Annotated in this window: 111 protein-coding genes and 2 pseudogenes (1 of these 113 running past the window's edge); 4 read left to right on the top strand and 109 right to left on the bottom strand. The window is 44.5% G+C overall.

The features are described from left to right. Window positions 1-36: 36 nt before the first annotated feature. The 28 genes from WMO29_RS07955 to WMO29_RS07820 all read right to left on the bottom strand — a co-directional run bounded on the left by WMO29_RS07955 (window position 37) and on the right by WMO29_RS07820 (window position 32,046). Window positions 37-2,421, bottom strand: coding sequence for an ABC transporter permease (locus WMO29_RS07955; protein WP_227589430.1), 2,385 nt, complete (start codon window positions 2,419-2,421; stop codon window positions 37-39). A gap of 14 nt (window positions 2,422-2,435) precedes the next feature. Next, window positions 2,436-3,101 (bottom strand): ABC transporter ATP-binding protein, encoded by a 666-nt coding sequence (locus WMO29_RS07950; protein ID WP_003501940.1) that lies wholly within the window; start codon window positions 3,099-3,101, stop codon window positions 2,436-2,438. A gap of 112 nt (window positions 3,102-3,213) precedes the next feature. Next, a complete protein-coding gene (locus WMO29_RS07945; protein WP_118646858.1) occupies window positions 3,214-3,612 on the bottom strand; it encodes a hypothetical protein in 399 nt (132 codons plus the stop codon). An 88-nt stretch (window positions 3,613-3,700) separates the two neighbouring features. Beyond that, window positions 3,701-6,076, bottom strand: a complete 2,376-nt coding sequence (locus WMO29_RS07940) for an ABC transporter permease (protein WP_158580898.1) — start codon at window positions 6,074-6,076, stop codon at window positions 3,701-3,703. Window positions 6,077-6,177: 101 nt separating this feature from the next. Beyond that, the gene (locus WMO29_RS07935) at window positions 6,178-6,438 is read right to left on the bottom strand and encodes a hypothetical protein (RefSeq protein WP_025532026.1); all 261 of its coding nucleotides are present in this window, start codon (window positions 6,436-6,438) and stop codon (window positions 6,178-6,180) included. 128 nt (window positions 6,439-6,566) lie between these two features. Beyond that, window positions 6,567-7,598 carry a sensor histidine kinase gene (locus tag WMO29_RS07930; protein ID WP_118646862.1) on the bottom strand — a complete coding sequence of 344 codons (1,032 nt, stop codon included), beginning with the start codon at window positions 7,596-7,598 and terminating at the stop codon, window positions 6,567-6,569. Further along, window positions 7,595-8,284 (bottom strand): response regulator transcription factor, encoded by a 690-nt coding sequence (locus WMO29_RS07925; RefSeq protein WP_039959333.1) that lies wholly within the window; start codon window positions 8,282-8,284, stop codon window positions 7,595-7,597. Before WMO29_RS07925 ends, WMO29_RS07930 begins: the two co-directional genes overlap by 4 nt. Before the next feature lie 267 nt (window positions 8,285-8,551). After that, window positions 8,552-8,989, bottom strand: a complete 438-nt coding sequence (locus tag WMO29_RS07920) for a winged helix-turn-helix domain-containing protein (RefSeq protein ID WP_148336047.1) — start codon at window positions 8,987-8,989, stop codon at window positions 8,552-8,554. 71 nt (window positions 8,990-9,060) lie between these two features. Beyond that, window positions 9,061-9,834, bottom strand: coding sequence for an ABC transporter permease (locus WMO29_RS07915; RefSeq protein ID WP_308459191.1), 774 nt, complete (start codon window positions 9,832-9,834; stop codon window positions 9,061-9,063). A gap of 5 nt (window positions 9,835-9,839) precedes the next feature. Then, entirely contained in the window at window positions 9,840-10,649 is an 810-nt protein-coding gene (locus WMO29_RS07910; RefSeq protein WP_118646868.1) for an ABC transporter permease, read from the bottom strand. Beyond that, window positions 10,642-11,568 carry an ABC transporter ATP-binding protein gene (locus WMO29_RS07905; RefSeq protein ID WP_118646870.1) on the bottom strand — a complete coding sequence of 309 codons (927 nt, stop codon included), beginning with the start codon at window positions 11,566-11,568 and terminating at the stop codon, window positions 10,642-10,644. Before WMO29_RS07905 ends, WMO29_RS07910 begins: the two co-directional genes overlap by 8 nt. Window positions 11,569-11,702: 134 nt before the next feature. Then, on the bottom strand, window positions 11,703-12,620 hold the full coding sequence (locus WMO29_RS07900; RefSeq protein WP_118646872.1) for a sensor histidine kinase: 918 nt from the start codon (window positions 12,618-12,620) through the stop codon (window positions 11,703-11,705). 5 nt (window positions 12,621-12,625) lie between these two features. Continuing rightward, window positions 12,626-13,318 carry a response regulator transcription factor gene (locus tag WMO29_RS07895; protein WP_227589432.1) on the bottom strand — a complete coding sequence of 231 codons (693 nt, stop codon included), beginning with the start codon at window positions 13,316-13,318 and terminating at the stop codon, window positions 12,626-12,628. Continuing rightward, on the bottom strand, window positions 13,311-13,499 hold the full coding sequence (locus tag WMO29_RS07890; RefSeq protein WP_118560428.1) for a helix-turn-helix domain-containing protein: 189 nt from the start codon (window positions 13,497-13,499) through the stop codon (window positions 13,311-13,313). The genes WMO29_RS07895 and WMO29_RS07890 overlap by 8 nt, the downstream gene beginning before the upstream one ends. 126 nt (window positions 13,500-13,625) lie before the next feature. Further along, window positions 13,626-14,255 (bottom strand): hypothetical protein, encoded by a 630-nt coding sequence (locus WMO29_RS07885; protein ID WP_118668491.1) that lies wholly within the window; start codon window positions 14,253-14,255, stop codon window positions 13,626-13,628. After that, complete coding sequence (locus WMO29_RS07880) at window positions 14,248-16,722, bottom strand: hypothetical protein (protein WP_227589433.1); 2,475 nt, start codon at window positions 16,720-16,722, stop codon at window positions 14,248-14,250. The genes WMO29_RS07885 and WMO29_RS07880 overlap by 8 nt, the downstream gene beginning before the upstream one ends. Beyond that, window positions 16,719-18,836: a hypothetical protein gene (locus tag WMO29_RS07875; protein WP_118668489.1), complete on the bottom strand. Its 2,118-nt coding sequence runs from the start codon at window positions 18,834-18,836 to the stop codon at window positions 16,719-16,721. Before WMO29_RS07875 ends, WMO29_RS07880 begins: the two co-directional genes overlap by 4 nt. Window positions 18,837-18,946: 110 nt before the next feature. After that, window positions 18,947-20,971: an NAD-dependent DNA ligase LigA gene (gene ligA, locus WMO29_RS07870; RefSeq protein WP_003501932.1), complete on the bottom strand. Its 2,025-nt coding sequence runs from the start codon at window positions 20,969-20,971 to the stop codon at window positions 18,947-18,949. Then, a complete protein-coding gene (locus tag WMO29_RS07865) occupies window positions 20,971-21,294 on the bottom strand; it encodes a hypothetical protein (protein WP_003501931.1) in 324 nt (107 codons plus the stop codon). Before WMO29_RS07865 ends, ligA begins: the two co-directional genes overlap by 1 nt. Continuing rightward, the gene (locus WMO29_RS07860) at window positions 21,291-21,548 is read right to left on the bottom strand and encodes a hypothetical protein (protein ID WP_025529721.1); all 258 of its coding nucleotides are present in this window, start codon (window positions 21,546-21,548) and stop codon (window positions 21,291-21,293) included. Before WMO29_RS07860 ends, WMO29_RS07865 begins: the two co-directional genes overlap by 4 nt. A gap of 66 nt (window positions 21,549-21,614) precedes the next feature. Next, window positions 21,615-23,801, bottom strand: coding sequence for a PcfJ domain-containing protein (locus tag WMO29_RS07855; protein ID WP_118668488.1), 2,187 nt, complete (start codon window positions 23,799-23,801; stop codon window positions 21,615-21,617). 1 nt (window position 23,802) lies between these two features. Then, window positions 23,803-24,345, bottom strand: a complete 543-nt coding sequence (locus WMO29_RS07850; RefSeq protein WP_050624134.1) for a DUF7666 domain-containing protein — start codon at window positions 24,343-24,345, stop codon at window positions 23,803-23,805. Between the two features lie 25 nt (window positions 24,346-24,370). Further along, the gene (locus tag WMO29_RS07845; RefSeq protein WP_182439116.1) at window positions 24,371-25,291 is read right to left on the bottom strand and encodes a PcfK-like family protein; all 921 of its coding nucleotides are present in this window, start codon (window positions 25,289-25,291) and stop codon (window positions 24,371-24,373) included. A gap of 72 nt (window positions 25,292-25,363) precedes the next feature. Further along, window positions 25,364-25,612, bottom strand: coding sequence for a hypothetical protein (locus WMO29_RS07840; protein ID WP_025529719.1), 249 nt, complete (start codon window positions 25,610-25,612; stop codon window positions 25,364-25,366). A 15-nt stretch (window positions 25,613-25,627) separates the two neighbouring features. Continuing rightward, window positions 25,628-27,421: a YodL domain-containing protein gene (locus WMO29_RS07835; protein WP_118668487.1), complete on the bottom strand. Its 1,794-nt coding sequence runs from the start codon at window positions 27,419-27,421 to the stop codon at window positions 25,628-25,630. Window positions 27,422-27,463: 42 nt separating this feature from the next. Beyond that, a complete protein-coding gene (locus WMO29_RS07830; RefSeq protein ID WP_118668486.1) occupies window positions 27,464-28,621 on the bottom strand; it encodes a hypothetical protein in 1,158 nt (385 codons plus the stop codon). 69 nt (window positions 28,622-28,690) lie between these two features. Beyond that, window positions 28,691-30,964 (bottom strand): SF1B family DNA helicase RecD2, encoded by a 2,274-nt coding sequence (recD2, locus tag WMO29_RS07825; RefSeq protein WP_118668485.1) that lies wholly within the window; start codon window positions 30,962-30,964, stop codon window positions 28,691-28,693. 14 nt (window positions 30,965-30,978) lie between these two features. Next, the gene (locus WMO29_RS07820) at window positions 30,979-32,046 is read right to left on the bottom strand and encodes a YqaJ viral recombinase family nuclease (protein ID WP_118668484.1); all 1,068 of its coding nucleotides are present in this window, start codon (window positions 32,044-32,046) and stop codon (window positions 30,979-30,981) included. 915 nt (window positions 32,047-32,961) lie between these two features. Here WMO29_RS07820 and WMO29_RS07815 point away from each other — a divergent pair. Continuing rightward, entirely contained in the window at window positions 32,962-33,162 is a 201-nt protein-coding gene (locus WMO29_RS07815) for a hypothetical protein (RefSeq protein ID WP_003501914.1), read from the top strand. A 52-nt stretch (window positions 33,163-33,214) separates the two neighbouring features. Further along, complete coding sequence (locus tag WMO29_RS07810) at window positions 33,215-34,447, top strand: site-specific integrase (RefSeq protein ID WP_006874387.1); 1,233 nt, start codon at window positions 33,215-33,217, stop codon at window positions 34,445-34,447. Window positions 34,448-34,575: 128 nt separating this feature from the next. Here WMO29_RS07810 and WMO29_RS07805 read toward each other — a convergent pair. From WMO29_RS07805 to dinB, 16 genes and pseudogenes are all read right to left on the bottom strand, one after another. After that, window positions 34,576-35,058: pseudogene (locus WMO29_RS07805) on the bottom strand (lysine--tRNA ligase); the annotation flags it as partial. A 199-nt stretch (window positions 35,059-35,257) separates the two neighbouring features. Further along, window positions 35,258-36,493: a site-specific integrase gene (locus tag WMO29_RS07800; RefSeq protein WP_055272996.1), complete on the bottom strand. Its 1,236-nt coding sequence runs from the start codon at window positions 36,491-36,493 to the stop codon at window positions 35,258-35,260. A gap of 34 nt (window positions 36,494-36,527) precedes the next feature. After that, on the bottom strand, window positions 36,528-36,692 hold the full coding sequence (locus WMO29_RS07795; RefSeq protein ID WP_227081569.1) for a DUF6290 family protein: 165 nt from the start codon (window positions 36,690-36,692) through the stop codon (window positions 36,528-36,530). 96 nt (window positions 36,693-36,788) lie between these two features. Continuing rightward, entirely contained in the window at window positions 36,789-37,001 is a 213-nt protein-coding gene (locus tag WMO29_RS07790) for a DUF6462 family protein (protein ID WP_015567913.1), read from the bottom strand. After that, window positions 36,994-37,425 carry a type II toxin-antitoxin system PemK/MazF family toxin gene (locus WMO29_RS07785; RefSeq protein ID WP_055941772.1) on the bottom strand — a complete coding sequence of 144 codons (432 nt, stop codon included), beginning with the start codon at window positions 37,423-37,425 and terminating at the stop codon, window positions 36,994-36,996. Before WMO29_RS07785 ends, WMO29_RS07790 begins: the two co-directional genes overlap by 8 nt. A 3-nt stretch (window positions 37,426-37,428) precedes the next feature. Next, window positions 37,429-37,797, bottom strand: a complete 369-nt coding sequence (locus tag WMO29_RS07780; RefSeq protein WP_055941769.1) for a recombinase family protein — start codon at window positions 37,795-37,797, stop codon at window positions 37,429-37,431. Between the two features lie 11 nt (window positions 37,798-37,808). After that, window positions 37,809-38,138 carry a helix-turn-helix domain-containing protein gene (locus WMO29_RS07775; RefSeq protein ID WP_055941768.1) on the bottom strand — a complete coding sequence of 110 codons (330 nt, stop codon included), beginning with the start codon at window positions 38,136-38,138 and terminating at the stop codon, window positions 37,809-37,811. A gap of 204 nt (window positions 38,139-38,342) precedes the next feature. Continuing rightward, a complete protein-coding gene (locus tag WMO29_RS07770) occupies window positions 38,343-38,750 on the bottom strand; it encodes a recombinase family protein (protein WP_055941764.1) in 408 nt (135 codons plus the stop codon). Between the two features lie 122 nt (window positions 38,751-38,872). Next, on the bottom strand, window positions 38,873-39,226 hold the full coding sequence (locus WMO29_RS07765; RefSeq protein WP_055941761.1) for a helix-turn-helix domain-containing protein: 354 nt from the start codon (window positions 39,224-39,226) through the stop codon (window positions 38,873-38,875). A gap of 104 nt (window positions 39,227-39,330) precedes the next feature. Further along, the gene (locus WMO29_RS07760) at window positions 39,331-39,477 is read right to left on the bottom strand and encodes a hypothetical protein (RefSeq protein ID WP_156335795.1); all 147 of its coding nucleotides are present in this window, start codon (window positions 39,475-39,477) and stop codon (window positions 39,331-39,333) included. After that, window positions 39,467-40,258, bottom strand: coding sequence for a helix-turn-helix domain-containing protein (locus WMO29_RS07755; RefSeq protein WP_106492172.1), 792 nt, complete (start codon window positions 40,256-40,258; stop codon window positions 39,467-39,469). Before WMO29_RS07755 ends, WMO29_RS07760 begins: the two co-directional genes overlap by 11 nt. A 75-nt stretch (window positions 40,259-40,333) precedes the next feature. Next, window positions 40,334-40,645, bottom strand: a complete 312-nt coding sequence (locus tag WMO29_RS07750; protein ID WP_158617909.1) for a helix-turn-helix domain-containing protein — start codon at window positions 40,643-40,645, stop codon at window positions 40,334-40,336. A 280-nt stretch (window positions 40,646-40,925) separates the two neighbouring features. Next, the gene (locus WMO29_RS07745; RefSeq protein ID WP_156454675.1) at window positions 40,926-41,081 is read right to left on the bottom strand and encodes a hypothetical protein; all 156 of its coding nucleotides are present in this window, start codon (window positions 41,079-41,081) and stop codon (window positions 40,926-40,928) included. Window positions 41,082-41,311: 230 nt separating this feature from the next. Then, entirely contained in the window at window positions 41,312-41,566 is a 255-nt protein-coding gene (locus WMO29_RS07740) for a hypothetical protein (RefSeq protein ID WP_055941755.1), read from the bottom strand. Window positions 41,567-41,571: 5 nt separating this feature from the next. Then, window positions 41,572-41,814 carry a LexA family protein gene (locus WMO29_RS07735; RefSeq protein WP_004611567.1) on the bottom strand — a complete coding sequence of 81 codons (243 nt, stop codon included), beginning with the start codon at window positions 41,812-41,814 and terminating at the stop codon, window positions 41,572-41,574. A gap of 163 nt (window positions 41,815-41,977) precedes the next feature. Continuing rightward, window positions 41,978-43,228 (bottom strand): DNA polymerase IV, encoded by a 1,251-nt coding sequence (gene dinB, locus WMO29_RS07730; RefSeq protein WP_349164387.1) that lies wholly within the window; start codon window positions 43,226-43,228, stop codon window positions 41,978-41,980. A gap of 235 nt (window positions 43,229-43,463) precedes the next feature. Between dinB and WMO29_RS07725 the strand changes: the two genes are divergently transcribed. Then, entirely contained in the window at window positions 43,464-44,198 is a 735-nt protein-coding gene (locus WMO29_RS07725; protein WP_008395288.1) for a helix-turn-helix domain-containing protein, read from the top strand. Between the two features lie 92 nt (window positions 44,199-44,290). Then, window positions 44,291-44,491 carry a helix-turn-helix transcriptional regulator gene (locus WMO29_RS07720; protein WP_008395289.1) on the top strand — a complete coding sequence of 67 codons (201 nt, stop codon included), beginning with the start codon at window positions 44,291-44,293 and terminating at the stop codon, window positions 44,489-44,491. 375 nt (window positions 44,492-44,866) lie between these two features. On the opposite strand, the gene WMO29_RS07715 is transcribed toward WMO29_RS07720, so the two are convergent. From WMO29_RS07715 to pfkA, 65 genes and pseudogenes are all read right to left on the bottom strand, one after another. Continuing rightward, window positions 44,867-45,235 (bottom strand): metal-dependent transcriptional regulator, encoded by a 369-nt coding sequence (locus WMO29_RS07715; protein WP_270347125.1) that lies wholly within the window; start codon window positions 45,233-45,235, stop codon window positions 44,867-44,869. A gap of 11 nt (window positions 45,236-45,246) precedes the next feature. After that, window positions 45,247-46,995, bottom strand: coding sequence for an ABC transporter ATP-binding protein (locus WMO29_RS07710; RefSeq protein ID WP_270347124.1), 1,749 nt, complete (start codon window positions 46,993-46,995; stop codon window positions 45,247-45,249). Further along, complete coding sequence (locus WMO29_RS07705) at window positions 46,996-48,780, bottom strand: ABC transporter ATP-binding protein (protein WP_349164386.1); 1,785 nt, start codon at window positions 48,778-48,780, stop codon at window positions 46,996-46,998. Between the two features lie 126 nt (window positions 48,781-48,906). Continuing rightward, window positions 48,907-50,373: an ABC transporter ATP-binding protein gene (locus WMO29_RS07700; RefSeq protein WP_270347123.1), complete on the bottom strand. Its 1,467-nt coding sequence runs from the start codon at window positions 50,371-50,373 to the stop codon at window positions 48,907-48,909. After that, on the bottom strand, window positions 50,370-51,122 hold the full coding sequence (locus WMO29_RS07695) for an energy-coupling factor transporter transmembrane component T (RefSeq protein ID WP_008395312.1): 753 nt from the start codon (window positions 51,120-51,122) through the stop codon (window positions 50,370-50,372). The genes WMO29_RS07700 and WMO29_RS07695 overlap by 4 nt, the downstream gene beginning before the upstream one ends. Then, complete coding sequence (locus WMO29_RS07690) at window positions 51,122-51,718, bottom strand: MptD family putative ECF transporter S component (protein ID WP_015535748.1); 597 nt, start codon at window positions 51,716-51,718, stop codon at window positions 51,122-51,124. The genes WMO29_RS07695 and WMO29_RS07690 overlap by 1 nt, the downstream gene beginning before the upstream one ends. Window positions 51,719-51,859: 141 nt before the next feature. Next, on the bottom strand, window positions 51,860-52,825 hold the full coding sequence (locus tag WMO29_RS07685; protein WP_008395316.1) for a helix-turn-helix domain-containing protein: 966 nt from the start codon (window positions 52,823-52,825) through the stop codon (window positions 51,860-51,862). A gap of 179 nt (window positions 52,826-53,004) precedes the next feature. After that, window positions 53,005-53,925, bottom strand: coding sequence for a DUF6674 family protein (locus tag WMO29_RS07680; RefSeq protein WP_349164385.1), 921 nt, complete (start codon window positions 53,923-53,925; stop codon window positions 53,005-53,007). A gap of 60 nt (window positions 53,926-53,985) precedes the next feature. Next, complete coding sequence (locus WMO29_RS07675; protein ID WP_227081548.1) at window positions 53,986-54,675, bottom strand: SpoVG family protein; 690 nt, start codon at window positions 54,673-54,675, stop codon at window positions 53,986-53,988. Between the two features lie 3 nt (window positions 54,676-54,678). Continuing rightward, window positions 54,679-55,143 (bottom strand): hypothetical protein, encoded by a 465-nt coding sequence (locus WMO29_RS07670; RefSeq protein ID WP_015521653.1) that lies wholly within the window; start codon window positions 55,141-55,143, stop codon window positions 54,679-54,681. Next, the gene (locus WMO29_RS07665; protein WP_349164384.1) at window positions 55,136-55,753 is read right to left on the bottom strand and encodes a class D sortase; all 618 of its coding nucleotides are present in this window, start codon (window positions 55,751-55,753) and stop codon (window positions 55,136-55,138) included. The genes WMO29_RS07670 and WMO29_RS07665 overlap by 8 nt, the downstream gene beginning before the upstream one ends. A 13-nt stretch (window positions 55,754-55,766) precedes the next feature. Beyond that, window positions 55,767-62,282: a helicase-like domain-containing protein gene (locus tag WMO29_RS16755; RefSeq protein ID WP_435391118.1), complete on the bottom strand. Its 6,516-nt coding sequence runs from the start codon at window positions 62,280-62,282 to the stop codon at window positions 55,767-55,769. Further along, window positions 62,207-62,566, bottom strand: coding sequence for a TnpV protein (locus tag WMO29_RS07655; RefSeq protein ID WP_349164383.1), 360 nt, complete (start codon window positions 62,564-62,566; stop codon window positions 62,207-62,209). Before WMO29_RS07655 ends, WMO29_RS16755 begins: the two co-directional genes overlap by 76 nt. A 798-nt stretch (window positions 62,567-63,364) precedes the next feature. After that, a complete protein-coding gene (locus WMO29_RS07650; RefSeq protein ID WP_055062784.1) occupies window positions 63,365-63,733 on the bottom strand; it encodes a hypothetical protein in 369 nt (122 codons plus the stop codon). Beyond that, window positions 63,730-63,948: a DpnD/PcfM family protein gene (locus WMO29_RS07645; RefSeq protein WP_195379891.1), complete on the bottom strand. Its 219-nt coding sequence runs from the start codon at window positions 63,946-63,948 to the stop codon at window positions 63,730-63,732. The genes WMO29_RS07650 and WMO29_RS07645 overlap by 4 nt, the downstream gene beginning before the upstream one ends. Before the next feature lie 27 nt (window positions 63,949-63,975). Beyond that, a complete protein-coding gene (locus WMO29_RS07640) occupies window positions 63,976-64,872 on the bottom strand; it encodes a hypothetical protein (protein WP_195379890.1) in 897 nt (298 codons plus the stop codon). A gap of 50 nt (window positions 64,873-64,922) precedes the next feature. Continuing rightward, entirely contained in the window at window positions 64,923-66,800 is a 1,878-nt protein-coding gene (locus WMO29_RS07635) for a C40 family peptidase (RefSeq protein WP_349164390.1), read from the bottom strand. 446 nt (window positions 66,801-67,246) lie between these two features. Next, on the bottom strand, window positions 67,247-68,524 hold the full coding sequence (locus tag WMO29_RS07630; protein WP_173840556.1) for an IS110 family RNA-guided transposase: 1,278 nt from the start codon (window positions 68,522-68,524) through the stop codon (window positions 67,247-67,249). A gap of 233 nt (window positions 68,525-68,757) precedes the next feature. Then, window positions 68,758-69,234 carry an MGMT family protein gene (locus WMO29_RS07625; RefSeq protein ID WP_117568846.1) on the bottom strand — a complete coding sequence of 159 codons (477 nt, stop codon included), beginning with the start codon at window positions 69,232-69,234 and terminating at the stop codon, window positions 68,758-68,760. Between the two features lie 122 nt (window positions 69,235-69,356). Continuing rightward, entirely contained in the window at window positions 69,357-69,974 is a 618-nt protein-coding gene (locus WMO29_RS07620; protein WP_117568844.1) for a DNA alkylation repair protein, read from the bottom strand. An 89-nt stretch (window positions 69,975-70,063) separates the two neighbouring features. Beyond that, a complete protein-coding gene (locus WMO29_RS07615) occupies window positions 70,064-70,810 on the bottom strand; it encodes a class I SAM-dependent methyltransferase (RefSeq protein WP_117568842.1) in 747 nt (248 codons plus the stop codon). Window positions 70,811-70,820: 10 nt separating this feature from the next. After that, entirely contained in the window at window positions 70,821-71,105 is a 285-nt protein-coding gene (locus tag WMO29_RS07610; protein ID WP_117568840.1) for a hypothetical protein, read from the bottom strand. 35 nt (window positions 71,106-71,140) lie between these two features. Continuing rightward, window positions 71,141-72,031 carry a class D beta-lactamase gene (locus WMO29_RS07605; RefSeq protein ID WP_117568838.1) on the bottom strand — a complete coding sequence of 297 codons (891 nt, stop codon included), beginning with the start codon at window positions 72,029-72,031 and terminating at the stop codon, window positions 71,141-71,143. 339 nt (window positions 72,032-72,370) lie between these two features. Continuing rightward, complete coding sequence (locus tag WMO29_RS07600) at window positions 72,371-74,746, bottom strand: VirB4-like conjugal transfer ATPase, CD1110 family (protein ID WP_117568836.1); 2,376 nt, start codon at window positions 74,744-74,746, stop codon at window positions 72,371-72,373. Window positions 74,747-74,838: 92 nt separating this feature from the next. After that, window positions 74,839-75,351, bottom strand: a complete 513-nt coding sequence (locus WMO29_RS07595) for a PrgI family protein (RefSeq protein ID WP_117568834.1) — start codon at window positions 75,349-75,351, stop codon at window positions 74,839-74,841. Between the two features lie 12 nt (window positions 75,352-75,363). Beyond that, window positions 75,364-75,774, bottom strand: a complete 411-nt coding sequence (locus WMO29_RS07590; protein WP_117568832.1) for a DUF4313 domain-containing protein — start codon at window positions 75,772-75,774, stop codon at window positions 75,364-75,366. Between the two features lie 12 nt (window positions 75,775-75,786). After that, entirely contained in the window at window positions 75,787-76,629 is an 843-nt protein-coding gene (locus WMO29_RS07585; protein ID WP_004611540.1) for a VirB6/TrbL-like conjugal transfer protein, CD1112 family, read from the bottom strand. Window positions 76,630-76,682: 53 nt separating this feature from the next. Beyond that, window positions 76,683-77,060: a hypothetical protein gene (locus WMO29_RS07580; protein WP_005340540.1), complete on the bottom strand. Its 378-nt coding sequence runs from the start codon at window positions 77,058-77,060 to the stop codon at window positions 76,683-76,685. A gap of 249 nt (window positions 77,061-77,309) precedes the next feature. Beyond that, complete coding sequence (locus tag WMO29_RS07575) at window positions 77,310-77,783, bottom strand: GNAT family N-acetyltransferase (protein WP_117568830.1); 474 nt, start codon at window positions 77,781-77,783, stop codon at window positions 77,310-77,312. Window positions 77,784-77,880: 97 nt separating this feature from the next. Next, window positions 77,881-78,297 carry a YjdF family protein gene (locus WMO29_RS07570; RefSeq protein WP_055068871.1) on the bottom strand — a complete coding sequence of 139 codons (417 nt, stop codon included), beginning with the start codon at window positions 78,295-78,297 and terminating at the stop codon, window positions 77,881-77,883. A 252-nt stretch (window positions 78,298-78,549) separates the two neighbouring features. Continuing rightward, window positions 78,550-80,745, bottom strand: coding sequence for a VirD4-like conjugal transfer protein, CD1115 family (locus tag WMO29_RS07565; RefSeq protein ID WP_117568828.1), 2,196 nt, complete (start codon window positions 80,743-80,745; stop codon window positions 78,550-78,552). Window positions 80,746-80,751: 6 nt separating this feature from the next. Further along, window positions 80,752-81,870: a PcfB family protein gene (locus WMO29_RS07560; protein ID WP_004611534.1), complete on the bottom strand. Its 1,119-nt coding sequence runs from the start codon at window positions 81,868-81,870 to the stop codon at window positions 80,752-80,754. After that, entirely contained in the window at window positions 81,870-82,274 is a 405-nt protein-coding gene (locus tag WMO29_RS07555) for a hypothetical protein (protein WP_006858865.1), read from the bottom strand. Before WMO29_RS07555 ends, WMO29_RS07560 begins: the two co-directional genes overlap by 1 nt. A gap of 9 nt (window positions 82,275-82,283) precedes the next feature. Continuing rightward, complete coding sequence (locus WMO29_RS07550) at window positions 82,284-83,468, bottom strand: hypothetical protein (protein WP_006858864.1); 1,185 nt, start codon at window positions 83,466-83,468, stop codon at window positions 82,284-82,286. Between the two features lie 29 nt (window positions 83,469-83,497). Then, a complete protein-coding gene (locus WMO29_RS07545) occupies window positions 83,498-84,916 on the bottom strand; it encodes a relaxase/mobilization nuclease domain-containing protein (protein ID WP_349164389.1) in 1,419 nt (472 codons plus the stop codon). Between the two features lie 13 nt (window positions 84,917-84,929). Beyond that, window positions 84,930-85,259: a plasmid mobilization protein gene (locus WMO29_RS07540; RefSeq protein WP_117568826.1), complete on the bottom strand. Its 330-nt coding sequence runs from the start codon at window positions 85,257-85,259 to the stop codon at window positions 84,930-84,932. Between the two features lie 4 nt (window positions 85,260-85,263). Further along, window positions 85,264-85,785 (bottom strand): multidrug transporter, encoded by a 522-nt coding sequence (locus WMO29_RS07535; protein WP_117568824.1) that lies wholly within the window; start codon window positions 85,783-85,785, stop codon window positions 85,264-85,266. A gap of 393 nt (window positions 85,786-86,178) precedes the next feature. Then, on the bottom strand, window positions 86,179-87,156 hold the full coding sequence (locus WMO29_RS07530; RefSeq protein WP_349164382.1) for a DUF3991 domain-containing protein: 978 nt from the start codon (window positions 87,154-87,156) through the stop codon (window positions 86,179-86,181). A 4-nt stretch (window positions 87,157-87,160) separates the two neighbouring features. Continuing rightward, window positions 87,161-87,700 (bottom strand): JAB domain-containing protein, encoded by a 540-nt coding sequence (locus WMO29_RS07525; RefSeq protein ID WP_004611525.1) that lies wholly within the window; start codon window positions 87,698-87,700, stop codon window positions 87,161-87,163. A 109-nt stretch (window positions 87,701-87,809) separates the two neighbouring features. Further along, on the bottom strand, window positions 87,810-88,805 hold the full coding sequence (locus tag WMO29_RS07520; protein ID WP_117568820.1) for a DUF5688 family protein: 996 nt from the start codon (window positions 88,803-88,805) through the stop codon (window positions 87,810-87,812). 14 nt (window positions 88,806-88,819) lie between these two features. After that, complete coding sequence (locus WMO29_RS07515; protein ID WP_242987548.1) at window positions 88,820-89,167, bottom strand: helix-turn-helix domain-containing protein; 348 nt, start codon at window positions 89,165-89,167, stop codon at window positions 88,820-88,822. 70 nt (window positions 89,168-89,237) lie between these two features. After that, window positions 89,238-94,616, bottom strand: a complete 5,379-nt coding sequence (locus WMO29_RS07510) for a SpaA isopeptide-forming pilin-related protein (RefSeq protein ID WP_349164381.1) — start codon at window positions 94,614-94,616, stop codon at window positions 89,238-89,240. 92 nt (window positions 94,617-94,708) lie between these two features. After that, window positions 94,709-95,551, bottom strand: a complete 843-nt coding sequence (locus tag WMO29_RS07505) for an ICP22 family protein (protein WP_349164380.1) — start codon at window positions 95,549-95,551, stop codon at window positions 94,709-94,711. 183 nt (window positions 95,552-95,734) lie between these two features. Further along, entirely contained in the window at window positions 95,735-95,908 is a 174-nt protein-coding gene (locus WMO29_RS07500; protein WP_181975168.1) for a hypothetical protein, read from the bottom strand. Window positions 95,909-95,913: 5 nt separating this feature from the next. Continuing rightward, window positions 95,914-96,363, bottom strand: a complete 450-nt coding sequence (locus WMO29_RS07495; RefSeq protein WP_055196091.1) for a hypothetical protein — start codon at window positions 96,361-96,363, stop codon at window positions 95,914-95,916. Window positions 96,364-96,371: 8 nt separating this feature from the next. Then, entirely contained in the window at window positions 96,372-97,334 is a 963-nt protein-coding gene (locus WMO29_RS07490) for a ParM/StbA family protein (RefSeq protein WP_370805852.1), read from the bottom strand. Between the two features lie 9 nt (window positions 97,335-97,343). After that, on the bottom strand, window positions 97,344-97,598 hold the full coding sequence (locus tag WMO29_RS07485) for a hypothetical protein (RefSeq protein WP_055062764.1): 255 nt from the start codon (window positions 97,596-97,598) through the stop codon (window positions 97,344-97,346). After that, window positions 97,585-97,734 carry a hypothetical protein gene (locus WMO29_RS07480; RefSeq protein ID WP_015567903.1) on the bottom strand — a complete coding sequence of 50 codons (150 nt, stop codon included), beginning with the start codon at window positions 97,732-97,734 and terminating at the stop codon, window positions 97,585-97,587. The genes WMO29_RS07485 and WMO29_RS07480 overlap by 14 nt, the downstream gene beginning before the upstream one ends. A gap of 534 nt (window positions 97,735-98,268) precedes the next feature. Then, window positions 98,269-98,568: a DUF6462 family protein gene (locus WMO29_RS07475; RefSeq protein WP_022377866.1), complete on the bottom strand. Its 300-nt coding sequence runs from the start codon at window positions 98,566-98,568 to the stop codon at window positions 98,269-98,271. Further along, window positions 98,561-99,034 (bottom strand): DUF6462 family protein, encoded by a 474-nt coding sequence (locus WMO29_RS07470; protein ID WP_022377867.1) that lies wholly within the window; start codon window positions 99,032-99,034, stop codon window positions 98,561-98,563. Before WMO29_RS07470 ends, WMO29_RS07475 begins: the two co-directional genes overlap by 8 nt. Window positions 99,035-99,043: 9 nt before the next feature. Beyond that, window positions 99,044-99,271, bottom strand: a complete 228-nt coding sequence (locus WMO29_RS07465) for a DUF6462 family protein (RefSeq protein ID WP_022377868.1) — start codon at window positions 99,269-99,271, stop codon at window positions 99,044-99,046. 255 nt (window positions 99,272-99,526) lie between these two features. Continuing rightward, window positions 99,527-101,011 (bottom strand): annotated as a pseudogene (lysS, locus tag WMO29_RS07460) (lysine--tRNA ligase); the annotation flags it as partial. A gap of 24 nt (window positions 101,012-101,035) precedes the next feature. Beyond that, a complete protein-coding gene (gene greA / locus WMO29_RS07455; protein WP_158362491.1) occupies window positions 101,036-101,518 on the bottom strand; it encodes a transcription elongation factor GreA in 483 nt (160 codons plus the stop codon). 194 nt (window positions 101,519-101,712) lie between these two features. Then, window positions 101,713-102,672 (bottom strand): tRNA dihydrouridine synthase DusB, encoded by a 960-nt coding sequence (gene dusB, locus WMO29_RS07450; protein WP_178037984.1) that lies wholly within the window; start codon window positions 102,670-102,672, stop codon window positions 101,713-101,715. Window positions 102,673-102,722: 50 nt separating this feature from the next. Beyond that, the gene (locus tag WMO29_RS07445; protein ID WP_349164379.1) at window positions 102,723-102,995 is read right to left on the bottom strand and encodes a hypothetical protein; all 273 of its coding nucleotides are present in this window, start codon (window positions 102,993-102,995) and stop codon (window positions 102,723-102,725) included. After that, window positions 102,988-103,779: a prolipoprotein diacylglyceryl transferase gene (locus tag WMO29_RS07440; RefSeq protein ID WP_349164378.1), complete on the bottom strand. Its 792-nt coding sequence runs from the start codon at window positions 103,777-103,779 to the stop codon at window positions 102,988-102,990. Before WMO29_RS07440 ends, WMO29_RS07445 begins: the two co-directional genes overlap by 8 nt. Beyond that, window positions 103,772-104,110, bottom strand: coding sequence for a DUF6145 family protein (locus tag WMO29_RS07435; RefSeq protein WP_349164377.1), 339 nt, complete (start codon window positions 104,108-104,110; stop codon window positions 103,772-103,774). Before WMO29_RS07435 ends, WMO29_RS07440 begins: the two co-directional genes overlap by 8 nt. A 13-nt stretch (window positions 104,111-104,123) precedes the next feature. After that, complete coding sequence (locus tag WMO29_RS07430) at window positions 104,124-105,104, bottom strand: biotin--[acetyl-CoA-carboxylase] ligase (RefSeq protein WP_178037986.1); 981 nt, start codon at window positions 105,102-105,104, stop codon at window positions 104,124-104,126. Continuing rightward, window positions 105,104-105,388 (bottom strand): DUF6637 family protein, encoded by a 285-nt coding sequence (locus WMO29_RS07425; protein ID WP_178037980.1) that lies wholly within the window; start codon window positions 105,386-105,388, stop codon window positions 105,104-105,106. Before WMO29_RS07425 ends, WMO29_RS07430 begins: the two co-directional genes overlap by 1 nt. A gap of 2 nt (window positions 105,389-105,390) precedes the next feature. Beyond that, complete coding sequence (gene argF, locus WMO29_RS07420; RefSeq protein WP_349164376.1) at window positions 105,391-106,380, bottom strand: ornithine carbamoyltransferase; 990 nt, start codon at window positions 106,378-106,380, stop codon at window positions 105,391-105,393. Window positions 106,381-106,529: 149 nt separating this feature from the next. Further along, entirely contained in the window at window positions 106,530-107,411 is an 882-nt protein-coding gene (locus tag WMO29_RS07415) for an SPFH domain-containing protein (RefSeq protein ID WP_435391121.1), read from the bottom strand. Window positions 107,412-107,467: 56 nt separating this feature from the next. Then, window positions 107,468-107,908 carry an NfeD family protein gene (locus tag WMO29_RS07410; RefSeq protein WP_178037977.1) on the bottom strand — a complete coding sequence of 147 codons (441 nt, stop codon included), beginning with the start codon at window positions 107,906-107,908 and terminating at the stop codon, window positions 107,468-107,470. Window positions 107,909-108,086: 178 nt separating this feature from the next. After that, on the bottom strand, window positions 108,087-109,106 hold the full coding sequence (locus WMO29_RS07405; protein ID WP_349164375.1) for an SH3 domain-containing protein: 1,020 nt from the start codon (window positions 109,104-109,106) through the stop codon (window positions 108,087-108,089). A 418-nt stretch (window positions 109,107-109,524) separates the two neighbouring features. Continuing rightward, window positions 109,525-110,310, bottom strand: a complete 786-nt coding sequence (locus WMO29_RS07400) for a TrmH family RNA methyltransferase (protein ID WP_349164374.1) — start codon at window positions 110,308-110,310, stop codon at window positions 109,525-109,527. 14 nt (window positions 110,311-110,324) lie between these two features. Next, window positions 110,325-111,126, bottom strand: partial view of a 6-phosphofructokinase gene (pfkA, locus tag WMO29_RS07395; RefSeq protein WP_178037974.1) — the 3' portion only. It continues 179 nt past the right edge of the window; only the last 802 of its 981 coding nucleotides appear in the window; its start codon lies off the right edge, out of view; its stop codon occupies window positions 110,325-110,327.

The raw sequence follows: 111,126 nt of genomic DNA, 5'->3' as shown, positions 1-111,126 counted from the left end.
CCCCCCCCCCCCCCCCCCCCCCCCCCCCGCCTCTGGTTAGTCCATGGTCTTGATCCGCTCTACAAGGGAAAGCCGTTTAGAGTAACGGACAGCAACCACAGAGAAGATTCCGGTCACGACCAAAAGTGCCAGAACAAAAACAACCGTTTCCATCAAAGGGAATTGATAGGACAGTTCCCCGAAAATATTAAAACTGCTGATCACATAGTCAAAGATCCAGCCCAGTATCCCGCCAATGCCAACCGACAAAAATACCGTAACCCCTGCGTACCACAGGCATTCTGCAATCAGCATACGGGAAACCTGCTTTCCGGTCATTCCCACAGACTGCAAAATCCCAAGCTCCTGCTGCCTTGCCAGCAGATTGGTCATCAGGGTGTTGACCAGATTTACCATGGAGAACACAAACAGGAACGCCAGCAGCAGATAAACACCGCGGGTCATCATCTTTAGCTGCGATTCCAGGGATGCCGCATGGTCTGCTCTGGAAAAGACCGTCAGCACCGGATTTTCCAGCAGGCTGAAAATAGATGCCCTGAGCGCATCCGAGTCCTCCGATGTATGGACATTCCAAACAGCCTCTCTGTTCTCAATGTCCGGGTAGAGCTGATCGGCCAGTTCTTCTGTAAGGGTAAACAGGCCCCATGCGCCGGTGCCTGATGTCACTGACGGTTTCGCAATCCCCATGACCGTTACTTCTATGGCCTTACCGTCCATGGATTCAAAGGTCAGTACATCCCCGACAGCAGGCGTATAGCCATAAAACATACTTAAAAGATGATCTTCCGAATCAGTCACGACCACACCGTTGTTCGCGGCAAGCTCCTCATAATCTGCGCTGCCCTGTTCCAGATTTTCCTCCGGCAGCCACTGTTCCATCTGCTCTCTGTCAAACACAGGGAACTTTAATGCAACACTTTCCTGAGGGAGTTTCACCGTTACGGATGTCACTTCATGGCTGGTGATAGATTCCACACCATCTATGGCAAGAAGCTCCTGACGAAGTTCTTCTGTCAATGGATTTTCCCGCGCGATGGCAGGCAATCCTTCCGCGCCTCCCGAATCCATCCAGCTGACCTCATAGTTACAGTGATCTCCCATGGCTTCTATCGCCATCTTTTCGGGACTGATGGAGTTGAGTACCGTAGCGGCTGTTACCAGAAACACACCCGTCAATCCCAGAGATACCAGAGTGATGACCGTCTTTTTCCTGCTCCGCCTAAAGTTCATCTGTGCCATGGAGAACGGCGTAATGCGGTGGTTTTTCTGATCTTTGCGGTCTGTTGCCGTTTCATAACCACTGGAGCGGACCGCTTCGATTGGGGATACCCTCGCCGCCATTCGGACAGGCGCATGAATGGACAGAAATACCGTCAGGGCGCAGGCTGCTGCGGTCGCAGCCAGATAGGGCAGATTGCCCATCCAGCTCCAATGTGCCGGGAAAATAGCAAACCCGATAGACCCTCCAACCAAAAGCCCCAGCGGGATACCACAAAGAGATAACAGCAATCCCTCCCGCCGCACGATCCGCCGGATCTGTTTTGGTGTTGTGCCAATCACTTTCAGGCGTCCATATTCCCGCATTTTGCCCTTTACGGAAATGAAAAAGATACTGTAAATGACCACGGCACAGGCAACCAGCAAAAGGATTGCCACGGGAATGTAATATTTCATCACGCCGGACTTAAAGCCCTGCATATCGAAATAGTTGGAACTGTAAAAAATCTGATCCTCTGAGACATCGTTGGCAGAAAGGAATGCTGCAATATCCGCCTTGAGCTGCTCCAGCTCCATACTATCAGCACCAGTATAACGAAGCCGAAATTCAAACAGCGGCTCTCCCTGCGCCATCTCCTCCACAAATGCTTCAGATACATAAAGCTGGAACATACGGGAGTCATTCTCCACATCCATGATACCGCTGACGGTATAGGTCTGCTTTCCGTTTCCAAGATTCACTTCTATGGTCTGCCCGACTTCTGCGGGGATTTCAAAATAATCAAGAAATGCCCGTTCTACCAGAATTTCATTGGCAGCCTGCGGAAGTGTCCCAGTAAAGGAAGGCTTCTTACCCAATTCCATCCAGTTGGCATCCGCATACTCCACAGTCAGAACGCTGTCACCATAGCGGGCAGAACCGTAATTCTGGGAAAGGCCCCAGCGTTCCACTTCCGGGCAGTCTTTCAGTCTTTCAATCGTATCATGGTCACAATTCACCACAACCGCCTGATACTGTCCCCGAATGTCCGCCTCCAGTTTTCTGTCACTTCCCGCTCCTGCACAAAAAATCGCTGCCATCAAAGCGGCTGCCAGAGCAATCGTTACGATCACAAACAGGTTGCGCCGCTTATCTGTCTGAATACTTCGTGACGCCAATTTTTTAATAACCGGCCCTGTATCATTTTCAAAAGGCAATGTCATGTCTGCCACCTCCTTTATCCAACGATTTTGCCATCCTCAATCCGCACGATACGGTCTGCAAGCTGGGCAATGGCATCATTATGTGTGATCATTACCAGCGTCTGGTTAAATTCACGACTCGTTCTCTGCAAAAGCCCCAGCACATCGGCGCTGGTCCTGCTGTCCAGGTTTCCGGTGGGTTCATCGGCAAGGACGATAGCGGGCTTTGACACCAGAGCGCGGGCGATAGCCACACGCTGCTGCTGGCCACCGGAGAGGTTGTTTGGCATATTCTTCAGCTTATCCTCCAGTCCCAGCATGGACACCACATCCGCCATGAATTTCTGATCCACCGTATCCCCATCCAGCTCCACCGGCAGGACGATGTTCTCATGGACATTTAGGATCGGCACCAGATTGTAGTTCTGGAAGATAAAGCCGATATTGCGGCGGCGGAAGATGGTAAGCTGCTCATCGTTCATCTTCGCCAGCTCCTTATCCCGCACCATCACGCTGCCGGAGGTGGGTGTGTCCAGACCGCCCATCATGTGAAGCAGGGTGGACTTACCGGAACCGGAAGTGCCGACCACCGCCACAAATTCGCCTTCCTCCACAGAGAAGTTCACGCCATCCAGGGCGCGGGTAATGTTCGGCTCTGTGCCGTAGTATTTTTTCAAATCCGTTGTCTGCAAAATTTTCATAACAGTTACCTGCCTTTCTTAATTTGTTGCATATAGAGTAAAGGAGAAATGTTGCAGAATTGTCCTAAACGCTATAAAAATCCATGGTGAATTGCTTCAATTTTAGGACAATTCATTTTTCAACTTCGCAAAGGGAACCCTCTGGTGTCGCTTCCCCGTCAATGAAAGTAATCTGATGAATAGCGGTAATATTCTCGTTATATTCTTGCCCCTGACTTTCCAGATAGGCTTTGATTTCTGCCGGATCTGTAATGTCGTTTGCGGTATAATCGGTAAATGTAACCTGATGAACAGCCATAATATCGGCAGTATATTCACCGCCTTGCTGCTCAATGTAACTTTGAACTTCAACGGGGTCAGTAATATCTGTAATGGTATATCCTCCGTTAACAGTGTTCTCTTTGTTTTCTTGTGCCAGTACTTCATTGTGGCTCTCTGCTACATGACAAGCTGTACATGGTATCAATAGCATCGCAGCAGCTATAAATGAAATCACCATCGTTTTTTTCATGGTCTTTGCCTCCTATTTGGGGTGAGGACATAATTGTAAATCATGAATGTCCGCGAAATGTTACAATGCTCGGACATTTCAAAAATTCTTATGACAATTCCCGTATTTGATCTACCAGAGATTGTTTTTTTATCTGCCGAATTGCGAAACACGAGAAAAGCATTTGGACAGCAAGCATCAGTATAAAATAACTGAACATTTCAACTGTCGGAAAATGATAGCTTACTTTTCCAAAAATACTCATTGCACTAAAGACGGTGCAGAGAAGATACCCGATAAGAGTTCCGCATGATATGGAAAGAAGCAACACCCCTAATGTATAGAACAGGCCCTCTATCAATAACATTTTTGAAAGCTGTTTACTGCTCAAACCAACTGCTTGCAAAACACCCAATTCTCGCTTCCGTGTCAAGATGTTTGTTATCAGTGTGTTTAGCAGATTGATAATGCCAAAAACCCCAATAAACATAATAAAAATGTAGACTGGCATACGATAGTTCAATAGTTTTTCGTTGTATGCCTCTACCCAATCATTCAAGGTACTAACATAGAGGCTGGAAGTCGGTGGAATTATCTTTTGTATTTCATCTTTTGCGGCTGCCCATTTACTGTCATCTGTATCTACAATAAATTGATAATTGAGGTTATCAATAGGAACGATCTTTGACAGCATTTCTAAAGGAATAAATAGCGTATCATATCCGCCATACGGGATATTCGCATCCACAATTCCCATTACTTTTACTTCCAATGTTTGTCCGCCAACTTCAATCAGAAGTTCGTCCCCAATCGCGGCATCCCACCCAAAAGTTTCTTTCCACTGTGGGCCATTTTCAATAATAATGCCATTATTATTAAGTAGTTCCTGCAAATCCGCTGTACCATCAATCAAATATTGTTCAAGCAATTTTTGAGAGCTTGGCGTATATGCGTCTGAAACAATCGGTTCAATATCTCCCGTTGGCATACGAACATTCAAAACGGTGCCTTGGTATTCTTTTATTTCTTCCACACCATCTATGTCCAAAATGGATTCTCTAAAATCTTCTGTAAGCAGATTCGATTTTTGGAGTTCTGAATATTGTTCGCTGTTATGTGCCTGCGGCCCGTAATCGCCTAATTCAAGGCGAATTTCTCCGTAAGGAAAACTCCTACGCGCCATCGCTAAGGGATCAATGGAATTAAAATATGCAGAGCTTGCCATCAGCAAAATTCCACATACCCCTAACGACAGGATCGTTAAAGCGGTTTTCTTTCTGTTCCTCGCAAAATTAAGGAACGCTAAATTTTTCGCGGATAGAGAACGATGTAACACTTTTGTACTGTTTGACATTACATCATTATTGCCCGCCATATAACGGACTGCTTCAATAGGCGTAACATGAGCAGCAATTTTGGCTGGCTTAATTACAGCAATCATAACGCATAGATACACAAACAGAGCTGTGACAGCGGCAATTACAAATACCATTAAAGTGTTCCAGCCTTGCGGGACAAGGACATATCCCGCTATTGCACCGGCTAATATTCCAATCGGAATAGCAATTCTGGAAAGATGAAATCCCTCTCTAAAAACGATTCTTTTCATCTGTTTTCCAGTTGCCCCTATTGTCCGCAGTTTTCCATATTCTTTTGTTTTTCTGGCTATGGACACATAGAACAGACTGTAAATAACAAGGGTACACGCCAAAGCGATAATAAGACTGATAAATGCTATTACAGTGATATATTGACTGCTTCTCTGTTCAATGAGAGAAAAATAATATGTTGAAAACTGCATTTGCTCCGGCTGTATTTCCAATTCTCTGCACAATGTTGATAATTCAGCTTGTATAGCAGCCTTAGACCAACCATCAGATTCATTCAAACGGATATAAGCGGAGTATGCCGGTTCGCTGATCTTGTTTTCAATATAGGACTGCGACACGAATACGGAATAATTTGAATTTTCGACAGGCAAAATACCACATAAGGTATAATCTTTTTCTCCATCTCCCAGATTTAACGATATAGTATCGCCTATGGATTTGGACAATCCAGCTCTATCAAGAAACGCCTTTGTGATAGCAATTTCATTTGTAGATTTGGGCAATTTTCCCTCTAAATCAGGATATTTTGCTAATTTCATTAGTATTTCATCTATTGAACGAACGGTTAATTTGTAGTCCCCATAAGATACTAAACCCAATAAATGACTTACCCCCACTTGAACCCTATCGTCATTTACTAATTTCGTAATGGTATCATTATCGACTTCATTGATAATTGCTTGATAACGCCCAGCCGCATCATTTAATGATTTTCGCTGAGAAGCAAAAAAATACAAGGTCGTTGTCATTATCAAGCAGGTAGCTAAGGCAATCGTAATGATAATGAGGATGTTTCGACTTTTATCTGCTTTTAAGTTTCGTTTTGCCAACTTCTTTACAATGATACGGGTATCATTTTCAAATGGTAACGTCATAGCCATTCACTCCTTTCGCTGTTATCCTAACCCCCAAATGTTGCAGAAATATCCCAAAGGCTCAACAGTTTTAGGGTGAATTGCTTCAATTTTAGGACAATTCATTTTCGTGTGTCTTTTTTATAAAGCCGGATAGATATAAGCAAAACCATTGCTAACTGAATTACAACAAAAAACAGCGTCAGCCAAACGCTCTCATAATAAGAAATATCTGTCCAGAAGATCACCAGATCTACCAGAGCCACCACACCAGCCGACCATCTGATTTTTCTTGGAAAGAAGTGCCGGAGCAGCAGAACAACAACGACCGGCGGGATCAGCAAGCAAGCTGCATTGATGAGTAATGTCTTTGTGATTTCCATAAGGCCACCTCCAATTTCATGATGTTGCTGTCAGCATAAATCCCAAATGTTGCAGAATTGTCCTAAAATCCATTGTCCTCTAAAAATTTTTCAAAAAAGGCAGCCTGCCAAAACAGACTGCCTCAGAATTATTTTATGGGCAGGAACACGGAAAAAGTTGATCCTTCCCCAACTTTAGACTCGACGGTAATATAGCCGCCCTGCATGGTAATGATCTCACGGGCAAGGTATAAGCCGATTCCGACCCCATCTATATCATGCACCGCTTCATCCCGATAGAAGCGTTTGAAGATCGTGCCCTGAGAATGTTCCGGGATGCCTCTGCCTGTATCCGTCACATCTATCCTCAAATACATTTCCCAATCCCGTACCCTCACCTGGATGCTGCCACCGGCAGAGGTGTACTTTACCGCATTATCCAGAATGTTAAACAATGCTTCGGAAGTCCAGCGGCTGTCATGGGATATTGTCAAATCAGATGGGCAGTCCACCGACAGGCTGATCTCTTTTTGTTCCATCGGAGCCAAAACACCATTGATGGCGCTCACCAGCGTATCCCCGATCACAGCATCTTGTTTCTCCAGCGTAATGACACCCGTTTCCAGACGGGAAGTTTTCACCATTCCCTGAATGAGAAAATCCAGTTTATCCAGCTGTGTGCCTGTGGCCTGCAAAAACTCCTTGCGCTTTTCTTCTGTCAATGGCCTTGTCAGCATCGTATCGTTGATTAGCTTCAAATTTGCGATGGGGGTTTTGGTCTGGTGGGAAATATCCGATACCAGGGATTGCAGTTCTTCCTTTTCTCCCTCTGCCATGTGTCTGGTTTTCTGCATCACATTATAGAGTCGTTCCAGACGATGGCTGATCCGAGACAGCAGTGTTTCCGCTTCATAGTCTACCTGGGGCCGGTCTGTACTGTCCATCATGTGATCCAATGTCTGGCACAAACCATCGGTGAACAGAGAAAGTTTCTTTTGAAAATAGTGCAGAAAAACCATGCCCCAAATATAAAACGCAACTGTAAAAATAATGCAGCAAATGACAACACGCACATCTTTCGTCAACAGGAAAAAAATCAACAGCAGCAATGCGGCAGTGAGCAGAGTCCCCGCCACAATTTTTCTCAAAAATGCCCTGACAGATAAATTTTGCAGCTTCATCGAGGCTCACCGCCAATCCACTGATAGCCCATTCCATAAGCTGTCTTAATATATTTCCGCTCATCTGTTTCGATTTTTTTGCGGATACGGCTGATGATCGTCGTCAGCGTATGCTCATCCACAAAGTCCCCATCAATGTCCCACAGCTTCTCTAAAATCTGCCGCTTGGTCAGAATAATCCGGGGGTTCTTTACGAACAGGAACAGGGTGCGGTATTCCTTCGGTGTAAAGTCCAGGGATTCTCCGGCAAGGGACGCACTTTGTTCGGAGAAGTCGATTTTCAAAAAGCCATCATCAAACAGATCATGCCGAGGTGTCCGCAGTTCCAGATTTGCAAAAACCGCCGCTACTTTTTTGCAAAGCACCGTCACAGAAAATGGTTTGGTCACATAATCCGCACCGCCGACTTCATATCCCTTGAGCATATCGCTCTCCTTATCATTGGCTGTGATAAAGATGATATAGGTATGCTGACCGCGATTCCGGATTTCTTCACACAGATCCAGTCCGCTGCCATCGGGCAGGTTAATGTCCAATAGTGCCACATCAAATTCATTTTCGCGCAGCTTTCTTACCGCGCTGTCAAAATTAAAAACAGAAATGACCTCATATCCATCAGAGGTCAGATTATATGCCAAGGTCCGGTTCAAAAGCTGATCGTCCTCTACAATTAGAATCTTCTTCAAGACCTTCACTTCCTTCCTTATTTTTCAGCTATACTAATAAGATAAACACCAAATGTTACAGAAATGTCCTAATCAGATATTTTTCTTTTTAATTATAGGATAGCCTACTTTTCAGCACAAGGGCAAAAATGCGAATACATACAATAGTTTCAATGTTATGTTGTACAACAAAACGCCGCCGCAAACGATACGATTGCGGCGGTGCTGACTATGTATAAAATCTTTTTGTAGTTACATGGGTATGGTGCAGTTGAATTAAAAAAACCTCTATTCTGCTATACCCTGCGGAACTTCAAATTTGTATCCGCTCCCCAGAACAGTACGAATATAACCCGCTTTCGGCATATCCGGAGTCAGTTTTCTGCGGATCTGACCAATGACGCTGGCAACAGCCGTTCCACAGTTTTCGCTATCTCCCCCCCCCCACACTTCTTCATAGATCTGCCCAGCAGAAAATACCCAGGATGGATGGTTTGCCAAGTATACCAATGTCGCAAATTCCCGATGGGTCATAGAAATCAACTCACCATTTCGATGTACCGTTCTCTCCTTCAGGCGGAGTTCCAATCCCGGAAAAACAAGAATATTACACGGATGGGATGACACAGTATGGTCAAATCCTGGCTCGGCCGCAATAATCTCCATAATTCTGCTAAGTATGTATTCTTCATGGTCTGTTACCGACAGTACAAAGATTTTTCCCATATATCCCTCCACTTTAACATATAGAACCTGCAATGACTTATTTTTTCTATTGTCTTTGTCTGAATACTATTCTACCATCCCTTTTTTCTAACTATTTTTTTCTTCTTAGCAACAGTCAATATCCTAGCGTCTTTCTTTTTATTTGCAAGAATAATTACAGAAATCAAGAATGTCAAAACCATTATGATAAAGGCAGGGAAAATGTGATAAGTATAACCATATTCCGCGCCACAAGTAGGGTCTACTAAAATCATGCTTGCTTTAATCGGATAATAATTTAACAGTGTTCCTTCAAAAGTCCCGAAATATCCATACACAAAAGCTAGCGCAACCCCACCCAAAAAATTGTTTGCCGAACAACAAAATAGCAAAATAATCGGCAAGACTGAAATATAGATTCCTATATTCGCCCCAGTAACACGAATAAACATATTGAGCAGATTGCCAAAATGCACTCCTGGAAATCCAGCAATAACATTGATTACTAATGTTAGCACGCATCCTATAAGGCTAAAGCAGATTGTCAACAACAATAGGACAAGTAGTTTTCCAGAAAGTAACTGTTTATATGGAATAGGAATTGTTGATATATTCTTCATCGTATCGTCTGTATATTCCCTTGTTATAATATAACCTGCTATCAATGCAATGATAATTGGAAAAAACAAGGTACAGTTACTAATCATAACCTGTTGCATAAAATAGTCAAACGTCCATGTCTGTCCACCGTTGGCTGTGGAATAAAACAGTGACAGTAACGGAGAAAGTGTTGCCATAATAATTCCGGCTTTTATTACGGAATATCGCTTTAATTTTAAAAATTCGGTTTTTATAATATTTCTCATATCTTTTACCTCGTCCATTTTTTGTAGAAGCGAATGATCAGCCACAAAGAAAGTATAACTGTAATTGCCATAATAAAAATTGTATGGCAAGTGGTTGGTACAATCGCATAGGCTTCCGGCAAAAGATTGTCTTTTTGCAAATGATCCATCATTAAGCCGCTTGTCCAGTTCATAACACATATAACTGGGAAAGAATTTAAGAAAGCAATTTTTGCAGCACTTATAGATGTTCCAACTGTCCCTAGTATGCCCCAGTTAAAAATAGAATAAAAAAACGCAAGCAGGATAGAAAGCAAAAAACTTTTGTTAAAACAAATAATTAAAAATACAATCGGCAAAGAAGCTGCTACGATAAGAACTCCAAAAATAAGGCTCATAAATATCTTATAAGTCATACCATAAACCATTCCTACATGAAACAGTTTACAAAACAACGCAACAGATAATGTGCTTGTCAGACAAAACGCAACGCTAAAAATAAAGAGCATAGAAATTTTTGCCATAATGAGTTGTGTATTTGTAACAGGAATTGTTCTAAGGTTTTTGGAAGTATCGCAATCTCTTTCTATAAAAAACAAAATAGCGGCAATGATACCAATTAGACATGGAAGCAAAAAAACCAATCCATATCCCAACATCATTGTATAAACATAATCAAATCGGGTTTGAAGATAATGTTCCGTTGTATCTGCACCTGTTCCCGCCTTTGCCATATATGCCAAAATCAACGGAAAAAATAACGATAATGACATCAGTGCGTATAATAATCTTTTCCGCTTTAATTTCCAAAATTCGCATTTAATCAGTTTAAGCAATTCCTTCGCCCCCTGTCACACGCTTGAAGTAATCTTCAAGACTTTCTTCACAGGTATGTGCTTCTGATACCTCCAATCCGTTTTCTACAAAAGCAGTTACAATTTTCCCCACAGGCAACTCCATATTGTGTAGACGCAGATTGTGGTCGTCTTGTATGGAAAAATGGGTTTCGTGGAAATTGCGTTCCAAAATTCTTGCCGCCTGTGCAGTATCAGAGAGCGTAAACCGGATATGCTTACTGCTTTTTTGCTCCAACTCAGCAAGGCTTTCTTCTTCCAGCAATGCACCGTGGTCGATAATTCCAATATCGTCAGCCAGCAAGGAAATTTCTGAAAGAATGTGACTGGAAATCAGAATCGTTTTTCCTCTTGCGTCGCAAAGCTCCCGAATAAAGGAGCGTACCTCTGCAATACCGATGGGATCAAGACCGTTGATCGGCTCATCCAAAATCAAAAGTTCCGGATCGTGCATAACAGCAAGGGCGATGGCAAGCCGCTGTTTCATACCAAGGGAATACTGGGAAAAGAGCTTTTTATCTTTGTAGGGCAGTCCTACCAGATCCAGAGCGTCTTTGACGGCATGATTGTTTGGTACACCCCGCAAGGTGGCAAAGATACGCAGGTTTTCTGTGCCGGTCAGATTGGGATAAAAGCCTGGGGACTCAATCAGGCTGCCGATACGGGGCAGCAATTTCTTTTCATTCCCCTGCAAAGGCTTTCCCCAGATTTTGACCTCCCCGGAAGTCGGATTTGTTAAGCCCAACAGCATCTTCATGGTAGTAGTTTTTCCGGCTCCGTTTCTCCCCAGCAGACCATAAATTCTCCCACGCTTCACATGGATATTCAAGTCAGCCACACTCTTTTGTGAGCCGTATTGCTTCGTCAGATTTTTTGTTTCAATGATGTAATTTGTATCCATATTCAAAACCTCCTGTTCTGTAAGGTATTCTATCACGCCAACCTTGCATTAACCTTGCCGCAACCTTGCATTAACCTTGCAATTTGAAATCCGGCAAAATGACAAAGGCTCCCGCCATAAAGACGGGAACCCGCTTAAATCTCCGAAGGAAAAAGCAAAGCAAATTCAGTTCCTTTTCCCGGTACACTTTCAACTGTTATGCTTCCACCCATCTTTTCTACAAGCTGATGGACAATAGAAAGACCAAGACCGCTGCCTTTTTCAGACCGACCCTTATCACACTTATAAAGCCGTTCAAATATGTGTTTCAAATCTTCTTTCTCAATCCCCACTCCATTATCCGCCAGCAGCAGCTCTATGTTGTTTTCCTTCTTCGATAGGGCAAATTTAATTTTGTCCGCATGGCTGTGAGCGATTACATTTTGAATGAGATTATTGATAATCCTCATATAGCTGTCCGTATCCAATCTTACCCGGATAGGCTGTTCGGGAATATCAATGTCATAATCGACTTGCTTATCTTCAAAAATCGGTATCCAGTCGATCAGGATATTTCTTGTCAACTCTGCGGCTTCAACGCTCTGGATTTCCAAAGCAAACTCGTCGGAATTTAACTTGAACCAGTCAAAGAGTACATCAATATATTCTTTCAAATCATGGGCTTTCCGTCGGGCGGTTTCAATATAATCATCCCGGTCTTTTCCTGTGACCAGTCCTTTGTGTGCAGCGTCAAGATACCCAATCAGAGTGGTAAGGGGCGTTCGCACATCATGGGAAAGGCTCGTCATAAGCTGGCGGTTGGTTTCCTCTGTCTGCCGTACAGTTGAAAGTCTGCTTTCATAGGACACAACGATCTCATTGATTTCATAGGCAAGAGGTGCTGTCAGTTCATTTGTTGCAGACAGAATACGCCGGTTGCCATTTCCGTTTTTCACATCAACCAGCACATCGGTCATTTCTGCGATTTGCTTTTTTACGCGCCGAACGAGAACGATGGAAGTCAGCACAGCTACAACAGCAATCACAATAGACAAGAAAACGATGATTTCCATACCAGCTACACCTCCTTATTAAAGCGGTAGCCAATCCCTTTAACCGTTTGGATATACTTTGGACTGGAAGGATTGACTTCTAATTTTTTACGAAGCCGACTGATAATCGCCATAATGTTACTGTCATCATAGAAATATTCTTCGCCCCATACTTCCTCATAAATCTGCTGTTTGGTCAAAATTTTCCCTTGATGCTTTGCACAGTACAGGAGCAGATCAAATTCCTTTGGTGGAAGTTCAAAAGTGCCGTTTTCCGTCGTAACAGAACGATTTTCAAGGTCAATCTGCAATCCATCAAAATCCAATTTTTGCATGGCTCCGGCTTGCTGATTAAAGCGGGTGTAGCGGCGAATAAGGGACGCAATACGGGCAATCAGTTCATCCATGTCAAACGGCTTTGTCAGATAATCGTCCGCTCCGGCCCGTAAGCCCCGCACTTTAGAAGCGCTGTCATTTTTGGATGTGAACATCAAAATCGGCAAGCTGTTCTCTTTGCGGATTTCTTCCAGCGTTTCAAAGCCATCTATACCGGGCATCATCACATCCAGCACCACAAGCTGGTATTCCTGCTCTTTTAATTTCTGCAAACCCTCTTTTCCGGTATTACAAAAATCGGCTTCTATATGTTCCGATTGCACACTGCGTTTAATCAAAGCACACAGTTCTCTGTCATCATCTATAATTAAAATTTTATTCATGGCTCAGCTCCTTCCCTTGTTTTGTCCGGCCATCAATCGGCTTCTCTGCAGTTTTGGGGATCAGCCAAACACCGGCCATTTTCACAGCGCCGTGGATACGCCCACCCGCACAATAATAATTTACCCTGCGAGGTGTCACGCCCCACTGTTCGGCGGCATCTTTTAGTGTCATATAGTCCATTTTGCACCTCCATAGGACATATTATAGTTCCTTATCTCGAATAATACAAGCTGACTATTGTGATTATGCTTACATAAAGAGCCGCAGATCATCTCTGACCTGCGGCTCCGTTCTCCTATTAACCTGTTAAGTATGTATCCCGTATTTCGCCGTTTGGATGTTCTCTTCGCCATGCAGGATTACCCCGCCGCAGGTCTTGGCACCCTGTACCATGTAGCCCTCAAAAAAGAAGCTGTAAGGCAGGTAATCATCCGTCAGGACGATGCGTTCGTAGTTGTACCAATTAAAATGCTGATCCAGAAACTTTCCCAGCTTGTGCCGCAAGATAGGATTCCCCACTACGGCCTTGAGATTCTTCCTGCTGTGAAACTCCAGCTTTGGCCTGTTCTGTTCCGGAATGGACAGCAGCCGCCACCGTGTTCCATCGGCGACTTCTTCCTCACCTGCCGCATATGAGCGAAACGGCTCATATGGCAGCCTGACCCGCTCGGTATAACCGGAAACGTTGTCTCTGCCAGCATCCTTCAGCCATGTGAAGGAAAGCTCCAGCACTTTGGCACCGCCTACTGCATCACACAGCCGCAGTTCTGCATAGGAATGGATATCTTTGGTGATCAAATACTTTTTCTCCTCCAACCGCTGCAATTCCTTTTTCAAAATAATAAAGCGCTGCGGTGAGCAACCTTTTCTGGAACAGGTCTTGACGGAAATGCTATCTTGATTCACATAAACTGTTGCCATTGTCCTATTATTCATAATACACCTCATTTCTGCTATTTGCCTCTGCTTGATGCATGGCAGTCTGCATGACCAGGAAGGGGTGCTCTACATACTCCTCTTTTGCTGAGGTATATGCCGCTCCACCCAAAGAGTCCAGATACTGCCATCCGTTTTTGGATTTTGAGATGTACACATAGAACGGTGCAAGCACATACTCATCCCGTTCATAGCAGCCCAGATACCGTCTTGCAAGTACTGCCACAACACCCAGCTCTGCCGCTTTCTGTGTTGTCAGGGAAACTGCCAGTTTCATTACTTCCTCTTTTTCAATATCATTGAGTCCGAAAGTATAGATACTCTCCAGGAACAGCACAGGCTTCTCACTGGTGACAGGCTTTCCGATATCCATGTTCTCCTGCGACAGATCAGCAAAAGAAAAATCGACGGCAGGCGGTTTTTGAAATGCACCTTTTGTCAAGCGGAGACAGGCACGAGCCACCACCGCTTCATCCTTTTTCACAAGGACAATCTTCTTATTAGAGTCAAAGGCAGCTAACAGGCACTCCCTCTGGCTTCCAGTACGGTAAGACAAGCAGGTACTATGAGGAAGTTCACCAAGCCGCAGAGTGTGGTAAAAATCATCCACCTCTTCTGCCCAAAATGCACCTCGCGCCAACGAAAGATTTTTCTTCCAGAGGCTCTCCTGCATCTCGCTGACAGGGTAGCGAATCTCACGCTGCAGGTCACCAGCAAAATATTTGAGTTTATAGAACTGGCCCATCAATTCAGCCTGTACGATCCGTCGCAGCGCTTCAACAGCCAGCTCCTGCCCGTCCAGTTCCCCATAGAGAGCGCATACCATAGCCGCGCCGCCCTGCAGTAAAAATTCCGTGACAGTCTCCCGGTTCTGCTCCACAAAATCGTCCGAAAATGCCAGTTTTTCTTTTAGATCCAGCCAGTCTGCATCTGTTGTCAGAATATCTTTCCGCACCTGCTTCCAATCCGTCATTTCCAAAAGAGCCTTCATATTATTGAGGGCAAATACCACATCCGACTCTGTAGTGAAATCCGGTATGAATGCCTGCAGCTGCGTATAGTGTTGTAGCAGCCCCATGGCAATCCGCCGGGTCAGCCCACAGATATGTCCAAATGAACCCCGATACCATTCGCTAAACGGCCTTTCCAACAGACATTTTCCAAGCTGCTCCAACTCTGCATCTCCTGTATATTGGCTGACCAGATCCCGTTTTATCAGCTGCCGCAGTGTCAGCAAACGCTGATCTATGGAAAGAGGTGTCAGCATAGTGTATAACCGGACATAAACCTCTTTCTGATGCCAAAGCTGATACATTTCCTCAAAGGTGTACTGCTGCCCTTCTTCCAGAAGCGTAAAAAAGCTGTCGCTGCGGTTCACAGAATCGCTGGCTTTCAAATTCTTCAGCGTCAGGGAATTGATGTTACAGTGCTCACAAAAGCCCGGCTCAAACAATAGAGAGTATCGCCCCAAGGACAGGAACACTTCACTGTTCTGATTCACCAATTCCAAAAAATGCTTTTTTCTATGCTCCACCGCATAAATGAGAATTGAAAACTGGAATTGCCGGACAGCATTAAAATCCAGATGGAGCCTGCCGGCATACAGAGCATTCAGATAACTCAGTTGGTTGCATAAAATTTCTTCCCTCTGTTCCTTGCTCAAAGGATGTGGCTGGGAGATAAACCAGTTGAGGTCATATTGTCCGGCATGGTTGTCCAGCCAGAGGTCAAAAAAAGCAGACAAATCCTCTGCGTCATATTCAAATACAGCCAACAGCCGGCGGAATTTTCCTACATCGGTCATTTTCATCCACCGGAGAGCTTTCAGGCGTTCTACTGACAGAAACAGCCGCACACCATACCGATAAAGCAAGATGCAGACTCTCTGGAGCGGACGATTCTGTTCCAACAGTTCCAGAGCTTTCCGTTCATTTTGATGCCAGAAAAACAGATACGAACCAAGAAACGGCTGCCGCATCATATCCCGCTGGTGCTCCGTCAGCATGGAAAGTCCCTTCCACTCCGCAATGGGAAAAGTCTGCAGGTTATCCAATATGACCTGCTCCTCTTCTTCATACATCACAAAGGGAAAATAGTATTTCAGGTATTCAAACCTCAGGGAAGGCAACAGTTCCAATTTCATGACTGCCAGCACCTGCTCTTGGGAATACGCTGTCAGTCTCTCTCCATACCCGTCTGCCGACTCTAAGGCTGAAGCAATTTCTTCATCGCCAATCTCCTGCCTGCACAACGTACCATAGAGCGCTGCAAAGTCCGGCACCCGAACCAGTTCTTCCTGTATCCGCTTTGTCTTTCGGATGTGCAGCCGTTCCTGTAATTGAAGTGTCTCCACCTGTCCACATGCCTGCGCTATGGCATCCTCTGAAAAGCTGCCTGTAAGCGTCGGAAGCAATCCGTCATCTTTCATTCTGGTCAATAGGGTCAGATGTTTTAATGTATTTCTCATGCTGCTTCACCTCCGATCATTGTCAGTACCATATTCAAAATCTCATGCCTTGGCCGGGGTTCAGACTCTACCAGTTCACCACACAGCTCAAAAAAGGCGTGTGCATCTTTGGCATCCATTGTCTGCACACAACCGGCGGGCCATTCCACCAACTTATCAAATGCCATATCCAGTACCTCTTTCTTCTCATCCCTGTAATAATATCCCCCTATGAATTTCACAAGAGATTCGGCGCTGCCGTTATAAAGTTGCTGCAGCTTTTCCCGTTTCTGTATGGTCCGTTTTTCCTGCTCCAGTCGTTTTTCCTGCTCCTTTCTCTCAGCTTCGGCTCTGTGCTCATCCTCCAACTCTTCCTTGGAATAGAATGTTTCCTTCAGCCGGTTGATTTCATAGCCGTTATACTCCCTGTGGAGCAAAAACTGCCGCAACACCGCTGCCAGCGCTTTTTTATCATAAAGGCGTTGGATCTCCGGTGCTTTTAAGGCACTTAAAACGAAGTCCTCATATTTTTCCGGCTCAGTCTGGAAAACTGAACGCTCCACCCAGTCATAGAGCTGTCGATGCTGCTCTGCAGATAGGAATGGACGGCTGATGTATGTTTTATATTCCCTTCTGCTGTAATACCCCTCACTCCTGACAAAGCATTCGTGAAAGTAAAACCGCTTGCCAAATATCGTTTGAAGTTGGGAAAAAGTGTACTCAGCCAGTAGCCTCTCTACAAACCGGAAACACCTCCAACTTGAAATTCTCAGGGCATACTCCCGCAGCAGTTTCAGTTGTGGCGCATCTTCACCATCTTGCCGATGCTGCTTGAAAAACTCCCATAGATTGATTTCCTTCTTTTCCACCAGAAAGGCAAATGCCCGCCTACCGTTCGTATGCCAACTTCTGAAATATTCTCCATAGTCAGCTCCGGTCAGTTCCTGATATCTGGAAAGCCACTGTTTCAAAGGGATCGTCTGCCTGGAATGCAGCATCTGCAGGGTAAACAACTCCATGTAGTTATCCCGCTCCAGTTCCTTCGCCAGATTATCGTACTGAGGATCAAACACATCAAATCGGTACGGAAAATCCTTCTGTATCGTTTGATTCATCCATAACAGTGTTTTCGGTGCTGTGGGGTTCAAACCATATTGAACCGCTTCCCAGAGTCCCTGAAATCCTTCGTACTTGACCGTAAAGCTGTTATAGAACTGAAACAGCCAGCCAAGATACTCGTAAAATTCTTCCGAAAAATCCTTTGGAGCATTCAGAAGCATCCGCCCACACGCTGTTGCGATTTTCTCGGCAGTGATACTCTTGGAACTCAACCGGTCCGGCAGCCTGTCCGCCCATACAGCGAGAGAGTTTGCCAAAATGATTTCATCGCAGCGATACCCTGCTTTAGTCAAAACCGAAAATTCGCGGCTGTCGGGCTTCATATTCATATACGGCAGTTTCATCAGCGTGCGCAGCACCAGGTCGGCTTTCCCGCGGTACCTCTTTGCCTGCTCTGCATAGAACCGGATGAACCATTCCAGCACACCAAAATCATATACCAGTGAAAGTGTCAGATTTTGTGTGAATAGATGACTGAGTTGGGTATGCATCACCTCATAGCCGCGTTCCCTATCATCAAATAACGACAGTACAAACAGGGCTTCTTCCGTTCTCGTACACTCCCTTTCTGCCAGTTTCTCCAACAGGGCATGGCGCTGTGCCGCATCTGTTTCCAGAAGATACAGAGCGCCCTGCAGGTACACATCTTCTCCGGCAGACCGCCGCAATTTCTGGAGGAATGCTCCCCGCTGATTGCCCACAAACATATTGTCAGACTGGATCGCACAGGTATTTCCCAGCGCCAGGGCCAGAGCGCGGAGAACCCGGACATCATTGCCCAGTTTTTCCTCAAACCGCTCCAACACCTCGCCAGGATAACGCAGATGATATGGTTCAAAATAGCCGGACACATCCGTTTCCACCTGCCATATCTGCATCGCCCTTGTTTGTCGGTAAGTCCTTCTCGCCGTATCGTCCTGAGAAGTCTGTACTACCAATTCGGCAAAGGCATGGTAAAGCTCCAAATCAATAGCCCTCTGATATACCCGGTAAACCGGTATCCTGTCGATATGCATTAAAATCCCTCCTACTTGAAATCTTCCATAAAAGATATGGGGAGAGAGCCGCAACATGGCTCTCTCCCCATTGATCAACTGACAGCATACCGATAGTATGCTATATTTTCTTACTCAGCGCCGGCCATGCTGAAGAACTCCGCAGGTGACAGCACCGTAACGCCCAAATCCCTGGCCTTGGATAACTTGCTGCCGGCATTTTCGCCACAGACCAGATAATCCGTCTTCTTGGACACCGAGCTGCCGGCATGGGCGCCCAGTGATTCAATCAGGTCATTGATTCCGTCCCGGGTGTAGGGTTCCACCTTGCCGGTAACTACGATAGTCTTTCCCACAAAGGGATTATCCTGCTCCCTGTCTTCGCTGTGTTCTACCACAGCAGGCTTTTGAATATTCATCATAGTCTGTAACTCCTCCCAAATACAAAAATTATCTTCTACACAGAACCAGTCGTGGATATTGTTATGCAATGTCTCCCCGAAATCCGGAAGCTGCCGGAAATCATAGCCGCCATAGACCGCATCCCGAAACTCATCCAAATCATAGTGGAACACACGACCCAATACCTTGCTGGCAGTGTTGCCGATCATAGGAATATCCATAGAAATCAGATACCGCTCAAAGGTGGTGTTTCGGCTCTGTTGGATAGCGTCCCAAAGGCGCTGCCAGGACTTTTCACCAAACCCATCCATGCGGACGATTTCAGCCCGGTAACGATCCAGACGGTAAATATCCAGATAACTATGGATAAATCCCTGACCGATGAATTTTTCCAATGCAGCCTCCGACAGCCCTTCAATGTCCATTGCCTTCTGGCTGACAAAATGGACGAACTTTTTCAGCCGACGTGTCTCGCAGTCAGGGTTATCACAGTACAGCGTCTTGATGATGCGATCCTCGCCATTTTCGCCCTTTCCACTTGATTCATGGATGCGGGTAGGCTGTCCACAGCAGGGACAAACACGGGGAATCGTATCCACCATAGAGAAGCCGCCTCTGTCCAGATTTTCTTCCACGTGGGGAATGATCATGTTTCGTTTGCTTACCAGAATCCGATTTCCAGCCATCAGTTCCAGATCCTCAATAAAGGACAGGTTGTGCAGACTGGCCCTGCTGACCTCACAGCCATCGATTTCCACCGGCGTAAACACTGCTACCGGAGCAATCTCTCCAGTTCTGCCCGGCGTCCATTCGATGTACTGCAGCAGGCTCTCATGCAGGTCATCTTCAAACTTATAGGCCAGACCGTCCTTATAGTGATGTCCGGTGCGGCCGCAGCTCTGGGCATAGGCGATGTCGTTAAACGAAACCACGATACCGTCAATGGGGATATCTTTGTCAGTGGCATATTGCCGCAGCTGATAGATACCGGCTTCCACATTTTCCAGCGTCAGTTTCTGCTTTGTGACCAGATACTTACAGGGCTGGAACCCCAACGCGCGCAGTTCCCGTAGCTTATCTGATTTCCGGGTCAGGTGCGGAAAGCCCTCCAGCACACCAAACGGCATGAAAACCAGCCGACGCTCCTGGCATATCTTGGCATCCATCAGACGGATGGAACCGGCAGCCAGATTGCGGCCGTTTTTATAGGGCTTACCGCTGCTGTCCTGTAGGCTGGTCTTCAGTTCCTCAAAATCACTGGGTCTGATAAAGCCCTCGCCCGTCACAACCAGTCTCTCTTTGTAGGTGATGTGGGAAGGGATACCGCTGATGGCTCGGGTGTTATGGGTAATGATCTCCCCTTCGTCACCATCGCCACGGGTAGCCGCCTCCAGAAGTTCTCCATTCTCATAGGTCAGCTTTACAGTCAAGCCATCCAGTTTGAGCATCAGCATCACCTGCTGCTCACCCATGAAATTCAGAAGATCCATACTGCTCTTAGTCTTATCCAAAGACAGCAGCGGGATCTCATGTCTGGTTTTCTCCAGCCTGCTCACCGCAGGATAGCCTACTGTCTGGGTTGGCGAATTTGCCATTTGGATTCCCGTTTCCTGTTCCAGCTCTTTCAACTCGTCAAAGAGTCTGTCATAGACCTCATCTGACACACTGGGAGCGTTGCGGTTATAATACTCATCCCGATAACGGTTGAGCCGGTCATTCAAGTCTCTCTGCTTTTCAAAAATATTCCGTTCCATTATGCTGCCTCCTTTTCAAGTACCCGGAAGGACATAACCAGTTCTTCTTCCGTATGCTTCTGTTCACTGTCGAAAACACTGCAAACACCGTCTGCAAACTGCCAGTGGGCGGCTCTGCCCCACCAAAGGATCGGGCCGCGGCCGCCGTTGCCTCTGTTGGCAGACGCATCTGGCTGATTCGCTACGGTACTATAAAAGCCCTGCGTGTTTACCAGCGTAATGTTCCGTATCTGCCCAATACATTCCGGCCGACAGTGATCCAATATCTCCAACTGCGTCCCTTCCCGAAGTGTCCTGCGCAGCTGATTCAGGTTTTTGATCATGCAATTTTCTCCTTTCCCCGCCCCACAGGGCAATCCTGCTGTGCGGTATGCAGCCCATTTCTGCCGGCTGCATATCTGCCAAAATTCAATTCATGGACAATACGCTGAATGGCGTCATCATCGTCCCACGCTGCGTGAAGCGTATTCCGCTCTGGCCCGGCTCCCACATGGACACATACCTTTTCACTGCCAACCTGCAGCAGCACATCCTGTCGCCTGGCGCAAACCACTGCCAGATTTCCAATTTGTTTCATGCTCTGCTCCTTCCTTCTTCATCAATGACCGGACGCCCTCAAGGACGCCCGGCCATTCTCATTTTGTCACGCTGCAGCAGCCAATGCCGGAGACTGGATGCTATCCGTGTTTTCCATCAGGTCAGCCATCAGCACATCCGCCAAAAGCCTTCCTGCCAAATGGCCGGTATGAATGATGACCCGATCCTTCTTCAACTGGATAAACTCCTTCTCACGAAGAATCCTGCTTTCCGCAGCCAGCGCCTTGTCGCTTTCTGTCAGCCTGGCAGTAATCACCCGCTGCCACTTCTGCAGAAACTCGGTCGCCTGCTCAATGTCCTTCTTCTGCCGGTCATATTCCGTCCGTTTCTGCCGCACTGTTCCATCTGGCTCCACTTCCAGCGTGTAATAGGCATGGAAAGGATCAGCCGTTTTACGCAGAAACATCACAAAGCTTTCTCGCCGCTCAATCCGGTCCCAGTAGCGGTCACTGCTGCCTGCACAGTGATGGAGCGCACGCCCCTCGGTAATAATGTCCAGAATACCGTCTGGCACCACTACCATGTAATCCGCATCGGCGTACTCATATTTCGCTTTGATTTCCTGACAGATAGCATTAACATGGGGGAATTTCTCCTCCATCTCCTCGGCCTGCAGTTCAATATCCTTCTCCTGGCATTTGAGCACCAGATCATCGTGGCGCCGCCGCAGTTTTCTGGTGCGATATACGATCTCATCATATACATCCATGTGCAATTTCTTTGCCATGGAAAGATAATCCTCCCAGGTACGCAATACCTCATGGCTGTTTCTCCGGAAGGATGGCATCTGACGCCGTACATAGTTATAGACCTGCACCATGCTCATGCGGTCAGCAATGAACTGGACATCCCTGGGGCTAATGTTCTGCTGACACATCCACAAAAGGACATTATCTGGGATTTCCCTGTCGGTGCCCTTTTCATATTGCAGCCACCGCAGCAGATCACAGCCTCCATTATGGAGCCGAAGTCGCTGAAACCTCCTGCTGTCAAGGCCCAGAGCTTTAATCAGACTCCCGGCACTATGGTTTTTGATTAGTTCACTGACTGTTCCGCAGGAACTGAAACATTCCTTGGTAAGCTTCGGCAGGTTCACCTTGCTGATCTGCTCCATTTGCGGTATCCGTTCAAGCACTGCCAGATATTTTTCCGGGTCAACACTTTTCTGCTTCCGAATCCAGTTGACCAGCCCTGTGCATCGAAGTTCCTTCTGTTCCAGAGTTGGCAGCGTTTTTCCATAGACCCGTCCATCATGTGAACCAGACCAACTATAAGAACAGGGGCTTCCGGAAATCCAGCGCATATTTCGCTGTTTATACAGACCCCAATAGTAGGTTCTTGGTTTTCTTTCCCGGTCATAAATCGTGCGCCGGATTTCCTGACAATAAAGCTTGGAGTTTGGAAGGCTTTCTTTCCCATATGTCCGGTCAGCCTGAAATTCACGAACTACAAAACCGTCTTTGCATCGCTGGATTAGGTAGGCAAAATGTTTTTCTGTCTGCATATACCCCGCTCGTCCATAGGCTTTGAATACCACCGGATGTCGGCAGCAGCTACAGCGGCCTTGTTGATTGTGATGGGGATGCACCTTGATCGGCACTTCCTTTTCGCAGTAGGTACAGTAACCTGTTTTGGCGCCGCCCTTTTTGTAGTGGTAGTAAATGTAATTTTGCCGGATGGCAACCTTATCCACCCAGCGGTTCCAGTCCTTGGGAAGCTCCGGCACCTGTTCCATATCCTTATCCCATGGATCAGTTTCCCGCCGGTGCCGCTGTTCGAGCTGTTCCTCACGCACATTCCGCTGAAACTGCCGGATTGCCTCTACCGCTTTTTTATTGATGTTCAGATATGCCTGTATAGATGTCTCATCTTCCTCGCTGACCCAGTAGGCTTTGGTATACCAGTATCGGCGCTTCCAGTCCAATCTGTCCAGTTTGGCCTCACACCATTTCTGGTTCAGGCTATTATAAGTAATAAATTGCCGCTTTTCTTTATCCAGATACACTTCGTAAGCTGGGCTATTCCCGTCTATGCGAAGATGCTCTGGGAAAAAGAAAGCCACCTTCAATATCCCATCCTGCGTGATGCATCTCAGGTAAACATAATACTCACAAACCTCCTGAACATATCCGTAGGCGATTTTTTCTTTTCTTGGCAAGTCTGACGCCGCGATCTGCTTCATCTCATCCGTCGCTGTCAGCTTGGGAAGTGCCATCAGGGCTCTTTTTTTCATCTCAATTCACCGTCCTTCTTGTCAAATCCACGCCATACCACACATCCGGCAGTAATGTGACACCATCAATTTGTCCTACAGCAACCTGTACGATACTTTCCGAATCCGGCGCTTCCTTCGCAAAAGCAAGGATGTCTCCCAGTCTGCCGGTGGCAACGGGGTCTTTCCCCCGTACCACCGCATAACCGCAGTTCGCCATTGCCCGGTTGGCTGCCACATGGGAACTCCACACCCTGCGCGGGTGATCTACCATGTAGGCCAAACCATGTAAAAACAGCTCCTCTTTGGTTAGCCGCTTAATCACAGTCAACTCCGTACAGGCGATTTTGGAGTCATGCTCATCTTCATCGATGTCGCCGCCGGCGTTGACAATATAATATTCCGAATGCTCCAGGCTGGAATAATAGCTAAGGCAGTCGAGCGGATTTTCCGCACAGTGAAATCCATTTTCCCTGCAATTTGCTTTTTCAGTCGTATTGAGCCCCATCACAAACTGATAGCCACGGCATATCAGCCCGGGGCGAAAACCCTTATAAGCAATCATTCTGCATTTTTCCTCCTTTGCCGGCTCAGCCTGCCTTTGCCATCCCAAAATCCAGCAGCGACATCTGCCCATCCTGAGAAGGCTTTTTTTCCTCCTGCTTGGGTGCCGCCTTGGGTTCCGTCTTTTTCTTCTCTGCCGCCTTCTTGGGTTTGCTCTTTGCAGAGGACTTCCCAGCATACGGCTTGGGAACAAACTTCTCCTCATCCTCATGGTCTTCCTTGGCATCAGGGTCACGGAAATAATCTTCCGCCCACTGATAGCACATATCATCCGGCACATCGCAGCCATATGTCTGCTGTCCGGGACCAGGGCGGGTTCCGCTTGCTTTTAGTTCATCCTGCACATAATCCCATGCCTTTCGGTTGATGTACTGGAAACAGCGGATCATGTTCTTTTTCGGATGCATCGTCAGACGGGCAAACGCCGTATCTTCCATACAGAGCATCTGGATATGCTCGGACACACATTCCTTCATATTTCGCCGTGTCAGTTTTTCTACATCGGTACTCACCCTCTGGGTAGAGGCCGCGATTACTTCTTCATCACTCATCGCTTCCAGACGGGCGATTTGCTCCTGCTCCGCGGCTTTCTTCGCCTGCTGTTTGGCGTCAAATTCCGCTTTGCGCTGGGCTTCAGCCGCCTCATGCTCCGCACGCTTTTTTTCTTCATCTTCTGCGGCGGGCGGTTGTGCCGAATTCCCCTCCTCAGCAGACTTCTCTTCCCCAGCAGGCGCTACTTCATCCGCAGGTTCCTCCTCTGCATCAGCCAAAGCAGTCTCACCGGCAGAAACCGAAGCCGCCGATACTGGGACAGTGTCTGTACCTACAGGCGGCACAGGCAAAGATTCCATCTCCTCCAGCTCAAAGGCTTCATCATCCTCAAAGGCTGCAGACGAATCGAACATACTGTTTTGCTGCTCCATTGCTATTTCTGAAAAAACACCCATTGTAAAATCTCCTTTCGCAAAAAATGGCATGGAGTAGGCCGTTATGACCCTTTCCATGCCATTGTGTGTTGCTCACAGCACATATAAAAGTGTGCTGAAGCTGTCAAAACAGTAGCAGACCACGCCAGTATACTGCCTTGACCATTCCTTGATTTTGTCCTGCACCTCCTGCGCAGTCTTTTGATTGCTCATGTTCCAGGGTGGAGGTACCGTTACGGTAAAGTAGCCATTCTCCAGACAACTTCTGACATCTGCCGGAAGATTGGAGCACTGCTCATACAGTGCTGTAATCTGGCTTTTCTTCTTTTCTGCAATACGCATCTGACCCCTATCCCTTCATTCCTGTTTTTGAGCAGGCTCCGGAAGTCTTTTACACAAGAATGGGGAGAAGCGTACCGGCGCAAAATCCCGGCAGTCATTCACATAGAAGTATGTGCGTTTGCCTTGGCAGTCCAGTTCCACCACATCAGATGGAGCCAACGGACGGCCTCTGTAATCTTCCGGCAAATGCTCATTAAAGTCCAGGAACAGGCGCCCCAGCACTTCCATGTCATTCTGCCCCTTTGGGCAACAGACCTCTGCGCTCCATACCGTCTGATAGGCGGCAGCAGGCGGCTGTTCATATCCAGCCTTACGCAGTGCATCCAGTTGCTTGAACGCGAAAGGTACCGTCTGTGTCTCACCCAGGCAAAGCTGGTAAATGCAAAACCTCCGGAAAACTCTCTGGCTGTCCAGAAGATCCTTCAGCACCTGATTGCCCTGAGCAAGAAATATCTGATACTCTTCCTTTGTCAGCCCCAGATACTCTGTCAGGTCCAAATCTTTCTCCGCTCTGGTGTGCCAAAGCTCGACGCAGCCATCTATATAAGTAAAATCACACTTACCGCACAGATATTGCTGCTTAAAATTCATTCTCTGCACCTCCTTTTCCCTCTGTTCTTTCTCCCGAAGGGCAAGCTGCCAATCATCAAACCCTTTATAATTCGGATTCCAGGTCAGCCGACGACATGCCATTCCATTTTTTCGGGCCATCAGATAGATCTTAGATGCCCCATTAGAGGTCATTTGGTTACTGTACTTATCCATATCATGAGCCTCAATGATCTCCTCAGTGCCATTCTGTGCCAACAGTGCAAACAGCGTATCCAACTGGCTTGTGTTGTTTGCGCCGGCAATCGCCGCAAAAGTCCGGTTTGTCAGGCAGTGTGAGATGTCTGCTTTCAGCAATCCCTCAATGACATAGACCACCCGAGCAGATGGATTGCCGATAAAATGTACCGGGCTCCCGGATGTGACACCCATATTTTTGGACGAGGACGAAAACCAGATGTATTTGGCTCCTGACTTATCCGGTGGATCATCTTTTTGCTTGAGCGGACTATCCAAAAGTATCTGCAGGCCATGTATCATACCGTCGTATCCCACAGCTGGAATCAAAATCCCTGCGTTTTTTCGGTAGAAGTTCATGGTCCAGCGCCCGCTGTCATCCAGATAAAAGCCGGGCACCCCCTCCACCTTGCATCCCTGTTTCATCAGCCGCTCGGTAATGGAGCGGCAAAGGAAAGGGGGTGGAGTGCTCTTGAACCCAATCCGGTCGATCTGTTCATCCGACAGTCCCCGTTTTGGGGAGTGCAGATGGTTGCGGTGGGCAGGCTGAAGAGGCAGCATAGCGAGCAGCAGCGAAAGCGTTTGATGAATTTCCTGTCCGCTGGCCCGTTCTGCTTGCTGCACTGTTTTTAGTTCGCCCCTCCTCTCATATCCGGCAAGGTCGGTCTGAGTCCCCGAAACCGGGGACCCAGTGCCAGCCTGCTGGTTTCCTGCCATCTCATATCCAGAGTTCGGCCGTTCCCTGTGAAAATCGTTGCACAGGGCTTCTCCTATCTCCCAATACGCATCGGATGTAGTCGTATTGTTTAGCCGCGCATAAAGCGCAAGCATACCGCCATGCTCATCACAATAATTGCACCGCCAGACATTTTTGACGAAATTCACATTCATCTTGCCGCGGCGGTCACCACAAAACGGGCAATCCACATATACACTGTTTGCCTGTCGGCGTCTGATTCGTAGATGTAGAAGTTCCACTACATCCATAATACCGAACGGAAAATCTCCTGGATATGAGTCCATCTGTTCTCCCTCCCTTCTTGGCCCCATAGATGGGGCTGCTTATCATCCGGCTTTCTGTGCGGCCATACCATCGAGCATGATCTGCGCCGCAGCACGAACGATATTGTTGGTGCTCTTGTTGCCTGGGGTGAGGTAGAATTTCAGACTCACCGGACGCTCCTTGGCAACTGTTGCCATGGTCTTTCCTTTGCTCAGACCGCTATCCACCACCACATTCTGCGCTTCTTCAAAGGTCATTACCTTCAAGATGTCTTCTACCGGAGTGCTCTCCGTATAAGAAGGCGCCACAGGCTGATCGGGTGCTTCCTGTTGGACAACAGGCGCCACAGGCAGTTCTTCCGGTTCATCCGATTGGAATACGGAGGCGGCCGGCTGCTCAGACGCATCATCCTGTTTTGGACTGCTATCCAATGTAACCTCGCGGCTCGGTACCGGCAGCTCCATATTGGGAGCATTCTCCTCTACCTTGCCGGCAGGCAGTGTATCCATATTCTCCTTCTCTTCTGCAGCCATCTGCTGGACAGTGGGCTGTACCGGAGAAACCGGGGACTGTTCATTCTGAACCGGCTTTGCCGCAGGTTTCTGAATAGGCGCCGGACGAGCAGGCGCATTACGGCGCTCTACGGCGTTCTGAGGCGTTCTCTCCAGCTGGGCATGAACTTCCCCACCAGATTGCCGCAGCGCCGCTCCAGGGGCTTCTACGGGCCTCTGCGCCGCATTTGGCATCGGTTGCTGGATATGAGCTGTCCCGGAAAGCGGAATACTGCTTCCAAACACCTTGCCCGTACTGTCAACAGCAACATCGGCAAACTGCAGACCAAAACCGGCATCCGACAGCGCAGCACTCAATGCCTCATCCTGGGCAGCCTGCACATAGTCGGTACCTTCTTCCGCACTGTGCTGCGAGATGTAACTGCTAATGGGCTCTGCATCACTGCGGTCCAGATAGACTCTGGCCTCCATAATCGCAAGCTGTTCCGTGATCCGCAGGGTAGTCAGTTTCATGCGGCCCTGGGGGTGGCGCAGACGGAACCACAGTTTCTGATAAGGCAATTCCAACTGCAGCATTTCCTCATTTGTCTTTCTGGACACCTTATGGCGCAGAAATTTGAGCGGGTCAAAGCCCGGCACCTTGTTCAGTTCTGCCACTGCCGGAATTGTTTTGTACATCATAGGCATCGGATTACTTTTTTCGTTCATGTTGGAAACTCCTTTCTGACATAAAAATAGGAGACGCCAAGTGCTATTTCTGCATCTGACCTCTCTTTTTTAACTTGCGTTCTTCAATTGTTCTTCCAATGCAGCTGGAATGGGGATACCGGCTTTCTTTGCGTAGGCTTTGAAATACATCTGGATACGCATACCCAGCAGCGTATTTCGCTTTCCAATCTCATTACGATGGATTGCCATAAACAATACCTGTTTCTGCCCAATCAGCACCACCCGCTTTTTAGCGCGCGTGATTCCAGTGTAGAGCAGATTACGATACATCATGATAGTGTGCGCTTTGAGCAGCGGCATAATGACTGTTTCATACTCAGAGCCCATAGCCTTGTGGATCGTAGTAGCATAAGCCAGATCCACATTGCTCAAATCATCTACGCCATATTCCAGCGTCCTGCCAGCACCAAAATCCATGCCGATCTTTTTGCCCTGGTCAGTGTCCTTAATATACCGGATGAAACCCAAATCACCATTAGATACCTTTTCTGTGTTCTTGGTCTGCATGATGCGGTCATTGATCCGGAATATCTTGGGGCCAAACTTGATTTCCTCCTCCGCAGAGCGGAATGGGTTGACCAATTCACGAATGGTCTCATTCAGCTGTTCCGACGACGCGGCGCCTTCTGAACGGAAAGGTGAAAGAATCTGCACATTCTCAATGCCACTCTCCTGTATCTCCAAACAATACCGTTCTGTAATCTTTTCAGCGGTGTCTTCCTGACTATCACCAGACACGAAAACAAAGTCCGGTCCGTAAAACAGTTTGGTATTGCCCTCGTTGATAAATTTGGCATTATAGGCAATCAGACTATCCTTCGACTGACGGAAAATCTGATCCAGCACCGTTACTGGGACGATTTTGGTTTCGATGATTTCACGAAACACATTTCCGGCTCCTACGCTCGGAAGCTGATCTGGGTCGCCTACCAGCACGATTCTGGCATTTATCTTCATGCGTTCAAAAAATTTCTCAGCAAGCCACATATCCACCATGGAAAACTCATCCACAATGATTAAATCGGCCGACAGTGGCTCTGACTTTCTGTTCCGGCTACCCTCATCCTCTTCACTGGTCAGTCCCAGACCACTGTGTAATGTTCGGGCATCCTCAAAGCCGGTACTCTCCGACATCCTGCGGCTTGCCCGACCGGTAGGTGCCATAAGAGCAATTTTGCCATCAGGGTACAGCCGCCGGTAAACCTCAAGTATCGTCCGCAGCACTGTTGTTTTACCAGTACCAGGAGAACCCGTAATCACTGACAAGCCATGCCTAAATGCTGCATAGACCGCAGCCTCCTGCTGTGCAGACAAGCGCAGTCCCATTTCAACCTTGACCTGTTCCAGTACCGGCGCAATATGCTCTACTGGCATCTGGGCGACCAGACGCTGGGCGATCCGGCGCGCCGTTTCGTCCTCTTGGGCAAACACTCTGGGAAGATAGATATTATCCTTCACGGAAACGATTGCTCCATTCAGGATCATTTCCTGCATCATATCCCTGACTTCCTGCTGATGCAGGCGAAGCTCCGGTACAGGTATCTTCTCATTGAGCAGTTTCAGCGCTGATTTCTCCAGTTCTTCAGAACTGATGTACAGATGGCCTCGTTTACTCTTGCCCTCATCCAGCGCACAAAAGACAGCCCCTTTGATACGCATAGGGTCATGGAGATTGCCCCCGCTCTTTTGTACGATTGCATCTACCCGCCGAAATCCAAAGCCGGAGATCTGGCAAAGCTCAAATGGGCTCTTTTCCAAAATCTCTACGCTGGTCGGGCCGAAATATTGATATATTTTCAATGCCGTCTTGGGAGTAATCTTAAACGGTGCCAGCAAGGTCATAATTCCTTGGAGCATACGGTTTTCTGCATAAGAAGCTTTGATGTCCTCCAATTTATTTTCCGTAATGCCCCGGATCTCCAACAGCCGCTCCGGCTGGTGTTCCAGAATATCCAGTGTGTCCACACCGAACCGCTCCACAATGTCTGCGGCGGTTTTGGGACCAATCCCTTTGATAAGCCCGGAGGCAAGATAGCCCTCTACGCCGTTTTTTGTTCTGGGCACAATTTCACGCCACTGCTCCACCTGGAGCTGGACACCATACTTGCCTTTTGCCCATTCCCCATCCAGTTCCAACTCTACCGCATCTGTCCGTGGAATCTCATACCCCACAGCTGTAAAGCGGATCAAATGGTCTTTGTACCGCCTGTTTGACCTGGCCTCAGCTGGCACGCTCTGGTCTGCGGTTTTTACACTGACGATACAAAACTTATTGGCAGGATTATAAAAAATCGTCCCGTCGTAGGTACCAATACAATTCATCCTTTTTCACCTCACTAAGCGGCCTCCATAATCGAGGCTCTAACACTGAACCGTCTGGATTCGGATACTGTAACAAACTGTTCGTAAATATCCGGATGCTCCAGTTTCAACCGAAGCAGGTTATCCTTGTCGATGATGGACTTGCGAACAGGGGTATAGGTAACCGTATAGTTCACTCCCTCCTGCTCACAGACTGCAGTACAGCTGGTACCCATTTCCGCAATCAACAGCGCCTTCAGACGCTGAATATCCTTGTCGATTTCTTTGGAGTACACCTCTGCATTTTTCTTTTCATCCAGAAGCCGCAAATACTGCATGAGTTTTGCAGTCATATCCAGGTCGAGTGCAACGGCCGGGGCATTTTTATCTGCCGGGCCAAAGTGTTTGCGTGCGCTCTCAATAATCAAGGCCCCACTTTCTGTATAGGGCGGCGGCACATGGCGCTGCACATGGTTTTCCCAGAAATACTGCTCCAAAAAGACCATCTCAGCCTCATACTCGAAATCACGCTTGACCTCCCGGATAATAACTTCCTCCTCGTTGTTACCATACAGGCAGCAAAAGAAACATCGGTCAAGATCCGTTACTGCCATATAATGACGCCCCTGAGATTCATAGTAGACTGGAACAGTCTCCTTCCCATTCATCCACCAGTTATCTCTGGCATTATAGTTTGTGGTCTTGATCTCAAGGATCGCTGTGGTGCCATCCGGCAGTTCCACAAAGTAGTCCACATCAGCCAGCATCCAAGGATACTGTGGGTGCTGGAACATCTTTTTGATTTGGTAGACCCGATATCCGGTTTTCCGCTCGAATATCTTTGCTACCAGAGGCTCCAGCAAATGCCCCATTTCCATGGCAACCCAGTTGCCCTCATCATCTTCCACTGACGCTATGTTCAGTTTGTCGTAGTACAGATCCCTGGCTGTCCGGAATGGAGAAGTGCCAAAGATCGCCGATACATCGCTGCCGCCGATTCCACGGCGCCGGTAATCCAGCCAGTCTTCTTCTGAAATATCTGCCGTTTCTACCAGCACCAGCGGTTCATGCCGCTTTCGTTCAGCACTATTGCTGCCGGACATATCAAATCCCCCTTCGTGATCTTCGGGGCAAAATAACTGCCCTCGCCATTGGTGCAACATTTCGGGGCCGGAGCGAAGATACTGCCTGTCTCTTCATCTTCCAGTCCGTGGAATGTGCCGGCTTGACCCGCCGACCATTCTGCTTTCTTTTCTGCTTCACATTCATGTACATGACCTGCCTTTCTCAGTTTTGATTTATCCTTAAAGCCCTTTCAGGCTTACAGGCAATAAAAAAGCGAGAATGACAGACGGCATAAAGCCTGGCGCCCATAGTTGCCTATGAACCGATGTCATTCTCGCAATGGTGGGTAAATCCCATAAAATAAAAAAAGCCAGCAATATACCGGCCTGAAAAGGCGCAGTGATACTACTGACACAAGTACAAAATTAACAGCGTGTGCAATGCAGTCATTACTCCGCAACACAAGCCCTAAAGCCTGTGTACCCTGACGGGCAACGCACAAAAATCAATTACATTGCAATTCTAACACAATATATAGTGCTTGTCAATTCAAATATTCTATATATTGATTTTTGGATTTTCTTTAAATTTTCTTTCCTCTTTGCAGAAGTTCTTTCTTCCCTGCCTATTTATAGGATGTATCGGATCATTTGGTAATACCGGATGATCCCTACACTCTTTTAGTACCTTGACAAGTTCATAACCTCTATGGGGAGTTATACAGGAATTCTGGACAGTGTGCGATGACCACAGAAGCGCGCCCATAATCGAAGTGCTGCACAGCAGCAGCCTGAAATACACGGCAGAACCGTTCTGGCGTAGGAAATGGCCCCATTAGAGTTCTTTTGTTATTTCAATACCTCCTGACCTCAAGACCGTTTTCATTGTTTTTGTTGAAAACCTTCTTCTACAAATCGTAAGGGATCATTGTAATCGAAAAAAGGAGGACGATTATGGAGAAAAGAAAACCGAATGACCTACCGCCGGAGCAGTGCTTGGCTGTTGATACCGATACCCTTTGCAAACTGTTGTGCTGTGGAAGGCACACTGCAGTACAGATTGGGGATCTTGCCAATGCACGCATTACCATGAACACCCGTGTCCTATGGAGTGTCCAGCGTATCAAAGAATATCTTTATGATATTTCCGGCTAAATAACCATGCCAGTAAGGCGCACTACACTTTTATAATCAGGAGGTACCAGTAATGGCAAAAGTGAGAAAAGACAACAAAGGACGAAATCTTCGGCCTGGAGAAACACAACGGGCAGATGGCAGCTATATGTATGTCTACAAATTAGGCACTAAAAAGAAATATCTTTACGACTCCGATCTCGCAAGTCTTCGTGTCAAAGAAAAGCAGATCAACAAAGATAAGGATGATGGCATCCGTACTCAGGAAGCCATGAAGCTTACCCTGAATGATATGTTCAAGGTCTACATGAATAACAACATCAAACTGAAGCCCTCTACCAGAGCAAATTATCTTTACCTGTGGGACTTCTATGTGAAAGAAGAGCCTTTCGCTAACATGCCTCTGCCACAAATCCACAGAAGTGATATTCTCGCGTTTTATACCAAACTGCTGAAACACGGCTTTGCTATCAACTCACTGGAGAGCATCAACACCATTGTTCACCCTACGCTTGAAATGGCCGTGGACGACGATTACATCCGCAAAAATCCCAGCAAGGGCATTTACCGCAAGCTCAAGACGGATGGCAGCGCTCCAAAGCCTAAACGGCGGATCGCACTCACTAAAACGCAACAGCAGAATTTCCTGCGTTTTATTGCCAAGTCCCCTACATACAGCCATTGGCTCCCCATCATGACTGTGCTCCTTGGAACAGGAATGCGTGTAGCAGAATGTACCGGCATTACCAAAAGCGATATTAACTTGAGCGAAAACACAATCTCGGTCAACCACAACTTAATCTACCGGGTCATTGACGGAAAAGCCGGATTTCACATTACCACTCCCAAAACTGAGAGCGGTACACGAATTATCCCTATCCTCTATCCAGAGGTGGCCGAGCAGCTTCGCCTCCAGATTGAAACCATCGACGCATTGTATCCAGACGATCAACTGGTGTTAGGAGGAGTTCACGGTTTTGTTTTCCGCAACCGAACCGGCTCATTCATGAGCGCCCACAATATCAATCGGGCGATTGAGAGAATCAGCGTAACTTACAACATGGAGGAAATGGATCAGGCTGAACTGGAAGACCGTGAACCGGATCTGCTCCCTCATTTTAGTGTTCACAACTTGCGGCACACCTTCTGTACCCGGCTCTGCGAAAGCACCAACGATGTTAAATTCATTCAGCAAGTCATGGGGCATGCCGATTTCTCTACTACAATGGACATCTACACCCATATTACACAAGAGAATATGCAGGAGAAGGCAAAAAACATTAGTGTGAACATGAAGCTGATGTAAAAAGAAAGGCGAATCTGCATTTTATAAGCAGATCCGCCTTTCATATTGCTTCATCCGGTTTCGTAGGGTCTCGCGCAAAAGTTGTAGAAAAGTTGTAGTAACGCGATTTTTTGTAGTAAATGACCTCTTTAGTACAGCTTTGCTCCTGCCGGAATACTGTCATCCAGCATCAAAAGATTTAAGCCTTCCCGTCCGTCATACTCGTACACTGCGGAAATCAGCATACCCTCGGAATCAATACCCATCATCTTTCTCGGCGGCAGGTTTGTGATTGCCACACAGGTCTTACCAACCAGCTCTTCCGGCTCGTAATACTCGTGAATACCGCTTAAAATGGTGCGTTTCCGGTCTGTTCCGTCATTCAGTGTGAATTTCAGGAGCTTCTTGGACTTCGGCACTGCCTCACAGGCTTCGATCTTAACCACTCTGAAATCAGACTTGCTGAATGTCTCAAAGTCTACATCATCTGCAAACAACGGCTCGATTTTCACCTTGGAAAGATCAATCTGTACGCTTGGCGCGGACACGGTTGCATCCTCTGCAGAACCATTTACCGCTGCTTTTTCGGCTTTGTTTTCAGCCTTCTTTGGGTCCAGGGTCTTCATTGTCGGGAGCTTTTTCGCTCTTGCTGTAAAGGTCTGTAAGATGATTTGTATTTCTTTAAATCATTACAATATTTTCTTTAGCAAGCTGTACTAAAATAACCAAATTCGCAGCCTTTTTTGGTCATATATTAGTCATATTAAATTTTTTTGGTCAATTGCCTAGCCCTCAAATCAGAGGACTCTTTTCTATATTATACTGTTGTTTCTAAAACACATCCATGTTCTTGGCAAGTTTCTCCAAAGCCTCTCTAGTAACCTCCGGATTTGCCTCCGCATAAATGTTCATGGTTGTGCTGACATCAGCATGTCCCATTACTTCTTGAATAACTTTTACATTGGTTTCGTTTTCACAAAACCTTGAAGCAAATGTGTGTCTAAAAATGTGACATGAAAACCTGGGCAACATTATAGGTTCTCTCTTCTTTTTCTTTGCCTCTACCTCTTCTTCGGCATTATGAGTATCAACGATTCTTTTGATTGCACGATTTACTGCCTGCGGATTATGTGGATTTCCAAACCGATTAGTAAATATAAAGTTTGTCATTCCATCAACCTCTGCAACACAAAAACCTTCTTCCTGCTGACGCTGGTATTCAGACTTGAGCACTTCATACACCGGTCCCATCATTGGAATTGTCCTTATTCCTGCTTCTGTTTTAGGTTCTGAAACCCTAAACTCACACTTGAATGAATTGTCAGATCTTGTGTAATAAGTAAGACTATGGTTAATATTGATTGTTCGTTTCTTCATATCAACATCGTCCCATCTGATGCCTATTGCCTCCCCGATTCTGCATCCAGTTCCAAGCAGAAATACAAAAAACGGATACCAGTGGAAGAAAAACGGATTCTTTGCAACATAATCAATAAACTCTCTCTGCTGCTCTACTGTCAGTGCTCTTCGACTCTTTCTAGCGCCACCATTTCTTTTTTTCACCTCGGCATAAGCTCCATCTACAGGATTTCTTCTTATTATATCATCTCGTACTGCCAGCTCAAATGTAGGTCGCAATACAGTATTGATACTCTCCAAAGTATTTACCTGCAATCCTTTGTTCGTAATCAAATCCGTATAGAAAAATAAGACATCAGAATACTTCACATCCTTAATCTTTTTCTTTCCGAACGTATCCCTGATAAAATGATCCCACGTATATAAGTAATTTGCCTTTGTAGTGCTTCGCAATTCCGTCTTGGTAGAAATATATCTATCAAACAAAAAATTTACATCTGCACTTCCAGCAACATATACATTTAACCCGTCCATCTGGTCACGAACAAGTTCGTCTTCTTTCTGCCTAAGTGTTACAAGAGATTTCGCATATATCGTCCTTTGTTTTCCCAATGGATCAGTATAAATATATGAATACCTGCCATCAGTTTTACGATAATGCTCTCCTTTTCGTAATACTCTTCCTTTACCATCTTTTCTACAAGCCATCTTTTCTCCTTTCTCAAAAAGAAAAGAGCCTGCATTACTTCTGGTCAGCCATTAGTTTCTCTAACACTGCCATTTTAACTACTTGCGTCATAGTCATGTTATGATTTTTGGTGTATTCAAGCAGCAATTCATGTTCTTCACCATTCAGTCTGATTGTAATCCTCTTATCAGCAGGATTTTCAGCCTTTGGTCGTCCCATCTTTGCCAATATATCACCTCCATCTGAACATAGTATACTTTATGTCAGACATAAAGTCAAGTATATTAATGCAAACTCTTTCATATTCTTTTCAATTTATTTGTAGAATTCCTCGTCTTCTATATGAAATGTCTCCAGATATTCATCAAGAATATCAAGGTTCACAAGCACCAGTCTATTCATCTTATAACATGCTTTCGCATCCTTAGCTAACTGCTGGAACTTTGATAAACTCATCGAGTACATCTCTGCACCCTCTGGATATCTGACAAATCTCTTGTTATTTGTTTTCTTCGTTCTGTTATCCATTTTGTTTCATCTCCAATTCCTCTAATACCATCTTGCGTGCTACAGGTAACAGATTAAGCTGCATTATCATCGCTCTATCCATAGCTTCCCTAATCTTCGATTCTCCTGGAATATACCCCGACTTAAAACGGACACAGCCCTTATTCAAGGTCTGAATATCTTCCGGCATAAAATCAGATCTGTTGCTCAATGCATACCCTCTTATTTCTGAAGGCTCAACTATCACATGCACAGGATTATCTTTCAGTTTTGATGATAATGGAACAACTGAAATCTGAGGTGCACCGCCATGATTACTTGCATCACACGATACCACGATTCCAGGTCTGATTCCTCCCTGTACTCCATGCGGGTTACGACCAAAGTCAGCATATACAACATCAAACTTTTTATATTTGTCATAATGTTTCTTATTCTTTTTCATAATCTAAAACCCCCTTAACTGCATAGCCAGCCTGCCATCATCTACTGTAACGATAATTCCTCCGGCAGCCTGAACTTGCGCTACTTTTATAAATGCGTCAATAAGATTGTCTGTAATAACACTCATGTTTGCGACTATTACACCATCTACCTGCTTTTTTCTAATCTTGTCCACAATCTGATGCCACTGTCTGTCCACATCATTCTGTGAAAATCCATGTCGGCGTTCAGTACCAACAATCATGTATTCTTTATTTTTTACATACTCATGAATATATTTACTTTGCTTGTCCTCTAAGTGATCCACTTTATCCAATGGTGCACTTACTGACAGATACTCTATACATTCAATCGTCTTTTTCTTTCTTCTCATAGCTAAACCTCCTATGAAACAAGCATCTCTGCACTATCTAGCATTTCGTTAAATATCTTTTGAAAATATGCCCTCTTGCTGCAATCCATTAATTCCAGCCTGGAGTCTATTGAAGTTTCTTTCTTACTCTCTGCCACATTCAGGATTGTATTGGCATCTACCTTGAAATAATCAATTATCTTAAATAGATTTGTGATACTTAATGCACGTTCTCCATTCTCATACTTTTTGATAGTTGACTCACTAATGCCAAGCTCCGCTGCAAGAGCTTCTTTTGTAAGATTTCTTTGGATTCGTAACGACTTAATCACGATTCCAACTTGATAACCATCATATTTCATCGCTATATCCTCCAGTGTCCTTTGCCATTTCTCTTAACATCTCCACAGCTGCATCTTCTGTCTCATACTGACCAAGCCACTTCCCACTTGAATCGTGTACTACTGTTCCGAATGCAGTCTGTGTAAATCTGCAATCCTTCACAGCCGGGACTTGTTTGTCCCGACCGGAATGATTTCCTGTTATCGTTCTCCCGCAGGACTCCGTTAGCATCCAAAGTCCTCTGCATGAGATGCAGTAATTGGCACCGGACCAACTTCAAGAGAATAGAGCCATATGCCCATATCTGTGATGGTCTTTACAAATTCCTCCAGATCATAAATGTCATCGGTGATATCATTCAGGCTTCTGACTACTACAACCTCAAAATCTTCCTCTTTAAGTGTTGCAAAGAAAGCATTCAGTGCTTCTCTGTCATAGTCCCTTGTCATTGAGCGATCACAATACGCATCATTTATTATTACTCCATTTGGCAATGCCTGATCACGCATATTCTCGACCATCTGGACTACATTGAGTTCTGCTCTGCGAGACTTTATAAATGCAATTCCCTTAGCAAGCTCCTGATTCTCTGTTTCATTGTTTCCTACTACATTAAAGTTTTTCTTATTCATTTTGCTGTCTCCTTTACGTCTTCGTATTGGAGAGTTTTGGCGCCTCCACTCTCGTGGTGTGCTGTTCCTTAGCACATGTTTATGGTACTCTATTAATAAAACCTATGCGCCCACTCTAAAGACTATCTTTTCTGATTTGTAGTCTTTAAAAGACTATTTTTAATTTCTCCCTCTATTCTTCCAGTCACCATTTTTAAATTGTTTACTAATTCCACCATCTCCGGCGAATAATTCATGTGTTCTTCTCCAAACAGCAAAAAATCAGCAGAGCAATCCAAGATTTGTGCAATACAATATAATTGTGGTATCGTACAATTTGCTTTTCCACTTTCAATTCGAGACATCTGGTTCTTACCAATGCCAAGATAGCTTGCCAATTCTATAGCTTTCATATGCCTTGATTCACGTATATCTTGAATGCGTATACCGATTTCAGAACATGTATCAGAATCATATTCTTTTATCTCTTGAATCACTCTGCTTCACCTCCCTTACAAAAAAATAAGGAGCCTCAATCATTCAAATATTGAACGATATCGGCTCCCTTTTGCCCTTATCAACTGCCAATTCAGCTGATGTATTATTTAACTTTTATTTTATCTGCCCGCTGTTTTTTTACAGAATAAACTACAAAATTTCCATCCTTGTCTCTGCGCACTTCTGCATCATGACCATTTTTTGTTGCGCAGAGTATCTGCTGGTATAACAGATGAATTTTATCTTCCATATGTTGCACCTCCCAATGTTGGCATATCTAATTTATCATAAGTGGGTATAACAAACTCTTCCTCAAGTTCCCAATTTTCTTCACTTATCAAAATAATTGATATCATATCATGGATTTTAATTGTACCAAGTCTTCTTTTGGCAGCATCAAACTCATCCTTATTGCTAAGCACAAGACTTAATTTTGTACCATTATCTCTTAAAGAATTCACATAACAACAGCCGAAAAACCAAGAAAGTTTTTGCATCACTGGTCTATGTGGTCCAACATATACATCAAAAGCCCATTCCTTTATTCCATACTTTTTTAATAATTCTGTTTTGATAACAAAATCCGCTCTAAATCTAATTGCCTCCGTAGTATAAATAATATTTTTTTCTTTTTCAATTTCACATTTATACCCAAGCTGCGTAATATCACAAAGTAATCTATCAATAACAATATCTTCTAATACACTTTCAGATTTTCTTTCCTTTCCTTCATATACGTTTATTTTCTCCAGTCCATGTGCTTGTAATAACATATCTAATGTTACACCACTTTCAGGTACTGCATTATCTGCAATCGCTTTAATAAGTGAATCCTTATTTGGTGTTGTATTCTTTTTATTTATCAACCTAGATATAGTAGATGGGCTAACTCCACAAACTCTAGCGAATTCATTAATTGACCTCTCATCCCCTTTAGCTCTTTTAGTCAAATCAGCCAAGGTCTCCATATCTTGATCATATTTTCTATAATATCCTGGGAACAAATTCTTAATTGTCTCATTTCGTTGCACGAACGTCACCTCCATGCAATAGATGATATCACATCTATTGCGTGAAAGCAATAGCTACGCAACAGTTTTTTATAATCATTCATTAAATGCATTAATCAAATTTATCAAAACCTCTTTTTGTTCTTTCGTTATTTTAATTCCACGCTCATATTTTTTCCCAAATAAAATATAGTCCGCAGAACCTCCTAATATCTGTAATAATATAAACAACTGCGAAATAGTGCAATTTGCTCTACCATTTTCAATTCGTGACATTTGGTTCCTTGTTATTCCCAATTCCGTTGCCAACTCAATGCTTTTCATATTTTTGTCTAGTCGCATTTCCTGTATTCTCTGCCCTATTTCAAATTGTACATTCTTATCATATTCTCTTATTTCCTTGTTCATATCGTCCATCCTTTCAAACTTGTTACCGTTAACTCGTTTGAGGGCGGACAATAACTCCCTAGATATGTAATTTTCAGCAAATAAAAAAGGACACATGAAAAACAGTCCCAGTCCTCAAACTGGTTTCTAATTTTTCATGCGTCCTTAGGATGGCACCTTTGCGTATCATCAGCTTACGCTTATTGCAGGTGTCTCCCATATCATGATGACCACTAATTTAATTGTCTTGTCCTGTTGCGACCAAATATCTGCCGCACCATCTGATGTCTGACTGTATGTATCAGATATAATACTTATCCTGCTCTACTTTATCTAACAGTTCACCTTCCTTGAAATTCTTCAAGGTCATTACTCTGCCACAATGGTGACATTTCATCATTACTCTCGGCAGTACCGGATAATTTCTGTTACCTGTAACCATGTATGAAACTTTCATACTCTTTTTGCACTTCTTACAATAAAAATCTATAACTTTTAACTCTTTGTTCAATTCAGTTCGCTCCTTATTCATACAAAATCATCAATCTACAATTCTGTACTCGTAAAGGAAAGGGAAATCACCTTTGCAAGCCTTTTGCCGGGAGTTCCGATGAATGTCTGCACATTCCCCGGCTTTGCTGATCTAAAGCCAACTGATATGAATTGTGCTGTCAGCACACAATCACATCAGGCTCCGGCTCTTTCCATAAACCACATATTGTTATCTTCATAGAAAAGGAATATTTCCTTTCCATTTACCACACAGGTATAACGCTCTCCAACGCCGCCAGCCCTTGTACTGGCTGCTCTGCGCTTGTCTTTTACTCGTGTAATCTCATACTTTCTGCCATCTTCCCATGTTATCTCTTTGGGAATGAGCAGTCCGTCCTTTGAAAACTCTGCAAGTACATCAACATATACCTTATTGCTCAATGTAATCACCTTCCTTACAAGATTGCTATTGCTCTGGAAGCATCCATCTTCCTTGCTATATAGCCTTTTTCTTCTAATATTTTCAGATGTGCATAAACACTTGAAGTCGATGCCACCCCTACCATCTTGCATATCTCCCTGATAGTAGGAGCATAACCATTCACACGCTGATATTGCATAATACTTTCATACACATTCTGCTGCTTCTCCGTCAATGGTGCTCTGTCTACCAGATCAATTCTTGCTGCTTCGCTCATGTTCCGCCTCCCTCTTCTTTAACTCTATCGCTACTCGTAGTGCAGCTCAATTCCGCTTCGCTTCATTTCGCTCACGGCAGTCGCCGTATCAGATAACCAAGTCCCATATGTTTATGTGCAAGCACAACACATCTGTGCCTTGATTATCTGGCACTTCTCGTTGCTAACCTGAAAAATACCCATGTGGATGTACCGTGTGTTCTTCTTTTGCATTGACTGCCGACAGAATCCTGTCCCGGTACATGAGTCCCCTCTGGATACTGTAAAATCCAAATCTTCTGCGTATCTCATCAACCGCTGAATCCATCTTCATCTGCTTTTCACGCTTCTCCACACTTGAGAACAAATCAATCTGTTCCCAATAATTGTCTGTTACTAGGTCTGCACCTCGGACACCAACACTGCGGATTGGTTTGCTCCAGTTATAGTTTTCCTTAAATATCTGATAAGCGTATGCAGCTATCTCTCCGGTGATGTTTGTTGCATGGTCAATCTTTTTCTGACGGGTAAAAGAGAATAGCTCATTATCCCTGACACTTATCTCAACCACTCTGCACCGGAATCCATTCTCACGAAGTCTTGCTGCAACACTCTCAGCCAGAATATAAAGAACAATCTTTACATCCTCATCGCATACTAAATCCTTTGGTGTCGTTGTGCTGTTTCCCACCGATTTGATTGGAGCGTGGGTATTCTCCAGCTTGACAGGTGAATCATCATAGCCATTAGCAAACGACCATAAGATACTGCCCATCTTTCCTAGGTGACTGTTAAGCACTTCTTCATCAGCCCTTGCAAGATCACCTATGGTTTTGATACCAAATAATGCAAGCTTTCTGTTCGTACTTTTGCCAACGTATAGAAGATCTGCCACCGGAAGTGACCAAGCCTTCTGCTTAAACTCACTCTTATACATAGTTGTGATTGCATCAGGCTTCTTATAATCAGAACCAAGCTTTGCAAATATCTTATTGAAAGAAACACCAACACTTACTGTGATGCCAAGCTCTGCCTTCATTCTCCTGCTGATTTCCTGTGCAATGAGCAATCCATCTCCTTTAAGGGAGCTGCTCCCTGTCACATCAAGCCAGCACTCATCTATTCCATATGGCTCCTGTCTGTCCGTATATTCTGCATATATCTCATGCGCCATCCTTGAGAACCGAAGATATAAGTCCATTCTTGGTGAAACAAATGTTATGTCCGGACAGACCTGTTTTGCCTGCCAGAGTGCCATTCCTGTTTTCACACCGTACTTCTTGGCTATATAGTCGGCTGTTAAGACAATCCCATGTCTTGCCTCTGGGTCACCGCCTACTGCCAGTGGCTTTCCTGCAAGCTCCGGATGATGCAGATGCTCAATCGAGGCATAACAACAGTTGATATCTGAATGAAGTATTACCCTGTCTTCCATCTTCATCACCTCCTGCATTTAATCTGTCACTACCATAACCTTTAGTCCAAGTATATGAGTAATGTTTCTTACAGGGCATAGTATAACTCTAAGAATAATCGACTGTCAACGGACACATGTGTCCTTTTTCTCATTATATTGGATTTTTAGCTTGAATAATTGGTACTGTTGCTATATACTATGGAGTGAAAAGAGACATTAGAAATCAACAAAATGAAAGAAAAGAGGCGTATGTATGTACTCAATCGGAGAAATCATTTCATCATATAGAAAAAAGAAAGGCTTGCTCCAGCAGGATCTCGCTGATGAATTAGCTAAGGAAGGTGTTACCATTTCCTACAAAGCTATATCTAACTGGGAAAGAAATCTTGCTGAACCAAGCGTTACCATATTTTACAAGGTGTGTAGAATCCTTGGTATTACTAATATGTATGAAGCATATTTTGGAGTAAATCCTGCAGATCCACTCTCTTCTCTTACTGATGAAGGCAGAGAAAAGGCTATGGATTACATCCATCTGCTCCACGCATCCGGAATGTATGAAAAGCAGACTGCTAAGATAATTCCATTCCGAAGCATTGATATTTTTGAAAATGCTGTATCAGCCGGAACCGGTAACTTCCTTGTAGACGGACCAAAAGAGACTGTATGTATAGATGAATCTATCTTACCGGAAGATACTACTTTTGGTGTCCGTATCAGTGGCGACAGTATGGAGCCTGAGTTTTCTGATGGTCAGATTGCATGGGTATTACAACAGGAATCTGTTGCTAATGGAGAAATCGGCATCTTCGCTCTAAACGGAGAAGCCTACATCAAGAAATTGCAAAACGATAAAGACGGAATCTTCCTTATCTCGCTTAATGAAAAGTATGCACCTATCCCCGTCGGAGAAGATGATCGTTTAGATATATTTGGTAAGGTTCTCGGAAAATGTAATCCTGCTGATATTGCTAAGAGTTACAAATAAGACCAGTGCCAATTAATGCAAGTCCTTTTTATTGGACACATGTTCTTGCATAATTAACACTAAGAAATCAGAATCTGAAAGAAGGAATTTTTATGGCGGTTGTCAACAATATCAAAGAAATCCGTGAGCAGCGTGGCATCTACCAGGATGAACTTGCTGAAGCTACCGGATACTGTACCAAAACCATCGGTCGAATAGAACGTGGGGAAAGCACCCCATCCGCAGAGTTTATGCTGCGGATTTCAAAATACTTTAATATGATGGTGGAAGATGTCTTCCATGTAGAAGATTGAGCTGGGCACATGATACCCAGCTCTATTACTATCTACTTTCAACATAAATTTTAAAAAGCGACGATTTTCGCAATCGTCGTCAGACTGTTCCTGTTGGGCGGTCTGACTTTTTTAACGATAGTGCAAACATCGTCAGAATTTGTCTGCGGTCAGGTTGTATCATAGCGGCTCCCTCCAGTAAGCCGCCGTATCCGCCAGCGTCAGCACGTCATTTCCTTTGAGGGCAAAAGAAACGGCGGCCCTGATCTTTCAAAACCGCCGATAGAGCATCACATTTCTAAAATGAGCGCACGAAATTATCTGCCCCAGTCAACGGTTTTTTTCTTTCCCCGGACGGGGCAGATAACTTATTATGCAGAGCGGAGCCGGTGTGCGCTAATCGGTTCCCCGCATTTTTTCCTTTAACTTCTGAAAGGATGTATCACTGATTACATGTTCTATCCGGCAAGCGTCCTGCTCCGCCGTTTCTCTGTCTACGCCAGCAGCCACAAGCTGCTCCGTAAAGAATTGATGGCGTTCATAGATTTTCTCTGCCACCTCCCGGCCTATATCGGTCAGGTGGAGAAATCCATCCTCGTCCATTGTCAGAAAGCCGCCATCCCGCAGAACGCCCACCGCATGACTGATACTCGGCTTTGAAAAGCCCATGTGCCGAGCAAGATCAATGGAGCGGACCATGCTCTGCTTCTTTTGAAGAATCAGCACAGCCTCCAGATAATCCTCCCCGGACGCATGAATCTTCATCAGTTCCTCCTTTATGCAAGGCTCCAGCCGGAAGCCTTTTTACGGATATTTACAAAATCCTGATAAATCCCGGCTTTTGCCATAAGCTCGTCATGGGTTCCCTGTTCGCTGATCCGTCCATCAGAGATCACCAAAATCTGATCTGCCTGACGGATGGTATTCAGGCGGTGTGCAATCACAAGTAATGTTTTACCCTTTACCAGCTCATTGATTGCCTCCTGGATATAGCTTTCATTATCGGTATCAACACTTGCAGTCGCTTCATCCAGAATGACAATCGGTGCGTCCTTCAAAATGCATCGGGCGATAGAGATTCTTTGCTTTTCGCCGCCGGACAGAGTAGCGCCGCCTTCACCGATGACTGTCTGGAATCCATCTGGCAGCGCCATGATAAAATCATAGCAGCGGGCTTTTTTTGCAGCCTCATAGACTTCTTCCTCGGTAGCGTCCGGTTTACCCATGCTGATATTGTTGTAAATGGTATCCTGGAACAAGTACACCCTTTGGAAAACCATGCTGATCTGTTTCATCAGTTCGGCGAGAGGTATATCCCGAATATCTGTACCGCGGATTGTCACTTTGCCGGATTTCACATCCCACAGCCGCGCCAGAAGGTTCGCAATCGTGGATTTGCCACCGCCAGACGGTCCCACAAGTGCGGTCATGGTATTCTTCTGCATAGAGAAGCTGATGTTGTGCAGGACTTCCTTGTCCTGATAGGCGAAGCCCACATCGCTAAATTGTACTTCTGGCTGATCCGGCTGTGCCTGTGACAGAATATGTTGATTTCCGTTATCGGGAAGTTCGGGCTCGTCCAAAACAGCTTCAATGCGGTCTAATGCGGCATTCATCACGGTCAGTCGGGTTGCTTCTCCATAAAGAGCTTTCAGAGGTCCAAAGAGATCAAAGACAAACAGCAGCACGCCCAAAAGATAAGCCAGGGAGAGTACGCCTTCCTGATGTAAAAAAACGGATAAACCGAAGATAGCGGCAATACCCACGCCATAGAGAATGTTTAAGCCAGTGGTCCACGGTGTCATTTTCTGCTCAAACTTCGTATTGACATCCCTTGATTTTTTGAAGTTTTCCGTTAATTCGTCAGATTTTTCTCCGAGCAGATTGTAACTTTTGATAACCCCAATTCCTTCAGCAAAAGACAAGACCGCATCCGTCAAATTCTCGCTTTGGTTTTGACGCCCGACAGCCTCCTTGAAGGAAACCTTATTCATATATTTTGCAACCAGTGATGCCAGCAAGGTAATGATTACCGCAATCAGCCCAAGTCTCCAATCCAGTACGAACATAAAAACAGCTAAAACCAAAGTAGACAGCATATAGCTCATCATGTTGCCAATGGTACTCATAGAAACTTCCTCAATGAATACCATATCCGTACTGAGAACAGAGCTGATTTTGCCAATATTCCCCGATGTAAAGTAACCCATCGGCATTTTTCTTAAATGATTTCCCAACTCCATCCGTTTATCAGCAAAGATCATAAATCCAGCGGCACTTTGCAGACGGTCGCTCAAATAGTGAACCACTGTCTGAACCACTACAACAGCTAATAATCCAAGTCCGACAAACAGACAGGTCTTTCCAGTCAGCGTATTATCAGCAAACCCGGCCAAGACGATAAACGCCATGAAGATCGGCATTTTGGAGAGAATGGACTCGACAAATGCACATAGAAATGCAGCCTGAATACGGCTTTTATACCTCCCGGAGAGGTTCAGGATTCTTGAAATCAATGCAAACATTTATCTTCCCTCCTTTGCAGTAGATACTTTCCACTCGGTGCTGTCCTGAGCCGCTTTCCACAACTTTTGGTATTCTGGGCAAGCTTGAATCAACTCCTGATGTTTTCCGGTTGCCACCATCTTTCCGTGATCCATAACGCATATTTGATCTGCGTTCATTATAGCGGGAAGTTTGTGAGCGATAACTACCAAGGTTTTTCCCTCCACCAGCTCCGCAATAGCAGCCTCCATTTTTTCCTCATTTTCTGGATCAGCATAGGCCGTGGCCTCGTCAAGCACTACAATCGGGGCATCCTTCAATATTGCCCGCGCCAGGGAAATCCGCTGGCGCTGCCCCCCGGAAAGCATTTTCCCCGCATCGCCCGCCATGGAGTGAATACCTTGCGGCAACTTTTCCAGAAACTCCATACACTGGGCTTTCTTCGCCGCCTGCATTACTTCCTCATCGGTAGCATCCAAACGTCCAAGACGGATATTTTCCAGCAGGGAGGTGTTAAACAGGTACTGATCCTGAGCCACATAGGAAATGCGGCTGTTCAATGTCTCCAGGCTCATATCACAAAGTTTCTGCCCGCCAATGGAAATGCTCCCTTTCTGCGGGTCATAGTAGTGGATCAACAGTTTTGCAAGGGTGCTCTTGCCAGAACCGGATTCACCAACTAGGGCAGTTTTTTGTCCTGCTTGTGCCACAAAGGTAATATCGTGGAGGACTTCGTTTTCCGCTATTATCGGTTTCCCATCTGGGCCAGGCTGTGTCGTCTGATACGCAAAGGAAACATGATCGTAAGAAATGTTAAAATCCTGTCCGTGGAAATCATCCTCAGCAGCTTGCAGCGGTGCCGTATTTAACATCTGTTCAAGTGCCGTGATCTTATAATTCAGATTCGGAATCGTCTCCATAAAGCCCAGTGCTTTCAGGAGAGGAATCCCAATGCTGAGGGAAAGGCAGAGGACTAAAATCAAATCAGGTAAAGTGCTTATGCCACAGAGAACAAACCATGCCCCAAGAGGCAAAGTCAGAATAACAGTGCAGGGCAGTAGACTTCCGTATATCGCCATCCAGGGCCAGGCGGCCTTATACCATGCCAAGGTATAATCCCGATAGTCCGTTACATCCTTGCGGAAGTTCTCGTAAGATTCACTCTCCCGGTTGAAAACCTTGACAACCTCCATACCATTGATGTACTCAATGATCGTGTTGTTCATTTTCTGTGCAGACTGATAGTAGGGACCCATGCGCTTCATTCCAACAGAGTACATAATGACCATGGAGAGCAGGCTGATCGGGATAGAGGCCAAAGACATAAGAGCCAGTTTCCAGTCCGCACAAAACATAGCAACATAAATCACCAGCGGGATCAGTAAATTTGCGATACCCTCCGGGACTGAATGAGCAAGGAGCAATTCCAAGCTGTCCACATCATCGACAAACAGCTTTTTGATTGTCCCTGTCCCTTTTTCCTCCACAATGCCAAGGGGAAGTTTCTCAAACTTCTTTTGCAGAGATACCCGCAGCCGGAACAATGTGTTATATGCTGCTTTATGAGAAATTGATAATCCACATCCATAAAAAAACGCCTGCAAAACAAGACAGATCAAAACCCCTATAACACGCAATAAAACAAATTCTGTTTCAACAGAATCGCCAATAACCAATGGCGAAATGACCTGATAGGCCAGCACAAAAGGCAGGATGCCCATAAGAACGCTGACCAGTACGACAACCGTGGCCACATACATATTTTTCTTATATGGCCCTGCGTACTCAAAAATTTTTTTGAACATAAGCCCTCCTTATATTGAGCCGTACTGTCTGTGCTTCAAAAACAAGAGGCCGCCAAAGTAAAGCGGCCTCTTATCATTATCTTTCTGTCCAGTCAAGGCGGCCCTGACATTCATAATTTCTAAAATTCACTGGCGGATTCGGAAAAAATCCAAAACCTTTTTACTGCCGGATTCGTCCAATGGATAGCTTTCTTTTACTTGCCCTTTTTCCATATGGACTACATACGAACATCCCGCCATCACCAACTCCGGATCATGCGTAATAACAAGAAGCGTTTTGCCCTGATCCGCGAGTGACTTCAAACTCCGCGCAACTTCCCGCATATGTTTGAGATCAAGCCCGCTTGTTGGTTCGTCAAACACAATGATCTCCCGGTTACTCACAATGGCAGACGCAATCGCTACCCGCTGTTTTTGCCCGCCAGAAAGAGAAAGCGGGTGCCTGTCTTTATATTCCAGCAGATCAAACTGTTTAAGGATTTTATCCACAACAGTTTCATCCTTGTTGTCCATGCTCAGAAGCACTTCATCCGCCACGCTTTCGGTAAATAGCTGATGGCTGGTATCCTGCATTACCATGTAGCAATGTTTGAGCCGGGCTTTCCAATCAAGGGTTTTCCCGTCAACCTGCAAAAAGCCACACTTCTTTTCCAGTCCGCAAATACAGCGGGCCAGAGTAGATTTTCCAGCGCCATTCAGACCGATAATGGCAATCGTTTCTCCAACAGGCAGTTCTGCACTCGGAATATGGAGGCTTTCCGGTTCCCGCTTTTTATACGCAAAGCAAAAATTTTGAAATTCCATATGTTTAGCTGTATGCGCCTGATACTGATTCGCAGGCTTCAACTTCGAGAGAGAAAACGGCCGCAGCCCCATTTCTTTTCGAGTGCCATCCGATAAGCTGTCAAATTCAGCAGGCGTGTATTCCCGTTCAATCTCCCCATCTTTTACATACAGCACACGATCTGCAAGATCGTGAAGGTAGTAGAGGCGGTGTTCTGCAATCAGAATTGTTTTGCCCTGCTTTTTCCAGAGGCTCAGGACCTGCCGCAGGTCATCAATAGCAGCCATATCCAAATTAGAAGATGGTTCGTCCAGGACCATAATTCCCGGCAGCAATACACTTGATGAAGCACAGGCTATTTTTTGCTTTTCGCCTCCGGACAGAGCAAACACGCTTCGCCCCATCAAATCTTCAATATGATAATCGGAAACTGTCCGGTCAATCCTTTTCAGGATATCCTCCTGAGGATAGCCTAAATTTTCACAAGCAAAGGCTAATTCACTATCCGTATCCACGTTGAAAAACTGACTTTTGGGATTCTGGAATACAGATCCCACCATAGCAGCCAATTCATAAAGCGGCGTATCTGATACGCTTTTTCCGTCCAGAAGGACATCGCCCTCTAAATTGCCCTCGTAATAATGAGGCACCAGCCCGTTTACCAAACGGGTAATCGTTGTTTTCCCACAGCCGGATTCTCCCGTGAGTAAAACAAATTCCCCTGTGTTTATGGTGAGATTGACATTTCTAATCCCTCCGCCGCTGGATTCTTCACCATAAGAAAAAGAAACATTTTGAAAATCTATCATGGCAAAATCCCTCCTGCGGAAATTATCGGGGAAGCAATCGCCCAAAACACTACAAAGCAACAAAACAAGATCAGAACCACATCGGCAAAATTGAATTTAAGCTGGCAAATGTTTGTGCGTTTGACAGGAGCGCCGAGGCCACGGGTAATTGCCGCAGCGGAAAGTTCCTCACCGATTTTCACGGAGCAGGTAATCATCGGGATCAGCTTATACTCCAATATTTTTGAAGATTTTTTCCCTCCAAGTTTAATCCCACGCATTTTCATAGCGTCACTGATTGCTTCTGACTCCTGAAAGACAGTTGGAAAGAAGCGGAACATGACCGTTAAGGGGATCGTCACTTCTTTAGGCATATGGATTCTTTCCATGCCGGAAATCAATTCACTGACCGTTGTTGTTTTCACTGCATAGGCAGCAATCGCAACACTGGGAAGGATTCGGCAGAAGAATCCGGTTGTAAACAGAACGAGGAAATTCAATATCCCCGTAAGGTGCGGCAAAACATAAATTTGAACAGCATAAAAAGCAGAAAACACAGCAATATAGCCCACAGCTTTTACACATTGCTTCGAGGTAAGCAGCAATATAGCCGGAACCGTACAAAGAGCAAGGCGGATCAGCCCCATAGCTTCTCCGCCTGTTCCGCCCATGACAAAAATGCTTATGATGAAGATGAGCAACAGTTTTGTACGCGGATCGAGCCGTAACCCTTGTTCTGTTTTTTTGCTGAGCAGAATTTCCCGCGCCATTATGCAATACCGGCACGCTGGAAGTGCTTTTTGCAAATGGCTTTCCCAATCATACCTCCGACAAGGCCAAACACAAAGCAGGCAACCAGCAGAATAGGCGCAATCCACATAGGCATATATGTATTAAGGGTAGCTGCATATTCAGCGCCGTATCCTTCAGTCAACATTACCATATAGCTTTCACGGTTCAGGAAAATGGGAGCAAAGTTGCCAAACACCCAGATGCTGAACACACCGCAGGAAAGAACTGTACTCTTTGCACTTTTGTAGTCCGCCTTTTTCAGGATCACGTCGGCCAACAGGCCGCCAACGAGACCAGTTACCATGGTAAGATAGCCGTTGCCGAAGAACACCATGATTAGGCCAATCAGGAAACCCATGATTGCAGTCATCCCGAATTTTTTAGCCTTTGTAACATACAGCATATAGGGGATGCCGCCAATCAAAGGGCACAGCACCGCCATCAGCGGAATAAAAATGGGGATGAAGCCAAGCATCGCCACCAGCATAACAATCACGACATAGATGACGGTGTAGATGCCGATAGTAATTAAATCTTTTCCCTCAAGCCGGGAACTTTTTTTCTGGGAACTCATACCAGTATCCTCCTTATCTCTGAGAAAATGAAAATGTGGTGTGGTTAGCTTCTTCTAACCACACCACATATAATAACAATTTGCACCCACGATTCCAACCCAAAACCAATTTTATTCTACCCAAAATCAGTATTTTTGCGTTTATCCAATCGTAGCTTCTGCTTTATAGTTTTTCGGATTCACTCCGTATTTCCTTTTGAACGCCGCTGCGAAATTGCTCGCTTTTGAATATCCCACCAGTATAGCCACCTGGCTGACATTCAAATTACTTTCTAACAGCAGGCTTGCCGCCTTTTCTAACCGCTGGTCGATGACATACGCATGAACCGATGTTCCGAACAGGGAGGAAAAGCCCTTCGTCAATTTTGAAGTGCTGATATTGACCTGCCGCGCCAATTCCTCGCAGCTCGGAGCCAGGGCAAGCTGGCTGTCAATAATTCGCTTTGCCTCTATGATGGAATCCCGGTCACTTCTGGAAATTGCAACGTAGGTTGAAGCGAGAATACTCAGCTCCAGGACCTCGCTCAAATATACCGATAGCAGCTCAAAGACCTTGCTTTCCAGAAACAGGTATCCCAACCCGCCACGATATTGCGTGAAGTCTTGCAGCTCCGCAAAAATGTGTTCCATATAGGGCGTGATATTCACCTTTGATATGCCGTCCAATAATTTTTTCCGATAGACCTCGATCTCACCAGCCTCAAAGTAGTCATTCAGAATCTTATAGAAATAGGATAGAGGTATTTTCACATTTTTGAAAAGGAAATCGCTCTTTTTAGAATAGCACAGATATTCCATTTTCCCGTGGCCGCGATAAATACAGGATTCACCCTTTTGTATGCTGGCACTTTGCCGGTTGTCTGCAATATTCCAGGAAACACCGTCATTGAAGCAGAACAGCATTTGTATGTATTCTTCACTGCTCACTCCCTGCACGTTCATATCCGAAAAGTAATTCATTCTCCAGTCTGAAACAACTGCTCCCTGTTTCGTGACGATCTGCGAAATCTGACCGGTTCCCATGTCTGCCGGAATATCTATGGTGATCGTCTGCGGTGAATTAGAGAGCAGATCACGATAAAGATTATTCATGTATTGATTTGTCATGTATGAGCGCCCTCCTTATGGTTAGTCAATGCTAATCATAGTTTACAACACCAACCTGGAAAAGTCAATTTGTATTCCTTGTGTATACCGCAGAATCCATTTCACATCAAAACATCGTAGATACCACTTCAATGCTATTTCAAAAACGTAGTGGCAATTAATTTACGAATTATGCCTACTCATCGTACATTTTTATCCTTTTGCATTATTATTTCTTTGTTCTTATTATCATTTGCAGCATTATCTCTCAAATAATTTTCAAATGCATCTGCATTATACTGATACTCCTGCGGTTCAGCGACCATCGGTGAATATACAATCTCTGCTTCTACTCGCTCAGCTTCTGCCCTCTCCGGCTCTGTCTGTTCCTGTGCTTTCGCATTCTCCATATGCTTTTCCTTATCAAGCTGCACATTCATAGCCAAATTATCAAGCTTATCAATCGAAGCATCCAGATGTAGCTCCATTGATACAAGTATCTTTTTCACTGCTTTCATAGGTGCAAGCACCGCCTTTGTAATTGGATGTTTCTGCTCTTTCTGTGAATAATCCACCTCCGGCTTGTCAGCAAAAGTACGGAATGCATTGGCTGCTGTCTGACCGGCTTCACGAAATCCTTTTGCAAGAAGCGCTGTCTTTGCTATATCCTTATCCGTGATCTTGATTGCACCTCTTACATTCTCTCGGATATCAAGAAGCCTTTTCTTAATTCCTAAGAACTCAGATACCCTGTGTAATGCTGCTCTTCCCTTTGCCTTTGCTTCATCAACTATGCGCTTTGCTGTAGATTTGACCTGTGCTTTCACTTCTGATAGCTGTGACTTTATCTGCTCACATCTGGCATTAAGTCGCTCCTGTGCTTCCGACAATGCCTTTTTAGCATTATTGACAAGTGTATCTTCCTGCATTTCTTTGATCTGATTCTGCATATTGGTGAGTTCTTCCGTCATGGAATCAATCTTTTTCTCCAATCCATCCACATAGCTGCATATCTCAAATACATCGTTTGCCTGCTCTTTCATGGCATTTTTCTTTAGTAATTCGAGAAGTTCTCTTATGACCTCCTCATTGGTAAGTGTTTTTCCTGCTTCCGTATCCATTCTGTTTCCTCCATTCTGTAAATGGGGCAGCCTTGGCCGCCCCTGTACTCTGATTACTGATTATCGAAAGGGTGTTGCCTCTTTGTCTTTTTCTTTATCGGGATTGCCATGATGTTTCTCGGCACTCTCCCTCGCCTTTTCGTTGCTCTTATCCTTTGCCTTCTCATATTCTGAAATAATCTCATTATAGAGTCTTTCCCTGAAATCCTTTGTGACCGGATAGCAGACATCCTGATAAATTGGCTTGCCCTGCTCATCCACCTGCTTTGTCTTATAAGAAGGCATTGATACAAAGATTTTCTCTTTCCCCTGCACGATATTGATGTTATTTACAATGAAACTGTTTTCAAAGTAAATGCGGGCAAGTCCCTTGATGTTACTGCCTTCCCTCTCATAAGGTGTCACAGTCACGGAAAACTCCGGCATCTCCTGTGTTCTGTCCTGCTTCTGTGTCTCCTCTTTCTCCGGTTCCTTGATTCTTGCATAGGCATCAAGGATATTGGTATAGAGTTCCTCTCGAAACTCTGCTGTGATAGGATTGCACACATCCTTATAGATCACACCGTTGCTTTCATCACGCTCATTGGAGCGGTATCTAGGCATTGATACGAAAAGCTCCCCCTTGTCCTTATTCTCAAGGATTGCAATATTGGTAATCTTAAATGAATCACCAAATACTACTGTTGCAAATCCCTTGATATTGCTGCCCTCTTTTGCCCTTACTTCGTTTACTTTAATTGAATACTTCATATGCTATTCCTCGCTCTCTTTTTGTTCTTTGTTTTGCTTTGGTATGATAAGCTCACACCAAAGCTGTTCTATCTGTTCACAAGACAATCTGCCATTTAACCAGTTGCCAAGTGTAACGACCATTCCGTCCTGCTCATAGTATAATGAGTCAGCAGGAAAGGATGCTTGCATACTTTCACCTGACTCATTAACGACAGAAGCATCGCTTCTGGAGTAGCCCGTTTCAATGTTCCCCTCATACACGATAGTCACATCAAAATCAGGCATAAATAATCCTTCCTCTGCATCCCATACACAGGCTATTCCCTGTCTGAGTGTCAGATTCAGGCTTTCGACATACACAGACCAGCCGCTTACGACTATCTGAAAGTCATCATCAATCTCTGCAATATCATCCTCGATGTCGATTAGCTCTTCCATTTCTGATACTGCCTCTTCTATATCACCAAGTCGGTATCTCTTATTCATCCATCACCGCCTCCTTATAAATGCACATGACCACAAAACGCATGGTCCCTTTCTGGGAACAGGTAAAAAGAGTTAGTTCTTTTTCATCTCCCTGTGTCTTGATGCTGTTATCATCTGGATTTACTATCTCTGTTTTTGTTACCTCATAGATGTGCCTCAGTCCATTTTTGTCGGTTATCATCACTTCATCGCCTATGGATATCTGACTTAGTGGTGTAAAAAATGTGCCATATCTGCTGCCATTGTGACCGCATAACACACAGTTGCCACTCTCACCGATTCCTGCAGTCTCTTCTATATGACCAATCCCTGCATTAAGCACTTTACTTGTGGTTCCTTCCATTACCGGATACCTGATATCTAACCCCGGTATCTCAATGATGCCGATAACACCGCCTTCTTTAAGAATGGCTTCATCCTCTTCACTAATGGAGGTTTGCTCTTCCTCCACATCTGTTTCTTCATCGTAATCATCCTCCAATGTCTGCTCAAATTCACTTATGAGCTGTTCTGTCTGTTTTTCTCCGGTTGCCCGCCAGAAAAAAGGGACTGCCATAATGGCAATCCCTGCTGTAATCAGTAGTCCTGCGACCACTTTTCTTATGCTCATATTACTCACTCTCCTATCGTGTTCTGCCCTCTCTGTCGGATGGATAAGCACCTTTATCCTCTGCTACAATTGCTGCAGATTCCATCCTTTCATCTGCTTCTCTTTCTTCCTCCGGTCCGCTCAGGTCTGCATCCACAGCCTTTGCATTTTCAAGGTCAAGCTGGGCATTCAGTTCACACTGCCTTGCCAGTTTTTCATTCAGTTCCTCACTGTACGCAAATGGCTTATCATACTCTGCCTTTGATGCTTCAAGGTCATTCTGATACTGCTCAATCTTCTTTTCTAAGAAATCAATGTTCTCATGGAGTCCATTGAACAGATTTTCCAGCTTCACCATACTGCCGACCGGACTGGTGGAAAGCTCTGCTTTATACTCTGTCTTTCCACGAAGCACCATATAATTGATGCCAAGGAAGTTCTTTTCCACAAGCAGCTCAAATCCGTGGAATTTGCCGATTGCAGTTGTCTCTCCGGTCTTACATTTACTGATTGCTTCAAGCATCATGGTTCCACCATCCACACGCTCTGTGTAGGTTGCTTTGCCTATGGTAATGGCAAATTCCGGATTATCAATCAGCTCTTTATCCCTTGCCTTTACATCCTCTCTTACATTGGCAAGCTTTTCGGTTGCTGTCTTAATGAGCTTCGGGTACTTAATCATAAAGTTGTCCTGAAGTCCATATCTCTGATTGTCATATGATGCCTTTAAGAGCTTTAATCTCTGGACATCATTGTCAATCTCCATCTTTTCCTTGATCAACGGATTACCGGTAGCAACCGCCTTAATCTCTGCATAGGAAAGTGTAGCCTCGTCGATATCCTCACAGCTTCGGCTTACAGCCTTGCTTGTCATGACCTGACTGATGAAACGCTGCTTATTTTCAACGAGCGACCAGTTGTATGCATCAAAGGTTCCTTTGGTGACATATCTGTAGATTGCCACCTCTTCATTTTCGTTGCCCTGCCTGATGCCTCGTCCTTCCCTCTGTTCAATAGAAGAAGGCTTCCAAGGACAGTCCACATGATGCATTGCAACAAGGTGTGTCTGCACATTGACACCTGTTCCACACTTGTCCGTTGAACCGATAAGAACTTTCTTTTTACCTGTCCTCATCTCCTTAAAAAGTGCGTCCCTCTGTGCATCTGTCTTGGCATCATGGATAAATGCTATCTCACCTGCCGGAATGCCATACTGTATCAGTGTTTCCTTCAGATAATCATAGATGGTGAAGTCCTTATCCGGTCCCGGTGTGCCGATATCCGAAAAAATAAGCTGGCAGCCTATATGACCATCAGCATTTCCTTTCTCATATTCTTTCCAGACATTTTCAGCTACCTTATTGAGCTTTCCGTCAGGATTGTTTGGTGCATCTTTATCAATCAGCCTTGCATCTGTTCCGAGTAATCTTGCCTCATGGGTAATCTTTAGGAAGTTATCCACGCTTGGATCAACTCCACCGCCTCTGATACGCTCTGCCCTCACAACAAAGTCTTCCATGACCTGCTTCACATACCAGTCAGGCTCCGACTCCACTATGATAGGCTTCCCGCCTCTGAGGGCTGGCACATCAAGGTCAAGCATGTCTGCGGTCTGCACATCAGCTACCTCACGGAAGATATTCATAAGCTCCGGCAGGTTTGTAAACTTATTGAAACGGCTCTTAAAACGGAATCCGCTTCCCTCTACAGTAAGCTCCAGTGCTGTTGTCACTTCACCGAAGTTCGCTGCCCATGAATCAAAGTGATAAATTCCCATCTCTTCAAGTGCTGCCTTCTGTAAGTAAAGTTGCATAACATACATCTCACACATGGTATTGGATATCGGTGTACCTGTCGCAAATACAATACCTCTGCCATCATTTATCTCTGATAGATACTGGCATTTAAGCTGCATATCCGTTGACTTTTTCGCTCCACTGCTGCTGATACCGGACACATTATTCATCTTGGAAAATATGGCAAGGTTTTTAAAATTATGTGCTTCGTCAACCATGATAGAATCTACACCCAGTTCCTCAAAGGTAATAAGGTCATCCTTCCTGCTCTCATCTGACAAGGATTTCAGCTGTTCCTCCAGCTTTTTCTTCTGGCTTTCCATCTGTTTTACAGTCCATCGCTCTCCGTTACGCTCCTTCATCTCATCAATCGCATAGCTGATTTCATCTATCTGCTCATTAAGCATTCTTTCTTTTCTCTCTGCGGAGATTGGGATTTTCTCAAACTGCGAGTGGGACATGATAATACAGTCATAGTCACCTGTTGCAATCCTTGATACAAACTGCTTTCTGCGGCTCTTTTCAAAATCACGCTCTGTGGCAACTAAAATATTTGCTGACGGATAAAGCCTTAAAAACTCTGATGCAGTCTGCCCGATAAGCGGCTTTGGAACAACCATGATTGTCTTATTGGCAAGTCCGAGTCTCTTCTGCTCCATACAGGCAGCCATCATCTCAAAGGACTTTCCGGCACCGACACAGTGTGCCAGCAGGGTGTTTCCTCCAAGAAGGATTCTTGCCACTGCATTTTTCTGGTGTGGCTTTAGCTCAATCGCCGGATTCATTCCCGGAAACTGTAAGTGACTTCCATCATACTCACGCAGGCGGATGTTATTGAATGTCTCGTTGTAATACTCCACATACTTCTGTCTTCGCTCCGGCTCTGCAAACAGCCACTCCTTGAACTTCTCCTTGATCATGTTCTGCTTTTCCCTTGCAAGCATTGTCTCATTCTTATTGACTTCATAATGATATTTGCCATCTCCGTCATCAATCCTGTCCCTGACTGTTACAGTTTTAAGATTCAGCGTATCCTCAAAAATAGAATAAGCATCCATGCGGCTTGTACCATAGGTCTTAGTAGCTGCCACTGAATGCTTATCCATGCTTTTATTCTCAATGAACCATTCCATGCTCATCTTATTTAAGTGTACCTGAATGCCGGTATTGTAAAACTGGCTTCTGACCGCCCTTGCCCGTCTTGGTGTATTGAGAAGCTCATAGATAAACTGCTCATAATCAAGCGGTTCAATCCATGTCGTGCCGATCTTTACATCAATATCCGAGGCTTCAATCCATTCCGGCTGCACCTTTTCAAGTGCTGCCACATTGCCTGCAAATCTTTCTGCCTGTGGATTGTCTGTATCAGCAGCCATAGCCTTTGCCACACGAAGCTTGTCTCTCACATTTCCGGAAAGATACTCGTCTGCCGTCTCCCAGCCGATATCAGGATTATTCTCGTTGTAGCGGTCGGGATTTAGGAAAATCAATCCATCCAGTTCTTCCACAAGGACTGCCCTTCTAAGCTCTGCCAAAGCATCATCACTAAATGTTACCTCATCAGATGTCTGCCCGGACTTTTCTGCAAGCTCTTCCTTTGCATTAGTAATATCCGGCTCATAGATAGAAAGCATATAGGCAGGGTTTACATATCCAAATTCATTGACGGATACATTTAATGCTTCCACAGCAGTCTCAACCCTGTCTATGACAGTCTTTGCCTTAATCGTCTGCTTATAAAACATATCCGCTTTTTTCACCTCCCCGTCTTCATTTACTTCCTCAAGACTGCAAAGAAGCGGGTAATCGCTGTCATCCCTGAAAGCTGTTCTGTTTGCTTTTGAAGTAATGGCTCCATACTGCTTTACAAAAGCATCATATTTTACATTAAGAAGTCTCTGTTTATCAGAAAGCTCCTCCTCGCTGCAGCCATCCATCTGGATATCAATCAGCTCTCTTGTTATCTGTCTGATTTCATCAAGGCTTCGGATTCGCTCCTCGGCAGTCTGTGATACTTCTTTTCTTACCATCTCGGAATTTTCCCTGTAATAGAGCTTTCCTTCAAAAAATGTGTAAGTGTAGTTTCTCACATCCGGATCAGCCGGGATAACTTCCTTAGTCTGCTCCGCCTCATCTGCCACTCTCTCAAAATCTGTCATCTGTGCTTTGATATTACCGATAGCTTTGTTTAATGCTTCATACATATTGAAGTTCTCATCATCATTCACACAGACTGTATATCTGCTGTCCTGTCCGTAAATCCTTGTGTCATACTCCATAGCCCCAAGCATCATTTCCGGATGCTCTGCAAAATAAGAGTTGACTGCAATGCCATTCCCAGTTACACCAAGGTGCACCCAGTCCGGCTCAATGTCAATCTTTCTCTCCCTCTTCTGCAAAAACAGGATATCTGCCGTCACTTCGGTTCCTGCATTGTCTTTAAATGCAGTATTCGGAAGTCTTACTGCTCCCACAAGCTCTGCCCTTTCAGCCAGATACTTTCGGATAGTAGGATTTGCCTTATCAAGTGTTCCCTTTGTGGTGATCACTGCAACCATGCCTCCCGGTCTTACCTGGTCAAGTGCTTTTGCAAGGAAATAATCGTGGATACGGAAGTTATACTTGTTGTACTTCGGATCAAATACCTTATAATCTCCAAATGGCACATTTCCGACAACCACATCAAAGAAGTTATCGGGATATGTGGTATTCTCAAATCCTGTGATACTGATATTGGCATTCTGATAAAGCTGCTTTGCGATTCTTCCCGAAATGCTGTCAAGCTCCACTCCATACAGCTTTGCTTCATGCACTGTTTCCGGCATACTTCCAAAAAAGTTACCGATACCCATGGATGGCTCTAATACATTGCCGCCTCTGAAACCAAACTGGACAAGTGCCGAATTTATGCACATGGCAATCTCCGGTGAAGTGTAAAAGGCGTTATTTACTGTTGCCCTGGCAGCACTGTATTCCTCATCAGATAAAAGTTCTTTCAGCTCTGCATACTCTTTGCTCCAGCCTGCGTTTTCCTCGTCAAATGCCTGTGACAGTCCGCCCCATCCGACAAACTTCGACAGAACTTTCTGCTCCTCCGGTGTGGCAAGCCTGTTTCCTGATTCAATCTGCTTTAGAGTGCGGATTGCATCCATATTCCACTGGTATCTGGTCTTGGCTCCGCCTTTTTCCATTTCCCAGAGGTTATAGTGGAAGTTGTGCTTTTTCTGCGCCGCATCATCTGAAACTACATGTCCATTCTCATCAATCTTGGTATCCCAGCCATTCGCTATTGCTCTTTCCCTGGTTTCAAGACGATTGGCTTTTACACTATCCTCGATATCAAAGAATCTCTTATAGACCGGATTCATCTTATCCCGGTCAGCTTTCTGCTTTGTCTCCTGATAATACCTTTTCTGGTCTTCTCCGCAGTAAAATGGCTGTTTTACCATATAAGATAAGATTTCATATAACTCACGCCAGTCAAGTGCACCTTCCTTACGCACACCATTCCTGTTCTTATAGCTGATCTTCACATATCCGCTTCTGATTGAGTACTCCACAAGACCATACTTATTGTTGGAATATGCCTTTCTTTCTGCATTATCTGTCCCTAATGCGATATCCCTGATAAGGTCAAGTTTATTGGGTATAAATGCAAAATCAGACTGCACCACATCCATAAGGAATGCCCTAAACGGAGTGTAGCAGCTGCAATCTGTTACAAGAATCTCCGCCGCATCACGCAGGTCTTCATCAAGCTCCTCAATACGCTTGGCATAATCAATCGGTGTAATATACTGAAGCTCTGATGGATCTTTTTCAGATGTTTCAGCTTCTATCTCGGCACCATATTCTGCCTGTGTTACCATGCGGTCTTCATCGGCAGCTTCCTGTGGTGTCATGCCATATGCAGATACATATGCTTCATTACTTTCCTCATGTGCATCTTCATGCGAATTTGCTACTTTTACAGTTCGGTTAGAAGCATAGCTCTCCGGCTCATCCGGTATTGCATAATCATCAATCTCTGATTCTGCTTCTTCCGGTTCCACTTCCTGATATTCGGCATCAATAACCTCATCGTCCTCACGGAGTCCGTCCATCGCAAGCTCATCAATACGAGGTGTCTCAGGCTGGTATTCCCCTGTAAGAATAAGGACACCAAGCTCTTTTTCGATATCTTTCCAAGAAACATATCCTTCAACCTCTCCATCCTCATCCCGCCACTGAAAACGCAGTCCATTCCCATGAAATGTGTCATATCCGTGCAGTCCCAGTCCGTCAATCGGCCAGCCTGCACCTCCCTGACCATACTCTGCTTTGATACGCTTTGCTCTGGTTCCTGCATCAATCTCTGTTTCAAAAATCTTGCATACCCTGCCCTTGCCACCGATAAAACCTGTACCTCTCATAAGCACCTGTTTGATATACTCACCTGGTACTGTTGCAGACTTTTTGGGATTCAGGTAATTGTATTTACCTGCTAATGCAGCTTTTCTGTCCTGCTCGAACTGACGCATAAACTGATTATTGTTTTCATCCTCAGTATGAATGGTGCCAATGCTTGCCTGCCCATTCTGGTCGAAAAAAAAGGAAGCCTGCGTATATTCGGCTTCCTTACTAACACCCAATGAATTGATTTCATCAAGTTCCCTATTCAGTTCTGTATCATCTGATTCTAGTGGAATCGCATCACTATCTGATGGAGTACCACTTCCTCTGCCTGCATCCTCGCCTGCTCTCTTATCTTCCACATCTCCATTGTCGATGACGGATTCTGTGGCTTGTGCTTCGCCATATACTGCATCTCTAACTGGTCGTACAGCTGGTTCGCTTCCTCCTCTACCGCTGACATCTTCTCGTACATCTTCCCGAATCTCATCAGCGTCTTGTATCTTGCCGGCTCGTTCTCCTTTAGATAGTTCATCGCCATCCTCCCGTATTTGCCCAGCTTCATGAGTTCCTCGGTCTCGTCCGGCATCTCTATCTGTGGATAAAGCAGTCCGTCCACTTCCTTGTAAGTCATTTCTTCTAACATATCCAATTCTCCTTTCGCTCTCGATTGCCTTTAAGTTACGACTAAATTCTCTAAGAACACTACAGGAGACATCGCATACAATGGAACCAAGACGGTAAATGATCTCTTCGTCTTTAATATTTACGATCTGACTAAAATCCTGTTCTTGCACAGATAAGTCAAATCCGCATCTCGTCCCTACAGCATACATGACACTTGCATATACAAGCTGCTCCATGTCCATTTCCTGCTGTAAGCCATTGCGTTTCTTACTTTCTTCCTTTATCACACTACCTGATAGCTGCATAAGCTCGGTCATTCGGTCTCCGAACTCTTCTTTTATTATAAGCCAAACATCTGTTCCTGTAAACTGTTTTAATATATTTTTTAGAGACTCCCTGTCGCTGTTATCGTACTGCTCAATCTGACCTTCTGACACAAGAAAATCCACATAATCCTTAAGATTCTCCCCCTCAAGGTCCCATGTCAGCTTAACATTCTTCCCTCCGGTATCACTGATATCAAAGATATACCTCATGCGTGGATTCAGTGCCCTAGACGGGAAGATGGCGCAGCCTTTCGCACCACGCTTTACATATCTTCCCACCTTTTTCCAGGTATCATAATCTGCCATGAGTGTGCTTTTTTCCGGAGGTCTTTGCGCTGTTACCATAACGATATTGTCAAATTCATAGCGGTATAACTGACCTGCGACCTTTAACACATCTTTCCAGTTCTTTTCTGATCTGGTGATGTTACCAATCTCAGAATCGTATATCGCTTTGACCTTCATATCAACGCCCATACCTTTGTCCTCCTCTACTTAAACATCTCTGCAAACAATCCCTTAAAGAGCTTTAACTCATCCTTATCCAGCTCGATTGCAAATTCATTGTCGATTGCCTGTTTTTCGCATTTATCCTTTTTCTTTGCAATCTTACGCACCACACGAAGAAGCACATAGCACTCCTTGGACTTTGCAATGCTCTGTTTAAAGGTCAGCTCATCCTCATCGACTGACTTCTGTGTCTGATAGATAATCTCTTTTAACTTATCATTGATACCATCTACTTCCTCAAGGGAAATAATAACGGATGCCTTAGAAGCACCCGATCTGTCCCACTCCTTATGAAGTTCCTTTACTAAAAACTCCATGTTCTTAATTACTGTTGTTGAATCACTTTTCATCTTGTTCTTCCTCCGTTTTCTTTTAATGAAGAAAGGAGCTGACCTTCGCTGAATGGCGAGAAATCAACTCCCTTCATGTCCTCTGCTCCAAGGACTATCTGCTCTGCATAATACATATCCATTGCCTTATTGATGGCATCGTCAAGCGACTCTGCCTTTACTTTCTGCACTCGTGAAAGCACTTCCTTTATCTCAACATCAAATTCCTGTTCCATATGATATCGCCTCCCGTAAAAATCTCATCACCGGCTCTTTTCTTCCTTTACCTGTCTTTTCTTAAAGCCCTCATCGTACTTTCCATCTTCCAGCCTGTCGTAAAAACAATCCTCTTCAATCGTTCCAAAATCCTCATACATCTGGTGAAGGAAGTCATTCTGCAGCTTCTTTGGTACATCATCATCCTTTGACATATCCTGATAAAAATAGAACTTCTGCTTTAGCTTTGCCCTGTAATCATAGATATCCTCTATCTTTTCCGGTGTGCCATACTCCCTCTTGTATGCCTTGAAGTTCGTAGTTGAGAGTGTGGAACCTAGATAAATGCCATGCTCCCACGATACTCCGATTGTGGTATTGTCCTTTGTAGGCTTCTCATCCTTCGGATAACGCTTATACTCTGTCGCACCAAGGGCGATTGTAAGAGAACCTGACTTCATATCCATCACCACAAGATTTCTTGGTGATAATGCTTCAAGCACCATGTAATCATGATCATTGAAGTTATGAAATGTCTGTCCCCTTTCAAATGAGCGGTTCTCCATTTCATAATGCAGGTTAAAATCATCCACCCAGCCCTTATCGGTCATTCCAATCTCCTTAAGCTTTGCAACACATTCAGAAGAACAGGCTTCTTTATCAAGCCGAAATTCTTTGGAATCGTTATAAAATCCCTGAAGAAAATGTCCCAGCTGAATATCATCCAGACAGAATCTCGCAGATACAGTTACATTTGCTGCCCTGTAATACTCTGCGAAGTTATCAGCATCACCAAGCGTCCTTCCCAGCTGCAACAAATTGTCTGCAAGCTCTGACATGTCATCAATTGCTATAAAACTCTTATAATCATCCAGAGTCATCAGCATATTTGTCTCCGTTCCCCTATCGTTTTCTGTTACCAGTATCATATCTTTTAAATCCATTCTTACCTCCAGTCTCAGAGAGGGACTATGCCCTCTCTGCAAATTTCCTGTTATGGTCTTCCTATCACAACAATCTTTCCTGTGCTTGCCACATCCCGGTAAACAACACCAAGACTTTCATTAAGCGCCTCTACCACCTTGCCATTTCCGACGTATACTGCCACATGGCTGATGTTCTTATATCTTCCGTTGCTTGTAAAACTGTAGAAAATAAGGTCTCCCGGCTGTAACTCATCAAAGGCGACTGTCTTTCCGGCTTCATCCAGTCCCTGTGCCTCCGCTGCCGCTGTGGTTGCACCGCCGTAACTAATATCCACGCCTGCATCTTTCCATGAATAATAGGCTAAGGAACTACAGTCATAATAGTTACCGCTGTCTCTTAAATCCTGACTATAAGGAAAGCCAACTCTGTGAAGTGCATAGGAGCAGACTGTTTTCTGCCTGCTGTCTGTAATTTCGTTTAGGATGGCATTGATTTCATCCTCAGTCATGGAGCTTACTCCCGGACTTCCGCCTCCGCCGCCACTTCCGCTTCCGGCATATCCAAGCTGTCCCATAAACTCCGGACTCATGATCTGCTCAAGCATTTCCACATGATCAGAGTTAAACCCATAGACCGAAATCATATCCCTGTACGATTTCAGTGTGACATTCACATACAGAACAGACTTCGTGACAGTAGTTACATTACCGTCTGCATCTGTTTCTTCCACATCCTTTGTTCCTGTGCTTGTGGTGTATGAACACATATCATTTACAACTGCCTGCAGCCAGCCTTTTGAAGTATCATTCATGACTGTTGCTGTATCTCCGACACCATGCTTGACCATATAGACTGCCATGATGTCATAGTAATTGCTTGGGTTTTCTTCCATACCTTCATAATCCACATATACAAGCTCTCCAAGGTCATATCCGGTATGCTCATTCACTTTCGTATTCACATCCCGGTTAAACTCCTGCACATAAGCACTCGTTACTGTCTGCACAGTATCTCCTGATTCAAGTGGTGGCAGAAATAAAGCAAATGGAGAATTGTAAAGGATTGCTATCACCGCTATAACCGGAACCGCAATCATGGCAACTACAAGAACAAGTAATAAAAGCACCAATCCGATAATCGGTGCAGCTGCCTTTACCCAGGTAATCGCTTTTCGCACAATCAGATCCTTTACCAGTTTTGCCACGCTGTCTGTCTGATTCTCCTGTGCTTTCATCTTATCCAGAAAGAATTTTATCTTCCTGCTCCGGTTGGTCATCTTTTCATCCTTGACCTCTATGGACACACCTGCAGCATATCCGGCTGCCATGCCGATTGCCGTGCCAACTCCCGGTGCAACCGCTGTTCCTGCCGCTGTAGCAGTTTTTGTTGCAACCTTGGCAGTAGTCTTTGCTGTTTCTTTTGCCGTCTCTTTAGCTACCGTCTTGGCAGTATCTTTGGCAGCTTTCTTTGCTGTCCTTTTTGCCAGCTTCTTTCCTGCCTCTACCTTCTTGATACGCTTTCTTGCCTCGGCTGCCGCCTTTTTCCTGAAAAGTGCTGCACCCTTGGAAGCAGTTCCGGTAACAGGTCGGCTTGATTCATATGCAAGATATGCTGCCTGCGATACCTCATGCCCGCCTTCCACCTGTTCTGTTACTGCCCCGGCTGCAAGTGCACCTGTTCTTCCTGCAATGTGAAGATTAGTATTCTTGGTCTTGATGGAAGTGTTGGATTCTCTATAGTTTCGCTTAAATCTTGATAATCCCTTATTCTTCGGCTCTGACTGATGAATGGTACTCTTGCGATAGGACTTCTTTTTATCATCAGATACCTTTGCACCGATAGTTTTAGGACCTCTCTCTACTGTATAGATGTTGCTGCCTTTAATCTTGGCTCCCTTTGGTTCGTGGGCATGAATCTTGGCTTTCTCCTTGGTGTGAATGACCATCGGTTTGTCATCAACCTTTCTAATTTTCAATTTTCTCACCTCCCATAATAATCTTTGTTTTTCTCTTGTTAACTCGCTTTTTCTCACATTTTCATTTTTTCATAGAGATTGCTTCTAAGTCTATGTCATTCCCCTTGGCCATGAATCATGGATATACGGATGTTTAGGGTACACAAAACAAGACGTCGTCTTATTCTGTTATGATCGGCCTTTCTTTCCCCAACTCCTTACGGCAGCCTAACCTCCCATGTCATACGGGATCTCCTTTACTTCAGGGTCCTTAATTCCTTCGTTCTGCTTATCCATAAAGGGGCGTCATGATGCTCCTTCGCTGAGTCTCTGCTCTGATGGAAATAAATCTGACTTGGCTCTCTATGTTTATGAAATTCTTCTGTTCCTTTCAGCGCCTTACGGCGGACGTCTCCTGAATCTCACAGTTGGTCTTCTTACGCTACCTGCGGCTGCCTGTGAATGTCAGAAATCAACTTCTGTGCATCATAGGTCACTCCTTTTGCTAGGATGGCATAAAAGACTCTTATCAGCTTACAGCTGATGGCAATCACGGATTGTTTCTTCTTGAGCGGATTGTTCGCTCTTGTCGTGTAATACTCATGCAATGACTTAAACTCCGGATTCTTCGCTATCAGCGGAATTGCTGCATTGAACAGTACTGCCCGCAGCTTACTCCGACCTCTTTTGCTTATGGTCGTCTGTCCTTTGTGCTTTCCAGAGCTGTTCTCCCGTAATGAGAGTCCTGCCAGCTTTTGTATCTGTCTGGGTGATTCGAAACGCCTCACATCACCCACTTCTGCCAGAAATCCGGCTACCGTGATCACTCCTATACCTTTGATGGCAAGCATCTGCTCGCTTTCGGGTATCTTCCTGCACAGCTTTTCTATCTCCTCCATAACGGCGTCAAGCTGTGCCTTTTTGTATTCGTAATCCTCGAGCAACAGTTTCATTTCATACCGGGCAGCCGAAGAGCCTTTCTTTAAGCCGATGCTGCGTTTTGCTGTCTCACACAGGGTCGTTGCCCTTTTCATTCCTACAGCCCTAAGCTTTGCATCACGCCAGATTTGATTGATTTTCTCGGCTCCCAGTTCCACGATTGCTTCCGGAGTACAAACTTTCTTTAGAAGCAGCATACTGCTCTGTGCTTCATAGTCCCCAAACACATCTGTGTACTCGGGGAAATATATGGCGAACCATCTGGCAAATCTGTTTTTGATCTGGGTCATCTCCCTGATGAGTCTCTTACGATTGGCCACCATAATTCTTAAATCAGCATACACACCATCCGGTGTATATGGTGCAGAATACCGGCCCTCGGTAACCAGCTTTGCGATCACCTTCGGATCCTTCCTGTCATTCTTGCTTTGGCTGTTGTCATCCAGTTCCTTGGTCTGCTTTACCGCATAAGGGTTAACCATAACCAGGAGGATGCCCTCATCCTCAAGATAAGCGCCAAGGTCAAACCAGTAATGACCTGTCGGCTCGATACCTACGATTACATCTGACTTTCTGTACTTGTCCTGCAAATGCTGCATCCATGCTTTAAAGGCTTCAAAACCTTCTCTGCTGTTGCTGAACGTAAAGACTTTTCCGAGTTCAATGCCTCTCCAGTCAAATGCCCTGGCGTACTGTGTTGTGCTTCCGATATCAATTCCAACTACCAAAGTTGATTCTTTTACTTGATTGATTTTTTCATTCTGCTTATAATTCATTTGTGGGTGTCTCCTTTGAACGATGATTAATTAACCTGCCAGTTAACAATCATTATTCTATGGGTGGCACTCATTTTTTGCAAACCGGTTATTTGTTACTTAACAGGAATGCTCCTACTTTGAAAAATAAAATAAGCCGCTAGGGAGCAAAAATTACTCCTTAACGGCTATGTAAAATCATTCAATATTCAATTATTAAAAGCAACATGAAACTGGAAGTTTCACATTATCTATTACAATGTAAATAATGCTTTTTCGTAGTCCTTAACATAATACTTAATATTGGTTCTACCTTTTTGTATTACAGTATGTCCCTCATTCTCAAGCATCTCCTTTTGTGCCTCAACTCCTCCGGGATACTTTGCATTTAATTCCCCATTTGCTTTTAATGTTCTCCAATAAGGTGTTTTATCTTCTGCGCGCTGATAACTCGCCCATGCAACTATTGAAACAAAAATTCCAGCTGTGATTGGCTCTGTAAAATCAGCACCGCTTTGTTTAGCAAAGTAATCTCTTATTGTACCTACAGTAAGCAATTTACCACAAGGCACAAGTCGCATTACTTTGTCATAGTCAATAGGTGGGGCAAAGTACATTTTATCTCCACCATATTTTTCAATGCTCTTTTCATCTGTTATTATTTGAACTTTAGGCATATCCTTGCTATCCATAAGCATAGCATTAAAATCTTTTTTATCTTCATTTGCCATAAGTATCACCTCCAAGCCAATCATATCTCAATAAATATACTCATGCAATGAGACGGTTTTAAAATTTCTCTCAAAAATTCATATTCGTCTCTCCGTTAAACACACCGGCTTACTGGGATTTATCAGTTAATAAGTTTACTCGCCAGTTTGTATACTTGATTTATTTCTTTGCTTTCTAACTTCCAGTTATTGAGTTCATCTTTAATCAGCTCCGGAAATTTTTTACTAATATCTCTTAAAGCATTACCTACTGATTTCCTAACATATTCACTCGGATCTTCTTTTAAGGCTACAATCCGCCTAATTGCTTCATTCGGATTATCTTTGAAATATGGTCTACTTGTCCATATTCTTAATCCTTCCGTAACTGCTCTCCTCGTATTTGGATTATCATTTTCTAACCATTCATCAATGATCGGAAGTGCTTTTTCATATCCTGTATTTTTGCAAAATTCATCAAATGCCTTTGCTAATACTTCCTGAACTCTCCAATTATCATCTTTAGAAACTTCATCTCTCATAAATGTCAAAATATCATTTTGTTCTGATAAGTATCCAAAAAGAAATACACCGTACATTCTTACTTGATAGGTATTTGAGTTATAAGCTAAAAACGCCAACTTCTTGACAAATTCTTTATCATTAGATCTATAATCGGATAAGGCTCTTTTTTCTTCCTCTTTAAAACCATTTTCTATCAAAGAAAATTCTTTTTCTAAACTCGCAATATAATTTTCCAAACAAAATCACCTTACTTTCAAATTCAAATCTTCTGTTGCTTTCAATCTCTCCGCAAGACAGAAAGTTTCTTTTTCTTGATAAATGGGGATTAGTTTTCCTTTTTTCCAATCAGCAATAACCACCTATGGTCAAAGCATATTTGTCCCTCCTTGATATAGGGATTAAAACCTGTTTTATCTCCACCATTCAAATCGTATTCCATTTTATCAATAATATCTTTTTGTATATCCTCTGGTGTACTTGTCAAATCCATCCAACTTTGTAGATTTACAGGAACAAGTGTTGTTTCTTCAAGCTGAAGCTCAAAAGCATCCTCAAACAATGCTTCAAATTCTTCTCTGCTAAGTATTCTTGTATGTGAGTTATCACGCATCGTTTCAATAGCGTCATTAGTTTCACGCAATTCTTCTGTAGTCGCTACCATATCCCAAATAACAAGTTTTCCATCTTTTTTCAAAACTCGTTGCATCTCCCGAAAAGGCTTTTCAGGCTCAACAAAATGGTGCAATGAAAGTCTTGTAATCACAAGGTCAAATGTTTCATCTTCAAAAGGTAAGCATTCCGCATTCCCCGATACAAATGATATGTTCTGAATACCTTCTTGCTTTGCCAGTTTTTTTCCCTGCTCCAACATTGCTTCTGTCAAATCCAAACAAGTAATGTCCTTAACATAAGGAGCCACTGCTCTTCCACATATACAGGTTCCAGCAGCAACCTCCAATGCATGTTCATTGCCCTTTGCCTGAATACTACGAATCAAATAATCGGTATATTCTGCCTTAGACATATGATATGAAGCAAATTTCTCTGCTTGTGTACCAAATGATTTTTTCACTTCATTATAGTTATTTATAAACTTTTACCTCGCTGTAAACTTCCGATTTTAATGTCTCTATTATACCATAATGATACATAGGAGTATCTTTTATAAATCTTGACACCAAATTACTAATATCCCCCAATAAAATAAGCACAGTTAAAGTTGTATCCGCAATATACGATATAAAAGCAAATCGTTTAAACTTTTTGTAAGACCATATAGCTACCGACAAAATCAACAATAGAATAGGAAATGAATAAATAAAAACAAAAAAACACATTAACTTTGTTGATGAACCTATTGCGTCCATTTATACTCCCCCTTTCCTCTAAATATAAAATATCTTTACTCTATTATTTTTAGAGCAATTTCTTGAGCAAGACTACTTGAAACTCGTTCTTTTTGCAAACTATCTTCAAGATATACAGCAAAATATTCTCTTTGTTGTCCCTTTTCAGTAAAACCTATAAACCATGCTTCTCCATTTGTGCCAGAACCCGTTTTCCCATATACTTTTTTCTCTTGCTCATCTTCAATTAACATAATTTTCTTTAATATTTCGACATTCTGACTATCATAGAAACTTTTACCTTCAAAAATTTTTGATAAAACCTCTACCTGTTCATATGGCGATATTTTTAAAGATGAACCTAGCCAAAATCCGTTTAATTCTTTGTATGGATTTATATTACTTCCTTCCCATGCAGAAACATCACAATTACCATACTCCAACTCACTTAGTTCTTTTTTTACTTCTTGTTCCCCCACATTATTTATAATCTGATGAAAATACCATATACAAGACGTCTGAAATGCTTTTTGCAAAGTCAAATTCTCGTTCCATTCCGGATTTGGATATTGAGTTCCATCATAGTTCATAGTGGAAGTTTCATCTTTAATAATATCGTTGTGTAGTCCTATTAATGTAGAGATAATTTTAAAAGTTGAATATGGGGATACTTCTTGTTCTGCCATATCTTTATTGTACAGAGAATACTTGTTTTCTGACGGACTATATAAAACTGCACAACCAGTAATACCATTAAAGTTGCCACTTAAATCAAGTGTTTCTTCCTCATTGCTCTCGCTCACTTTTTCTTCTGTTTTATCATCTGTTTTTGATTGTTCTAATTGATTTGTTTCTATCAACTCCACTTTTTCTTCTCTAGATGAACACCCCGATAACATTATAAAACATATTACTGAAATACAGGTAATCTTGAATAATCTTGACATACTTTCTCCTTACAACTTCAAATTTTCTTTTCCCTATTAATTACAAATATTCCTTGGAAATTGCTTCCACACCATACATTTCCATAAATGCATCCAGGTCCGCTGCATCCCCAATCAACATATTCTCGTCAAAGTGTACGATATGCATATCTTAAAATCCAGCCACATGTTCTCCGGTACAAATGATACATTTTAGAACTGCTTCCTTATTTATTTTTCATATCGAATCTTATATGCTTTTTTCTTAAAAATAGGGAATATCTATTTTATTATCATCAAGGTCGGATATTCATCCGACCTCTTGATTATACTATAGATTCTATAAAAATTCATCTGTTATCACTGCAGCATTGCTTCTTTTTTCTTCTGTTCTGCAATCTTCTCATGAATGTTAGTATTATACAGCCTGTACAAATCTGTATCCTTACTAATCTGATTATCAAACGGAATCACCACCGAGCCACACTTGATAAGTCCCATTCCCGATGCAGTATTGGTTACAAATCTAAGCTGTGCCTCTGATACTCCGATAACCTCTGCCATCTTGGAACTGTCTGTATTCGCCTGCTTTAAAAGTGCCACAAACTCTGAGTTTGCAAGCATTGTGGTTGCTGTGTAATTCTGCAACAGATCGACGACATTCTGCGTGATACCGGTACAAAGACCTCCCTGCTTTCTTACTTTCTTCCAAAGCTGCTGCAGATATTTTGCAGAATACTCCGAATTAAGCAGGACGTGGAATTCATCAATATAGAGCCATGTTGCCTTGCCTCTCTTGCCATTCTCAACAATCCTGTTCTGAATAGACTCCATCATGACAAGCATTGTGATAGGACTAAGCTCTGTACCTAAGTCCCTGATGCCATATACTGTGAATCTGTTATCCACATCCACATTTGTCTGGTGATTGAAGATGTTAAGTGAACCATTTACGAAAAGCTCTAGTGACAATGCAATGTCCTTTGCCTCGTCCTCCGGCTGCGCCATAAGGATATCGTAAAAGTCACTCATTACAGGGATATACTTCTCTTTGCTCCTTGCAATGTCGATATACAGTTTTCTCACACAGCGGTCGATGATTGACTTCTGTCTTGAATTTAAACTGTCCCCGATACACTGCTCACAAAGTCCAAGCATAAACTCGCCCTTCTCTCTAACCATTCCCTTGGAATCATTCGGATCAAGGCTCCATACATCCATCTCCAGCGGATTCACATAGTTATCCGTGTAGGTAGACATATTTACCACTGTTCCACCATAAGTATCAGCTATATCAAAGTACTCGTTCATTGGATCTATGACGATTATCTCATCATCTCCCGACAAGAATACGCTGCCCATCTCCATCTTGCAGAAGAAGGATTTACCGGAACCCGGCACACCAAATACAAAGCCATTTCCGTTGATAAGCTTCTTTCTGTTACCGATATTCACATTCTTGCTGATCTGGTTGATACCATAATAGTTGCCTGTGCTGTCATTAAGCTCCTGCACATTGAATGGCATAAGTACCGCAAGTGACTGGGTAAGAAGGGTACGCATTGTCTCCACCTGTCTTACACCAATCGGAAGTGCTGTGTTGAGAGCTTCCCTCTGCTTTAAGTAGTGTGTATCAATCGTGCAGCTGTTACGCTTTCCGATGGTCTCCACAGTCTCACATACACTCTCAAGCTCCTTCTTGCTTTCTGCCATAAGAATAATGGTTACTCCCACGAAGAAAAGGCACTGGTCATTCTCACGGACGTCATCCATGATTTCCTCAATTTCTTTTTTCTCCGTTCTCTTGGCATATGAAATTTCCGTAGAAAAATCGTTATTCTTATTACGAACTCTCTGCTGTTTGATAATATCCGACTCAATACCAAGGTATTTCTTCTGAAGCACCTTTGTTGTCAGATCCTTTGGAACAGGCACCACATCAATACTCGTGATAGAATGAACCGGAAGGGAAGTAATCTCATTGATGAATCTGTCTGACAAACTGCTCGGATACTTTTTGATAAAAAGTGCCTTGCAGAATTTACTCTCATCCTCAAAATGGTCCGGGAAATATTTCACCATGCCATTGCACAGATCATTTCTAAAATCTGCCCCGACCTTCTTAGCCTTTTTGATATCATAATCAAAGCTGCCCTCATCTCCAAGATGATAATAGTCATAGAGCACTTTCAGTCTCTCATTGCCATTAAGCGGCACAATCTCTGCCCCAAGCTCAATGAATGCCTTGTGTATCGTTGCCTCAAGGGTAGCAAACTGTGCCTTTGCCTCCTCGAAATTCTTTCTCTCAATCGTGATCGTCAGGTATCTCTCCTGCTCAATCCCCTGTCTGCCCTCAATAATCTTCTCTTCAATGATGTCATTGTAAATTCTTCTGTAATTATTGAAGCCATCATTTTTCTCAGCAATCAGTACCTTGTCACGGAGTTCATCCATGTTTTTGTTCTTATTATTGATCGTAATCTTATAATTACAGTCCAGCGAATTTAAGAACTTACAATATCTCTCGAAAATACCGATCTGCTCATCCTCCGTTGCTGTCGTGTAATTGATGTCCTGAAAGCGGTAGCATTTGGAATACTTATTTTTGCTCACTTCAAAAATGCCGTTTTCAGCCACCGCCATAATCTCTATGGTTTCCTGAATGGATTTAGGTGTCTTATACAAAGGCTCACTCGCCTTCTTTAATAACTTAAATCCGTCTGTAAATAAACCCATGTTTCTAACCTCGCTTTCTTATAATGAAAGCCCGCCGGGAACTTCACCCTGCGGGCTGTGTTCCCGACCTTGCGGTCAGACGCTATTCGTTTCTAATGCATTGCCTTATATGCTGCAATGCCTGCTGCTGCCGCCACAATGACTGCGACAAGTACAAGCAGCATGTTTCTCGTCTTTTTCTTCATTGCTTCAAACTCCTCCTGCTTCTTTACAGCTGAATCTGCTGTTACTGTCTCCGGTTCAGCCTTTCTGCCTTTCTTCTTTACCTGTTCATTCTGCTCTGCTTCTAACTGCTTTATTGCAGGCTCTCCCTCTGTTGATACATAGGTAAGTGCCCTGTTTCCAAACATAAAATGCAGTTTCTTTCCCATATACTCGTAGAAATTCATCCCGTTAAAGGAATAGAATCCGCCAAGTGCAATCGGTGCCACACAGGGAATTGCCACATAAGCAGAACCCGTAAGACCGATATACTTGTAAAGAAGAAGGACGATACCGCCACCGACTACTACGCTTGCAATAGAAAATATAAGCTGCCTTGCAGTAAGTCCCATCGCAACCGATTCCTGATAGCGGTCAATATCCTTGTTTACTTCGATTACCATTGTCCCTGCCTCCTATCTTGATAAATCCTTTGTCTCCGGCTTTCTTGTCATTCCAATATTCGCCTCATATTTATCCATTCCATCCGGACACAGTTCTCTAAGCTTATCTACATTGAACAGATAAAGCGGATATTCGCAGAAACCACTCCTTTGCGTGAATCCTGTAAACTCTCCGAGGTCGTTATCTGTAATAAACTTTTCAATATCCGGCATGTCATTCACATACAGATATCCGCTGTAATTTGGTGCTGCAACCGACAAATTCACAGTCACATCCCCAAAAGGCTCCTCATATCCATCTTCATTACACATAAGACCGATAAACATTGCCCTGTTATTCATATACTGCTGGATATCAAATGTCACCTGCGTTTCTCCGGTTATGCTTGAATTATAAGTAACCTGTTTCTTTTCATTATCCATTTCTGCCTCCTTCTATAATCCAAATGCCTTGCTTGTAAGTGTCTGTGCACCCTTCACACTTCCAACAGTCATTGCTATCGTAAATGTCATTTCACACAAATAAATAAGCGTCTGTGCCCAGTCAGCGTAACTTCCTGTAAATGCTGGAAGTCCTGCATTGATAAATGCATTACATACCACAATTGCAAGTGCCATCGTTACTGCCTCGAATACACACGAAAGAAAATATTTGCAGTAGGTAGCCATTGTATGACTGACCATTCTGTTTCCTGCCATTGTGGAGCATGCAATCGCACCAAGCGGCACAATAATCAGTATCTTTAAGAACCTGAAATACACTGTGTAGATGATAAAGAATCCACAGATAATAATGATGATTGCAAGCAAAGCTGTAAGTATCAGCATTACCAGACTTTCACCAAATCCGAGTCCTTTAATGATATCTGCCTGTGTACTGTCAATGGCAAGCTGCGTTGTTGTCCCGGCAGATATAAGTCCTACCAGATTTCCTATGGAAGTAAAAAATGCCTTCATAATCGTGACATTATTTGCAACAAACCATTCTGCAAGTCCCAATCGGATAAGCATACGAAATATAGACTCAAACCTCATCTCATCTTTTACATCTATGCTTTCCGAGCAGAAACCGATAACAAAGAACAGCACAACGAGGGATGAGCCGACCGCTACAAAGACCGGCTCAATACCCTCAATAACTGCCCAAGGACCTCCGCCCTTGAAACTGACCGGTGACTGTCCAAGCATTGCAAAGACTAGGGATATCTGATTGTTCCAAAATCCAAACACCGCCTCAAGAAGTGCAAGGATCTTGTCTCCAAGCTTAAAAATATCCATACTTGTTATTCACCTCTTTCCTTTTACTAAAAGGGAAACTCTTTTTCCCCATCTTAGAAGCCTAAGAATGTCAGAACTGTTGAAATACCAGCCATCATGACACCTGCTACAATTCCTTTCAGAGCGGAGTTCATGGTAGATGAATCCTGCTGCTGATAGGCTTGTGCGAACTCCATAACATTCTTTGCAAGAATGATGACACCGACCGCACCAATGACAGCAATAATAAGTGTCTTTAAGTTCTCAAGTGGCTGTGTTACTGCGGAAGTACCTGTACCTGCTGCAAAACAAGTAGTGCTCATAAGCATTACTCCCATAAGTGCTCCGGATAATGCCGGAACGAATCTCTTCTTAAAGTGAATGAATCTACTCTTCATACCTTTCTCCTCCATCTGATTGTTGTTGGTTGTAATAATCTGTTCTTTTCTCATGTTGTTTGTCTCCTTTTCGATAAAAAAATAAGCCAGCAGGGATAATCCCTAACTGGCTGTTAAAAGTAACTCTATATGATCAGGCAATTCCTGTTGTAATGATTAAATCGGGCTTTCCCCGATGTGGTGTGCTTCAACCACCTCCTTTCAAGGCGCAAAAAAAAGCACCTTAACCTTTATTGGCTAAAGTGCTTGTATTAGTTTAATATTAAATTGTTGTGAGTCAGACAAACTGGGAGTTGAAAGTTCCTATAATTTACAAATCATAATATATTCTTCATCATTTTCATCAATGATTTCAAATCCTACCTTCCAATACATACGGACAGCATAATTCATCTTTTGAACAGCTAATGATGCTTGTTTATATCCTTCTAGTTTTAATTTCACTAGCATCTGTTTCATTAATTCTGTTCCGATACCATAGTTTCTATACTCTTTAAGAAGTGAAATTGCAAAAGACGGTGATTCATTATCTATATGACCGTAATCATTCATAATCCGAACCCATACAGCACCAACAATTTCATCCGCAACTTGAGCAACCAAACATAAGTCTCCCTTGTTCTCACCAAAGTCCTTTACATATACCTGCAAATCTGGTTTGTTAATGATGTCTTTGGACGGTGCTGGAACACCTTCAGGAATAAAAATTGCCTCGTATAAAAAAGTATCTAATATCTTATTTTCATCTCGTTTTAATTCTCTTATTGAATAATTCATATAAACCTCCGATTTATTTTTATTTATAAATCAGTTGTCATTCCACACATAATGATTCCTCCGTTAAATATCGAATTGTGCAAAAGCCCAAGGGACTTTAATGCCCCTTATGCTTTTCTCTTTTCTTTTGCTGTTTCAACTCAAACATTCGCTGTTCTTCCGCCTCTTTTTTCTTGCGGCTTCTCTCTTTACGCACCTGTTTGTTCTGTTCCTGCTGTAATTTCAATGCCTGCTGTGATTTTGTGCCGATGCCTGTTTCCATCGTCTGCTTTTTCGCTTCTCGCTGCATCCGTTTCGGATTTCTTTTTATATCCTTTACAACAGTTTCAACAGCCGGACTGAATTTCAAACTGAAATAGTATTTTTGAATATATTCCTGCACTTCGTAATCCTTTGGTTCTGCACCAAATGTTACCTTCGCCACAGATAGTTTACCATCTTCAATACGTTCAAATACACCTACCCAAAATGGTTCTTCAAAATATACCGTCAGTTTTCCACTTGCTTTGTCCATAAGAATCCCTCCTAAAATGAATTGAACAAAGAATGGACAACCCGGAGGGGCAGGTTACTTACCCTATTTGCATAGGACGGCTGGGCTACCTACCAGCTCTAGTACATTTTTAATGTACATTGCGTTTTTATCTTTGTATTTATAATCAAGCCATATGGCACGATTAACTTATTCGGTCAATTCCGATTTGTAAAACACATTCTTTTTATATAGGCACAGTATACCACATTTCCTGTGCCTATGCGATATCATTTAATGCTTCTTCCGATATGAACTCATCTTCTCCACAGTAACCTCCGGATAGAAGTAAGTAAGAATCGTTGCTTTCGGAACTCCTGCGGCAAGTGCTTTCTTCACTTCTTCCTTTTGCTCCGGTGTATACGACCAGTGCAGCATTCGATTTGTGATGGTATCCTCCCATTTAGGCTTTTCCCTCTCAGGATTCCTTACAGGTTTAGCACCAGCACTTCCACTAGAAGCATTGGCACTTTCTGTTGCTTCCGACTTCTGCGATTCATCGACATACTCAAGCTCATTTGCCTGTTCCCTGTCAATCTTTGCTTTCTGCTCTGCTTCATCCTGCATGGAAAATCTTCTGCTTAATTCCGCATCACCAAGCATCATAAACTGCTCATAGGTAAGAGAATCAATATACACATTCTCGCCCTTATCCTTCAGTTTTTCATAATACTTAACCGCCTTGTCTGAAAGAATCTCAAATGGCGGACCGATAAGATTATCTGCTCCTCTTATCTGATGAACATAAGGCTCTCCCTTGCCATCTGCTGTCTGGTTAAACATCGGATGATTGAATGGTATGAACTTATTGTCCATGATAGGATCAAATCCACGGATAAAGATAATACACTTTTTGTTATCCAGCTTTCTGACTTCATCGGGTGTAAACAATTCTCTTCCTAATACATCATAATTTCTTGAAGAGCTTCCCTGTCTGCCCTTTGTCTCTCCGCTTGACTTCTTATCAATCGTACCTTTTCCAAGCAGCTCTGAGACGTACTTATGCGTTGACTGCTCGTTGCCGCCAAGGTAGATGAAAGTATCGCAGTTGCCTGGAATTGTCTCCCAGGTGTCCTTAAAAAGTGCCTTTAACTGGGCAAAGTTCTGTATGATGATAATACTTGAAATCTCTCTGCTTCGCATTGTCGATAACAATGAACAGTAGTCATCAGGCAATGCGACATTCGCAAATTCGTCTAACATAAAGGTCACATGAATTGGAAGTCTGCCGCCACAGTTAAAGTCCGCCTGATAGTACAGTTCCTGAAATATCTGCGTATAAAGTAGTCCAATAATAAAGTTATAGGATTTGTCACTATCCGGGATTACACAAAACAGTGCTGTCTTTGTCTCTCCATCCCCATTCACTCCAATACCGATATCTGACAGATTAAGCTCATCTTTTGAGAGTAATCGTAAAACCTGCTTATTCTCAAGAAATGCAAGTCTTGAGTTGGCACTGATGATAATGGAACGGACGGTATCTCCTGCACCTCTCATACATTTGTTGTACTGCTTTACTGCCGGATGATTAGCTCCAAGCGGAGAACTTTCCTCTAAAAACTTCATACGCACATCCAGCTTTGATGCTTTTCCCTGTTCTGTAACCTCTGCCTCTCCAAGAAGCTTCAGTACTGTCTCAAAGTTTCTCTTTGCCGGCTGTACCTCCAGCCACACATAATAAAAGATAGCCTGTAAGAACAATCCTTCCGCTTTTTCCCAGAACGGATCACTTGGTGTCGCTCCCTTTGGTGTCGTATTGCTGATAAGGTTTGTAATCAGCTTGACCACATCTGTTTCCTCTCTGATATAGGAAAATGGATTGTAACAGTCTGATTTATCCATCTCTAACAGATTAATGACTTTCAGGTTATATCCGTTATTTTTTAACATCTGCCCGCAGCTTCTAAGGATTTCTCCCTTTGGATCGGTACAGATAAAGGAACAGTTATGCGGCATCTGCATAAGATTCGGCTTTACTTCATAAAATGTTTTTCCTGCTCCGGAACCACCACAGATAAGGATATTTCCATTGAGCTTGAGTCTCCTGAAATCCAGCGACATCTTCACATTCTGGCTGAGTATCCGGTTGAAATTTTCATCCTTATCTGCAAGTATCTTGTTGACCTGCTTCGGATTTTCAAATCTTGCCGTACCAAATTCTTTGCCAGGCATATAGTTTCTCTGACTGGTGTAATACATGACAATAGCCATCGCATAGATACCTAATGCAATGGCTACTGCTTTTACTGTATTGGAATTGTAATAATTGGCAAAAGGAACAGCACATACTTCATTGAATCTGTCCATAAATTCATTAAAGGCAATCCCTTCCGTCCACGCACCATTTATCAGATAACCAAGATACCCTGCTAACACTGCACCCACAAGGATGAATATCAGTGACGGCTTTTTCTTTGTTGTCTGCATAGGCTGCTACCTCGCTTTCTTTGTGGTAACAGTTTTCTTCTGTGTGGTCTTTTTCTGCTGCTTCTGCACTTTCTCGTAACGCTCCCTGACAGATGACTCCACCTTGTCGTAGTGAGTATAAAGCTCGGTTCCTTTCTGGGTTGTCACCACACGATTCTGCTCATCGTAGAGCTTATAATCCTTGGTGGAATCAAGGAAGGTAAGCATTGTCTTTCCACCATGAATCTCCATGATGTTTTCCTTACGGAGCCATACATATCTTGCCTCTTCTCCCCATGTGCCGGGAACTCTGGTCTTAACAGCATGGTCATTTTCTTCGATAATCAGCTTCTTGCTGATTGTCACATCTGACAGGTTCGCATTTTTTGATGCTGCAACTGCCCTCATTCTCTCAGCAAGGTCCTGATAGCCTCTGACACGGTTGATAAATGCATCCTTGTCCATCATGACTGTATGGGTGCCATCCTCATTTTTCTTTCCAAGCACACCGATTGTCTCAAGCTGTTTGATAACACTTTCAGCCTGCTCACCATTGATACTGAAATTCTCCTTGACCTGATCCACACTGATAGCTTTCTTTTCCATTGCAAACATTCCGACCTTTTCGATCAGTCCGTCAATAGCGGTATTAACCCTATCCCCTTCTATCGTGTGGCTTTTCTCGTTTCCCTGCTGTTTCTTCAAAAAATCCATCAGCTTGCCAAGGGATTTTTCATCTCCATTCTTCAGATAATCGTCAAATGTGGCAATCTTACCAAACTTGAGCTTCTGTATCATCATATTCACACGGGGAACTGCCTCTGTATGAAAGATTACCTCACTCAGTCCATCTTTCCTGTTACAGTCTGGAAGTACCGAATACAGGATTCCATACTTCTTTGCCATCTTTTCAACCTTTTTCATATCTTCGGTATTAAACTGCAACACCTGTAAATCGCCACCTTTTAAGATCAGCTTTCTCATGGATGTCTTGCCAAGTGACTTTTCATAATCAAGCATCCCTTTTAAGAAATCTATTGCCTTCTGCATGGCAGCAATGCCGCCGCTTCCTACCTTCATGGCAATCTCAATGCCATCATAAGCTACACGGATGATCTGCACCGCTTCCTGAATCTCTTCTGCCATTATCGCACCTCCACTTTCTCTCTGACTGTTGTTTTAAGCGTTTCTGTCTCTGTAGTACGGATTTCCTCGGCTGATACATCAATACCATAAGCAGTCAAAATATCTGCCAGATGATTGATTGCTTTCTCCTCCTCGATACGATACATTTCAAGTGCCACAAGCAGGTTTTCCACCTGTTCCACCCATGCAGGCTTCATATCATATTTAGACCTGTATGTGACCATAATCTCGTCCGACTCAGCCTTATCCGCTGAATGTGCCAAAGCTTCAATAAGAGAAATCGTGTCTTCCTTGCTGCCACTTCTGAATGCGAACTGGACAACAAAGTTTTTCTCTTCCTCTGTAAACTGATGCTCCACACCATTCATCTCTGTTACTGCTTCATTTACTACTGCTAAATTCATAAGTTCCTCCTAATCTGCCATGCTGTTTTCAAGCACAGCAATCTCAATGATCTCCTTCATCTTTTCCGCTGAAATGTTGTTGTTTATGAGCTCTACAAGCTGTGACTCAGTAAGTCCCTTTTCTATTGCACTCTTAATCTGCACAAGCTGCGCCGGAACAAGGTCTCCCGATGCAACCAGCTTTACAATGTCTGCTCTTGACTTTTTCTTAAATGACAGTCTTGCAAAAAGACTTGCCACTCCGCTGTTGCTGCTCTTTCTCACACTTCGCTCAATCGGAAGTCTCTGCACCACATTTCCAGTACCATCAACTACCGGAATCTGATAATAGACCGGAATCCCGTTTGCCACAGCCTGCATATTCTGCGGAACTGCAACTGTATCAACCATCTTTTTTTCTGCCTGTGGTACGGACTGGCTTTCCTGCGGCTCTGCCTTACTTTCTGCCTCTTTCTTATTCTCTGTGGCAACACTTATGATCTTATCTTCCAATGACTCTATTCTGTCTCCCATACGCTTTATCTCCTTATCCTTTTTCTCAATATCATCCCTGAGTCTTGCAATCGTACTGCTTGCCTTATTCAGTTCATTCTGCTGACTGTTGATAAGAGCATCCTTATCCTGGTTCTCCTTGACCAGACGCTCCCTGACTTCCTCATCATCTTTGGAAGTTTCTATTTCAGAAAGCTTCTTATTCAGGGCATCATACCTTTCATTCTGGTGATTGATTTTTTCGACCACTTCATCCATCTGGGCTACAAGACTTTTCACATACTCTAAATCCTGTGGCACCTGCTCTTTAGCTTTATTAAGCTTATCTAATACGACATCAAACATCCTGCGCATGTTTACTGCTGTATCATCTTTTTGGACTACCTCTCTGATTGCATCAATCGGCACACCTTTTTCATAGTAATCCAATGCTGTCTGCATCTTAGGTGCTGCCATCCTGCTATCTTTCAGCAGCGTTAACAACTCTTCTGATACACCCTTATGCAGACATTTTGATAACACCTTCATCTGCTCAATGTCATAACTTTTGTTAAGATACAGACCGATTTCATCATCAGTCAGTCCATATTCATAATCGCTTTTGACAAGAGCAATAACCTCACTGTCCATATGCTTATTACGAAGAATCTGTATCTTTCTCTCAATCGCCATTTCACTTAATGGCTCTCTTTTTTCTTCCATATATGCCTCCTAACCACTAAAAAAACAGCCTAACGTACCGGCTGTTCTTTTCTGTCTCTTATTGTTTCTTTGTCATACTGCTTCTCTTCTGCCGAAGCTGATACAGTAAGTTCCTTCCATATTGATCTTCCAAGGCTAAGTTCCTTTGATACCGCCCGTTCTGCCTTACAGTCCTGTGCATACTTGCTCTCATATTTCTTTCTAAGACTCTCGACCTCTTCCACACTGTATCCCTGTGCTAAAAGTTCAGTGTTAAGCCTTTCCCATGCATTGTGCTCATCTTCAAAGAAGGTATCCCCACTCTGATAACACGATTCCGCATCATTAAGCTCCCGGATCTGTTCAGCCTTGTCAAAAATATCTTTGAATCTTTCCTTAGCCTTATAGGTCTTACTCTTTTCCTTTGATGCTTCTTTCTTCTTATCCGTCAGATTATCAAGTACCGACACAAGTTCTTCCGCACTCTCAATCTTATGCCTTACCAGAAATAGATACTGCTCCTGCAGCTTATGCATCTTTCGGATATCATCCCTATACTTCCATACCTGACTGTATGGCTTCTTTTTCAGCTTTCCAATCCGGTAAAGCTTTGCATAATATCTTTTCTGCAAGCCTGACATCTTCGCCCTGTGGTATCTTTTGACATAGCACTTTACTATCGCTGCCTGTTTTTCCTCATTCTGTGACTGGTAAAAAGATAAATCTTCCTTAGCAATACGCTCCACAATAGCTTCCTGTGAATAATTCTCGCCAAGAGTCTTACATCTTCTGAATCTTGTCATCCCCTGTGGTCTGACTGCCAGATACTTTCCCTGCTTGACCTCATATCCTTTTTCCGACAGCAGCTCCAGAAATCCACTGAAATCATTTGCCTGTAAAATGCAGGCATCCAAATCTCTTTTTATCATATCTGCCCACACAAAGCTGCCTTCACGATATTCGCTCCAATCCTTATAATTCTCATGCTTTTTCTCTTTGCTGCCATCCTCCACATCTATAATGGAAAGACCATACTCCTGACACAGCTTATTGGTAATCGGCTGGATATACTTTGCCCAGTCACCTTTCTCGTAGCGATACTTTTTCCCATCTACAAAGCTTACACTGTTAAATACAATGTGTGAATGAACATGGTCTGTATTATCATGAACCACAAATACCGCTTCATAGGCATCGCCAAGATATTCTGCTACAAACTTCTGTGTTATCTCAAAAGCCCTGTCCGGTTCCACCTCATCCTCTTTGAAGGAAAGAATGATGTGATACCCCTGTCGCTTGTCTGTTTTTCCAAACTGCTTCTTTGTATCCATCATCTGTTCAAAAGCCATATCTGCCTGACAGTTAACAGCTCCCACAAGTCTTCCTCCCTGCGTTTTCTCAGGATTCATCACATAATCCAGTGCCCGTTTCAAATGCCTTGCATGAAAAGAATTCCCGCTGTCCTTCATGTGAAGTATCTTACTAATTGCCAATCTTTACCACCGCCTCGCTGACAGACTGATTCAGCTTTTTCATATATGCCACAAGCTGTTCCTTATCTTTCTTGGAATACAGCTGTGCATTGCTGTTAAATACAATCTGATTGATGTTAATGCCGATTCGGTTTATCTCATTGATAAGCTCTTTAAGAAGTTTCCTTACTTCCGGATAATCATTTGGTTTCTGACTGATTAGAAGCCTGATATATTCGGCTTCATTCATTCCATTTGCCTTTGCCTTATCAGAAAGTACCTTCGCTTCCTGTGGCATAAGTCTTAGTGTTTTCCTTATACAATGAACTTTATCCGCCATAGAATCACCTTCCTCTCTTACCCGTACTGTATTCTCTTACTCCTTCTGCTACTGTTACAGCAGCTTTTTCCAGTTCTTTATTACCCAGCTGGGCAATAACCCTGTCTGCAAGCTCTGTAGCAACTTCTATAAGTTCCTTACCATAACAGGTTTTATCAAACAATCTGTCCAGTCTCTTTTCATCTGCTTTCAGACTTTCATACTTGCTCTGATACTCGTTATAGTCGTTAAAATCCTTTGGATCACTCCTGTGTGCTTCCGCATCAAGTATCAGTTCATAGTTCCATTCACAGACAATATCTATAACATCATCTATCGGGTATGGTTCAATTTCACCATTCTCCTCAGCTACATCCTGCCTGTACATCTTCCCATCTGAATCTATGCCAATGGCATAATCATGTCCTTCCATATAGTTAAGCAGAATTGCAGCATCTTCTATCGAAGGGTTTAGTAAGATATCAAATGTGTCTGCCCATGCAATAAGTTCCCCTGGTTCTGCGATTATTGTAAGTTCTTTATCCATTGCTTTCCTGCACCTCCCTTATCCGTGTTTTGTATATCTCTTCCACCCACACGCCTGTCTGAATCTCTTAGGTTTACGGCTAGATACGCATTAGAGACATCTCTGTCCTAATGCCATCTAGTTAGGGAGAAAATCTCCCTAAAACCCTCTGTTTATGAAAGTGGGGGCGCTTTTTGCCCCCACTTTGCTACTTTGGGGGCGCTTTCTGCCCCCATTTTGTTATTTTGGGGGCGCTTTCTGCCCCCACTTTTATTTTTACTTCAGTCCGGATTTTGTCGTGTCCAAATTGCGGGGGCACTTTTTGCCCCCACTTTGACATTTTGGGGGCGCTTTCTGCCCCCACTTTGCTGTTTTGGGGGCGCTTTCTGCCCCCACACATCAAAATCCGGTTTCTCATGCCCTGACTGGTTCATCTGCTCGCTTATTCATCCTGTTCAGATTAAGCTTTGCCGCTACAAGCCACTCGTTGTAATCCTTATATCCGGCTGGAGGCGGGCAGTCTTCTACCTCATATCCAAGCTCATAATACTTTCTCATAAGTTCAGCTGCCGCCTTCCGTCCCGGCTCATCTCCATCAAGGCAGAACCGGATGGAAGTAATCTGCGGATGTTCTCGAAGAAATGTCTCAAGCGGGGCATCTGCAAGCATTCCAAGTGCCAGCTTATTTGATTCATAATCCGTGAAGATATCAACATAACTCATAAGGTCGATTGCTGCCTCAAATACTACAAGCTCTGTACTGTTTTCATTTACCACATTAAATCCATAGTTCTTATCATTTCCTGTGACATCACACTTGAATGGCTTGCCCTGCTTATCAAACACTCCACGCATACTTGCAAATCTTGTCACTCCATTTTTATCATTTCCTTTGAAAACAACATTATGGTAATGCCTGCTCTCATAAATCAGTCCATCTTTTAAAAACAGATCTATGACTACTCTGCTGATTCCTCTCTCCTGATTCAGATAGGAAATAAGATAGGAATTATCTCCTGCCGGTTCCGGTAGGACAAATGGCTTTCTCTCCTCTGCCTGCTTCTGCGATACCTGATGAACAAGTGGCTGCTTTACAGGATTCTCGATTCTTCTGTATCCTGCGAAATCTAAAAGCCAGAACACAGCCTCTTTTACACTCATTCCACAAAATACCCGTAAGAAATCTATCTGTGAGCCGCCATTGTTGCCTTTGTCAAACTGCCTTGACCATCTGTACCAATGGCTTCTGTTATAGATACGGATGGAATCCATCTCCTTTAAAGTGTGGTATTTGCCAATCCTCTTTACTGTATACCCAAGGCTTTCAGCAACTGCACACAGGTCAACACTCTTTGCTATGGCAAGCTCTTCATCCGTAAATCTTCCATCCATGCTTTCACCTTGCCTTTCCCTGCTCTGCTACAAGCGGTGACTTGATGTCAAGTGTCCGGTAATCTGTGCTCAGGGTAATCTTAGGATTATCAATCATGCCTTTTTCCCTGAAACTGAAAAATTCACGGTTGTCTCCACCGACTATGATATGGTCAATGAGCGGTATTCCCATCAGTTCACACAGCTTGTTCATGCGGTCTGTCATCATCGTGTCTGCCTTGCTTGGGAATACATTCCCGGATGGATGACAATGGATTAACATCATGCTTGCAGCATTGCTTAAGATACTTGATTTAAACAGCTCTCTCGGATGTGCCATTGCCTCATTTAAAGAACCAACACTTGCAAAATGCACATTAATAGGTTTTAAATCTGACCTTAGATTGACCACACACACTACTTCCCTGTCAAACTGGCACATACAGTCTCCCATGACAGCAGCTATATCCGCCGGATTGTTAAAGGTGTGCTCCGAATAAATCGGAGCATCCTTTACAAGTCTTACCGAAACCACATCAAGCTTGAAGTCATTCTTCTTTGGCATCAGACACCGCCTCCTCTCCAGACTCGACACGGATAACAAAGTCACCTTTCTGGCTGTTTATGAGAGCAATGAGTTCTTCCATTGTAAGTTCCTGCTCCATAACTGCCTCCTATCTGGACTTTTCCTTCGCATCATATACAAGGGGAGGTTCTGCAACGATACCATCAAGTCTCTTGTTTGGTGTATCAGTTGCAAGGGTGAGTTTTCTTAAATCCTTATCATAGTGATATACCTGATTGGAAAGTCTCTCGTCCAAAGACACCTCCTGCATATTTACCTCGACTACCATCTGTGCTAGCATCTCAGGGCTTCCCATATCTGAAGATACTGCAATAACCTCATGCACGCTCGAAGGGAGAATATAAAGGTCACTCTCTAAACTCTCTGCCAGCTCATGAAGCTCATTCTCATAAAGCATGGATGCTGCGCCATTGATACCCTTTTCATTGGAAATCACCCACATCGTCTGCTCCGGTGGAATCTCAGCTATCATCATCTCTGCGATCTCCTGCGGCATCCCATCCCTTGCGAACATTTCTTTCATAATGTCATTCATGCTACGAACGACAGGTGGGAAGAGTCTTCTTGTGTTTTCCGCTGCACACTTAAAGAGCTGTTCCTCGCTCATTCCAAGTCTTTTCGCAAATTCATTTGTAATTTTTGAACTCTGCACCGCATCCTTATCTGCACTGATTATTACCTTATACACAATAGAAAGATCCTGGAACTCTCTGTGCGGCACCTGTTCCAAAAATGTTTTATTCTGCTCTGTATTGATGAGCTGGAATACAATCTTCTCGTTAGCATCCCTCATAATGCTGTCCACATCAACAACCGGAGTCTGCTCATATGCCCTTTCCATGAAGTCACATGCAGCCATAAGTGTTTCCTCAAGATCGCCACAGTCCTGATACTTCTTATACATGTCATTGATATAAATCGTGGGTGAAATGTTCCTGCCTTCTTCTCTTAAGATAATGCCATCAAGAGTCACATTCACCTTTTCCACTGGCTCTGCCACAAGCTCCATTCCTTTGAACTTTTCAGGCATATAATCCATAAACTTTTCTTTTACTACTTCCTTAAAAATCTCGTAATTCATCATATTACGGTTCCTCCTTAATCTAAATTGTCATATAAAATTCCTTCATCATCGGGATTATTGTGTTCTCTGTAACTGTTGTCTTCTTCGATTCCCATATCAAAAGTGGTATGAGATTTTCTTTTCTTTCTGTAATAATTCTTGAGAAACATGCACTTTCTACAGTCCTCACAGAATAATTCTTCCGACGGAATGCCAAGTGCCTTTGCAATCCTGTTCAACGTTCCCGTCCTTGGAACTCTTGAACCATTTTCGTATTGGGCAATTCTTACATCACCTCTATTTTCAAAACCACTTTTCTCGCCCAGTTCCCTGAGTGTCATTTTTTGTCGTTTTCTGTAATATCTGATTCTTTCTCCTACCACTGTTTGTCCTCCAAATCAAAAAAAGCAGGAAACATAAGTCACTGGCTTACATTCCCCGCAAGGTTAATTGTTACTGTTTATTCTTTTTCTTTCTTCCACGAAGTCCTACTCCAACACCTGTAATAAGTGCAAGTGCACCAATTCCAAGATAAAGAAGCGGATTTGCATTGTCGCCTGTCTGTGGAAGCTTAGGCTCTGTCGGTACATTGATAAGCTTAAGAGTTGTTACAACAACATCCGGTGCATTGTCATCGTATCGAAGAGTTACATCGTGAGCCGTTCCATCAAGGATATATCCGTCAGCTGCTTTAGTCTCAAGAACTGTATAATGGATATCTTCTTTGAATGATCCATCCTCATTGTAAGTACAGATAGGAAGCTCCTTGCTCTCTGCATGACCATTCTTGTCAGTAGTGAGTGTATCAAGCACCTTTCCGTCCTTATCCCTTACTTCAAATACAACACCCTCAATCGGCTTTCCGGTTACTTTGTCAGTTTTCTCAATGACAATCTTACCGACTGCCTGCTCATCCTTCATGGATACCTTCTGGATTTCTGCTGTCTCCTTTACTTCAAAGGTTACATCACTTGCCACCTTATATCCATATGGTGCAGATTCCTCTCTGAGTGTGTACTTTCCGACAGGAAGTCTCTCAATCATATGAGTCTTTCCTGCTTCTGATGTCCAGCTCTCAACAAGCTTTCCATCAGCATCAATAACTGAAAGCTTTGCTCCAGGTAATTCTTTCTCGCCTGTGATATCAGTCTTTGAAATCTCTACCTTGATCGGTGCATTTTCAAATGCTGCCTCAAACTCGATAACCTTTACCTTATCTCCCTGATATGAAGCATCCACATCAAAAATCTTATCAGACTTCACATAGCCCTTTGGTGCCTCAATCTCTTTGACATAATACTGTACAAGTGGAATGTCAGAGGTAAATGCTGCCCTTCCGTCCTTGCCTGTTACTGTTCTCTCAATCTGTGTATCAGCTTTTACGATTACCTTACCATCTTTGTTCACGATATCTTCTTTCGCAAATAAGCCGAATACTGCTCCTTCAAGTGCTTCCTTAGTCTCTGAATCAGTCTTGGTTACAGTAATCTGCACTTTCTGACGCTCATTTGTCACATCCGTTCCTGCAAATACAACCTTTGTGTTCTGGTCGATATAAGAAAGGTCTGCCTCAATCGGTGTATCATCTAATACAAATCCATCAATTGTCTTTGTCTCTACAAGATAATACTTGCCAAGAGGAAGGTCATCAATTCTGGCAATGCCCTTATCGTTTGTTACGATAGTTGCTACCTTTTCCCCAGCTTTATGGTAAATGCTTCCAAGTCCGTCTGCACTCACGATATCCTCTTTTGCATATACATCAAAGGTTACTCCTGCAAGACTGTCCTTGAAGTAATTGAAAATGAAATCATACCAGTGTCCCTTCATAAGAGTGGTATCTGTTACAAACTCACCATCCTTGTTGATCACGATAGAACCAGTCGGAACCTCATCCTTCATTTCTACATGCTGCACATCTCCTGTATCCTCTACAGTAAACTGAATATCGGTTGCTTTCAGATATCCGTATGGAGCAAACTCCTCACAAAGTGTGTAAGTCTCTCCTACGACAAGTTTCTTAATTACATGTGCTTCCTTGGCATCAGATGTCCAAGTGTCTACCACATTTCCATCCTTATCAAGTACAGTAAGTGTTGCACCTGTAAGCTCTGCACCACTTGTGATATCTGTCTTTGTAAACTCAAAGGTTGTAGGAGTGTTTTTATACTCGCTGTTATATACAGCAGTCTTAACATCCTGTCCCTTATACTTGGTATCAAAGGTTACTACCTCTTCGTTTGTCACATATCCGGCAGGCTTTTCAATCTCTTTTGCAACATACTTTGCAAACGGATAATCCTTAACAAAAGTAATCTTTCCGTTTTCATCAGAAGTTGCTTTCTCAAGTAAAGTACCCTTTTCGATGATTACCTTGCCATCCACATTCTTGATGTCCTCATCTGCATAGAGTCCAAATACAGCACCTGCAATCGGTGTATTATCTTCTGCATCAAGCTTAGTCACTGACATATCAAGCTTCTGTCTGTCATCTGAGAAAGTAAGGCTTTCCTTGATAACAGGTGTCTTATCATCCACATATGTGAATGTCACTTTCTGCTCATTCGGATTTAATACATATCCGTATGGAGCTTCCACTTCCACAACTCTGTACTGTCCAAGAGGAAGATTCTTAGCTGTTGCCTTTCCATCCTTGCCAGTTGTAAGAGTTGTCACAAGGTCTCCCTTGCTGTAATACTTAATGCGGTTTCCGTCTGCATCCTTCTGGTTGTCTGCTGTGTAAATATCCTCGGCAGCATAAACTTTGAATTTTGCTCCGGCAAGTGAGCCTTCCTTATAAACAAACTCTTTCTCATATGAGCTTGCAAGAAGTCCACCCTTGAATCCGTCAAGTACCTCACCCTTCTTTTCTACAGTCATTTCTCCGACTGCAGGGGCATCGGAATATTCCACAGTAATGATTGCATCATTTGTATCACCATCTGTTTCAAATGCTGTATCAGTATCAACAGAGATGCTGACATACTTATCATTTACAACATATCCGTATGGTGCAGATACTTCCTCAATACGGTAGTTACCGATTTTAAGTGCTTCAGGTAAGATTAAATCTCCATCATCGTCAGTAAAGAATGAAGTATGCTCGACCTTTGACGGATAAGTTGTGTACTGCTTCACATATTCGTTCTTATCAATATTGAAGATCTTAAACTCTGCATTTGGTACAAGTACTGTCTGCTTTGTATCGGAATCCTTCTTGATTACACGAAGCTTTGCAGTAAACTCCCTGTCAAGGAATACTCTCCATGTCTGAGGCTTGTCAGGATGGTTCTCGCTGATTTTTACCTCAAATGGCTTGATCGTCTTCATGTTATGCGGAGTCTTTGACTCTACTACCACATAAGTTCCATAAGGAATTGCAATAGAAACTGCATGTCCCTTGTCATCGGATGTGATTGTTGTTGCTCCGTTTTCCCCGATTACTACCGGAGTTGCCTTGTCAAAGTCATAACTTCCATCTGCCTTTACAGGTAAAGATGATTTCAAATAAGCTGTGAACTCTGCACCTGCCAATAAGCCTGCTTCAGTATCATCGCCATTGTCAGATACCTTGATAAGCTGGAATGGCTGCTTGATGACCTGCTCTGCTGAGGTTGTGCTTCTTGATATCTCTGCTACAAGGTCTCCCTCATAGTCGCAAACTACATCGTGCTCCTCTTCGTCTAAAAGATACCCCTCTGATGGAGTGATTTCTTTCACATAATAGTTTCCAAGGTAAAGGTTATTGACCTCTGCCTCGCCATTCTTATCTGTTGTAAGTGTTGCTACAAGATCTCCTGTTTTGAATACAACTCCTGTTGCTCCGTCCGGATGCACGATATCGTTTCTCGCATAAAGACCATAAACTGCACCTTCAAGGCTTGCATCTCCCTGGGCTGCTGCCTTGCCTGATTCCTTGTCTACCTTGTAGATATGAACCTTTGCTGTGGTTCTGTCATTTACAAATGTGTGACTGAATGATGCCTTTGCCTGTGTTTCAGGTAATACATTGAAATTGAAGCTGTAAACATCTTTACTGTTTCTGATATACGCATATGGTGCCTGTGTCTCTGAGACATAATATCCGTTAGAGATTGGCAGATCCACGCTGTAGCTTGCCTTTCCGTCCTCACCTGTAGTTACTGTCTCAAGAGCTGTACCCTTTGTCACAATAACCTGTCCGGCATAGTTTTTGATGTCATTTCCGGCATAAAGTGTGTACTTGCCGCCATCAAGAGGGTTCTCTGTGTCAGAGTCCTTCTTTACGACAGATACATCCGCTTTCTGTCTTGTATTCTCAATCGTAGTTGATTCATACTGTACTGTCACAGTCTGGTCCTTATACTCAACTGCTACTGTCTGAGGTGTGGTATTGATTGTATACCCGTCAATGCTCTTAATCTCAGTTACCACATAAGTTCCAAGATGAAGGTCAGATAATACCACCTGTCCGTCAGTTCCTGTTGTAAGGCTTTCTGCCACTACATCGCCAGCATTGTAAACCTTAGTACCATCTGCCTTGTAGATATCTGCTCCAGCAGTTACCTTGAATGCTGCTCCGGAAAGCTTCTTTTTCTCATAAGTGAAATTGCTTCCATTCCATGAACTAAGCACCTCACCCTCTTTATAAATTGTGATTGCTCCAAGCTGCTCTTTATCTGTTGCAGAGATTCCCGTTGTCTGTCCTGCTTTTACAGTAAGTGTATGAACCTTACCGGAAAGGACATATCCCTTTGGTGCGGTAATCTCTTTTACATAATAAGTGCCTGCAACAAGTGCAGCTGACTTTGCATATCCGTTTCCATCTGTTGTCATGGTCTGTACTCTGTTTGTGCATCCGCTGTCAGAATAGATTCCATAGACTGCACCGGAAAGCTTCACTCCGCTTGACTCATCTGTCTTTGTAAGCTCACCATATCCGATATTCTCTGTCTTGACCTTGATATATGCTTTGATAGGATCTGCTGTCGGTCTTTCAGAAATAAACTCCTGATATCCGCTCTTTCCTGTAAGCCAGAATACACAGCTTGATGTGGTCTCAACCTTGCCAGCATTGGATGTGAATGTTCCTGTTGTAGCTGTAGTATTCACGCTCGTTGAAGAGATTGTAATACTGTTGCCATTCTTATCAACAGAATATCCGCTGATGCCAAAATCAAAATCCGATAAAACACCATTGCTGTCAGATAATGTTGTTTCAAATCTCTGACTTCCATCATTCCACTTTAATTCATAAGTTGGTGCCTCACTGGTTCTGCGTGATGCAAAACTTGGAAGTGTTGCATTGTAGGAGCTGCTGATATTGTCTCTGAGTCTCTCATAATAGCTGTATGAAGAATCAGGACTTGGTGCTGTGTTGCAGAGCTTTCTCGCTGCCGAATCACCACTTCCGGTTCCAAAGATATCTGCTACAATAACCCATACCATTGCCTGAGTTGCGATATACTCATCGCACTGACTGTTGCTTGGTGCCGCCTTTTGTGTACTGTTAAACCCATAATAAAGGCAGTAACTTAAAAGCTTTCTCTGCTGTGCTGACATTGATGTGCTCGCATCATCGTAGCTGTTCATAAGCTGACCGCCATCTGCTCTTAATCCGAAATTCATACAATATGCAGAATTTCCGTCAAGAATTGAATACAGAATCTTGCCATGATTATATCCGGGCTTCAGCTCACTTACTTCTCCGGAATTTTTGACTGACGCATTCCAGAACGCAATATTTGCCTGCGGACTGGCTGCAAATGCTGTTGTTCCATTCGTAAAGAGTGTTCCAACCAGTGTGAGCATAGCCATAAACCCTGCCATAAAACGCTTTAGTTTCTGTTTCATGTGCTCTTTCCTCCTTAATTTACGCATAAAAAAAAGAAAGACATAAGTTTATGGCTTACATCTTTCTTCCTTCTGCTTCTATTCGTTTTTATTTATCTGTGACATCGAAACTCGTAATAGTCTGTGCCGCCTGTCGTGTAAACTCCATCATAACTGATGTAGAATACCGGATCTGTTTCCAAAAGTAACATACTTGCAATATATTCTGCGATTGCATCCTCAGATGATAACCGCTGTCCATCAATGGTACTTGCTTTGTTGAGGTCTGTTTCTACAAACACACTATAATAAGAGCCTTCCATACCATCGTAAGGATAATACTCATTGTACTCTTCCTGCGTGATACTGCCGTCATTCAAATGATTCTGTAAATTCTGCTGTGTGGTAATCATCCCTCCTGCCTGACACTTTGCTGTTGCAAGTGACACAACATTCTGTGGACTGTACGCCACGGATGCAGGCTGTGGATTGCTCACATTGTCTTTCGGACTGTCTGTAGTCTGACCACCATTACCTGCATTACTCTGATTTCCACCAGCTTCCTTATTACCACTTGCAGGAGCTTTCTGTTCCGGCTCGTCATCCTGCTCTGACTTTTCTTTCTGCTTTGAAGCAGTTTCATTATCAGCAGACTGGTTATCTTCCTTATCAGTCTTCTCTTCTGAATCTTTAACCTCGGCAATATCTTTCTCTGTCTCTTCACTTCCAGCTTCGGTTGTGACCTCTGTGACAGCTTCCGTTGCCATTGCTACTTCTTCAGTTGGCTTTACGCTTTCCGTCTGTTTCTCTGTCTGATTATCAGCCTTTTCCTTACCACCATTACAGGCAGCCATTGAAAAGACCAATACTGCGGATAGTAAGATAATACTTATCTTCTTCATAGTCATCACCCATCCCTTCTCCGCAAGAGGGACGAGCTTTGTGTTCCGTGCCATCCACCCTTGCGGTGAACTATTTATCTGTAATGCACGGGACACATAGGACTGTCCCGTATTCTGTGCATCTTAAACTCCTTTCATTATACCAGCTCTCTTATTTTAAAGAAATACTGCATAAGTCGTCTGTTTTTCTTATAATTCAAGAATAAACCCTTTGCCTGCATATATGCTCACCTCCTCTCAAAATGTGCCCATTCTTACGAATGAAAGAAATACCCTTGCCACCATAGCGAATAGAAGAAGAATTATTTTGGCAAGTCCTAAGACCAGCTTCAAAGCTCCAAGAATTATCCTTAATATCCACTTGAGTATCTCTAAAATTACTGTTCCTACGGCTCCCATAACTCTTCTCATAATAATCAGTCTCCTTTCGACATCCATCCCATTGCAAGTCCTGCAACATCTGCATCGTCCATAACATCTTCTGTAGGTTCTTGTGCTTCACTATTGGCTGCCTGCATTATTACCGGCTGACCAACATTCATCCCGGATATCACTCCGCCTAACAGCTTTATTACCTCTTTTCTAGCCTCATTGGTTGCTGCTTCAATGACCTCTTCCTTAATGTCATCAATATCTTCTGACCGGATATATTCAGCCCTCTCTTTTTCCTTCTTCTTGATAACAAAAGTTTCTTTTCCATAATTATCAATGTAGAACTGAATCGCATCTATAATGAACTGGTTCTTAGATTTGAAAATCTTCGGATCAAGGTTCTGAATCACATCATTGATTTTCACATGCTGAGGATTGCTCATGTTGAGGCGGACAGAAGTTTTTACTTCATATTCAAGTCTTCTTCCCATCATCTGCCTCCTTATGATAATCGCTTAGTGCTTTTAAGTCCCATTGTGGCAAGCTGCTCATATCCTCTTGCATTTGCCTTTACATCAAGGTTATAGGAAATGTTCTTAGCATCATGACTACCAAAATTCTTCATCACAACTGCCCCGCCACCGACAAATACAATCGGTGTAGTCTTTAAGTTATACCCAAACTCACGGATTGAGTTATATACCTTATCAACAAAATCCTCTATCTCTGCCTTGATAATGGCAAAGTATTCATCATCAATATCTGACCTGCCATATCGCATGATATTCTGTATCTCTGACTCGTCTACCTCTCCGTTAAGTTGTCTTACACACTGTTCATTGATAGAACGCATACAGGTAATAAGACCTTTTGGTATCGTCACACACTTTGATTCATCCGGTGACTTGTTGATTACCGGCATAATGTCGATTGTCCAGCTACCGATATCTACTATCAGCGTTTTCTTTGCCATTGTAGGAATCTTGTCCACTACTGCTGCATAACACTGAGGGAATACTGCCACATCATCCATTTCAATATAATACGGCTCATTCTCATATTTGAAGCTTACACGCTTATTCTTTGTCAGGTACTTGATAAAATCATTCTTCTCTGCTCCAAACCTTGTAAGTGGTAGTCCTACGGCAAGGAATACCTTTGCCTCTGCAAGACCTCTTCTTTTAAGTTCCTTAGCAACTGCTGCAAGAGTGAGAAGATAAAAGCTGTCATCTTCGACCTTTGTATCCTTTACTTCCTGCCTCACAGTTCCAACCTTATAGAACTTTCCTTCATACTCAAGTACATCGCCGAAAAGTGCCGGAGTTGTTGTAATCTCCTTAACTCCTGTGACAAATACCTGAGAAATTGTTTTCATCATTGACCAGCCATGATCAATGCCGATTACTTCTAACTTGTTATTCATATGTTTTGCACATCCTTTCTTCTTAAACAGCCACTTGAACATCTTAACCACCTACTTTCCTATCAGCTTTCGCATACAAGGAAAACAATAACCATTCCCTTGATAATATGGACATCCGACACATTCCGCTGGAAGCTTCTGTTCTTTTTTCTTAGATGGTTTACAACATGTTCCATTGGCACATCTGTTGTTATGTCCCCAGAAGAATCTACAATGCATACAATCTTTTAATTCTCTTTCAAGCTTTTCTTCTGGAGATACAAATCTGCGTTTCTTATGCTTATCTCTTTTTTCAACTGTTCCCACCAGAGCTCTCCTCCCTTCCAAGGAGTGATTGCTCTCTTATATTTTCCAATATCCTGTCCGACTCACCTGCTGTCCTTGCTAATGAATACAATACAATAAGAACAATAATTATAAATGCTATGCTAAATCCCATCATCACTTTATCCTCCTTCAAATTAGTTGCCATATAGACAAAATTTGAATTTGGAAGTGATATAGTCTACATGGCTATGCTTAATGCTAAGCATGTAGGTACACGCCAGTCTTCTAGACTCCTATATCGCCCCGTGTACAAAGAGGTGTTCTCACCTCCGGGAGTTACAGACGAGCCACAAAATGTGTTTCACGACGCCCTTCTGAATTATCAGAAGCACTATCTCCTCTTTTAGCCTTTTGAGGATAAGGACAAACTTCTCGCCCTCTGTGGTTGATTATCCTTACGCAACATGCCGAATCCTTTTTCCAGATTTCCATCCAACTTCTCACCCTTCATCTTTCGATCCATCAGGCTACTAATATGATAGCTGTGACTTTCATCTTCCAGGTACATGCCCCGTAAATTTACTACCTACAGATACTCTGCAGTGCAAACTACTTTGCAAATCTGTAACTGATTATTAAATTGTTCATCCCAAGTTTTTCTTGGAATGTCCATATATTACATTAGTTTCTATAATGCCGAAAGTGACAATCACGGGTCTTTTTTATCAAAACAGGTACTATTGTGGTCTTTTTTATCTTCGCTTGACAATTTATTCCAAATATGTTTGGGCAATGGTCTTGTTGGTTCCTTAAATTTCTCCAAATACATTTCAAAAATATCTGTATTAATCAATGCTGAATTTCCAACCTTATATACTGCCCCTGCTTCTGAAGCCAAAACCATAATCCTTGATTTACTTATGCCATAAATAATGGCTCCCTCAGTAGCATTTACATATTTTTTCATAATGTCTTTTGTATCTGAATAGAACTTATATGAGTTACTCATTCAATTCACCTTCTTCCTGTCCGTATAACGGCTCTTTCAAAGGTCTTACAGGTTGTCTGAATTGCTCCATGTAATTATCAAATATTTCTAAATTAACCAGTACAGTCCCTCCTGTCCCCTCATTTATTTTATATGTAGCACCTGCTGCTCTAGCCAGCTCGATAAACCTATGCCTTCCAATACTGTATATAATTGAAGCTTCTCCAATTCTCGCAAACTTTTTGATTATCTGCTTATTTGTTCCCGGCACTTTATATATGTGTTTCATAAACTCATCAAACCTTTCCTTTTTTACCAAATGAATACGGGTAAGCTTGTATAAAGAACTTGCAGCCTTAGCTATATATTCAGTTTCCTCAACACTAAATCCATATTCATGAGCCACCTCTTCGACCCTTATGTATCTTTTTATTACCTCCCCACCATGAAGATAAGCCCTAACATCCGGCTGTAATTGTGTTACCATCCTTTTCACCTACTTATAAAATTCATCATCAACTATATGGAATGTCTCAATGTACTCATCAAATATTTTTAAATTCACAAGTACTAACTGTCCTAACTTATAGATTGCTTTGGCATCCTTAGCCATTTGCATAAACTTTGATACGCTCATATGATACATTTCTGCTCCTTCGCTATATCTTACAAACTTTGTATTACCATTCTTCTTAAATTCCTGATATGCCTTTGTGTGTTCCATGCTATTCTCCTTTCGGTATTTCAATTGTTCCTATAACGCAAAAAGAGGACATCTTCTAAATTTCTTTAGAAAATGTCCTCTAAGTAATACAATCTTTAATTTTTCAGACTAAGCAATCTGTACTAACCTGTACTAATCTTTTTTTGACTATGCCAAAAATTGGTCAAATCTTGGTCAAAACCCCTTGACCAACTATATATTTTAGTACATCCACGCTCTGAAACCCTTGATTTTCCTGCATTCCTACTTATCAATAGACTTCATCGTCGGGAACAGCAGCACGTCGCGGATAGCTGCGGAGTCTGTCAGCAGCATACACATACGGTCGATACCGAAACCGATTCCGCCTGTGGGCGGCATACCGATCTCCAGGGCGTTCAGAAAGTCCTCGTCGGTGGTGTTCGCTTCGTCGTCGCCCTGTGCCAGCAGCTCTTCCTGAGCCTTAAAACGCTCGCGCTGGTCGATGGGGTCATTCAGCTCGGAGTAAGCGTTGGCCATCTCCCAGCCGTTCATGAAGAACTCGAATCGCTCTACGTATTCCGGATTCTCCGGCTTCTTCTTGGTCAGCGGAGAGATCTCAATCGGATGATCCATAACGAAGGTCGGCTGAAGCAGATGCTCCTCTACGAACTCCTCGAAGAACAGATTCAGGATATCGCCCTTCTTATGGCGCTCCTCGAACTCTACGTTGTGCTCCTTCGCTGCGGCGCGGGCCTCCTCCAGCGTGTGAATCTCGTTCCAGTCTACGCCGGAATATTTCTTGACAGCATCTACCATGGTAATCCGCTCAAAGGGCTTGCCCAGATCCATCTCAATGCCATTGTATACAATCTTTGTGGTTCCCAGCACATCCTGTGCTACGGTACGGTACAGGTTCTCAGTCAGATCCATCATGCCATGATAATCGGTATATGCCTGATAGAGCTCCATCAAAGTGAACTCCGGATTGTGACGGGTATCGCAGCCCTCGTTACGGAATACACGGCCAATCTCGTATACACGCTCCAGACCACCCACGATCAGACGCTTCAGGTACAGCTCCAGGGAAATACGAAGCTTGAAGTCCTCATCCAGCGCATTGGAATGTGTGATGAAGGGACGCGCTGCCGCGCCGCCTGCATTGGCCACCAGAAGCGGAGTCTCCACCTCCATGAAGCCCTGTCCGTCCAGATAACGGCGGATGCTGCTGATAATTCTGGAACGTTTGATAAAGGTATCCTTCACTTCGCTGTTCATGATCAGGTCGGTGTAACGCTGACGATAACGCACGTCGGTGTTAGTCAGTCCATGGAACTTCTCCGGAAGAATCTGAAGGCTCTTGCTGAGCAGTGTCACATTGGCCACATGGATAGAGATCTCGCCGGTCTTAGTGCGGAATACTTCGCCGGTGATGCCAACGATATCACCGATATCATATTTCTTGAAATCCTTATACTCTTCCTCGCCCACGTTGTCTCTGGCCACGTAGCACTGGATATTGCCCTTCAGATCCTGCACGTTGCAGAAGGAAGCCTTACCCATGACACGCTTGGACATCATACGTCCGGCGATGGTTACGGTCTTGCCCTCCAGAGCTTCAAAGTCATCCTTGATCTCCTGGCTGTGATGTGTCACGTCAAATTTTGTAATCCGGAACGGATCCTTTCCGCGCTCCTGCAGGTCTGCCAGCTTCTCACGGCGTACCTTTAAGAGCTGATTGATATCCTGCTCCTGTCCGTTCTGATTCTTCTGTTCTCCCATTCCTGTACTCCTCTCGTATGCCGATTACTTGGATCTCTGGATCTCAAGTACCTTGTATTCAATCTCTCCTGCCTGTGTCTCAACCTTGATGGTATCGCCTACGCGCGCGCCAATCAGAGCCTTTCCTACCGGAGACTCATTGGAAATCTTACCGTTCAGGCTGTTTGCCTCAGAGGAACCTACCAGCTTGAACTCCTCTTCCTCGTCGTATTCCACATCCAGAACCTTTACCACGCAGCCTACGCTGATCTTGTCCAGATCTACCTCGTCCTCTACGACAACCTCTGCATTTTTCAAAATTTTCTCGATCTGCTCGATTCTGGCCTCGATGTCACGCTGCTCGTCCTTGGCTGCGTCGTACTCGGCGTTCTCAGACAGGTCGCCCTGCTCTCTTGCCTCTTTGATCTTCTGTGCGATCTCTTTTCTCTGCACTACCTTCAGATCCTGGAGCTCGTCCTCCAGCTTTTTCAGTCCCTCATAAGTCAGTAAATTTTTCTTCTCGCTCATTTTTTACATCCTTCCTGGTTCTTATCTATTCCATTATATCTTTTTCTGTCGCATTTATTCCTGTCGATGCTCTGGAAAATGGGACAAACGGCACTGACCCACCTTCAGAATATCCACGATATTATACACTCAAAGACGCTGATTGTCAATCGCTTTCCGTGGCTGCTTATGGCTTTTTCCTTACAACTTTTCCCTTACATTTCCTGTAAAAGCTCTTCCATTTCCTGAAGACTCTCTACGCTGTTAATCTTTCCCCTGAGCTTTGCGGAACCGGGCAGTCCTGTAGTGTACCAGGAAATGTGTTTCCGCATCTCCCGGATGCCCGTGTAATCGCCCTTGCATGCTACCTGCATCCGCGCGTGGCGGAGCATCATGGCTTTGATCTCTTCCCCGGATGGTTTGTCCAGGAGCTTTCCGGTCTCCAGATACTCTGCCACCCGATGAAACAGCCAGGGATTGCCTCTGGCAGCCCGGCCAATCATGACGCCGTCGCAGCCGGTGCTATCAAGCAGTGCCTTTGCCTTCTCCGGGCTGTCCACATCCCCATTTCCGATAACGGGAATGGATACGGCCTCTTTCACCTGTCGGATAATCTCCCAGTCCGCCGTTCCCGAGTAGAATTGCTCCCGCGTGCGGCCATGGACCGCCACTGCCGCCGCGCCGCTGGCCTCGGCGATCTTCGCGATCTCCACCGCATTCACATGATCGTCGTCGAAACCCTTCCGGAATTTCACGGTCAGGGGCTTTTTGATCGCCCGGGACACCTTCGTGATAATCTCCTCGATAAGCTTCGGGTTTTTCATCAGAGCCGATCCCTCTCCGTTACCCACGATTTTCGGCACCGGACAGCCCATATTGATGTCCAGAATGTCGAAGGGCTTGTCCTCAATCTGCGCGGCAATCTCCGCCATCAGGTCCGGCTCGGAGCCGAAAAGCTGTAAGGACACCGGATGCTCCCGGTCATTGATTTCCATCAGCCTCTCGGTGTTGCGATTGTGATAGGCGATAGCCTTGGCGCTGACCATTTCCATGCACACCAGTCCCGCGCCCTGTTCCCGGCATAACAGACGAAAAGGCAGGTCACTTACCCCTGCCATCGGCGCCAGTATCACCGGATTCGGAAGTTCCACGCTTCCTATCTTTAGCTTTCCCATGAAAAAATTTCCTTTTTATAAAATAAAATCCTGCCCGACGGGCTTCTGTCTTACACCCGGCGCTTTTTCTCATGCCCGCGCTTATTTTTGCGGGTATAGGCCGCCTCCTGCTTCCGAAGCTTCCAGAAAAATACGCCGCTGACCGCCAGACAAATGATAATAGCGCCTATCCACAGCACATACACTACCTTCATAAACGACAGTCCCGTCACAAAGCTCTCGCCTGCAAATTCATCCAGATACCAGTGCCAGTCCGCCGCAATCAGTGCCAGCAGCACACCAATATACAGGAAGGTCTGGGCACGCTTCTCACTTTTACTCATCCTGCTTTTTCACCTCAGTGGGCACAGCCGCTTTCTTTTTGCTTAAGCCAAAGAAAAAGACCGCTCCAAACACAAACATAAATATGGCAATAAACTGGGACGTGGACAGTACGCCCACGCTTCCCCTCTCCAGATCTCCCCGGAAATACTCCAGCACAAAACGACCGGCGCTGTAAAGCATAAAGAAAAGTCCCGTCACCTGCCCGTCATGTTTCTTCCATTTTTTTACAAAGTAAAGTAAAATGAAAAAATGAAGGAAATCCAGTCCGCTGGAAATAATCTGGGTCGGGATCAACGGCACACCGTTGGGGGCGTAAGCGGAATTGTGGAAGGTAATCGCGAACGCGCTGTCCGTCTCCTGCCCGTAGCAGCAGCCTGCCAGCAGGCATCCGATGCGGCCAAATCCCTGGGCCAGTGCCACGGAAGGCAGCGCCAGATCCAGATACGACAGCAGATTCATTTTCCAGATATGGCAGTAAAGCACGATGCCGATAAAGCCGCCGATGAGCGCGCCGTAAATCACAAAGCCCTCCAGCAAATCCCGGTATAAAAGGCTCGGATCCGCGAAAATCTGAGGTAAAATCGTAATATAATACAAAATCTTACCGCCCAGAATTCCGCCGATAACCGCCCAGATAGTCATGCCGAAGACCCTCTCGTCGTTAAGGCCTATTTTCCGTGCCCGGTATTCCGCCAGGCAGTAGGCTGAGAAAATACCGATGGCAATCATCAGGCCGTAGCCGTACACTGTAAACGGTCCGATTTTCAAAAGTTCGTTATGCATGTTCTGTCTCCTCATTTAAAAAGAATACGCGGTAAAACATTTCCAGAGAAGCCAGAAGCTCTTCCTTGTCTCTCCGCAGTTCCTTGATTTGCAGGCTGCTTCCGATCTCATCGAAGAAGAAATCGTCCTCATGGCTGGATACCCGGAAGACCAGCGTGCCGTCCGGAGCGAATTCCAGAAGCAGGATGCCGCCCACCTGGTTTACAAAAAGCACACACATGATTTTCAGCTCGTCCTTGATGGTCGCAGGCAACGCCGCAAACTGCTCGTTAAAAAAGTATTTTTCCTCGTAGGAATTGGCTCCGCAGAGGACTGTATTTTCCTGTTCCATATTTTCTCCCATTTTATACATACCCATACACGCCGCGCACTGATACCTCACCGGCATAAATCTCATCCACCCGGCCGTTCTCCCGGCGCACCAGAAGTTCGCCCTGGTTGTTTATGCCCAGAGCCAGTCCCGTATATTCATTGCCTGGTTCCAGCACCCGCACTTCCCGGTTCCGGTTGACCAGCAGCCGGTTATATTCGTCAATCAGAAGGCTCAGGTCCTCCGTCCGCTCAAAAAGCGCGTAATATTTTTCAAAATATTTCATACAAAGGGCGATCAGCTCCGCACGCCGAAAATTATGGCCTGCTGCCAGTCTCAGAGACGTCGCCTGATCCAGTTCTTTTGGAAATTTCTGGGTGTTCACATTGATGCCCGTACCGATGACTACATAATGGATGCAGTCCATCTCCGTACTCATTTCCGTCAGGGTTCCGGAGACCTTTTTGCCTTTCAGCACCACATCGTTGGGCCATTTAATCCCGGCTGATTCGCCGCCCATCAGCTCATTGATGGCATCTGCCACCGCCATACCCATGACCAGCGTCAGCATGGACGCATGCTCCGGATGGATATCCGGTCGCAGTAAAAGGCTCATATAGATGGCCTCTCCCGGCGGGGAATCCCAGGCACGTCCCCGGCGCCCCCGACCCTTCGTCTGCTGATCTGAGCAGACCAATGTCCCGTCGGGTGCATTCTGCTCTGCCAGCAGCTTCGCCTGAATATTCGTGGAATCCGTATCTGCGAAGCAAACCAGGCTCTTCCCCATCTTCTCCGTATGGAGATAACTGCGAATCTCCGCCTCGGTCATGGCGTCCGGCGACGTCAGAAGACAGTACCCCCGATTCGGCACACTGTCAATCTCATAGCCCTCTTCTTTTAATTTGCTGACTGCCTTCCAGATGGCAGTCCGGGACACGGAAAACCGGTCGCACAACTCCTGCCCGGATACATAGCCGCCTCTCTCCCGAAGTGCAGCCAAAACCTCGTCCTTTATCATAAAAACCACATCCAGATGATATTGAATATCAGTGCCACGGCCATCAGCCCCGCGAAAATCGAGCAGATGTAGCCGGTCACCTTTTTATTTTTTGCCAGTTCCATAATGCCCGTCACCGCCGACATAACTGCTCCCAACAGAAAGGCGAGGGGAATCAGCATTCCCCCCTTACTGCCAAATAAAATCAGGATAGCCAGAATCAGCACCGCGCAGGCCAGGACCATGGAAATCATTTTCCAGTAATAATAAGGGTCCCTGCTCACATGGCTTGCTTTTTTCATGCTTAAGCCCCCAGTGTAGCTGCCATAACCGCCTTGATGGTGTGCATACGGTTTTCCGCCTCGTCAAAGACTACGGACCGGGCGGACTCGAATACCTCGTCGGTACACTCCATCTCGGTGATGCCGAATTTCTCCTGAATCTGCTTGCCAATCTTTGTCTTCAAATCGTGGAACGCCGGCAGGCAATGAGTGAAGATAGCCTGGGCTCCCGCATTGTCCATGACCTTTTTATTGACCTGATAGGGCATCAGCTCGTGGATGCGGCTCTCCCATACCTCGTCGGGCTCTCCCATGGATACCCATACATCGGTATAAATGACGTCGGCGCCCTTTGTACCGCTCATAACGTCCTCGGTCAGGGTAATGGTCGCTCCGGTCTCTTTTGCCACGCCTTCACAGTAAGCTACAAGCTCCGCATTCGGGAAATAATTCTTCGGCGCGCAGGCGGTAAAGTGCATACCCATCTTTGCACAGGCGATCATCAGGGAATTGCCCATATTGTAGCGGGCATCTCCCATATATACCAGCTTTACGCCCTTCAGATGGCCCAGATGCTCCTTGACTGTCAACAGGGTTGCCAGCATCTGTGTGGGATGATATTCGTTGGTCAGGCCGTTCCATACCGGTACGTCAGAGTATTTCGCCAGCTCCTCTACGATCTCCTGTCCGAAACCGCGGTACTCGATGCCGTCAAACATGCGGCTTAAGACCCGCGCGGTATCCGCGATGCTTTCTTTCTTGCCAATCTGAGAACCTGACGGATCCAGATAGGTGGTTCCCATGCCCATATCGTGAGCCGCCACTTCAAAGGCACAGCGGGTACGGGTGCTGGTCTTCTCGAAAATCAGCGCCACGTTTTTGCCGCGCATATCGCGCTCTACAATACCGGCCTTCTTGCGGGTCTTCAGGCTGGCCGCCAAATCCACCAGATACTCAATCTCCTCCGGAGTAAAATCCTTCAATGTCAGAAAATCGCGTCCTTTTAAATCCATTTCTTTTGTCCTCCACCAACGTCTGTATTCATACTTATTTTACTGTTCACATTCACTATTCCGAGAAGTTCCTGTGAACAAAGTGAACAACAACAATCAGGCTGCTGGCCCAAAATATTCGGACCGCAGCCTTTTATTCTTCGTAAAAATCAGTTTTCCTTTGCTACCTCTGCCACAGCCTTCACCATACCGGCCAGTCCCTGAATATCGGACGGGATGATAATCTTGGTAGCCTGGCCGTCTGCCGCCTTGGCAAATGCCTCCAGGCTCTTCAGCTGCAGTACCGCGCTGTCTGCAGATGCCTCTTTGAGCATCTTCAGGCCGTCCGCGTTCGCCTGCTGTACTTTCAGGATAGCCTGCGCCTGACCTTCCGCCTCACGGATGGTCGCTTCCTTCTTCGCCTCTGCCCGAAGGATGGCTGCCTGCTTCTCTGCCTCTGCATCCAGGATCGCGGATTCCTTCTGTCCTTCTGCTACCAGAATCGTAGACTTTTTCTCACCTTCAGCGCGAAGGATCGCCTCACGGCGCTCTCGCTCTGCCTTCATCTGTTTCTCCATAGCGTCCTGGATAGCAGCCGGCGGGATGATGTTCTTAAGCTCTACTCTGTTTACCTTGATGCCCCAGGGGTCTGTGGCGATGTCCAGAGACGCGCGCATCTTGGTATTGATAACCTCGCGGGACGTCAGAGTCTGATCCAGCTCCAGGTCTCCGATGATATTACGAAGGGTAGTCGCTGTCAGATTTTCGATAGCCATAATCGGATTCTCCACGCCGTAGGCGAACAGCTTCGGATCGGTAATCTGGAAAAATACAACTGTATCGATTCGCATGGTTACGTTATCCTTGGTGATAACAGGCTGGGGAGCAAAGTCTACTACCTGCTCCTTTAAGGTCACGCGCTTCGCCACACGGTCAATGAACGGCGCCTTGAAATGAATTCCCACACCCCAGGTTCCCATGTACGCGCCCAGACGTTCGATAACCAGCGCCTGCGCCTGGGGAACAATCTTGATGCAGGAAGCAATAATCATCAGAATAAATAATACAAGTACCAGTACTAAAATAGTTCCTACAAAATTTGGCATAATCAGCCCTCCTTCTTCTTTCTCACAATCAGCTTCACGCCCTCTACGGCTATGATTTCCACAGGGACATCCCCGGAAATGACTTCGGAATCATTTTCTGCCCGTGCCGTCCAGGTCAGGCCATTTACAAGAACCTCTCCACGCCCTTCCAGATTGTGAATTTCAGCTGTTACCACAGCGGTTTTTCCAATCAGGCTGTCCACATTGGTCTTCTCCTGTTTCTGGCTGTTGAAAAACCGGAGCGCCCAGGGTCTGGTTCCGAACAGCAGCACCAGAGACACCACGCAGAACACTGCCCACTGGATCACAGGCGGGACGTCCAGCATTGCGAGAACAAACGCTGCCAGCGCCCCTCCGGCAAACCAGATGGTGGTCAGGCCCAGCGTAATAATCTCAACCACAACCAGTACAATCAGTAATATCAGCCAATACATGGCATCCATCGCTTCGCACTCCCCTTTCTGTTGCGATTTGTAACCCCGAAAACTGCTTTCCTGCGGGGTTTACTTATTGCTTATCATACTATAGTTTTCCCTTTTGCACAAGAAAAATTATTATTAAGAATTCTGAAAGGGGCCGCCGCGTTTCCCGCGGCAGCCCCTGCCTGATTTTTCTTATCCTTTAGTAGAATACGTGATTTCCGATCACAATATGATCGCCGCTGACCGGAGAAGCCGCGTTCTTGAAATGCGTAAAGCTTCCCACCGTGGTGTAACCGTTGATAGCTTCCTGCGCCGCCTGACGACAGCTGGCCTTCGGATTGCTTAAGTATCTTCCTATGCTTCCGTTGCTGACCACGCCAAACTGACCCGGCGCGTAAATAGCTGCCAGAATACTGCTGTAGCGGCCGCTGCGCACACGGTTCATAACCACCGCGCCTACGGCTACCTGGCCTTCATAGGGCTGATTGCCGGCCTCCGCCTGAATCAGGGCTGCCAGAAGGGTAACCTCGTCGCCATTGGCCTGCATGGCAGTGAGCTGCTGCTTCAGCTTCTCCCGCTTCTCCTCAGCCTCTTTCTTCTCGATCTCTTCCATGGTCATGGCTTCGCCCAACTCATAATTCACATCCACAAACTCTGCGGAAACGAAACCTGTCTTATCCTCCGCGTACTGCACCTGTACCCATTCGTCCTGCTGCTCGATAACCGTAAGCTTCGCGCCCTCTTCCACGTTTTTCAGAATCTTCGCTTCCGTGCTTGCCTCGGAACGAATCCGAAGTCCGCCGGTCAGGGAAGTCGCTGTCAGTGTGGCAGCCTCCTGGGATGCCTCGTAGGCATCCTGGCCGAAATGCAGGTATTCATTGCTCACATAGCCTTCCACGTTACCGGACTTCACTTTCGTCCAGCCGTCCTCTGTCTGCTCGATGATCATGCCGCCGTCACCCTTAAACATCCGGCCAATGGCCTTGGAATCCGCATTTGGCTCCTGACGGACCGTCACATAATCCTCTACATTGGCGAGAACCTTTTCTCCCCACTCATCCTCTATCTGCAGTGCTTCAAAATCTTCGCTTGTCAGATCCGCCATAACGGACTCGATACCTGCTGATGTCTCAACCTCCAGGTTATCAAAGCCGCAGCCCAGAACCCAGACGAAAACTAATGCCAAAAACAGAGGTATCTTTTTGCTGATTGCGTTCATAAAAACCTCCTGTAAGTCTTAATTGCAATGATGCGAGCTGTTGATATTTAACATTTTTATGTCACATATTACAATTATTATTACAAATGTTACATTTCTGTTACGAGAGGTATTGTAGCAGAGCAAACCGCATTTGTCAATAATTTAGCCAATTCTAACCGAAAACCGACTATGATTCCCCTCATCCAAAAGAATGAAATTGCGTGCAGTCATTCAAGTGTCACCCATTTTTCCGAATTAGCATATGTTATATTGTTTTGTATAGGAATATACGACGGTGAAGGCGAAGCTTTTGAAATAGGACGGACGAAGGTTCGGGCAGCCGGGGCGGCAAAAATTTTCCAGACTCATCCCAAACTAGGGATTCGCTTAGGAAAGTTTTTGCCGCCCCGGCTGCCCGAACCTTCTGGTTTTTTATTTATCGTCTCTGACGATAGGCTTCGTACATGAGGATGGCCGACGCTACGCCTGCGTTCAGGGATTCCAGTTGGCCCTCCATGGGGATTCGGATTAGCGTATCTGCCTTTTCCGTCAGCTCCTCTGTGAGCCCGTTTCCCTCGTTTCCGATGAGGAAGGCGGTACCGCTCTGATAGTTCTCCTGGTCGTAGAAGTTCGCACCCTTCAGGTGCGCTGCGTAGGAGCGGATTCCATGCTTTTTCAATACTTCCACTGTCTGGCACAGATCTTCTGTATACAAGGTCGGAACCCGATATACGGAACCCATCGTAGACCGGATCGTCTTCGGATTATACAGATCCACGCAGCCCTTGCTTAAGATCACGCCGGTCACGCCCGCGCCCTCTGCCGTCCTGAGAATTGTTCCCAGATTGCCGGGATCCTGCAGGTTCTCAAGGAGCAGTAACAACGGCTTTTCCGCCTTCAAAAATGCATCAAGCGAGCTTTCCTGCTGCCGCACGATACAGAGCACGCCCTGGGGCGTCTGGGTATCGCTGACGGTCTTGAATACATGGTCGTCCAGAATCTCATAATCCAGCTTTTCCGACTGAATCCGTCTGGCAAGCGCTTCTCTATGCTTTTCATAGAAGCTTTCTGAAAAATAGACTTTCTCAAGCCGCTCCCTTGGAGCCTCCCGGAACATTTTCGGGCCCTCTACAAGGAATACACCCCGCTCGTCCCGGAGTTTTCTTTTTTTATTCAACTGAACCAGCAGTTTTACCTGCTGGTTCGCCGTACTTGTTATCATATAGTTAATATCTCCTAACAGTGCTTGGACAGGTCTTTTGCCACCTGATACTGGTACGGATCGATGCCCTTTACCATGGCAAGCGCCTCGTCGATATCGAAATCCTGGAAACGTCCGTGCTGGTACCCTACTACGCGGTTGGTCTTGCCCTCGCAGAGCAGGTCTGCTGCCATGGCTCCCATCATGGATGCGTAAACACGATCTTTGCAGGTGGGGCTTCCGCCTCGCTGCATGTGGCCCAGAATGGTGGCTCTGGTCTCGATGCCGGTGGCCGCTTCAATGCGGCGGGCCATACTGGTGGAATGTCCGACGCCCTCGGCATTTACAATGATGTGATGCTTTTTGCCGCGCTTCCGGTTGGCGATAATGTTGTTGATAATCTTCTGCTCGTCGTAGTCGTAATTCTCCGGAAGCAGAATATCCTCAGCGCCGTTGGCGATGCCGCACCACAGGGCGATATAGCCTGCGTTACGTCCCATAACCTCGATGATGCTGCAGCGCTCATGGGATGTAGAGGTATCACGTACCTTATCAATGGCTTCCATGGCTGTATTCACTGCTGTATCGAAGCCGATGGTGTACTCGGTACAGGAGATATCCAGGTCGATGGTGCCCGGTACGCCGATGGTATTGATGCCTAAGGCCGCCAGCTTCTGGGCTCCACGGAAGGAACCGTCTCCGCCGATGACTACGATGCCGTCGATGCCGTGCTTCCGGCAGATCTCCGCGCCGCGCTTCTGGCCTTCCTCGGTCATGAATTCCTTACAGCGGGAAGTGAACAGCATTGTACCGCCGCGCTCAATGGTGTTGGATACA

This window comes from Laedolimicola intestinihominis (genome assembly GCF_040096155.1).
GTDB lineage: Bacteria > Bacillota > Clostridia > Lachnospirales > Lachnospiraceae > Laedolimicola > Laedolimicola intestinihominis.
Note: the sequence above shows the minus strand (reverse complement) of the source record. Positions and strands in the feature narration are given on the sequence as shown.

What these genes read in the sequence shown, in the direction of transcription:
- WMO29_RS07775 (WP_055941768.1), bottom strand. Translation starts at nt 38,138, where the DNA reads ATGAAATATGATGGTTATCAAGTTGGAATCGTGATTAAGTCGTTACGA.
- WMO29_RS07865 (WP_003501931.1), bottom strand. Translation starts at nt 21,294, where the DNA reads ATGATCAAAAACCTGAATCAGCTGCGCAGGACACTTCGGGAAGGGACG.
- WMO29_RS07735 (WP_004611567.1), bottom strand. Translation starts at nt 41,814, where the DNA reads ATGAGCGAAGCAGCAAGAATTGATCTGGTAGACAGAGCACCATTGACG.
- WMO29_RS07695 (WP_008395312.1), bottom strand. Translation starts at nt 51,122, where the DNA reads ATGGCGCGGGAAATTCTGCTCAGCAAAAAAACAGAACAAGGGTTACGG.
- WMO29_RS07820 (WP_118668484.1), bottom strand. Translation starts at nt 32,046, where the DNA reads ATGTCCGGCAGCAATAGTGCTGAACGAAAGCGGCATGAACCGCTGGTG.
- WMO29_RS07580 (WP_005340540.1), bottom strand. Translation starts at nt 77,060, where the DNA reads ATGAGAAAAGAACAGATTATTACAACCAACAACAATCAGATGGAGGAG.
- WMO29_RS07760 (WP_156335795.1), bottom strand. Translation starts at nt 39,477, where the DNA reads ATGGAAGATAAAATTCATCTGTTATACCAGCAGATACTCTGCGCAACA.
- WMO29_RS07500 (WP_181975168.1), bottom strand. Translation starts at nt 95,908, where the DNA reads ATGAGAAGAGTTATGGGAGCCGTAGGAACAGTAATTTTAGAGATACTC.
- WMO29_RS07445 (WP_349164379.1), bottom strand. Translation starts at nt 102,995, where the DNA reads ATGAGTAAAAGTGAGAAGCGTGCCCAGACCTTCCTGTATATTGGTGTG.
- WMO29_RS07630 (WP_173840556.1), bottom strand. Translation starts at nt 68,524, where the DNA reads ATGAATTATAAGCAGAATGAAAAAATCAATCAAGTAAAAGAATCAACT.
- WMO29_RS07510 (WP_349164381.1), bottom strand. Translation starts at nt 94,616, where the DNA reads ATGAAACAGAAACTAAAGCGTTTTATGGCAGGGTTTATGGCTATGCTC.
- WMO29_RS07790 (WP_015567913.1), bottom strand. Translation starts at nt 37,001, where the DNA reads ATGGATAACAGAACGAAGAAAACAAATAACAAGAGATTTGTCAGATAT.
- recD2 (WP_118668485.1), bottom strand. Translation starts at nt 30,964, where the DNA reads ATGAATTGTATTGGTACCTACGACGGGACGATTTTTTATAATCCTGCC.
- WMO29_RS07525 (WP_004611525.1), bottom strand. Translation starts at nt 87,700, where the DNA reads ATGCCAAAGAAGAATGACTTCAAGCTTGATGTGGTTTCGGTAAGACTT.
- WMO29_RS07410 (WP_178037977.1), bottom strand. Translation starts at nt 107,908, where the DNA reads ATGGATGCCATGTATTGGCTGATATTACTGATTGTACTGGTTGTGGTT.
- WMO29_RS07725 (WP_008395288.1), top strand. Translation starts at nt 43,464, where the DNA reads ATGTACTCAATCGGAGAAATCATTTCATCATATAGAAAAAAGAAAGGC.
- WMO29_RS07815 (WP_003501914.1), top strand. Translation starts at nt 32,962, where the DNA reads ATGGAGAAAAGAAAACCGAATGACCTACCGCCGGAGCAGTGCTTGGCT.
- WMO29_RS07605 (WP_117568838.1), bottom strand. Translation starts at nt 72,031, where the DNA reads ATGTCAAGATTATTCAAGATTACCTGTATTTCAGTAATATGTTTTATA.
- WMO29_RS07520 (WP_117568820.1), bottom strand. Translation starts at nt 88,805, where the DNA reads ATGATGAATTACGAGATTTTTAAGGAAGTAGTAAAAGAAAAGTTTATG.
- WMO29_RS07930 (WP_118646862.1), bottom strand. Translation starts at nt 7,598, where the DNA reads ATGAAGCTGCAAAATTTATCTGTCAGGGCATTTTTGAGAAAAATTGTG.
- WMO29_RS07575 (WP_117568830.1), bottom strand. Translation starts at nt 77,783, where the DNA reads ATGAATTATTCAATAAGAGAATTAAAACGAGATGAAAATAAGATATTA.
- WMO29_RS07785 (WP_055941772.1), bottom strand. Translation starts at nt 37,425, where the DNA reads ATGAAAAAGAATAAGAAACATTATGACAAATATAAAAAGTTTGATGTT.
- WMO29_RS07590 (WP_117568832.1), bottom strand. Translation starts at nt 75,774, where the DNA reads ATGGATAATGAAAAGAAACAGGTTACTTATAATTCAAGCATAACCGGA.
- WMO29_RS07640 (WP_195379890.1), bottom strand. Translation starts at nt 64,872, where the DNA reads ATGGATTTAAAAGATATGATACTGGTAACAGAAAACGATAGGGGAACG.
- WMO29_RS07470 (WP_022377867.1), bottom strand. Translation starts at nt 99,034, where the DNA reads ATGGTAACACAATTACAGCCGGATGTTAGGGCTTATCTTCATGGTGGG.
- WMO29_RS07940 (WP_158580898.1), bottom strand. Translation starts at nt 6,076, where the DNA reads ATGACGTTACCATTTGAAAATGATACCCGTATCATTGTAAAGAAGTTG.
- WMO29_RS07780 (WP_055941769.1), bottom strand. Translation starts at nt 37,797, where the DNA reads ATGAGAAGAAAGAAAAAGACGATTGAATGTATAGAGTATCTGTCAGTA.
- WMO29_RS07840 (WP_025529719.1), bottom strand. Translation starts at nt 25,612, where the DNA reads ATGCGTATTGCAGAAAAGAAGAAAAGCCAGATTACAGCACTGTATGAG.
- WMO29_RS07800 (WP_055272996.1), bottom strand. Translation starts at nt 36,493, where the DNA reads ATGGCTTGTAGAAAAGATGGTAAAGGAAGAGTATTACGAAAAGGAGAG.
- WMO29_RS07720 (WP_008395289.1), top strand. Translation starts at nt 44,291, where the DNA reads ATGGCGGTTGTCAACAATATCAAAGAAATCCGTGAGCAGCGTGGCATC.
- WMO29_RS07955 (WP_227589430.1), bottom strand. Translation starts at nt 2,421, where the DNA reads ATGACATTGCCTTTTGAAAATGATACAGGGCCGGTTATTAAAAAATTG.
- WMO29_RS07545 (WP_349164389.1), bottom strand. Translation starts at nt 84,916, where the DNA reads ATGAAGGACAGCGGGAATTCTTTTCATGCAAGGCATTTGAAACGGGCA.
- WMO29_RS07700 (WP_270347123.1), bottom strand. Translation starts at nt 50,373, where the DNA reads ATGATAGATTTTCAAAATGTTTCTTTTTCTTATGGTGAAGAATCCAGC.
- WMO29_RS07705 (WP_349164386.1), bottom strand. Translation starts at nt 48,780, where the DNA reads ATGTTCAAAAAAATTTTTGAGTACGCAGGGCCATATAAGAAAAATATG.
- WMO29_RS07845 (WP_182439116.1), bottom strand. Translation starts at nt 25,291, where the DNA reads ATGGGTGTTTTTTCAGAAATAGCAATGGAGCAGCAAAACAGTATGTTC.
- WMO29_RS07950 (WP_003501940.1), bottom strand. Translation starts at nt 3,101, where the DNA reads ATGAAAATTTTGCAGACAACGGATTTGAAAAAATACTACGGCACAGAG.
- WMO29_RS07835 (WP_118668487.1), bottom strand. Translation starts at nt 27,421, where the DNA reads ATGGACTCATATCCAGGAGATTTTCCGTTCGGTATTATGGATGTAGTG.
- WMO29_RS07645 (WP_195379891.1), bottom strand. Translation starts at nt 63,948, where the DNA reads ATGGAACAGGAATTTGATGTTGAGATAAAGGAAGTGCTTTCACGAGTG.
- WMO29_RS07565 (WP_117568828.1), bottom strand. Translation starts at nt 80,745, where the DNA reads ATGCAGACAACAAAGAAAAAGCCGTCACTGATATTCATCCTTGTGGGT.
- WMO29_RS07490 (WP_370805852.1), bottom strand. Translation starts at nt 97,334, where the DNA reads ATGTTCAAGTGGCTGTTTAAGAAGAAAGGATGTGCAAAACATATGAAT.
- WMO29_RS07900 (WP_118646872.1), bottom strand. Translation starts at nt 12,620, where the DNA reads ATGGAAATCATCGTTTTCTTGTCTATTGTGATTGCTGTTGTAGCTGTG.
- WMO29_RS07570 (WP_055068871.1), bottom strand. Translation starts at nt 78,297, where the DNA reads ATGGACAAAGCAAGTGGAAAACTGACGGTATATTTTGAAGAACCATTT.
- WMO29_RS07475 (WP_022377866.1), bottom strand. Translation starts at nt 98,568, where the DNA reads ATGAGTAACTCATATAAGTTCTATTCAGATACAAAAGACATTATGAAA.
- WMO29_RS07625 (WP_117568846.1), bottom strand. Translation starts at nt 69,234, where the DNA reads ATGGCAAATGAAGATAAAAAAGATTTTAATGCTATGCTTATGGATAGC.
- WMO29_RS07480 (WP_015567903.1), bottom strand. Translation starts at nt 97,734, where the DNA reads ATGATGGGATTTAGCATAGCATTTATAATTATTGTTCTTATTGTATTG.
- WMO29_RS07655 (WP_349164383.1), bottom strand. Translation starts at nt 62,566, where the DNA reads ATGTTAGAAGAAATGACTTACAAGGAAGTGGACGGACTGCTTTATCCA.
- WMO29_RS07935 (WP_025532026.1), bottom strand. Translation starts at nt 6,438, where the DNA reads ATGGAAATCACAAAGACATTACTCATCAATGCAGCTTGCTTGCTGATC.
- WMO29_RS07595 (WP_117568834.1), bottom strand. Translation starts at nt 75,351, where the DNA reads ATGGTAATCGAAGTAAACAAGGATATTGACCGCTATCAGGAATCGGTT.
- WMO29_RS07600 (WP_117568836.1), bottom strand. Translation starts at nt 74,746, where the DNA reads ATGGGTTTATTTACAGACGGATTTAAGTTATTAAAGAAGGCGAGTGAG.
- WMO29_RS07915 (WP_308459191.1), bottom strand. Translation starts at nt 9,834, where the DNA reads ATGAGAAATATTATAAAAACCGAATTTTTAAAATTAAAGCGATATTCC.
- greA (WP_158362491.1), bottom strand. Translation starts at nt 101,518, where the DNA reads ATGAGCGAGAAGAAAAATTTACTGACTTATGAGGGACTGAAAAAGCTG.
- WMO29_RS07880 (WP_227589433.1), bottom strand. Translation starts at nt 16,722, where the DNA reads ATGAGAAATACATTAAAACATCTGACCCTATTGACCAGAATGAAAGAT.
- WMO29_RS07415 (WP_435391121.1), bottom strand. Translation starts at nt 107,411, where the DNA reads ATGATTATTGCTTCCTGCATCAAGATTGTTCCCCAGGCGCAGGCGCTG.
- WMO29_RS07610 (WP_117568840.1), bottom strand. Translation starts at nt 71,105, where the DNA reads ATGGACGCAATAGGTTCATCAACAAAGTTAATGTGTTTTTTTGTTTTT.
- WMO29_RS07920 (WP_148336047.1), bottom strand. Translation starts at nt 8,989, where the DNA reads ATGGGAAAAATCTTTGTACTGTCGGTAACAGACCATGAAGAATACATA.
- WMO29_RS07810 (WP_006874387.1), top strand. Translation starts at nt 33,215, where the DNA reads ATGGCAAAAGTGAGAAAAGACAACAAAGGACGAAATCTTCGGCCTGGA.
- WMO29_RS07440 (WP_349164378.1), bottom strand. Translation starts at nt 103,779, where the DNA reads ATGCATAACGAACTTTTGAAAATCGGACCGTTTACAGTGTACGGCTAC.
- WMO29_RS07585 (WP_004611540.1), bottom strand. Translation starts at nt 76,629, where the DNA reads ATGGATATTTTTAAGCTTGGAGACAAGATCCTTGCACTTCTTGAGGCG.
- dusB (WP_178037984.1), bottom strand. Translation starts at nt 102,672, where the DNA reads ATGGGAAAGCTAAAGATAGGAAGCGTGGAACTTCCGAATCCGGTGATA.
- WMO29_RS07665 (WP_349164384.1), bottom strand. Translation starts at nt 55,753, where the DNA reads ATGAGCATAAGAAAAGTGGTCGCAGGACTACTGATTACAGCAGGGATT.
- ligA (WP_003501932.1), bottom strand. Translation starts at nt 20,971, where the DNA reads ATGGAACGGAATATTTTTGAAAAGCAGAGAGACTTGAATGACCGGCTC.
- WMO29_RS07745 (WP_156454675.1), bottom strand. Translation starts at nt 41,081, where the DNA reads ATGAAAGTTTCATACATGGTTACAGGTAACAGAAATTATCCGGTACTG.
- WMO29_RS07905 (WP_118646870.1), bottom strand. Translation starts at nt 11,568, where the DNA reads ATGGATACAAATTACATCATTGAAACAAAAAATCTGACGAAGCAATAC.
- WMO29_RS07770 (WP_055941764.1), bottom strand. Translation starts at nt 38,750, where the DNA reads ATGAATAAGAAAAACTTTAATGTAGTAGGAAACAATGAAACAGAGAAT.
- WMO29_RS07400 (WP_349164374.1), bottom strand. Translation starts at nt 110,310, where the DNA reads ATGATAACAAGTACGGCGAACCAGCAGGTAAAACTGCTGGTTCAGTTG.
- WMO29_RS07495 (WP_055196091.1), bottom strand. Translation starts at nt 96,363, where the DNA reads ATGATGGGAAGAAGACTTGAATATGAAGTAAAAACTTCTGTCCGCCTC.
- WMO29_RS07560 (WP_004611534.1), bottom strand. Translation starts at nt 81,870, where the DNA reads ATGGCAGAAGAGATTCAGGAAGCGGTGCAGATCATCCGTGTAGCTTAT.
- WMO29_RS07550 (WP_006858864.1), bottom strand. Translation starts at nt 83,468, where the DNA reads ATGGAAGAAAAAAGAGAGCCATTAAGTGAAATGGCGATTGAGAGAAAG.
- WMO29_RS07555 (WP_006858865.1), bottom strand. Translation starts at nt 82,274, where the DNA reads ATGAATTTAGCAGTAGTAAATGAAGCAGTAACAGAGATGAATGGTGTG.
- WMO29_RS07675 (WP_227081548.1), bottom strand. Translation starts at nt 54,675, where the DNA reads ATGAAGTATTCAATTAAAGTAAACGAAGTAAGGGCAAAAGAGGGCAGC.
- WMO29_RS07405 (WP_349164375.1), bottom strand. Translation starts at nt 109,106, where the DNA reads ATGAACGCAATCAGCAAAAAGATACCTCTGTTTTTGGCATTAGTTTTC.
- WMO29_RS07530 (WP_349164382.1), bottom strand. Translation starts at nt 87,156, where the DNA reads ATGGATGGAAGATTTACGGATGAAGAGCTTGCCATAGCAAAGAGTGTT.
- WMO29_RS07635 (WP_349164390.1), bottom strand. Translation starts at nt 66,800, where the DNA reads ATGGTCATTCACACCAAGGAGAAAGCCAAGATTCATGCCCACGAACCA.
- WMO29_RS07535 (WP_117568824.1), bottom strand. Translation starts at nt 85,785, where the DNA reads ATGGATAAAGAACTTACAATAATCGCAGAACCAGGGGAACTTATTGCA.
- dinB (WP_349164387.1), bottom strand. Translation starts at nt 43,228, where the DNA reads ATGGAAGACAGGGTAATACTTCATTCAGATATCAACTGTTGTTATGCC.
- WMO29_RS07690 (WP_015535748.1), bottom strand. Translation starts at nt 51,718, where the DNA reads ATGAGTTCCCAGAAAAAAAGTTCCCGGCTTGAGGGAAAAGATTTAATT.
- WMO29_RS07680 (WP_349164385.1), bottom strand. Translation starts at nt 53,925, where the DNA reads ATGGATACGGAAGCAGGAAAAACACTTACCAATGAGGAGGTCATAAGA.
- WMO29_RS07895 (WP_227589432.1), bottom strand. Translation starts at nt 13,318, where the DNA reads ATGAATAAAATTTTAATTATAGATGATGACAGAGAACTGTGTGCTTTG.
- argF (WP_349164376.1), bottom strand. Translation starts at nt 106,380, where the DNA reads ATGGATTTAAAAGGACGCGATTTTCTGACATTGAAGGATTTTACTCCG.
- WMO29_RS07885 (WP_118668491.1), bottom strand. Translation starts at nt 14,255, where the DNA reads ATGAATAATAGGACAATGGCAACAGTTTATGTGAATCAAGATAGCATT.
- WMO29_RS07860 (WP_025529721.1), bottom strand. Translation starts at nt 21,548, where the DNA reads ATGAAACAAATTGGAAATCTGGCAGTGGTTTGCGCCAGGCGACAGGAT.
- WMO29_RS07890 (WP_118560428.1), bottom strand. Translation starts at nt 13,499, where the DNA reads ATGGACTATATGACACTAAAAGATGCCGCCGAACAGTGGGGCGTGACA.
- WMO29_RS07750 (WP_158617909.1), bottom strand. Translation starts at nt 40,645, where the DNA reads ATGAACAAGGAAATAAGAGAATATGATAAGAATGTACAATTTGAAATA.
- WMO29_RS07710 (WP_270347124.1), bottom strand. Translation starts at nt 46,995, where the DNA reads ATGTTTGCATTGATTTCAAGAATCCTGAACCTCTCCGGGAGGTATAAA.
- WMO29_RS07425 (WP_178037980.1), bottom strand. Translation starts at nt 105,388, where the DNA reads ATGAAAAAAGCAAGCCATGTGAGCAGGGACCCTTATTATTACTGGAAA.
- WMO29_RS07875 (WP_118668489.1), bottom strand. Translation starts at nt 18,836, where the DNA reads ATGCATATCGACAGGATACCGGTTTACCGGGTATATCAGAGGGCTATT.
- WMO29_RS07850 (WP_050624134.1), bottom strand. Translation starts at nt 24,345, where the DNA reads ATGATTGCTTATAAGGGTTTTCGCCCCGGGCTGATATGCCGTGGCTAT.
- WMO29_RS07540 (WP_117568826.1), bottom strand. Translation starts at nt 85,259, where the DNA reads ATGGCGGATAAAGTTCATTGTATAAGGAAAACACTAAGACTTATGCCA.
- WMO29_RS07715 (WP_270347125.1), bottom strand. Translation starts at nt 45,235, where the DNA reads ATGAAGATTCATGCGTCCGGGGAGGATTATCTGGAGGCTGTGCTGATT.
- WMO29_RS07505 (WP_349164380.1), bottom strand. Translation starts at nt 95,551, where the DNA reads ATGGCACGGAACACAAAGCTCGTCCCTCTTGCGGAGAAGGGATGGGTG.
- WMO29_RS07795 (WP_227081569.1), bottom strand. Translation starts at nt 36,692, where the DNA reads ATGGGACGACCAAAGGCTGAAAATCCTGCTGATAAGAGGATTACAATC.
- WMO29_RS07855 (WP_118668488.1), bottom strand. Translation starts at nt 23,801, where the DNA reads ATGAAAAAAAGAGCCCTGATGGCACTTCCCAAGCTGACAGCGACGGAT.
- WMO29_RS07830 (WP_118668486.1), bottom strand. Translation starts at nt 28,621, where the DNA reads ATGAACGAAAAAAGTAATCCGATGCCTATGATGTACAAAACAATTCCG.
- WMO29_RS07685 (WP_008395316.1), bottom strand. Translation starts at nt 52,825, where the DNA reads ATGACAAATCAATACATGAATAATCTTTATCGTGATCTGCTCTCTAAT.
- WMO29_RS07945 (WP_118646858.1), bottom strand. Translation starts at nt 3,612, where the DNA reads ATGAAAAAAACGATGGTGATTTCATTTATAGCTGCTGCGATGCTATTG.
- WMO29_RS07670 (WP_015521653.1), bottom strand. Translation starts at nt 55,143, where the DNA reads ATGAATAAGAGATACCGACTTGGTGATATAGAAGAGGCAGTATCAGAA.
- WMO29_RS07435 (WP_349164377.1), bottom strand. Translation starts at nt 104,110, where the DNA reads ATGGAACAGGAAAATACAGTCCTCTGCGGAGCCAATTCCTACGAGGAA.
- WMO29_RS07465 (WP_022377868.1), bottom strand. Translation starts at nt 99,271, where the DNA reads ATGGAACACACAAAGGCATATCAGGAATTTAAGAAGAATGGTAATACA.
- WMO29_RS07650 (WP_055062784.1), bottom strand. Translation starts at nt 63,733, where the DNA reads ATGAAAAGTGATTCAACAACAGTAATTAAGAACATGGAGTTTTTAGTA.